This window comes from Polynucleobacter sp. Adler-ghost (assembly GCF_018688495.1).
In the GTDB taxonomy this organism is placed as follows: domain Bacteria; phylum Pseudomonadota; class Gammaproteobacteria; order Burkholderiales; family Burkholderiaceae; genus Polynucleobacter.
Genome location: NZ_CP061320.1, coordinates 376,061 through 490,570 on the forward strand (window position 1 = coordinate 376,061; position 114,510 = coordinate 490,570).

Here is a 114,510-nt window from a genome sequence, read left to right on the forward strand (position 1 = left end):
AAATGACTCATGTAGGATTTTTGAGATACCCGTTTGTTGAAGTCCTGTTTGGGTTTGTTTTGCATGCGCCGCCCTAGCTTTATTTGCCAAAACAATTGCCAGGATGATTGCTGGGGACTCCATGAGTGCCATTGCTGCTGCCATATGGCCCCCATAACTAATATTGAATTGATCTAAGTATTGGGTAGCCGTAATGAATGTGACTGCACTGACGGAGCCATAGGTTGCAGCTACAGCTGCTGCATCAAAGGTATTGAGTTTGGTTCTGAGGATTTGGTAGCCAATGATCGGAATCAAGATGGCTAAAAAGATAGCAAGACCAAGTGAGAGCGCGATTTCTGTCGTAAAGCCTGATTTATGTAAGGCAAATCCTCCTTTGAGACCCAAGGCCATCAAGAGGTAAAGCGAAAGAAATCGTGCAATCGGTGGTGGAATTTCCAGGTTGGATTTAACAGCGCCAGCAAATGCGCCAAATAAGAAAAAGAGAATTGCTGGGTCTAAGAAATTTGCCATGATTTAACGTTTAATAATTGCTTCTACAAGAGGATGCTGAATTTTCTTCTCCGAGCGAATAGCATAAAAATATTCGTAAATATGTTCACACTTACCAATCATCTCAATGTGATAGGTTTCTTGTAAATCTTTCCTGATGCTCTCTCCTGCTGGAAACACTCCAAGGCCGCTGGCCGCAAACGTTTTTAAGAGGGCGCTGTCCTCAAACTCCCCGGTAATGTTGGGGTTGATCCCGTTTTCAGAAAACCATTGATCAATCAAGTGTCTAACCTTGGAATGAGAGGTAGGCAGTAGGATGGGTAACTCATTAAGACATTCTGGAAATGGTTTTTTGGATTGCTTCAGTAGTTTCTTGGGGCCAAACCAAGCAATTGCTGACTTCATTAATTCTTCGCTGTAGACGTGTAGATTTTTGTTGGCTGGAGCAGGCCTATCCGCAAGCACGATATCTAATCGATGCAAAGCTAGATCAGCTAGGAGGTCTTCAAACTCACCCTCGTGTGCAATGAGTTGTACACCATCCTTCTCAAGAATCGGTGCTAGCAATTGCCGAGTTACGAGCTTGGGGAGTCCATCAGAGACGCCAACGGTAATTTTGATTTTGCGGGAGCTTGCAGCCTCTCTTACTGCCTCAGGTAGTTGCTCTCCTAGGAGAAAAATCTGATCGGCAATTTCTAGAGCTGCATATCCAGATTCAGTGAGAGTAATGCCGCGACCAGCCGGCTTAAATAGGAGATAACCGAGTGATTTCTCTAATTCGTGAACTTGGGCACTAATCGTCTGAATTGCGATATTGAGACGTTCGGCGGCCCTAGACATGCTGCCTTCTTTGGCTACTACCCAAAAATAGTAAAGGTGGCGGTAGTTATAGAGCATTTTAATTGTCAGTTTTTTACGAAATTACTATCAATATATATCTGCTTTTAACTTAAAGCAAATAGGCCTAAATTAACCCCATAGAAATCCATGGAATACATGGATGATTTTTAGAGGAGATGAAATTGGAACTATTTAGCCCGGAGTTTTTTTCGGCATTACTGGCAATTATTGTCATTGACTTGGTGCTTGCGGGTGATAACGCGATCGTCATTGCGATGGCCGCGAGGAATTTGCCAGCACATCTGCAGAAAAAAGCGATTATCTGGGGAGCTGTAGGTGCAATTGCAGTGAGAAGCGCTATGACACTGGTGGTGGTCTATTTACTGAAGATCCCTGGTTTGATGCTGATAGGCGGCTTATTGTTAGTTTGGATTGCCTATCGCCTGCTTAATCCCGAGCAAGAGAATGATGAGCACGGCAATGCGTCTACAACCTTTTGGGGTGCAATGAAAACCATTGTGATTGCAGATGCCATCATGGGTCTGGATAACGTACTCGCGGTTGCGGGTGCATCACACGGTAGTTATGTGCTCGTTGTATTGGGGTTGCTCATTAGTATTCCAGTTGTTATCTGGGGCTCAACACAAATTCTCAAAATCGTTGAGCGCTATCCTTCAGTAACCTACTTGGGCGCTGCTGTACTTGCTTGGACAGCTGCAAAAATGATGATTTCAGAGCCTATCTCTCAGGATTGGCTTGCTACTCAGAGTCCAGCCTTGGAATACCTCATTCAAGTGGTAGTTGTATTGGGTGTATTAATTAGTGGCTTTATTAGAAGTAGACGTGCACTTGAAGATGTTATTGCTCCTTCGGTGGTTATGCCGGAGTCTGCAAATATGGTTTCATCACAGCAGTCCACTCATTTTGGAGAAAGCAACATGAATAAAATTCTGATTCCAGTAGATGGTTCAAAAAATTCAGAGATGGCAGTAAAGCATGCTGTAAATACTTATGGTCAAGATCCTAATGCATATTTTCATCTGTGCAATGTTCAGCCTACCTTGTATCGACACATCGGAAAATTTCTGAGCAAGCAAACAATTAATGAGTGGCATGCTGAGCGGGCAGCTCTGGCATCCGCATCAGCCTCCGCTTATCTCGAAAAGCAGGGCCTAAACTTTGCCTTCACCTACGTCTGCGGAGACACAGGCACTGCCATTCGTGATGAGGCTGTGAGACTGGAATGTAATCGCATTGTGGTTGGTACTTCGAAGAAAAACTCTCTGAGCCGTTTATTTGAAAACTCCACTACCGCCAAGCTGCTAGAAATCAGCAATATACCGGTAGAAGTAGTAACGGGCAGCTCCTTACCCGTACTTGAGCGTTGGGGTATCCCAGCTCTCGGTGCTGGTGCAGCTACAGCCTTGATGGCTGTAGTGATTGACTAGTTTTACCCTGCTGTTCTCTTTTTGCCCTCATTTTGAGGGCATTTTTTTATCTAAAAATACTCAGTTAAATACTGAAATAAAGTCAATTAAATTCTTCTTTATTAGGAAATAAAATCTGTCTATTCTGTACTGGTGTTTAACAAAGGAGATAGCAATGAATCTGATCTTAGAGGCCAAGGAAGAAGTCGAGCCAGAATTAAAAGTCTTCACAGAAAATCGAGTGAAATTTTCTTTAAAACGACTTTTATGGATGGTACGGAAAATTAAGATTCGCTATTCAGCAATTTCGCCTTCAAAGACTACCTGCAATCAAAATTGCATAGTTAGCTTGGAGACATTTGATCATCATCAAATCGAAGTCAGTATGACTGCTAGGGATAAGCGCATAGCGCTTGAGATGTGTCTTAAGAAAATATATAAGCTGGTGCAAAAAGCGTTTCATAAAAGTCAGCAATATGGCCGATTTTCAAAACATGTCTATATATGAACGAATCATTCCCAATGCAATTCATTCGCCATAAGTGTGATCTAATATCTACTGAACATGTGGGGAGTAGCCTGCTCAGTTATCTGAGTCCTTTTTATCGTCAATTCGACCCTTGGGTCCGGTATAGAGGTGAGTCAATATCAAGGCAAGACCATTTAAATCTTTATAAATGGTTATCTTTTGAACATGCAGCCCCAATCTTTGCTTTATTTGCTAAAAATCATGCGCAATTCCCTGATTTTGGGAATTTTGTCCGCTTTCGATCCGGTGGAGCGAGATAATCAAAGATCTAATTTATTTTCTCAAAGTCTTGTAATGAGTGCCATGAGGTTCGCGCCGATACTCCTGACGTACTTCCTATTGATAGGCGGAGTCAGTGCGCAAGTTCAAAAGCCCTTGAAGCTCAATGAGCTCATTGAGATTGCATTGGAGTCGAGCCCTCAGGTCTTGGCGGCGCGGGATCAATCCAAGGCAATTAAAGGGCAGCTCTCTTCAGCTCGTGCGATTCCAAATCCCGATTTTGAAATGAATACCGGACAACAGAGGTCGGTATCTGGGCCGTTAACCACCGGCAATGTCTCGTCGTGGTCAGTGACTCAGCCTTTGGATATGCCTTATACCCGCTACCCTAGAGTAAATGCTGCCGAGGCGAATGTCCGCGCTGCAGAGGCTTCCCGTATCGCTTTTGAAATCGAAATGATTTCAAGGGTGCAGCAGCGTTTCTATGAATTAATGCGTCGCGATGCAGAGTTAAAAGCTGCCGAAGAAGATTTAAGTCTGACAAAGCAAATTCGCGATCGTATGCAAATTCGTTATGACGTCGGTGATACCGCTCGATTTGAATTGATCCGAGCGCAAACGGAATTTCTGAATGCGCAAATTAATGCTGAATCCAGCAAGCTCAGGGTTGAGCAGGCCAAAGGCCAGCTCAGGCAGGTGGTGGGGCATGGCTTGCCACCTGACTATGAGGTTGTTTCGCAAGCCCTCAAGATAGAGCCATTACCTCCTTTGCCGATATTACTCAGCGAGCTTCATGCGCAAAGTCCTGAGTTGCAGAAGGCAAAAGCTGAAGTCGAGGCAACTGAGTCAAAGCTGAGTTTTGAGCAGAACTCTCGCTTACCTCGACTCTCTATAAAAGCCCAGCAATATAACGACCCTAACTTTACTGATCGCCTGTATGGCTTGGTGGTAAGTATTCCTATTTGGGATTTTAAGGGTGGTCAGATTGCTGAGGCACAGGCCAATGCATCTAGAGCGAAGAATCAATTTAATGCTCAGAGCCAAAGTCTTGAGCAGCAATTAGAGACTGCTTATAAGCTTTACCAAATGACTAGCTATCAAGTAAAAATATTAGATCAAGAGGTTGTTCAGTTAGCTTCGAGTGCAAGGCGGATTGCTGAAGTTTCTTATCGCTATGGTGAGCGTGGCATGCTCGAGTATTTAGATGCACAAAGAACATTCAGAGTTGCTCGTAATGATTTGATTAAGGCGCGTTTTGACTTGGCTTCTGTCCTGACGGAGATTGAGCGTTTAAGAGCAACCCCAGAGTGGATTGCAAAAATTGAGAGTGGAAAGTAATGAAGCAAAAGTTCACAATAATGATGGATCAGTTAAAGGCTTTGTATACCCAATACTTGGCGATTGCAAAAGTCTATCTTCAAGAATGGATCGCTGTTGTTATCAAAACCCAACATGATCTATATGTACTGACCCATGAGTGGTTTAGCGCCCATTTGCCTCGGGTGGCTCAGCAATACGATAAGAGCCCTCAGTGGACACAGAAAAGCCTTTTTTATCTTCCGTGGTTTTGTTTATTCTTGATCATCTTGAATTACTTCAATGTATTTGATCGCAGCCCAAGCATTAAATCGGTCCAAGACCCCAATGTGGTGATCGTGAATCAGGACTTACGCAATATGATTACTGACGGGCGCATCTACACCGGCACTTTTGTGGAGGAGCTGCGTGCTTCCGGCCGCGTTGATTTCAATGAATTATTTCTGTCGCGTATTGGCGCAAATGTCACGGGTCGTGTGTCCGATATTTTGGCGATTCCGGGACAGCGTGTGAAGCAGGGCGATATTTTGGCGAAGATTACTTCTACAGAATTGACACAATCTCAGCTGTCTTATTTGAAGGCAAAGAGCGCTAGTCAGTTGGCTGATCAAGCTGCTAATCGTGCCAGAATTCTATACAAAGAGGATGTGATTGCTTTAGCAGAATTGCAAAGACGTGAGGCCGAAGCTAGCAGTGCAAAGGCAGAGTTTCGAGCTACCAATGACCAATTGCGCGTTCAGGGCATGGATCAGCCCAGCATTGATCGTTTGGCGAAATCAGGTGTGATTGAGTCTATTAATAATGTCATTGCAACCATCCCAGGCGAAATTGTTGAGCGCAAAATTAATAAGGGGCAGGTAGTTCAACCTGCTGATGCTTTATTTACGGTTGCTGATTTAAGTACTCTTTGGGCTGTCTCGGAGATTCCGGAGAGTAATGCCTATCTCATTCATAAGGGTCAGAAAGTAACCCTAGTTATTCCGGCCTTAAGAAATGCATCAATTGAGGGTGTTGTTGCCCACGTCGATTCGATTGTCAACCCGCAAACACGCACAGTAGTCGTCAGAATGGAAGTGCCTAATAAAGATGGCCTCATTAAGCCGGGCATGTTAGCAACCATGATGATTGAGAGTCAGCCTACAGAGCGCTTGCTAGTTCCATCTAGTGCAGTGATCCGTGAAGATAACCATGATCATGTCTTTATACGTGAGGATGAGGACACCTATCGGATGGTCACAGTCAAATTAGGTCCTGAGGGTAAGGGTTATCGCCCAGTCATCTCCGGTCTGAAAGATGGCCAGGAAATTGCCATCAATGGTGCCTTCCATTTAAATACTGAACGTAAGAGACAGTTGAGCGGTGGTTAGTCACGATGATTGAAAAAATTGTTCGCCTCTCATTACAACAGCGTTTATTAGTTGTCATCATTGCACTGGTCTTGTTTGTTGCAGGCTTACTGGCAACAAAACGACTATCGGTCGATGCATTTCCTGATGTTACTAACGTTCAGATTCAGATTGCAGCAGAAGCGCCAGGCCGATCTCCAGAAGAGGTTGAGCGTTTTGTAACGGTGCCGGTTGAGTTGAGTATGACGGGCTTACCCGGCTTAACGGAGATGCGTTCACTCAATCGCAATGGCCTATCAGTCATTACATTAGTGTTTACGGAAAAGACCGATCTCTACTTTGCAAGGCAGCTGGTTACTGAGCGTTTGATTGAGGTAGCTTCTGCAATGCCAGTCGGTATCACTCCCGTCATGGCGCCGCCGTCGACTGGTTTGGGAGAAATCTATCAATACACGCTCGATCATCCTTCGGATGGCGATAGGCAATTGACGGTTGAGGAGCTTGAGGAGCGTCGTACGATTCAGGACTGGGTGGTTCGTCCGATGTTGCGTTCAATTTCTGGTGTTGCTGAGATTAATACGCAAGGTGGATACGCTCGTGAATATCAAGTCTTGGTAAACCCCGAAAGATTGCGTCACTATCAAGTGGGTCTTCGAGACATCTATGAGGCACTTGCCAGAAATAATGCAAATTCTGGTGGTGGGCAGTTGCCTACCTATGCAGAGCGCTATCTAATCCGTGGCGTGGGTCTGATTACTAAGCCTGAGGACATCGGCAAAATCATTCTCAAGGAAGTAAAGGGTATTCCGGTCTACGTCAGGAATGTGGCTGAAGTGACTATTGGTAGCGAAATGCGTCAGGGCGCTGCTATTAAGAATGGCTATACCGAAAGTGTTGCTGGCATCATTCAAATGATCCGTGGTGGAAATGCCCGTGAAGTAGTTAATCGTATCAAGCTCAAAGTGGCTGAGATTAATGAGGGCAAGTTATTACCTGACGGACTGCAAATCGTGCCGTTTTACGATCGCACAGATCTTGTCAATGCAGCGATGTTTAATGTCGCCAAGGTATTGATTGAAGGTATCATTCTTGTAGTCATTCTGCTATTTTTATTCTTGGGCGATGTTCGCTCCTCCCTCATTGTGGTGGCCACTTTAATTTTGACGCCGCTATTAACTTTTTTGGTGATGAATCGGTATGGTATCTCTGCCAACCTGATGTCCCTTGGAGGTCTTGCGATTGCGATCGGCATCATGGTGGATGGATCTGTAGTGGTGGTAGAAAATACCTTTGCCAAGTTAGGCGAAAGGCTCAAAATGGGCGAGTCGAAGATTCGTATTATTTTGGAGGCCGCTACTGAGGTTGGTACGCCAGTGTTATTTGGTGTGGGCATCATTATTTTGGTTTTCATGCCGCTGCTTTCCTTGGAAGGCATGGAAGGAAAAATGTTTGCGCCCATGGCGATTACGATTGCCATCGCATTAACCATCTCCCTCATTCTTTCATTTACCTTATCACCAGTCTTGTGCTCTTATGTTCTTAAAGGCGGGAGTGAGGATGACACCAAAATTGTGGCGCGTTTACGTACCCCTTATGAGCGCTGGTTGCATTGGTGTCTTGCTAATCCCAAATTGGTGGTTAAAAGATCTTTGATGGGATTAGTTGCTAGCATCATTGGCTTTACCTTGCTCGGCAAAGCATTTATTCCAGTGATGCAAGAAGGTTCGATTACGCCAGTCATCATACGTGCCCCGAATATTTCTTTAGACGAATCTATTAAGCTAGAGTTTGAGGCGATCAAACGCATCATGACGATTCCGGATGTGAAGATGGCGGTATCTCGTTTAGGTAAGGGTGAGTCTCCCGCAGATCCGGGTCAGCCTAATGAATCCGATCCAATCGTCACCCTAAAGCCGATAGGTGATCGCAAGTTTAGCCAGGAAGAGATTGCCCAGCAAATCCGTGACAAGCTGAAAACTTTGCCGGGCATTGAACTCTCTATTTCTCAGCCCATCGCAGCACGTGTTGATGAGATGGTTTCCGGAGTTCGCTCACAGGTAGCAATCAAAATTTTTGGAGATGATTTAGTTACTCTGCAAAAGCTAGGTGGCCAAATTAGTCAGATCCTGACCAAAATGAAGGGTAGTAATGACCTGCGTATAGAGCAGGCTTCCGGACAAAATTACTTAAACATCACTATTAACCGTGATGCAATTGCCCGCTACGGTATCAATGTTTCTGATGTAAATGATGTCATTGAAACTGCTATTGGCGGTAAGCAGGCCAGTACTGTGTATGAGGGTCAGAGAAGATTCCCATTGCTATTACGTTACCCAGCCCCTTACCGAGATAACGTAGATGCAATCAGCAATATTATTTTGCATTCTCCAGATGGTGCTCAGGTGTTATTACGCGACCTCGCAGATATTGCTCTTGTTGATGGCCCAGCGCAGATCTCTAGAGAGTCTGGTAAGCGGCGTTTAGTCGTGGGTGTAAACGTTGATGGGCGAGATCTCGGCGGCTTTGTTAAAGAAGCGCAAGAGTTGATTGCTAAACAAGTAGAGCTTCCACAAGGCTACTCACTGCAGTGGGGCGGTCAGTTTGAAAATATGCAACGGGCGATGGCGCGTTTGATGATCATCATCCCGCTAACAATCTTAGCGATCTATTTTCTGCTCTTCATGCTCTTCAAGTCATTGCGCCTAGCTGGATTGATTATTTTGGTCTTACCATTTGCCTCGATTGGCGGGGTATTTGGTTTATTTATATCTGGTGAGTATCTATCTGTGCCAGCTGCGGTTGGTTTTATTAACCTCTGGGGTATTGCGGTACTCAATGGCGTGGTGCTGATCTCATTCATTAAACAATTACGTGAAGATGGTTACTCCATGGAAGATGCGCTATTGCATGGTTGTGGTCATCGCTTTAGGCCAGTCATGATGACTGCTTCAGTTGCGATGTTGGCTTTGGTGCCTATGCTATTTTCTGGCGGCCCAGGCTCTGAGGTAACCCGGCCGCTAGCAGCCGTGGTGATCTCAGGTCTGATTACCTCAACCGCATTAACATTACTAGTACTGCCGGTCCTATATAGATGGTTTGAAGATAAAGAGGTAGAAGCATGATGGAAGTGAAGGCGGTTATTCGCCCAAATAAGTTAGCTGCTCTCAGAACAGCCTTACTAGAAATCCCAGGCTTCCCAGGGATGACTGTAACTAAGGTCGAGGGCTGCAGTGCTCCCAGTCGAACAGGTAAATTCAATATTAAAGACGAGTTAACGGACTACTCGGCGAAAGTGAAGATTGAGATTGTTTGTAATGATGAGATTGCAGAAGTTCTGATGGACCGTATTGTGACTATTTGCCAAACAGGACAGGTAGGGGATGGTGTTGTTTGGTGTACTGAGGTTCCGAAGGCTTTCTTCATCTCTAAGACCTCTGTATAGGTATGCTCTTCAATTCTTCGGTATGATGTTTTCGAAGCTATTAAATTATTGCCAATCATCTTGGAGAGTATTTTGAAAAATATCATTGATCGTATTGATCACATTGTTCTGACCGTAACTGATATTGAGCTCACGACTCAGTGGTATGAAAAAGCGTTGGGTTTTGAGCGTGAGTTTTTTACTGGTCCAGAAGGGCAGCCACGTTATTCATTGCGTTTTGGACAGTTAAAAATCAATCTTCAGGATAAAGATACTGATACCCCTACCAAGGCCAAAGTTCCCACGATTGGTTCGGGAGACTTTTGTTTGATTGCAGCAATTCCCTTGGATGACTTTATTGCGCATCTGCACAAGCATGCTGTAGCTATTGATGTTGGGCCTGTGCCAAGGCGAGGTGCTCTTGGACCCATTCGTTCGGTCTACTTACGTGACCCAGACAATAATCTCGTAGAGGTTGCTGAGTACGTCTAGTGCTTCCCTGGATCTGAAACGCCTAACTGGCGCGCAAGATCCAGAAAGTCTTTTGCATGGTAGTTAGTAAATTGCTCTACATGCAGATCATTGCGTAAATGATTTTTACCAAACTCCAGCGGGCGCTCAATAAAGGCTGTTTGTAATCCACAGGCGTGAGCAGCCTCCAAGTCATCCTTGTGTGCGGCAACCAACATCACTTCTTCGGCGGAAAGATTGAAGATGTCCGCTACACCCAAATAGGTTTCGGGGTCGGGTTTGTAATGGCGGAACACTTCAGCCGAAAGAATTAAGTCCCAAGGTAAGCCAGCATTTTTTGCCATATCAGCTAATAAGCCCATATTGCCATTTGAGAGAGTGACGATCGTGAACTGACTTTTGAGCTGATGCAGACCTTCAACAGCCTCTGGCCAGGGATTGAGCCGATGCCAAATCAGATTGAGATGCTGTATTTGAGTGTCAGACAAAGAGTGGACTTTAAATGTCTTGAGAACATCAATCAGGATCATATGATGGAGATCATCAATTTTGGTCCAAGGTAGTTCGCCAGAGCGTACGCGAGCCATAGCTGGCCTGTAGCCTTGCCGCCAGGCTGTAGCAAAGGCATCAGGATCGACCGGAAGTCCTAGTCGAGTGACCTCGGCCGCTATGGAGCCATGCCAGTCAACCACCGTGCCAAAAACATCAAACGCTAGTACCTTGGGTGCTTTATTCATGAGGAAGATTCTTGCTTGCTATGGGGCTTTTGTCAAACAAGCAGCTCACGCATGAATTGCTGGGAGTTGATAAAATAACCGATACCCTGAAAGGGGTCATTGCATCTAACAAGGATTGAATATGGGTGGTATTTCTCAGTGGGAGCAGCTCAATGTTGAGCTCACAGCGGCTCTTGGAAGCTCCGTTCATTTTGATACGGCTCATCAGGCGGTTTATGCATCAGAGGCTTCTAATTACCGTCAAATCCCGATTGGGGTTGTGACCCCGAAAAATACCGAAGAGTTTGTCAAAGGTATCGAGATTTGTCATCGCAATCATGCTCCAGTGCTCATGCGTGGTGCTGGTACCTCCATGAATGGCCAGACGGTCAACAATGCGGTGGTTTTTGATATCTCGAAGTACTGCAATCATATTCTTGCTCTAGATCCAGTGGCTGGTAATGCTGTTGTTGAGCCTGGAGTCATTTGTGATTCACTGCGTGATGCTGCTGAGCTGCATGGTTTAACTTTTGCGCCAGATCCTTCTACGCATAGTCGTTGTACCTTAGGCGGTATGGTGGCCAATAACTCTTGTGGCGCTCATTCAGTGATGGCCGGCAAGACATTGGAAAATACCGAAGCTTTAGAAATTCTGACTTACGATGGTGAGCGTTTTTGGGTTGGCCCAACATCTGATCAAGAGTTACAAGAAATCATTGCTGCTGGTGGGCGTAAAGGTCAGATCTATCAGGACTTGCTGACCTTACGTGATCGCTATGCCGATCTCATTCGTGCACGTTTCCCGAATATTAAGCGTCGCGTCTCTGGTTATAACTTAGATCAACTCTTGCCGGAAAATGGATTTAACGTTGCCAAGGCTTTGGTGGGGACCGAGGGGACCTGTGCATTAACTCTCGCCGCTAAAGTGAGGTTGGTTAAAAGCCCTGCTAAACGCGTTGTGTTGGTATTGGGATTCGAGGATATTTACGTAACAGGTGATGCTGTACCCGAGTATCAATCTTTTAATCCCATTGCAATCGAGGGTTTAGACTACAAAATCATCCGTGGCTTACAAGAGCGTAATTTAGCAAAGGCGGAGATCGACTTATTACCGGCTGGAAATGCTTGGGTAGTTGTTGAGTTCGGTGACGATACGATTGAGGGCGCAATTGCGCAGGCTGAAAAAGCTCAGGCGTATTTCAAAACAAGAACTAAGGGTCCCCGGCCATCAACATGGTTAGAGTCTGATCCATTAGTACAAAAGCGTATTTGGTCAATTCGTGAAAATGGTGCATCTGCTACCCATTTATCCATTGACCCAAATTCTCCTGACCCAGTAGTGGGATGGGAGGATGCTGCGGTTGATCCGGCACGTTTGGGTGAGTATCTGCGAGCTTTCCAGAAATTAGTGGACTCTTACGAGTATGAAACTTCACTCTATGGACACTTTGGTGATGGATGTATTCATGCACGCATTACATTTAACTTTCGATCTGCAGAAGGCGTCGCTAAATTTAGATCGTTTATTCGTGATGCAGCAACCTTAGTAGTGGAATTTGGCGGTTCGCTTACCGGTGAGCATGGTGACGGTCAGGCCAGAGCAGAATTTCTCCCCATCATGTTTGGTGAAGAGTTGATGGGCGCGATGCATGAGTTCAAGCGTATCTGGGATCCTCAAAATAAACTCAATCCTGGCAAAGTAGTGCACCCTTACCGTGTAGATGAGAATCTGCGCATGGGCCCAGAATACAAAATCGTCAATATCAAGACGCGTCTGAATTTCTTGAGCCAAGAGGGTAATGGCTTCCAGAGGGCGGTTGAACGGTGCGTTGGTATGGGTAAGTGCCGCAGTGAAAAAGTAGGCACGATGTGCCCAAGTTATCGAGCTACAAAAGAAGAGCGTTTCTCCACTCGTGGGCGTTCACGACTCTTTTGGGAAATGATTCAGGGTGAAGTCATTCAAGATGGCTGGGAAAGCAAGGAGCTTAAAGAGGCTCTAGATACCTGCCTCTCTTGTAAAGGTTGTAAGAGTGACTGTCCAGCCCACGTTGATATGGCTTCTTATAAAGCCGAGTTTTTGTCCCACTATCACGAGACCAATAGTAGGCCTCGTCAAGCCTTGACCATGGGGCGCATCGGTGACTGGGCACCGTTGGCAAGCAAGTTCTCTTGGCTTATGAACGGCGTCATGCAAACGCCTGTGATCTCTACTTTCGCTAAATGGGTTGGTGGCGTAGCGCAAGAGCGTAGTCTGCCTAAGTTTGCGAGCCAGTCCTTTAGAAAGCAATTTAAGCCATCAAAGAATGTCAGCATTGATCAGAAGAAAGTCATTCTTTGGGTAGACACATTCTGTGAGCATTTTCATCCAGAGGTTGCTCATGCGGCAGTCGAAGTGCTTGCTCATGCAGGCTTTGAGGCGACCTTGCCTAAAACGCCTTTATGCTGCGGTCGTCCTTTATATGACTTTGGTTATCTGGATCTTGCCAAGCAGAAACTAGAGAAAATTCTAGATGCTATCGGAAGTGAGATTAATGAGAATCCTAATTCTCCGATCGCAGTCGTTGGCCTTGAACCAGGCTGCATGTCAGTATTCAAGGATGAATTGCTGAAGTTTTTCCCGAATGATCCAAGGGCAACTCTTTTAGCCTCGAGTAGCTATTTATTAGGAGATTTCTTGCATGAGCAAGGCTATACTCCGCCACCGCTAGACTGCAATGTCTTGGTCCACTCACATTGCCATCAGAAATCATTGTTTGGTACTAAGGGTGATGTAGCGCTGTTGGCTGCTTTGGGCGCTAAGGCAAATTACATTGATAGCGGTTGCTGCGGTATGGCGGGTTCATTTGGATTTAATCCAGAACATGTCGGAATATCTAAAGCGGTTGGCGAGCTCGTATTGCTGCCAGCAATTCGGGCTGCCGAGCAAGAGACCATCATTCTGACTAATGGCTTTAGCTGTCGAGAGCAAATTGAGCAAGAGACGGGTCGCAAGGTTAAACATTTGGCTGAGTTACTGCTAATGGCGCGCCAATCTAAAATCTAGTTAGTGGATACTTACTTTCCACTCGTATATTCAAAAAATCACTGAGATCAGTATTTAAATTCCCTAAAGATAGTCTAGATACAGATAGAATAGTCGTCCGGCGGGAATATCGAAGTATGCAGCTTATTGCGTAATTGCAGGATAGTTAAAGGAATGAAGAATGGTCTTCAAAAAAACACAGTCTATTAAGTTTTTACAGCCCACAATGGAGTCCTTTGAAACAATCGTTGGGCCAGCTACCGAGGTTCATGGGCGAATTGTCGCGAATGAAAGTTTGCGCATTGATGGTCGCGTAGTTGGCAATATAGAATCACGCCAAGGAAAAAACGTGAGCATTGCTCTCGGCCGTACTGGCATGGTTCAAGGCGACATTAATGCTTTTAGGGTGCTAGTTGCGGGACGAGTGGAGGGTAATATCTATGCCACTGAGCGCGTGGAGTTGCATGAAGGGGCTGAAGTACGTGGAGATATTACTTATGGACAACTCGGAATCGAGCATGGTGCTAAGTTAAACGGTTTAATGATTTCCAAAAGCAGTGAAGAACCAGAGGGGGCAACGGATTCAACCGCAATTTTCCAGGCAAATTGGAATAAAATTAAAAGTCAATGATTGCTTAATACCTGCTCTTGGCGCTCAAAAGATCCCTACAAGAGGGGATCTTTTATCTATAAGCTGTATTAATCGATATCGCTAATCTCATCTTTCGGATGGATATCAACTTCAGTTAGAGGTTGTCTGACTGAAGGTATGGGGGCATCAATCAGGCGTAGCTCACCACTAAGCTTCGCTCCTTTTTCTACGCTCATTTCTGCATATTGTGTAAGACCAGTAATTTTTGCACTGGATCGAACGTTCAAATGATTGGTGACATTGAGGCCTTGGGTAACTTCACCGCGAACCTCGACAACTTCAGCATTGATTCTGCCGTTAACAATTCCTGAGGTGTCAACCAAAACTTCTTTAGTGTTCAACTCACCCTCTACAAGGCCTGCAACCACTGCCATTTCTGGTACCTCAAAGGTGCCCCTAACAATGACCCCTTCGCCTACAAAAAGTGATCCTCTAGGATTGTTATCGGCCATCATATTTCCTGAATAAGTGAGTACGTGCTAATAATATAACAATACCAACAAATTGGGAGCCTCAGAGGAGCATGCCGCTGAGTGAATTTTTAAAATATAGCTTAATCCTTGGCGCTTGTAGGTATGGATAGTTCCGCAAACTGATCCTTTAAGTTCTTAAGAGTAAGGATCTTGCTCTCGATTATGGGGATTTGCGTCTGAAATGTCTGGATTTTCTGCTGATAAATGAGCTCTAAGTCATCCATCTCCTTGCGGGAAATGACCCCCCCCATTTGTTTTGCCATTTCGGGATTAAAGCGAATCGCCACCCTAAAGCCAAAAAAATGGATACTCATGCCAATCAGAATAAATACGCTAAAAGATAAAAGCGCAATCTTAATAACGGTTTTGCGGGTAATTTTTATCTGCTTCATAGATGAAGTAGACCCAGAAATCCAAATTAACTGCATTTTTTGCCCTCAAATAATCTTGGAGCGATTCTAGCATTAAGAAGCATTTACATTATTCGTTCTAATAGGCTTTTCTAATGATAATTTGATACTATGCTCTTTAATGTAGTTTTGCTTTCCAGGGAATATGAGATGTCTTGGATTTTCAAGATAATTTGTGCGTTGCAATAATTTAATGGTGTTACAACAATGCGGCCTCACAAGCACGATGCACAACTAGAAATTATTGGCTCAGTATTAAAAGATGCTAGAGAGAAAAAAAATCTAGCCCGGGCAGAGTTTGCTAATTTATGTTGTTTGTCCACCAAAATGATTTTGGAGTTGGAAGAGGGTGGCATGAGCTCTTTCTACACATTTGAATTAAAGATCGCCACCGCTAAGCGAGTTGGTAGAGTGTTGGAGCTAGATGAAGCATCTTATTTGATAGATCCCAGAGCCACAGAATCTGCTGACGACCCTTTAGTTACGCCAATTGAAGAACAAGAAATTTCCGCTCCTAAAAAACTTGAGGTAGTCGGAGCTGATTCAGGCCCAAAAAATCCCCCGCTAAAAAACGAGACCATCTCTCTCGCAGAGCCCGCAAATCCTCAGGTTCTGAATCTTGATGAATCACTGAGTCATGCTGATGGAAAGCATGGTTTTAAGTTCAGCTCTGCCGGGGCTAGTGTTATAACCCTCAGAGTGATGGTAATCCTGTTTGGTTTTTCAGTACTGACGGGCGCTATTTATGGGTTAAATGAACGGTTTAACATCATCAATTTAGCTATTGGGCTGGTAAGCCCCCCGCAAAAGGCCATAGTAGCTAATGATGCCCAGGATGTAAAAGTTGATGAAGATTTAGCTCTAAAGTCCGATGGTTCTGATGCTTCGGTTAAATCGCCAGAAACTCAGCCAGCTCAAGCGCTTCTGAGCACTCCTGGTGAACAATGTCCATATAAACAGGAAGCGCAATTACCTAGCTATCAATCTCCCAATCCCTCTAAGAAGGGAGATACTGTAAATATTAAATCTCTTATTAAGCAAGCCATTTGTGTTGTGGATAATTCTGGGAAACAAACCGTTGTGAATCTAGAGTCAAATGCTTCTTATGCATTTCGGGGCACCTCCCCATTTGTGGTGATTACTCAGGACTTAGATAGCGTGGAAATGTATTTCCAGGGCTGGAGAGTTCGCTCACCAAGCGCAGGCGCAAAGCAGATTAAATTATTGGAAGTTTCGCTATAAAGTTTTCATAAGCTAAAAGAAGCAAAAATTAAGGTATAGAAATGTTTGAATTTTCTAAAAAAAGTAATCCCAATACAGATACTCAACTGACATACTTAACTACAGTTGGAGCTGGTTCCATTATGAAGGGTGACTTTATTCATAATGGAAACATGCTTTTGTTAGGGCATTTAATTGGCGATATTTCCCAGACTGAGGACGAGGGCTCTGGTAATGGTCATACCGCCGTAATCGGATCTACCGGATTCTTATTGGGGAACATTTATAGCCCACATGCGATCATTATTGGAAGAATCGAGGGTTCGGTATTTGCAAAAGGACGCGTTGAAATTTATCCCGGAGCTGTAGTGATTGGAGACGTTACTTATGCGCAGATTAATGTGCATCCAGACGCCAAGGTCAACGGTAATCTCAGGTGTTTATTGCCGGATGCCGCTGAGCAAAAAAATCTCTCTTTAAGTAATGAGGAGATACCAAGTAATGTTGTTCTATTGGCTAAAGCAGAGTGATATTAAAATTCAATGTGGCCGTTGGATCAGTCATCTGCAGCCGACAAGCGCTCTCACAAGCTTGAAGTATTGATATAAGGGGATGTCTGCTCTAATGAAAACCCCTTCCCTCCTTTTAAGACTCTTTGTTTTATTGCTAGCTTCAGGAGGGCTTTTTTACAGCTACTACACTCGGGATTTGCCTGAATGTAAGGATGAATATATTCAGATATTGTTAAATCAAAAGATTCGAAATCACGAGGATTTGATTCAAGACTCACGCACATTGGCTTTTAATGACATAGCAGAATTGTCACATCGCAATGGGGTGCGCATATGCTCTACTAATCTACTCACCAGCCAAGGTATCTATTCGATAGGCTACCAGGTAGTCAACCCAGAGATGGGGCAGGAAACAATCTGGCAGCGCTTAATGGGCTCTACTGATTATTCGGTCAAGATTGAATATGTCAGGAAAACAGAACGAGACTAGTCACTTGGGATAGGCGACGTTCTTTTGAAAATCTTCAGTTTTCCAGCTTTTACTTAAATCCCCCGTTGGGCCATAGACAACAAATGTGTATAAGACTCCGACGATTAATCCGGCAATCAAGCCTATTTTCAGGATTGAGTAATCACGTTTCTCCGGCACTACTTTGCTAGTAAGGGGCGGTTTATGCGAGGTGAAAAATTCTGGAAATGCTGTTTCTAAAGTAATGCGTGCTTTTTTAATATGCTGGTAAACATGCTCCTCACTCTCGCCTTGTTCTAAACCAAGCGCAGCATTTTCATAAGATTTACTCGCAGACTCTAAAAGTTTTGCAATATGAGCATAGCTTTTTTGGCGATTCGTTGTATCAGGCGTCATGACGATGTTTGATTTCTTTCATCCGAGTAGCTTATTACAAATATTTACAGAAAAAATCTACCCACTATGTACAGAGTGATTCCTGCAGCAAATACATAGGCTATAGACTTAAGTAGTGTTTTCTCTATAGTATTTTCAATAGTTTTTTCAATGCCATCTTTTAGATTTTTATTGTGAGCTATTTCCTCAGAAATAATATTTTTAATATTCCAAAGATCTTTTCGGATAACGTTTAAGCTCTCATCTAATTTTTGATCTTTTTGCTGTAAAAGAGCACTAATGGTCGAAAGATGTTTGTTCACTTCTTTTAGCTCATTAACAGCAGATTCATCTAGATTACTCATATTTGCTCAACACTAGAGATAATTTATTTTCGGCATTTTCTAATCTTATCTGCTGACTTAAACCTTGAGGCGGAATAAGGCATTGATTTGATAAATATGGCTTCATAGTAGGTGATTATTAGAAAAAAGTCGAATTTGCTTGGGGTTTGCAGAGCTTCATTGTGTTTTTCAGCTTTCTTTTAGGGGTCTCAAAAGATTTGCTTTATAGTGTTACGCTAATAATAGCAAATTCAATTTGCAGGATGATCAACTAGATATCGCCTGGACTATGCCCAAACAACCAATATCCATCGCTGCAAAAATAAGGAAGTTGGTGATGAATATCACCAAGTGGATTCTTTATGTATTGATCATCCTTGTTTTGGCCTACGCTTCTTTCAAAGTTTGGGAATATAAGGGCGAATATGAGAAAGAAAAAACAGCAAAAATCCTCGCCAAAGAACAAGAAATAGAATTTGATGATTTGAGAAAAAACTTAGCAACTTACGCCCCTTTATTGGTTGGTAGCCCTTCCTCAGTATTGACAACGCGTGCAAATGGAAAATTCATTCTTGCCTATATGCTTGGGGCAGAGATTGAAGCATTTCAAAATGCATTTGAGGAAAGTATGCCCATCATCTATGTAGGCAGTCAAATACTGGGGGCTGGTTGTAAAAAGTCAGATTGCGAGGAATCTAGCGCTGCTTTTGTAATTGAGCCTTCCAATGGAAAGGTATATCTAGCCCTTAGAAAAAATGGGGAGTTAACTTTTTATGGGCTAGAGGATAGTAAAACTATTCCTTTAGCTTTTGAGAAGTGGCAAGGCATTAAGAAAGCTGGGGTGCAGTGATGAAATTTGTCATAAGCTTTTTACTCTTGTCATTGTGGGTGACGATCGCCCCTGCTAAATCTTCGCAAGAACCCCAATCCCTGAAGTCCAATTTACAAAAACCTGAACCAAAGGCGGCAAACGATAAAGATATTATTTTGAGTAAAAATACTCAAAGTACCCTGTATTTGTTGTCAGGCTGGGGAAAGGCCGAGGGGCCTTATGTTTGGTTTACTGTTTCCGCGCATTTCAATGAAAATCAAGTTGCCCCAAATAGTCAAAATTTCAATCTATTTAGTGCAAGTGGCGCCCTTGATTGCAAGGAAAACACTACGTTTTATTATCTAATTTCTTACATGTACTTTGATCCTAAAACAAAAAAGCTCAACGAAATTTACTCTGAGAAAAATAAATCCAACGTCATGAAAATTGAATCCACTACCACGGAGTCAGACATCAAGAAGATTGTTTGCAATTAAGTTAGATATTGATTCATTTAGGATGAGTATGTAGATCGCCCATCCTCTGCTGTAAAGTTTGGCTACCTAATATAGAGAGTTGAAATGGGCAGAGACCAAAAAAAAATTGTTGTTGACAATGCTATTACTAAAGAAACAGGTCGTAATCGCAACGCCCCCAATGTAAGCGAAGCATTGGATGCTGATGATCCAATTCAAGTAGCTGAGCATTTTTCAAACTTAGTTGCTAAGCTCCAGCAGCTTGTAAAAACTGTAGATCAAAATGATTTATTGAAATATTTTTATCGAGATAGTAATGCAACAGCTATTGAGCGTCGAGTGTTGGATCTGATGATTTATGGCGAAGAGTTTGACACCAAAACCAGGCATGACCATTTAACTGGCTTATTGGAGCGGACTAGTTTCTTGGAAAAACTCAATTATGTTTTATCGAAGCCTCTTAAGCACACTAATTTAACGGCAATAATCTTTGTCGATTTAGATGACTTTAAGGCAATCAATGATCAGTACGGTCATGGTGCTGGAGACGAGGTGATATCAATCATCGGCAGACGGATCTCTGCATCCATTCGCGCGCAGGATTTAGCCTGTCGTTGGGGTGGTGATGAGTTTGTTTTAGCGTTACAAGATATCACCAACAAAGATTTAGTCAGTCAATTAGCCAATCGTTTACTAACCGCAATCTCGCAACCTATTCAGCCTAGATCTAAAGAACCATTGCAGTTACTGCTGGGTGCAAGTATTGGTGTCGCAATCATGGATGATATGAGTCTCAGTTCGATGGATTTAGTTGAAAGGGCTGATAAAGCAATGTACCTTGCTAAAAATGCTGGGAAGAATTTCGTTGAGTTTTATTCTTAAGGGTTTATTTTTTTCGAAGGTGCACTGCTGGAATACGCATCCCTTCTCGATATTTGGCTACCGTTCGCCTAGCAATTTCATAGCCTTGATCACCTAGTAACTTAGCAATTCTGCTATCAGAGATAGGCTTTATCGCTGATTCTTCTTGGATAATGCGCTTAATTAGTTCCTGAATTGCAGTTGAGGAAATTGCGACACCTTTATCAGAATTTAATTGGCTACTGAAAAAGTATTTGAATTCAAAAATACCTAGCGGACAAGATAAATATTTTTGTGTCGTCACTCTCGAAATTGTTGATTCATGCATTTCTAAAGTTTCTGCTATTTCACGAAGAACAAGTGGCTTCATTCCAATTGCACCCATGGAAAAAAATTTTTGCTGGTGTTTGACTATTTCATTTGCTACTCTGAGGATCGTATCTTCTCTCTGAGCAATATTTTTGATAAGCCAACTTGCTTCTAGAATTTTTTGTTTTAAGACTCCATCAGCTTTTCCTTGCCCGCTCTCTTTCAGTATTTTGGCGTACTCACTATTGAGAGAAATACGTGGCCTAGCATTGGGGTTTGATTCGACAACCCATAAGTTATTCATGGATTTGACCACTACATCAGGCAGAATCCATTGGTCGTTCTCACGGTCAAAGTAAGCGCCTGGATTGTGTTGCAAGCTGCGTATAAGCTCTACTGCTTTGAGGACTTCCGCTTCAGTTTTGTTGCTCGCCTGTTTGATCTTGAGCCAATCTTTTGAGCCAACCTTGTTTAAATGGGTATTGACAATATATTTGGCTAGCTCCCATGCCGATTGATCGTGGGTGGGTTTTTCCAAAATACGATCAATTTGCAGTGAGAGACATTCCGCTAAATTGCGTCCACCAATGCCGGGCGGATCAAGTGATTGCAGTTTTTTTAGTGCAGACTCTATTAGATAAAGCGTGCTTGATTCTGGACTATCAAGCTCATTTTTGATCTCAGCATGAATTGACTCGAGATCATCAATTAGGTAACCTCTGTCGTCCAAACAGCCCGCAAGATAGGTAATGATCAACCGCTCTTGTGGGTCGACATGAAGGAGATGAATTTGTTCCTCGAGATACTCTAAAAGAGTTTGTTGATGGGCTATGCGTTCATAGCGCTCTGCCCAGTCATCGTCATCATCCTGAGAGGCTCTATTGCTTGAGGTCCATGAGTTTTGGGTCTGCTCAACCCGTTCAGAAGATTGAGAAAGATTAAATTCAATTTCTGGATTAGGCTCAAATTCCAGTAAGGGATTATCTTCAGCGGCCTTTGCTAATTCCTGCTCTAGTTCATTATTGGATAACTGTAATAACCGGATTGTTTGTTGCAGTTGAGGTGTTAGGGTGACCTGCTGACTAACTCTAGTATTAAGCGAAATAGCCATTTTTTATATTTTCTTGTGGTTCGCTAATGAAAATTCTATCGTCGCTGACCTAACTTGATACTGCAAAAGCGGGCTTTGGGGTGGGGCTTTCGGCTCATATCAGCTGTTTAAATTTGATCTATTGCTCGGTTATAAAAGTAGTGCAAGTTCAATTGAGCTATTCTAACCATTTATAATAAAAAATCCATATAAATTAAAGGGTTAAGGAAACTTTTGGGTATTTTCAGAAACCTTAGTCTAAATTAAACTATGCAAACGTAGCAAACTGGCCGTAATAAAGAGTCAATAGACACTATAAAGCATTTCATATTATGGAAAATCCTGTCATTACAGAGCACCGTATTCGCGGTGATCGCTTTTACGCCATAGAAAAAAACAACAAAATTGCTTTTTACACGACTAATATTGCGGCAGCACGCTATTGGGTCAAGAATGTGATCGACAAAGAGACTCTTGCTGTTGAGGAATCGTTAGACGTCAAGCCTGAAGGGCAGTGATAGCTTGATTTTGATGTTTATTTAGGGCTAATTCACCATATTTCAGCAAATGTCCTAAAAGTAGCAAAACCATCTTAGGCGGTTCAATTTAGACCATAAAATCGTATAATCATCCATTAATTTGGATTATTAGCATGATTTATTCTCGCCACCTTTTTTTTACCTTTGTTTTGCTTTTGGGCTCTCATGAGTCGAGCTTTGCAATGGCTCAGGCCGAAAATGATATGGTGACTGTTGTGGATAAAAAAGGCTATTCCATTGCTTACTACAAAAGCTCTATCAAAGCATTGCCCCCAGAGTCAAAAAAAGTATGGATTATTACCAATCGCCAAACAATAGACGAAGCCACGAAGCAACGCGTTGGATCTGTGCGCAGCAATATTCTCTTTAATTGCAAATATAAAACTTTTTCTACATTGGCTGCAGTTCAATACTCTGAACCAAATGCACTGGGTAAAAAGATTTTACAAACAGAGACCGGTTTCAATCTGGCGGATGATCCAGTGCCAGAGGACAGCGCTTTAGCAATAATACAAAAACAAGTTTGCAATTCTTAATTCAATTTCAATTTATATGCCCATCATTACCTACCCCCCCGAATTAGTAGACAAAATAGATCCTAAATTTCATATAGAACACGCTGCTATAGCTAAAACTATGCTTCGAGAAATTAGTAAAACCCCCTTGGCAGGGGTGTATGCGATTGATGGATCTGGTGCAGAGTTTGCAGCCACTGTTCTGGATATCTACAAAGGATTATTGGTCCTAAAGCCAGAGACCGAGCCTCCTAAGGGGTTCAGTAGCATTATTGGCACCAGTCAGATTGTTGTAGCTTGTAATGAAAACTCAAAAATGCAGTTTCTTTCGAGTGATTTTAGGATGCATGAAGATGGTAGTTTAATAACCTGCTCTCTCCCGCAAGAACTTACTGTGATCCAGCGCCGTAAAGAATTCAGGACCTTGGGGCCGAGTGATGAGCAGTTCAATTTCGTTCTTTCATTAGGGGCTGGTCAAGAATTATTGGCAAAAGTGGCCGATGTTTCTGATCATGGTATTTTGCTAGATATTCGTTTGGGCGCAGCTGAAGTTGAAGTGGGGCGCTATTGGCATTCAGGATACTTTGAGCGCCAAAAATTTCGCTCAGGTGGTATTGACTTAATCATCCGCAATGTCCGCCCTGGTAAAGCGCTTGATCGAATTCGTGCGGGTTGCGAGCTATACAACCCTAGCAAAACCGCGCTCAAAGATTTTGAGTCTACTAGAAATGCCATTGAAAATGCCCGTGTACAAGGTCGCTTAAATCGTTGGTATGCGTCGGCTAGTTGGTGTGAATAACCACAATGCTTACACCCTAAGATGATGAAGCTAAAGTCATGAGCTTGTTTACTAACTTTACAAGTGGAAAATTGATCATGATCCTCAGTGTGATCATGCTTATTCCACTGCTGTATTTTTTTATTCGTGATTTTTACAGCAAAGTGGTTGATGAGGTAAAAAATACTGGCCCATCTATCCCGGTTGAGCCCATTATGGTGACCAGCTTAAATAAAACAAATCAGCTTGAAGAAGTAATCAATCAAAAGATTGCTAACATGAAGTTAGATTTAATGGCTGAACGCTTGCGTATTACCTCTACGGCCGATGTATTAAAAAACCTAGCATTTGAACGACATCTTCCAGAAACTCTTTATCAGATTTATTTTGAGACGCGAGCTTTCCCCAGAAAAAATGTAGAAGCTCAGCAAACAGATTTGGAATGGCATGCCAAAGCTGGTATTACAGAGCTTAAGGTAGAGCCGATGCCATTAGATGATGGCACTGTTATTCAATTCACTTTGCAGAATTACCCGTATACGCTCAGCGCTATCAATCATCGCTTTGCTAGAACCTATTTTGTTGAATTAACCCTACGCGATGTTGATAACACTCGCTTATTTGTAGTGCGTATTAAGGCTAATGAATTAACCGGCAGAGAGATTTTGGAAACAGCCATAATTGAAATGAAATCTGGTGAGTGGATAGATGATCTTGCTAGTTGCCGCCTATTAATGGACAAGCGCAAGACTGAAGTTCAGTTAATGGCTGAGCATCGTGAAGTAGAGATGCTTAAAAAGCGTTTCATTTTAAATAATGCTAGCGATAGATTTGTGGCAAATAAAACTACTACTAAGTCGCGCAAGAGTGAATGATCGTTGCGACTGAAAAAATGACTTTCTACTCACAAAAAAATATCTATTTTTGGTTTTTAACCTTTTCTGGATTCCTGTTTGCGGTCTCCTTATTGGTGCTACTTGGGGCTGCAAACGATTTATCAGAATCTTCTTCGGAGTTGAAGCAGCTCAGAGTTGCAATGCCGGTATTAGAGGATTTTGTTGCAACTCAAAAAATTGATGTTCGCCTCAATAAAAATCAGCGCCGCTTAAAGCCTAGCGATATTCCAAAGTTAGTCGATGGTGCAATTATTCCAGTAAATACAGATGAGGCAGTGAATCGTGCTTTTCAATTTTTTTCTGAATTTGAAAACAAACGTTCTGCATCATTGCTTGGACTTGAATTGCCCGCTGTAGAGTCAATTGAGCTTGGCTCACCTGCTGAGGCGGCAGGCATAAAACCGGGCGATTTAATCTTATCTGTTAATGCAACAAAGATTGAATCTGCCTTAGGTTTTTATCTTGCACTGAACGAAAAAACTTCCGCAGATGTAAACGTTAAATTATTGAGAAACAAAAGAGATAGCTTGACAGTTGTAATGCGTATGGCAGACAGGTCGACAATCACAGGAAGCAATTGTGGAATTAAATTTACCCTTCCTGGTGATGTTATCTACCTGACAGAATTTGAGACCAAGCGGCTTGCAGAGCTATATCGTCGGGATGTATTGTCAACGATCCCAGTAGATTGGCGGGCCGAAGTATCTAATGATCTAATGCAAATTGCCAGGCGCCTTAATGCTATTGCCAAAAACGTGATTGACCCAGCTGGTGTAAATCCAGTCAGATTACAAAGCAAAGATGTAGTTATTTGGCATGGCAAAAAGGTTGCAGAAAACATTGATATTTACTTTTCCCAGAGACGCAAGATTGAAGCTAAGAATGTTTCATATATGACGGGGATCGGAGATGCATTTGTTGGTTTTGTATGCAGCGTGCTCATTTTCGTTGTGGCACTTGCCATGTTTTGGTATCAAGGTCGTGAATCAGGAAAAAGGTCATGACAACATTACAAATGCAAGATTACTGGTTAGGAATGCGGATTAATGGTGGCCGTTATGCAATTTCGACTAAATTCATACATGCCGTCTTTTTGCATCCGGAGCCTGAGCAGGGCATGAAAGATCTACGCATTAATGGCGTTGTAGTCTACAAGGGTGAACCCATTTGCTTGCGTAATCATTTTCAACTGCTGCGCTTTGATCAACACGGAGATAGTTTTGTGGATTGGCATCAGTCTCTAAAGCAGTCTAGCGCACCTTGGATCATTGTGTTGAGAAATGGCCCTCAAGAAGGCTTGGGTTTCAGGATTAATAATATTGTGGGACCTTTTTACGCTGAGACGATACCTGATTCTTCATTCTTTTATCACAACGGCGCTGATTATCATTTGGTAGGGGTCTCTTGAGACCGATATGCAGATCAGTCACTTAATCGCTAGTCGAGATCATTTATATGAATAAGAAAAATAATAGCCATATCTTTTCCCAGTACCCAATTCTTTTTTGGCAGTGGGTTTCATATGTCTCGTTTGCGCTTGTATTGGCTACCAGTATCGGTGCTTTTCTCTCTGCGCGCTCTTGGGTATCCGAAGGTAAGTATCTGCAATCAATTGATGGCGAACAGATTCAAGTGTTACGTTTGATTCCTTTTTTAAAAGAGTTACAGCAGCAAACAAACGGTCCTATTGCCTTAGAGCCTATTTTTTTTACAAACTTAAAAAAAGCTGAGATCTTCTTAAAGTCAGCAACTGCAGACTTGAAGGGCCAGCCCGAGCTAAGTCCTAATTCAGCATCTGCTGTGTCGACCAAGGGGATAAGTGAACCTACTGCATTGAAGTCTTCGAGTGGCGGAGTAGCAGCTCCAGCTATAAAAAATCCTAGCGCAACTAAAGAAGCAGAATCGTCTACTCCTTTGTTGCCGCTATCCGATAATCCGGTAGTTGCTCTTTTTCAAAGGTTGGACTCTAAGGTAATGGCTGTCGTTTTCGGTAAGCCTGAGAAATATGCTTTCAAGTCCGACAAAAAAAATGAGGATGAGAAATCTGAGCAGACAGAGCCAGCTGAAAATCTCAAGAAGAATCCACAGCCTTCTACACCGCTTGAGGTGCTACTAAGCGCTAAAGATACTGAGCAGTCAATTGGAGTAATACTCGCACAAGAAAAAGGCTTAAATGATTTGGCTGTCTTAGCAAGGTCAGGTGAGGTATTAATTGGCTCTAAAGGACCGCTAGAGTTAGATAAATTACCCTCTGAATCTGCTGTAAAAAAATATGCAGAAAGTATAAGTAATTATGTCAAAGCACATAATGCTTGGCAAAAAAATGCTACTGATATTACGATAATTTTAGATCTTCAAAAAGCACTTGCCGCAGTTCTTGAGCAAAAGATGCTTTTGGAAATTGATATCGGTAAAAAAACAGCTGGTAAGTCAAACCTCAAGCTAACAGATGTGGCGCCTAAGGTGCCGCAAAGTCCTTGGTATTCTAAGTTACCGCAAGAAAGTGCAGTAGTACTTAATACATATATTTTGAATATGCGGGTAATCAAGGATTTCGCGAATGACTATGGGTCTTTGCGTCTTGCTGCGCAAAAAAAATCTCAATCAATTCAATATTTTGATTTTAAAGATGCTGGTGGATTTTTAGGTTTAATTTTAGTTTCGATCATCGCTGCTTTTGGAATCATCTTGGGTGCTTATATGGCGCTTGTGAATACTCGGCGTAATTCGCAAGATTTGCAGCGGGCATCTAAACAGACTAGGGCTGCCGGCCAACTATTAAAAACAATTGACTTAGGCTTTGCTAGTGCACCAAGTAACAAAACATCCAAGGCTAATTCACAAAACAGTGATTCTGATCAATCGACAGACCAGCTCAATGTGAAGACAGTGATGAATGTAATTTCCGAGTTAAGTGATGATTTAAAAAATAAAATTAAAAAAATTGACACGCACTTTAAAGTGCTTGCCCAGCTCAATACTAAATTACGCCATTCTATTGATACCCTGCATGAGAAGAGTGGCCAGATTCGTACAAATGTATCTGATAAAAGTAGTAACTCACCTTACAGCCAAGAGATGGGTATCAGTAGAGGCGGACCTTTAGACCAGCTTCAAGATGCTTTTTCTGCTTTAAAGCAACAGGGTGTACGTCTTTACTTGGCCATATTGGATAATCATTCTAGTAAACAGCTTGCCGTAGAAACAGAACAGCTAAATTTATTAGTAGAGAGAGTCGAGGCTACTGTATCGAAGATGCGCTCGACGCTAGCTGTCGCACTAGAACAAGCAACGCCTATGGAAGTGCAGGCGCCACAGATTTCTTTAGAAGCCATTGAGCTTCTGAGTATGGATGCTAAACAGGTCATGCGCGATCTTCAGTTATGGCAAGGTGAGTTTGATGGGTTGAATAAAGCCTTTACTGAATTAAAACGAGAAGCAAGGGTCTAATGCAATCGATTTTTTATAAGGCGTAATGCAAATATGGCCGAAGAAAAACCCCTGTTTTTAATCGACATTGATCGCGCTATTGAGGGTCTGCAGTCTGCTGCCCCTAAAAAAGGTTCGGTATCAGTGGTATCGATTGAGCCATTAATCATGCATAGTATTGATCTGGCTAATGCTCTAGATGGTGCTGGATTAGATGATTTAAGTGAGATGACTAACGAGTTAGCGCAGTGTTTTAAGAAAAATGATGCGCAAGCCTTTTTGGTGTTGGATGATCTAGTCAGTCTGGTCAGGTCAGAAGTTGCATTTACGCATCCATCGGTAACGAGTGAAGTATCCTGCACTTTAGAACAATTAAATCAAGCAAAAGTGTTATTCGCTAGCAAGTTATCACAAATCAAAAATGGTTTGCCGATAAGCGAGAATCTTGATGCTATTTCAATAAGGGATCTGCCTGCTGAGTTAGTTCCTGAGGTGATTCAAGAAGCGATTGAGACTGTCAGTGGTGAAGAGGAAGAGCAGGTCCTTTCGAGGACGTCAATTTCTGAGTTGCCTACTGCCCCAACTGCGCCCGAGGTATTCCCAGAGCCTTCTCTCGCAGAGCTGAGCGCTTTATTTGCGCCGCGTCTTCATGAAGAGTCTCCGGTAGTCTTTACTCCTCCAGAGCCTAAAGCATTTTCTTTTCCCGAGGGTTTGACTCGTCCTCTAGAGCGCGAAAATTCATTAGATTATTCAGGAAGTCAGCGTTACTTAGACAAGCACTTTTCCTTGGATCGCACCCATAATCTCAATCGCATGCAAATAGCGCGAAGCTTAGTCACGAAGGCTGACAACTGGAACGCTGTAGAGCTTGATTTCTTACTTGGGCGTGAGCAAGATGAGCTCACTAAATCTGGCCAACAATCATTGCGTCATGTATTTGAGAATTTGACAGATGAGCTTTTGATTGATGAAGTGTATGCTGATCCTGAGATTGTTCAGCAACTGGTCACGATCATTAGTATCTTGCCACCTTGCCCCAGTATTTTTGCAGTTCAGCAAGATTTAATGATTTTTATTGATTTAGACCATATAGCCTTATCGGCTGAACATCTCTTGGCAGCAGGCAAAATGATGGCCGAAATTGGGGGATCACTTGATATACATCATGAGGGAGTCCGCTTATCATGCCCATCAAGTTTATTAAGAATGCCCATGGTCTTTTTTGGACGGCATGGGCAAAACTATGCTGTTTCGGCAATTCAATATTTAGGGGAAGAGGCTCTCAATAAACCAGTGGATAGTAAGGTAGATGCATTGGGCGAGATTTTGCATCCTGCCAGAATGATTAATCTGCAAGTTGGCAACCAGCCTTACTCTATTTATGCCCATGAATTTTTAGGGGTTCAGAATATGAATATCCACCGCAATATCCCTAAATTGTTAGAGCGTCCTTATTGGTTGGCTGGTATGGCCTTAGATGGCATGAATAATGTGTACCCTTGGGTAGCCTTGGATCGGTTTACTAAATAATGCCGCTTTTTAATCGTTTTTTGATTGGGCTGCTATTTTGTACGCTGTCGCAGAGCCTTTATGCTGCTTTACCCCCTGATCTTGAGCAAACCATTAAGCGATTTATACAAAAAAGTCCTACTGTCAATGGCTTGCGGGTTGAGACGGAGTGGCTCGAACCGAATTTGACTATTCCGGCCTGCTTGGGTGGTAGCATTGAGATTTTGACCCCCCCAGGCGCTCGTTTATGGGGTAGGTCCATGATTCAATTGCGTTGTGCTAAAGCCGCTTGGTTAATCAATGTCCAGGTCAATATTCATGCTTATGGAGACTATGTTGTCGCCAGCCGCTACCTGCCTTTTGGTCAAAAGCTGGAAATTGGGGATATTCGGGTAATAGAGGGCGATTTAACCGTTCTGCCCGATGACGTTCTGCGTAACCCTAGGGCTGCTTATGAGCGGATTTTAGGTAAATCGTTGCAAATGGGTATGCCAATTGGGCTAAACGATTTAAAAGAATCTGCCGTAATAAAGGTAGGGGATCCAGTTAGGATTCAATTGACAGGCAAAGATTTCCAGGTTTCTGGAGAAGGTATTGCCCAAACCCCTGGAATGATTGGTGACATGGTTAGAGTGCGATTGTCCGACGGACAGGTTTTACAAGGCAAGGTATTAAGGCCAGGAATTATTGGCGTTAATATGGAATAAATCGCTATTTTGCAGTAACATTAGGGTGTTGGAAGTCTAATGATTGTGCTTTACTAGGCAGTACCAAGGAGAATGAGATGAAAATTAACGAGAATGCACCACTAATTCCGCCAAATACTGGAACAGCTAAACCTGTGCCAGGCTCGAACTCGACTGCTAATACAACGAATACAGCATTAAATCAAACCCCAGCATCAGCAGTGAGTCGCCCTGCAGTCAATTTAGATATTGGTTTGGCAGCTAAACTTGCGGAAGCGCACAGCAGTACAAGCGCTACTAATCAGGTTAGTGATGAGCTCTTAATTAAAAAACTACGCGATAAGGTTGCTACTGGTCAGTTTGAGATTGATTACAACAAGATCTCCCAGTCAATGTTGAAGGACGTTGTTGCAGCAATTGGGCAAAAACCAAGTCGTCCTTAAAGCGAAGACCTGCATTAATTAAATCGTTTTTGCTGTAATCTTCTTGCTCACGTTCCGAGCTCAATTAGCCTCCTTTTTTACTTAGAAAAAATCTACCCTGCAGATGGTAAAACCACATCCATCCATGTCTTTTGACGATTTATTAAAGTTCTTAAAGGGTATTGCAAATGCTATTGAGAGTCTGCGCACCGCTTTAGAAGCAAATGATATGGATCGACTTCCAGAAGCGCTAGACAGTACCAATCAGGCATTGGATGCCATTCAGAATTATCCAGGTGGCGCTGACAAACTCAAGCAAGATATCCACCAATTTGAGTCGGTACAAACTAAGCAATTATTAGTGCTACTTGATGAAGCTTCAGTTAATCATCAAATCAATGGGGATCTGATTCGCTTAGCAATGCAACGCAGCTCTGCTATGCAATCTTTTATTGCTCAGCAAGCACCAAGCGCTACTTACGGAAGTGATGGGGGAGTGCCAGGATCGGTAGGCGGGGTACTATCTCGCAAAGTCTAAGGCAAATAGCTTTTAATAAGCTAAGACTTTAGTTTTGCCCGAATACGGATCATACCTTGCGTATGAATCTGGCTGATGCGCCCAGGGGTAATATTCATGACTTGGGCAATTTCTCGATAAGAGAGATCTTCTTGATAATGCAATGCCATGACTAATTTTTCATTATCAGGTAAGCCCGACAAGATAAGGGCTATCCGTTCTGCAAATTGACTCATTGCTACAGAGCGCATTGGGTCAGATTCATCGGTATCTGAAGGCATCAGATCATCCGATAAATCATCCAGTGGCATTAAGTGCACCATATTTGTGATGATTGCGTGGTAAGCCTCAATAGTCAAATCAGCGCCATGAGCAATTTCTTTTTCAGACGGGTGGCGTCCCAAGGTTTGCTCCAGCCTGCGAGTCACTTTTTCGATTCCAACTAGTTCATCACGCTGATTGCGCGGCAAAATATCATTTTTTCGGCAGGAGTCATAAATAGCACCCCGTATGCGGGTTTTAGCATAAGCTTCAAATGCTAAATTGGGTTGAGGTTCATAGCGCTTGAGGGCATCTAATAAACCAGTTAGCCCTTCTTGGATCAGATCATCCACCTCAACATTAGGCGGTAAGCGAGAGCAAATTTGATGTGCGATCCGCTTTACCAAAGGTAAATGAGTGCGAATAGCTTCATCAATATCAAGAGATGCAAAATAACTAGAAGGCTTCAATGACAGATCGCTTAATCGGTTAAAGGTAAATTACTGTTAACTGCTAATTTTCGCAGAAATTGCTTTAAAAAAGCCCATCGGCAAAACAAATTCTTCTTGCGGGCCTTCGCTTGGTGGATTCCAACTCAAATCATCCTGATCCAATGTAACCCGTTTAGCAGTTACCGCAGCAATCCAGCCAATCAATTCAATTTCCTCATGCAAGGCAGATCTGGCTGCAAGTTGTAGTCGTTCGAAAGCAGCTGTGCCTGCAGCCTCATCTTCCCCGCCAACGATGATGACCGCTAATGGTTCATCGACCTGGAAAATAGCCATTTGGCGTAACATCACCAAGGCCTTGGAAAGAGATGCTTGATCCCCTGCGGTGACTAAAATTCGCTGAATATTGCTGCCATAGAACGACACAATTTGTGCTTGCGGGTCAATCGTGGGAAAGATGACATAGTCAATGCCCATCTGTTCTTGGACAAGTCGCACATCAAGCTGGGGATATTTTGCAAAGCGATGCTCAACTTCAGATCTCAGCTTGGTACTGGTGGCATACCAAAGGTATTCATCAATCTGACGAATACTGCGCGATAAAGGAACTGCGTTATTAAAGACTTGGCCCAAATCATAACGTGTGGGATATAAAAATCCAGACATGGTTTTACGTTGCGCGAGTGGAATTTCATCGACCAGTAAAACATGGTTATTGTGTTGCTTCAGACTCTGGGCAGTACCATGGCCTAAGTGGATTGTGCTATCTGCATCTAAGGTGCTTGCAATGCAAATAATGCGACACAGCTCTGCGCCAAAGATATTGCGTAGCCCTTCAGCCTGATCATTACCGCTCACAACTGTACTCATGAATTCACTTTGCGAATCCAGTCGCCTAGGTGATCAGACAAAATGGCGGGAACTTGTTCGTCGGTGATAGAAAACGTTTCAGAAAAAGCACGCATTGCCATCGCACGATGACTTAGATAGTTGATATCGGGCAGACTTAAATCTTCTGGCACTCGCTGACCATTTGAAACAAACAAAATTGACAAATCGTGACGAATGACACTATCAATGACTGGCGCTAAGTGGGCTGCCTCATCAATTTTAGTAATGATGACAGAGTCTAATTTATTGTTGTGACTATTTTGCATTGCTTGGTTATGCAAATTAATCACCTCTTCTTGGGTGCGTAAATCCGTAGTAGAGCTCATTACCAAAATCCGTTTTGCACGATCTGATCCATTTTGGAGAAGTTGGCATTGCTCAACCATGAGAGTGTCCCGCTGACTCACGCCAGCGGTATCTAACAAAATAATTTTGCGATTTGAGAACTCTTTAATTTTGCTTGCTAAATCTTCACTATCGCGCAGTGCCGTGACAGACAGGCCTAAAATTTTTGCATAAGTCTTGAGTTGCTCTTGGGCTCCAATTCGGTAGGTATCAGTAGTAAGCAGCGCCACTTGATTGCGGCCATAGCGCAGAACACAGCGCGCTGCAATCTTGGCAACCGTAGTGGTTTTACCCACTCCAGTCGGACCAATAAAGGCAAAGACACCGCCACGATCAAAGATATCAAACGCCCGAGAGGTTTTGATTAAGCATTTGACTTGCTCACGCGCATTTTTAATGAGCTGTTGGGTATTGAAATCATCTGGTAAATTGCGCGCAATTTGAGCGCACAATTTCGGAGAAAAGCCACTATTAAGTAGGTGCTTCACAATCTCCGTTACATGGGAGCTTTCTTGTTGTATGTTGCCCCATAAGTTGCCGGCCACATGTGATTGCAGTAGATACTTCACTTCACTAATTTCCGCCAGTAATTGCTCTACTTTTGGAGCGCTTGCCGCCGCAGGTAAAGATAGGGCGCTGACTGCGGATGTGGCATCAGTGCTGATGCTTGTCAAAGTTGAGGATGTAGCAGGAGCGCTGGAAACGGGGATTTCATTGGCAATCGGAGTCGGATTGAGCGCTGCTTTAGCGTCTGCTTTTGCTTCTGCAAAGGCAGCTGCATCTTGCTTCTTTTTGGCACTGACGGCGGCGCTAGCGCTAGCACTAAAGAAGGCATCGTTATTCGATGGATTAATGACACTTGCATCCCCGCGACGGATACGTTCAGCGCCATTAAAAGAAGTGGGTGTAAAAGTTTCTGAGCCTGGAGCCCTAACGGAGCGCTCTGTGCGATCAGCACGTTCAACTCTAGCAGGATTGCGGCGCAAAGAACCTAAGGGCAAGTCAGCACCAAACGGATTACGAGCGCTTGGTGGTGCAATAGCACGATCAAAGCTGGAGCCAAAGTTGCTGCTACCGGAGTTACTGCGTCCTATCGGTCTGTTTGACGAGTAACTAGAGGGATAGCTCCCTGCTTTTTTTGCGCTCATGCTGCTAGCTACTGAGGGGTCTGAGAGTGAAGCAAGGTCTTGAGAGCTAATGGCAACAATTTCTACGCCATGGTCGATATCCGTAGTGGAGATCACCATGGCGTCGGGGCCCATACGGGTGCGTATCAGCTTTAAGGCTTCTGCTGAACTGGGGGCGGTAAATTTTTGGGGGCCCATGGCGTTGCTCCAAATAGGGTGGCTGGGGTTATTTTAAGGGGTTTTGCCCGTTTGGGAGCAAAGAACTTTATAGAATTCAAGGTTAGATGTCGGTGGTAACTCACTTAGGGCTAAAACAATCGCTTGGGGGCAGACTCTTCTGGCAATCCGAGATAGCGTCATGCGGGTGCGGGTGCCACTGACAATCACTGGTGGCAGATTTTGACTCTCTAATTCTTGAACCCCGCTAATGACTTCTTCACCAAACATCCGGGCCAAAGATGGCTCAATTAGACCATCGGGTGCAATAGCCCCTTGACCAATCGATTGCTCAATTAAGCGTTCAAACTCTGGCTGAATGCCGAGCACTTGGTAGGAGTTACCTTCACCGAGCGAATCCTGAACAATGGTACGTCTTAGCGCATAGCGAATGTGGGGCAATACCTCTAGTGGATCGCCAAGCTTAGCGGCAAACTCACTAGCGACCTCTAAGATGGTGCGCATATCCTTAATTGGAATGCTTTCATCAAGCAACAACTGTAAGAGGCGTTGCAACTGTGCAAGACTCACAATTTTAGGAATCACATCTTCCACTAACTTGGGATAACTCATCTTAAAGTGGTCTACCAAATCTTGCGTTTCTTGGCGACCCAACAACTCACCGGCATATTGATGAATTAAATGATCTAAATGGGTAGTGATCACGACTGCTGGCTCAACTACGGTGTAGCCTTTAGCAATCGCTTCGTCTCGCAGACTGCGCTCAATCCATACTGCCGGCATACCGAAAGTAGGATCTTTTACTTCTAGTCCTGGCAAGGTTTCATTACCGCTTTGCTGGATAGCAAGCAAGCGATCAGGTAGACATTGACCACGACCCACCTCAGCACCATAGAGCAAGATGCGGTAGGTTTCTGCATTGAGTTGCAAGTTATCGCGAATATGTACTGACGGAATTAAAAAACCAACCTGAGTGACAAACTTGCGCCGGATCGCCCGGATTCGCTTGATCAAATCGCTTTCATCCCCTTTATCGACCAGTGGAATGAGTCGATAGGCAAGCTCCAAAGACAGGGGCTCGACAATCGGAACATCTTTCCATTCAAGCTCTTGGTTTACCTCGGGAGGCTGTGAGGCCGCAAGTTCGGCTGCTTTGGTATTACGATCGATCTTTTGATAAGCTAAATAGGCAAGGCCACCAAAAAGGCAGGCAAAGCCCAAGAAAATAAGGTGGGGCATGCCAGGTAGTACGCCCAAAATCCCCAGTACCGCTGCCACTACACCTAGGGCGCTACTGTTCGCTTCAAATTGCTTAGAGACCTGCCCAGAAAAGTCATCTTCGGTAGCAACGCGGGTCACCAAAATACCGGCCGCAGTAGAAATAATGAGCGCTGGTATTTGGGCTACTAAGCCATCACCAATGGTAAGAGAGGCAAAAGTGGCTAAAGCTTTGCCAAAATCCATATTGTGTTGCAAGACCCCAATGAGCAAACCACCAATGAGGTTGATGACCAAGATCATGATGCCGGCCATGGCATCACCGCGAACAAACTTCGAGGCACCATCCATGGAGCCAAAAAAGTCTGCTTCCTGAGCCACATCGGCGCGCCGCGATTTTGCCTCTTCTTGTTGAATCAGACCTGCATTGAGGTCCGCGTCAATCGCCATTTGTTTACCAGGCATTGAATCTAAGGCGAAACGGGCGGAAACTTCGGCAACTCGGCCTGAACCCTTGGTGATCACCACAAAGTTAATAATGGTGATCACAATAAAGATCACGATACCGACTGCAAAATTACCGCCAATTAAGAACACGCCAAAGGCTTCGATCACTTTTCCCGCTGCATCTGTTCCTTTATAACCTTCCATCAGCACGATTCTGGTAGAAGCCACGTTTAATGACAGGCGCAGCAAGGTGGTGAGGAGCAATACCGTTGGGAAAGCAACAAAGTCTTTAAAAGTCTTAATATTGATCGCCGTAAATAGAACGATGATCGATAGCGCAATATTGAAAGTAAATAGAACATCGAGCAAGATAGCTGGCAGCGGCACCAGCATCATCACTAAGACGAGCAAGACTAAGATCGGGATAGCGCCTTGCGCTGAAGGCCTAACTTTGCTGAGGTCAACACCTAAGATCTTCATATCTTAATTAGGTAGAGGTAAACAGGAGATAAACAAGCCTTCAAAAATTGCCTTAAGGGTAATAAAACACTACAAAACTTATAAAAGCACTATATATGGTAGAAAAGGAAATAATTGCCACTAAATATACCTTATTCACGATAAAAATAGGGGTAAAAAAAGCCCCAAAAGTGTGAAAAAGGGCAAAAATTACCGCATGAGCAAAAGTCACGCGGAAGGCTGGGGAAAATCGGGCTTCTAAAGCTCTAAGCGGCCAAAATAAGCACAATTAGAGTGCGCGATAGAGTTGGCGCATATTTTGAATTTTCCAAAATTGCTGCTGTGCAGCTTCAAAGGCCTTGGTGAAGTCTTTTTTGATCGCTTTTTCAAAAATAATCAGGCAACGGTGGGCGTGCTCGTGTTTTTGCAGGGTAGCTAGGGTCAAAAAATAGAAGGCTTGGTCATAATCTTGGGGTATCGAGGTGCCGTGTTCATATAAAACCCCTAAGTTATAGGCTGCAACTCTACTACCCCCATTAGCCCCTATTGTGAGCAATTCCACGCCTTTGGGAACATCTTTAGGGACACCTTGGTCAGTACCGGTGCCTAGAACGTAGATATTGCCCAAGTTGCAGTAGGCATCCAAAATCTCATCCTTGATCGCTTTTTCATAGTATTTGACGGCAGTTTTCACATTGCGGGATATTTCTCCCATGCCGTTCTCGTACATCAAACCCACGTTGTAGTTGGCGTAACCGTTGCTATCTCGGCTATTGGAATTGAGCCATTCAAACAACTTATTGATTTGTTCGGGGCTTAATTGACCATCAAAGCACATTTTGGTCAGGGCAAAAGCAGCCTCTTCGTCCGCCTCGTTCTGCGCAACCTCAAAAAAGATCTCAAAAGCAGCATCATGCCTGCCTCGTTCAATATTAGAAATGGCTGCTTGGAGGCGGGGATTATCAAATTGCATGGGAAAGCACTTTCAAAAACAGTAGGAAATTAGCTCTAGAGCGAATGTAGTTGGGTATCATTTTAGGGTTTAAATTGACAATTCACAGAAACTTTTTCCTACCCATTTATATTGTTTTTGCTTCAACCCAAGGCAAATGGGGGTGATATTAGGGTGATAGGCCCCTTTTTAATTTATTAATTTTTACTAATAAATTCAATGACTTATATTTTTTAATCCGGCAAAAGGAATTCAAAGTAAAGTTTATCTAAACGCTTAGGTAGGCATCTCCGTAATAGGTTAGGCAAGGGGCGCTAATGTTAATAGCCCTGAAAATTTTAGGAGAAAACGATGTCTACCGTTATCAATACCAACATGGCTTCTGTGTATGCCCAAAACAATTTGAGCGCTGCTCAATCTAAATTGGCTACATCAGTACAACGACTCTCATCTGGTGTGCGTATCAATAGTGCAAAAGACGACTCTGCTGGATTAGCAATTAGTATGGGTATGTCTTCACAAATTGCTGGTATTGAACAGGCAAACCACAATTTAAGCGACATTATCGGTATGGCGCAGGTAGCTGAAACCGCCTTATCCACGATTCAAGATATGCTTTTGCGTATGAAAACTTTGGGTACTGAGTTTGGTAATAACGCCCTAAGTACAGATCAAAAAACAGCGATTACTACTGAAGCGCAATCCATTAAAGATCAAGTAGATCTGACGATTCGTGAAGCGGTTTATAACGGCGTTAACCTACTTGATACCAGCGGTTCTACTACCTATGATATTCAGTCTGGCGTTGATGTCGGCACTACGATCTCATTTACCGTAGCTAACGCTACAGTTGACACTACTGCTACAGACTTTTCAGTAGTCGATGCCGATCTACTGCGCATCTCTAACGAGCGTGCAAAGATGGGTGCTCTAGTAGGTCGTGCTACTTATTCTTCACAAAACCTCATGGCGCAAAGTGCCAATATTCAAAACGCGCGTTCAGCGATTGTGGATACTGACTTTGCTTCTGAAACAGCACAATTGACCAAGGGTCAGATCATGCAACAGGCTGCTACAGCGATGTTAGCCCAAGCAAATCAAATGCCTAACGTCATCTTGTCATTATTGAAATAAGCGGTTATCTTTAGTAGAAGTCGGCCCATCGGCCGATTTCTGACTTTAGATTAAGGGAGTAGGAAATGGGAGAAATTACTAGTAAATCTGCTGCATCAGTCATTCCATCTGGCTCTGCGCAACTTAATCAACCTCCAGGAATGGGTACGGTAGTGAGTGCTCGCACTAACACAGATGCTCAAGTCGTTTCCGCTGCCGCTAGCGTAGAATTCAAACCTTCCAATATTCAACAAATCACTCAGCAATCCCGTCAAGCAGTTGAAGCCGCTGCCCAGCAAATGCAAAGTTTTGTTAGCTCCATGGGGCGCAATTTAGACTTTTCGATTGACGGCTCGACTGGCTATCATGTAGTTCGCGTAACCAACCCGAGCACCGGCGAAGTGATCAGACAGATGCCCTCTGAAGAAGTTTTGAGATTGGCACACAGTTTTGATCAGATTTCAGCTCTGATTCATCAAAAGGCCTAAATCTAGCCAAAGATTCTAAGTTGGCATGAAAATTGCTTTCTTAATAATGCAGTTCGTCTTAAGAAACGCATTTTTTAAATAGGCATTTATGGCGATTTCCTCCACATCCTCAAGCACTAGCTCTGGTACTGCCAGTATCGATGTGGCTAGTATTGTCTCGCAGTTAATGGAGACTGAAAATAAGCCAATGACAGCGCTTAAGGAGAAGATCGCTGGCAAGACTACGCTCATTAGCGACTTAGGCATACTAAAGAGTAAGGTAGCTAGTTTTCAAACGGCATTAGAAAGCTTGCAGGACCCCGCTGCCATGTCAGCGGCGGTTGCCTCTAGTTCAGATGAAACCATTGTCAAGATTACGAATTCAACTGGCGCAATTCAAGGGCGGCACGACATACTGGTGAGTCAAGTTGCTCAGCCTGCTCAGATCACTTTTGATCAGTTTGGCTCCAGTTCGGCCAATGCGGGATTGGCTGCGGGCGATACATTTTCGATCACCATTGGTTCAAGGTCATATACCTACACGCCACCAACAGGCGTAACATTGGCGACCACCACGATTGATAATCTGAAAAATTGGGTCAACGCCCTTGGTGATAATCTAAGTGCCAGCATTGTGCCAACATCAGGAAGCAATTACGCCCTAAAAATCCAGGGTACCCAGCCGGGCTCCGATAATGCGATTTCTTATTCCCATACATCCTCGGGGGCGGCAGTCAATGGCTTAGGGTCCCCAGCGGTTGCCCCTACCATTGTGGCTGCACAAAATGCCGCCTTTACGCTAGATGGCGTTACATATACTAGAAGTACGAATACCGTCACCGATGCTCTATCAGGTGTCACCATTAATTTGGTGAAAGCTGATACAGCACATCAAAGTATTAGTGTTGATAAGGGGGAAGATCAGGCCCCTCAAGTGATGCAAGGCCTTGTGGATGCATTTAATGACTTGGTCACCACCGCCAAAAAATTAAGCGTAAGAGCAAGCTCTGCTAATGGCGTCAAGACTAATGGCTCTTTAGCTGGTTCACCAACAGCCTTAAATTTTTTAAATCAAATTAAGTCGATGTTAAATGGCGATATTCATTACACCTTGTCTGGTAATTCAGGCACGATTAGTATGGGTGAGCTTGGTTTTGAAATGCAATACGATGGCACGGCAAAATTTAATGCGAAAACCTTTAAAGAGGTTAGTAATGCGTCGGCAATTTTAGCCTCAGGAATTAATGTTGGTTATCAAACCTATGTAGTTAGAGATCCTGAGACTGGGGTGGAAATTAGCAAAAACACTACTAACGTTACTTTAAATTCTTATCTCACTTCTTTACTAAAGGTTACTACATCAACTACTGATGCGGGAACCCAGACATTAGCCGGCGCTTTTGATCAGATGATTAAGAACGAGCAAAGTAATATAGACAGTATGAATAAAAAAGAACGTGCCTTGCAGCTTCAATTAGATCAGAAGCAGAGAAGTTACATTAGCCAGTACTCCGCTTTGAACGAATTATTGTTTAAGTTAAGCAATACTAGTAACTCACTAACGAATGCATTAAGCGGTTTAACAAACGGTCAAAATAACAATTGATGACTTTTAATAACTTAGTTTGGATACCTGAATAATGTCAAGAAAAGCAGCCTATAGATACGCAGAAAACGAGACGATGACTGCAGTCTTGGGTGGCGACGCTCGTGAACTCATTGTGTTAATTCATCAACGGATTTTTGATCATTTAAAACTCGCTAAGCAAGACCTTGAAAAAGGCAAGTTAGGGATTGAGTACTTTATTAAAGCGAGTGATTTAATTCAGCAGGGCTTGCTGGGTTGCTTAGATTACGAAAAAGGTAAAGATGTGGCCCATAATCTGAGTGCTATATATGTATGGTCTATGCAAGAGCTATTAAACGCTAGAGTGGGTCGTTCACCAGAGAAGGTGCAAGACGTCATTAATACGCTGACCCCACTATATGAGGCTTGGATTGAACTATCTCCAAATAGTGTCAGCCTCAGTCAAGCGGGTTAGAATCGAGTTAGACATTCATCAATAGAAATGCAAACCTAGGAAGCTCTTAGGCGTTGATCGCTAAATAGTGTATTTAGCAAGGGAGGTAGTGTGCCAATACCAATTCCTTCAAGCCTTTCCATCAGCCCAATGGTGGATGTTCGTAAAAACGACCTAGTTACCCCACCCACTGCCCCATCAGTCATTGAAAGTCTGAGCGCGATAGACCCGCGGATTGCGCTGAATATGCCAATGCCTGTTGGGGATTCTGCAGCAGGAAATGCTGTCAGAACTGCTTTGCAAAATGGGAACCTGGCAGAATTAAAAACCTTACTTGAGTCAGGTGAGCCCAGTGTTCAGCAAGCGGTTTTATTGGAAATATCGAATCTTGCTTCAGGAAAGTCTAGTTTGCCAACTCAACTCTCACAGGCAAACTTAAGCAATCTCATTTCCGAGAATTTAAGCAAGATCGATAGTTTAGGAAGTGCTGCTGTAGGCCAATTGCTCTCTGATATTTTAGTTGCTGATGTGCCAGAAGCAGTGCCAAGTTCACGTCAACAAGCAAGCTTAAATCCGTCTAATAATGTGGTGGTCAGTTGGCCAGCGATAGATGTGAGCCATTTAAGTACCCAAGACCCTAAGGCAGTGATGGGGGCCCTCTACCAAAGCTTGCAAGCCTCTGGCATTTTTGCTGCTGATCAGTTAAAGAGGGTGCTGTTTCCTGCTGGCAACTCTGATGACATCAGCAATGCTTTTGCGCCAAGTGGTGATCATCAACAGGCTAGCGAGCTCATGGCTCAATTATCAAACAATGCGCCGATGGTTCAAGATTCAGTGCGCTTGCTCTTGCGTGGCGATTTATTATGGCAAGGTCAATTGACGCCAAATGTGCAGGGCCGTTTATACCGTGAGGATGCTTGGCGATCGGACCCTAGTCAGCCGAATCAATTAGAAAAAGGCTCTCGTATTACCTTAGAAGTGGGCCTGCCAAATCTTGGCCCTTTAAAAATTATTGGCACTCAGTTTGGAGAAAGCCTGCAGTTGCTCATTCAGGCAGATTCAGCGGCGCAAGCAAGTCTGTCAAAGGCCTTTCCGAATTTAGAGGAACAATTACATGCGCATATTGATCCCGAAACTCGGATTAGTCTGGGTCAAACTGAGGCATCAATCTGATGGAAGAAAAGAAGACGCTGAAAGCAGTTGCGCTCAAGTATGAGATGAACAGTGCTGCACCACGAATTACAGGACAAGGCGAAGGCTTCATTGCTGAAGCTATTTTGGCCAAAGCTAAGGAAATGGGAATTCCAACCAAAATAGAGCCTGAATTAGTGGAGTTCTTAATGCAGCTCAAATTAAATGAACTGGTGCCCCCCAAACTTTACGCTGCAGTAGCGGAAGTACTTGCCTGGGCTTATGAGTTAGATGGTAAAACGCTCGAGAGACCTGTAAAGGATTAAAAGCTCTGTAGCTAAATCTTAGACTTGCAGATTGGTGACTTCTTTGTAAGCGTCAACTAGTTTATTTCGAACTGCAATCATGCCTTGCAACGAAAGGTTGGCTTTTTGCAAAGAGACGATGACATCTTCCAAAGAAGTATCGGAGGCACCGGTAGAAAATGATTGGGCTTTTGCTTGGGCGCTATTTTGAGCTGTATTGACGTTCTCAATGGCATTTTTCAAAATGGCAGAAAAATCAACTCCATTGGCGCCTTGAGCATCGGTAGCGACAGGTTTACCACTAGCTGCAGCAGCAAGTGCTTGCATCCGGGTAATCATGGCATCTACGTTTGGAGTACTCATATTCATATTATCCAACAAAATCAATTATTAATAAAGCCAGCTTCTTTGTAAGATTTCAGTTTATAGCGCAGTGCTCTTGCTGAAATCCCCAGTATTTCTACTGCCTTGGTTCTATTACCATCCACTTTGGCCAAAACTTTCAGAATGTGTTCACGCTCTACTGAATCAATGTCTTGTCCAACTTCATCATTACTAGATGCAATATTTGTGCCACCTTCTGGGGCATCTACATCCGTATTTAAAGCCTCATGAACCACCGGTGGCATTTCTTTAGCGGCACTTTTTGCCATTTCTGAAGAATGAATGCTCGCATCTTCTAGCTCCAAGTCTTCTGCCAAGATTTGGTCACCATCTGCTAGTAATACGGCTCTTTGGACAATATTCTCTAGTTCCCGGACATTTCCTGGCCAAGAATAGGTTTGCAGCAGTTTTTTTGCCCCCGCGCTAAAGCTGAGTTGATCTCGACCAATATTGAGGCGGTAGCGGGATAAAAAGAAATCAGCCAGCGGCAAGATATCGAGTGGGCGCTTATAAAGCTCGGCTACATGAATGGGGAATACGGCTAATCGAAAGTAAAGATCTTCCCGAAACTTACCACTTTTAACTTGCTCTTGGAGGTTTCGATTGGTAGCCGCAATCACTCTGACATCGGCTTGAATCAATTCAGTAGAGCCAATCCTTTCTACCATTTTGTCTTGTAGTACCCGCAAAAGCTTTGCTTGTAAAGAGGCCGGCATTTCACCAATCTCGTCTAAAAACAGCGTGCCTTTATGGGCTTGCTCAAATTTACCAGTTTGTGCTTTAGTGGCACCAGTAAAGGAACCTTTTTCATGTCCGAACAGAATGGATTCAAGCAAGGTATCTGGAATTGCTGCGCAGTTAATCGCTACATATGGACCTTTTACTCTTTTTGAATGCAGGTGGATATGACGCGCGACTAACTCTTTGCCAACTCCAGACTGTCCAGTAACCAAGACGCTCGTATCTGTTGCTGCCACTCTCTCGCAACGAGCAAACGTAGCAATGGTTTCAGGATCGGCGGCAATTAATTGATGCTCGGGCGCGAGTATTTCAGAGCCAACTAATGGCGCATCCTTAGCGGGAGTTACCAAGGTATTTGCTTTAATCGATTCTGGTTGATAGCGCGCAATGATGTCAATGAGTTGTTGAGGCACAAAGGGCTTAATTAAAAAATCTCTTGCTCCAGCACGCAAAGCTTCTACAGCCAACTTGGCATCCGCAAAGGCAGTCATGATCACTACTGGAAGATCAGGACATTCTTTTTGCGCGATCTTGAGTAAATCTAATCCTGTCATTCCGGGTAATTTGTAATCCGTTACTAAAACTGTTTTCAGATCTGGGCGCAATAAGGGAATGACTGTTTCTGCTCTTTGGTGAGTCACAAAGTCGATCATATTCATCCGCAAAGTAACGGCAATCGCTTCTCTGAGGTCATCATCATCTTCGATCAAAATCACGGGAAATGGTTGTGGGTCACTGGCACGCATAAGGGTTTTCTGACTTAATGATTTAAAGAGGGTTGGGCATAAGGTAGGTTGATCTGGAAGATGGCACCTTGTTTAGAGTTCTCAGCGCTGATGCTGCCTCGAAAGCTCTCAATCGTATTTTTTGCAATCGAAAGACCAAGTCCAGTGCCATTAGCGCTGGTAGTAGAAAAGGGCTCAAATAAGGATTTGAGCATTTCTTTGGCAATGCCTGGGCCTTGATCAGAAATCGTAATGGTTAGCATGTGTTGATCACTTGTCGCTAGCATTCTGACTGTTTGATTGGCTTTAGAAACAGCTAATGCATTTTCGAGAATGGCAACAATGGCATTGGATATTGCTTTAGGCTCTACCAATAAATTTCCGTTGTTTACATTGCTAGATGTGACAGATAGTTTGACTTGCTTGGCTTCAAAAAGAAACTGAATACTTGCTTGAGCGTCTTCAATAATTTGGACCGCATTTACTAGCGTAGTCTTATTAGGTTTATTAGAAATAAAGCGCAGCATATCTTGCGAGAGCTTTTCTAAATCCAATAATTGTTTACGTAAGCGATCGGCAAATTCCTTAGAGGTGTCAGCGTTGATCTGCCCGTCACAAAGATGCGATGCATATAGCAGGGCAGTTGCCAGTGGCGTTCTAAATTGATGCGCTATACCGGCGGCCATACGACCCATTGCTGCTAAACGGTTTTCTCGCTGCGTTTCTTCGTGACGCAAAATGTTGGTGGTGATATCTTGGATCTGAATGAAGCTACGTGGGCCTTCATTGATCCGAACGACTTGCACAGTTTTTTGGATGCGTTTTTGGACATCCTTTTGGGTAATCAGATATTCCCCTGGCGTGATGGAAGCTTGCCAATCGCTCGGAACTTCAAAAGTGGCCCCGGGTTTTAATTTGGGCAGAAAGATCAGTACTGCAGGGTTATGCAATAAAACTACTTCATTTTCCAGCAAGATCACCCCTGCTGGAATAGCATTTAAGAGAATCGCTAAGCGTTGGTTGGACTTTTGGAGCTCGCTACTGAGTTGATTAATCTTTTCTTGAAGCGCAGTTTGTTGAGCTTCCAGTTTTTGGGATTCTGCATAAAAAATCGCAAAAGCCTCCTCAAGATGTTTAGTGGCATCTAATGAATCTTGCTGAGAGGGTAATTTGCTGGTGTTTTGGCTCAAGTAACGATTTTTTTAAGGGGTGTGGTTTATAGGCAATATTTGCCTCTTTTTGGTAAATATGGCTTTAGGATATCAACATTTAGGCGAATTAGGCAAAAATGTTCTATATATAGTGATATTATTATTTTTAGAATTTCCCCTGACATGACGGAATTGATCAAAATTGAGTGAAGAAACGCAACCGGGAATACAGGAAAGCGAACGAGATGCGGCAGTAGTCAATATTGGCTCTGTTGGTACCTCCGCCTCAGCAACTCCTGTTAGTAGTAGTCTTAGCGGTGGCGGTGCAGTACTCCCCCAAAGTTTAGTGGGCCTACAGAATCGCTTTAAAGCACTGAACGCTCAGCAACGCCTGATTTTGTTTGCCGCAGTGTTTTTGGTGGTTGCTGTAATGGTCTTTGTTTCGATCTCTGGAAGAAGTAAAGACGACTACCGAATCTTGTTTTCGAGCATCAATGAGCGTGATGGGGCAGCCATCGTAGCGGCTTTGCAGCAGATGAACGTGCCTTACAAATTTACTGAAGGTGGGGCAGCAATCTTGGTGCCTGAATCCGCTGTTTATGAGACCCGTCTTCGTTTAGCGGGTCAAGGGTTGCCAAAGGCCGGTAATGTCGGCTTTGAGTTGCTGGAAAACCAGAAAATGGGAACCAGCCAGTTTGTCGAGCAAGTTAATTACCAGCGTGGTCTAGAGGGTGAGTTGGCTCGCAGTATCAGCTCCTTAGCGCAAGTTAAATCCGCAAGGGTGATGCTAGCGATACCCAAGCAGACAGCTTTTATGCGCGAGCAGGAAAAGCCTACCGCTTCTGTCATTGTGACGATGCATCCTGGACGATTTTTAGATCCCCAGCAAGTAGCAGCTATTACGAATTTAGTGGGATCTTCGGTTCCTAATCTGGGCCCAGCTAATGTCACGATTGTTGACTCGGAAGGTAGCTTGCTTGCGCCTAATGCACAACGTCTGGCTGGTTTGGATAGTACGCAACTGAAGTATGTTGCCGAACTAGAGGGTGCACTTTCTAAGCGGGTACAAGCGATTTTGGAGCCTGTGACTGGTAAAGAAAATGTCCGAGCTCAGGTAACAGTCGATATGGATTTTGGTGAGTTAGAAAGAACCGAAGAAACCTTTGGTCGTAATTCTCCGCCTAACCAATCTTCGATTCGTAGCCAACAAACGAATGAGGCTGCTACGCCAAGTTCGACAACTTCAGGTGTGCCAGGAGCTCTCACCAATCAAGCCCCAGGGGCTGGGCAAGCACCGATTAATACTCAAGCAGCTGGCGGTGCAGCAGGGCCCCAAAATCTCAATGCACCCCCTACAAGTTCGGGTTCGAGTGCAAGCAATATTAAAAAAGACGCGACGATTAATTATGAGCTTGACCGCGCCATTCAGAGAATTAAGTCTGAAAAAGGTCAAGTCAGAAGAGTTTCTGCTGGCGTTGTAGTGAACTATAAACAGCCTCCTGGTGTGGATAAGGAGGGCAATCCTCGCAAGCCGATTCCCTATAACGCGAAAGAGCTAGATCAAATTAATAATTTGGTGAGGGATGCTGTAGGTTATTCAGAAAAGCGTGGCGATAGCGTCAGTGTTGCCAATATTCCGTTTAAGGTTGAGGTAAGTGATGAACCACCATTTTATAAACAAGCTGGGGTCATTGAATTAAGCAAAGAATTCTTTAAGTTTGCAATCATTCTAGGTTCGCTCGGCCTCATGTTTTTTGGAGTCGTACGTCCATTGCTCTTTCCTCCGAAAAAGGACGAAGTCTTGGAAGAGCAGCGTATTGAGGAAGAGTTTGACGAGAAGATCAAAGCGGAAATGGCGCAGATGGATCCACGGGCGCGTGAAAAACGTCGTATGGAAGTTGAATTGTTACGCGAACGTCAGCGCGCTGCTGAAGAAGAAGAGCGTGCTAGGGCTGAAGAAGAGCGTAAACGCTCTGAGGAAGAGAAGAAACGGATCGATGAGGAGAAGAAACAAGAGTACGAAGAGCTACTTCAGTACGCTAAGGATTTTGTTGAAAATAATCCTCGAGCAGTTTCTGCTATTTTTAAAGAGTGGCTGTCTGAAGATGCGGTTAAGCAAAATGCAGGCGCAGCTGAAGCTGCCGCACCTGCCGGTTAATATGAGGAGAATCTGTTTTGGCTGATGAAGCTCCCGTAGAAAAAACGCTATCCATAGCTGAGGCCCTTAAAGAGGGCGTGAAAGCTGCACCTGCTGGTGGAACAATCTCTTTTGATGATTTGGATGGTGCTTCTCGTGCTGCGGTAGTCCTATTGGCTGTTGGCGCTGAGTCTGCAGCCAATGTGATGCGAGGTATGACGCCGTTTGAAGTCCAACGCCTCTCGGGAAAGATGGCCGTTGTGCGCTCTTTAAGTAGAGATTTAGTACTGGAAGTATTGCGGCAATTTAAGGATGTCACCGCTAACAATACGCAAGTTGCATTTGATACCGATGACTTCATGCAGAACATGCTTACCAAGGCAATGGGTGCAGAGGGCGCTTCGGATCTATTAGGCCGTCTTGAAAATACGCTGGACATGTCTGGTATCGAAACACTCAAGCGCATGGAATCCGACGTGCTTTACGAGCTCATCAAAAATGAGCATCCACAAATCATTGCAACGGTGATGGTCTTCTTGGATCCTACTCAGGCTTCTGCGTTGCTCAAGTTATTTGATGATGAATTACGTAATGAACTCATCTTACGTATCGCCCTATTAGAAAAAGTTCAACCTGCAGCTCTGAAGGAGTTGAACGAGGTGATGTCTCGTTCAGCAGGTCCAGACTCAGACTTCCGTCGTAGCAGCGTGGGCGGTGTAGTGCCTACCGCGGAGATTCTGAACAATCTCTCTGGTGGCTTGGATAAACAAGCCTTGGAAAACATCCGAAAATACAATAGTGATTTGGCCGATGCTATTCAAGAAAAGATGTTTGTCTTCGAAGACTTCTTGGAGCTTGAAGATCGCTCATTACAGACTTTAATGACAGAGGTTCCGCAGGAAACATTGATCATTGCATTAAAAGGCGCAAGTCCGAAGTTGCGCGAAAAAATCTTCAAAAATATGGCGAAGCGCTCTGCCGATACTGTGCGTGAAGATCTTGAAACAAGACCACCTGTGAAGGTCATTGAAGTTGAGACAGCCCAGAAAGATGTCATTGCAATCGCTCGCGCCTTGAGTGAGGAAGGTCGAGTCAATATGGAGAGAGGTAAGTCCGCTGATGCCTTCCTCTGATGAGGACTCCTTGCTAACGCGATGGGAGCCACCTTCTTTTGATCCTCCTAAACCTCCTAAGCCACCTAAGGTGGCTCCGATTCATTACCCCACCGTTGAAGAAGTCGAAGCGATTCGACACGACGCTTATGAAGAAGCCTATGAACTTGGTTCTAATGAAGGCTTTGTAGAAGGGCGAACAGCTGGCTATGACGAGGGCAAAACAACTGGATATGACGAGGGATATAAAGCGGGCTATCAAGATGCAGAACAAGAGACGCTTCGTTTACAAAATGCTTTGGGGCAACTTTTAGAATCGCTTGTTGGAATGCCCGAGGCAATTGCTGCACCTTTAACTCAGTTTAGTTTTGAAATTGCCTCTCGTTTAAGTGCAAATAGCTCAATGGAGCGCGCTCCCTTTGTAATGGCGGTGCAAGAAGCGTTGATGCGTTTGCCGCGACCAGGTGAGAATCTCTATCTGCGTTTGCGTTCTGAAGAGGTAGATACCTGGAGAAAGATTGTTGAGGATCCAGGTTTGCCATTTAATTGCACGATTTTAGTCGATGCCGATGTACGTCCTGGGCATGCTTATGTTGAGGTGAGTGGCGCTCGTATTGATGTTGGAGTTGAGGCGCGTATGGCATTAGTGAAGACGGCTTTGGGTTTGGATGGCTCAGTTGCGCAAGATAACAAAGTGCTTGAGCAAAAGATCACACCAGAACATTTAGAAGATGAATCTATTAGTGAGGCCCAGAACGCCGATGCATCTCATGCTGAAGAAGAAGATGATCATGATTTTGTAGATGATGCCAACAGTGATTCTGAAATTGATTCTGAGATTGACTCTGCAAGAGATTCTGACGCCGACCATCCAATCAATCCTGATGATCAGGTGCAGTCATAGTGAGTGTTTTACAACCTCAGGAATTGGCAAGTCAGTTAGAGTTGCGTCGCCAACACTTGATGCAAACACCTTACTCTATTCGAGAGGGTAAATTAAAGCGCGTCTCTGGAATTGTCTTGGAGGTTGAAGGCTTGCCGATGAGTATTGGATCGGGCGCTACTATCCTGTCCGAGCTAGGTGGTAAGACTTACGATGCAGAGTGCATTGGTTTTAATGGCGCAATCACTTATTTAATGCCGATTGATGCGATGGAAAATATTTCACCGGGCGCCTTGGTGTATCCAGCCAATACACCATTTAATTCTGGGTCAGGTTACATCTCCAGTAGTGTCGGTGAACCTTTGACGATTGGTGAGAGTTTGCTCGGTAGAGTAGTAGATGGTTTGGGTCGACCTATCGATGGCAAAGGATATGGTGAAAAACAATTTTCACCCATCATTCAAAGAATGTTAAACCCCTTAGATAGAACTCCTATTCATGAACCTTTGGATGTGGGCATTCAAGCGGTGAATGGTTTGTTAACAGTGGGTCGTGGTCAACGCGTTGGAATATTTGCAGGATCTGGAGTCGGTAAAAGTGTTTTATTAGGAATGCTTGCGCGTAATTGTGTTGCTGATGTAATTGTGATTGGCCTAGTTGGTGAGCGCGGTCGCGAAGTACGCGAGTTTTGTGAAGATACCTTGGGCCCAGAATCATTTCAGCGCGCGGTTGTTGTTGCAGCGCCTGCAGATGCTTCTCCATTGGCGCGCTCAAAAGGAGCGTCGTACGCAACCGATGTGGCGATCTGGTTTCGAGATCAAGGTAAGCACGTTGTTTTGATTGTCGACTCACTCACTCGCTACGCCATGGCATTGCGTGAAATTGGCCTAAGCTTAGGGGAGGCTCCAGTAGCACGAGGCTACCCTCCGAGCGTATTTGCACGCATGCCAGAGTTAGTTGAGCGCGTTGGAAACGGCGCTAACCCTGATGGTTCAATTACTGCTTTTTATACCGTCTTGCTAGAAGGTGATGACACCAATGATCCGGTTGCTGATACCGCGCGCGGTATTTTGGACGGACACTTCTTCCTTTCTAGAGAATTGGCTGATAGCGGACACTACCCAGCTATAGATGTGGAGAAATCGATTTCTCGGGTGATGCCAAAAGTGGTATCAAAAGAGCACCTACTCTCTGCTAGAAGAATGAAGCAGCTATACAGTCGGTATATGCGGGGAAGGGACTTGGTCTCGATGGGCGCTTATATCGCGGGGAGCGATCCAGAATTGGATGCTGCTTTACAAGCTTGGCCAAAAATTCAGGCATTCCTGCAACAAGACGCTGATGTAGCCGTTCCCATAGATCAAACAGAGACTTTGTTGGCTGAAATTAGCCCACCCAATCTATAAACCTTATGAATGCTATAGAACTCCTTCATCGCTTAGCCAAAATACGAGAAGATCAGGCTATGGCACGGGCAAAGCGCGTAGCCAGTCAGGTAAATCAGCAAAAAGCCTTTAAAGATCAAGTACTTGACTATGCAAAAGATTATGAGTCTCAATTACTTGCTGGTGGCAAAGGCGGATCTTCAGTGGCATTCATTCAGGATGCCAATGCCTTTAGAGAGAAGCTGCTGCATAGCGCAATAGAGATGGATGGGCAAATTCAAGGCATGACAAAGGCCTCAGAGGAAACCTTAAAAGTAGCTACTTTAGCCAGAATGCGTACTCGGGGACTATCTAAATTAGTAGACAAAATGCACCTTGAGGCCAAAAGAAAGCAGGCTAAAGCAGAGCTCAGCCAATTTGAAGATAACTTCTCAGCAAGGCTAAGTTTCAAATCTGGCACGAAAGATGCATAGTTGGTAGTGTTCCTTTTGGAGAATGCATGCCAACAGTTAGTCAAATACAGATGCAAGCAGTAAATAGCCCCATCACTGAGGCTATTGCGCAACCGGGTAGTCTTGCCGGTGGCGCTGCTGTGCCTGCTGGTTTTGATACTTTCTTAGCATCCTTGAACCAAAAGATGGTGGCACGCTTGGATGGACGATTAAATTCTGATAAATCAGCGAGCCCTAAAGCGGATTTAGGCATCCTCAATATGCAAAATTTGCCACATTTTGCTAGCCAAGCAAAAGAATCTGCAAAATTTACCGATCCTATGCAGTTATTGGCTGCACAGCTAGCTGCACAGGGCCTCATTAATCCTGCCTTAGCCCAGCCTGCCGCGGCCAGCCCATTGCTCAATGGCGGTAACGGCGTCAATGCAATAGATTCAACTATTTCCTTATCTGGTCTAAATGTACCTAATGGACTGGGTTTAAATGGTCAAAATATCGATCCACAGCAAAGCCGATTAATTACCCAATCGCTTGCTAAAGCGATGAAAGACGCAGGCCAAGCCAATAACTTTGGCACTCAAAATTTACAAGTAACGCAATTAATGCAAATGTTGCAGCAAGCTAAACCAGTGAACGCTGCTCAGGCCAGTGCCTTAGAGCAGTTAAAGGGCCTAGTAACTCAGGTAGCGCAAGCACCGATCATCACGCTGACCCAAGACCAAGTCAATGCGATTCGTGATCTTGCCCAGCAAAGCAATCTGCCGTTAGCACCCCAATTGGCTAGCCTGGTGAACCCAGCAGCTCAAGCGGCCGCTAACCCAGCACCGATCATCACGCTGACCCCAGAGATCGCTAGTGCGATTCGGGAGTTACAGCAGCAAGCTAAACCAGTGAACGCTGCTCAGGCCAGTGCCTTAGAGCAGTTAAAGGGCTTAGTAACTCAGGTAGCGCAAGCAGCCCCTCAGCAAGCACCGATCATCACGCTGACCCAAGACCAAGTCAATGCGATTCGTGATCTTGCCCAGCAAAGCAATCTACCGTTAGCACCCCAATTGGCTAGCCTGGTGAACCCAGCAGCTCAAGCGGCCGCTAACCCAGCACCGATCATCACGCTGACCCCAGAGATCGCTAGTGCGATTCGGGAGTTACAGCAGCAAGCTAAACCAGTGAACGCTGCTCAGGAAGCGATAAAAGCATCTACAGGAGAGATGAATCTAGTTAATGTGGCTGCTACTACAACTCAACCTGTAGATGAAAAGCTCAACACGAAGACTCTTTCAGATCGCAGTATTGGATCTGATGGTAAAAATGTTTCAGTTTTCAGCCCTCAAAATTCTAATAATTCCGATAACGCTCTGACCCCCTTGTTTGCTGGCCAGACATCTAAAGAAAACATCGGCGTTGATAATTCCATTCGTCCAAGGCCAGAGTCTGATTATCAGACCAGCGAACAAGAAAAAGTGGCTGATTTAAGTGCCCAAGATGCTAATACTGTAAGCACCCCAAATAGCGGTCTTGCACGTTTAGATAATCACACACCAGAAGCTATACAAAAGTTTCAAATCAAGCAAACAGAGACCTCCCTAGTGAGTGGTCCCTTACATAGTGAGATTATGAGTGCTGCTAAGTCAGGTGGCGGTCGCATTATGTTTGAGTTAACGCCGCCAGAGCAGGGCACAATTCGGATCGACTTACGCATTAATCAAAGTGGCCAGGCTCACCTGATAGTCGAAGGTGCGAGCGACGCTACGAAATCTCGCTTAGATCAAGGCGGCCAAAATCTGAAGCAAGAGTTTGCTCAGATGGGTTTAAATCTCTCGCTAGATCTCAGGCAGGGCAATCAGTCACAACAGGCTTCAGGCCAGTCCTTTGCCAATGCTCGTCAGGAATATTATGCTAAGCAGCAGAATATTGATCCGGCTCCTAAAACCATGACAAGTACTGGTTTTATAGGTTCAGGTCATAATAGAAGTGCTAGCGGTACAGTACATCTGTTCGCTTAATATCATTAAGAATAAAGGGAATAAGCATGGCTGATGAAGAACGCGTAGAGCCTACCTTAGATGTCAATGGCGGGATACCACCCCCACCCGTTGTAGAGCAAGAAGAGGTTGAAGAAGAAAAGCCTAAAAGCAAAAAGATGCTATTTTTGATCATCGGATTGATAGTAGTGCTGGCTGGAGCAGTTGGTGGCTATCTTTATATGCAACATAACGCTGAGCTCAAAAGACAGCAAGAAGCCGAAGATAAGCGGCCTGAAAACATTCTTAAGAAGCAATTAATGGAGCGTAAAGATAATGCCGCTCCCATTTACATTGCCCTAGATGAGATGATCGTAAACCTCCCTGGCAGAGGCGGAGAGCATTACTTACAGACTAAGATGGTACTCAGGACAAACGATGGATCTACTGAAGATAAGATCAAGAAGTTCATGCCCGTCATCAGAGATAAGGTTATTACGGTTTTATCCTCACGCCAAATGCAAGAGTTAGCCACTGTAGAGGGTAAAACAATGATGGCTCGCGAGGTCGCTTTAGTAATCAACTCTATTATTGCGCCGCAACTCACTGCTATTTATATACTCCAGCAACAACCATCAACAGCTGATATTCAAAATTTAGAGAGAATTGGTGCTGTGCCAAAAGAAACCTCTTCAGGTCAGAAGATTACTGGTGAGGCTGCTAGAGCTGCAGCAGAATTTTGGAATGTTACGGAGATGGATCTTCCTGTTCAGGCCGTACTATTCAATACTTTTGTAATGCAGTAAAATAGCGGCTGTACAGTCCACTTAGGAAGATATGGCGACAGGAGCAATCAATGTCGAGATGAACATTGCCGCTGAAGATCAGCAGTCAATGTTCGACAAATCGAAGATTATTGCTCGTCGGCGCATGCCGACATTGGAGCTTATACACGAACGCTTTTGTCGGGCGGTACGTTTATCCCTATTCAATATGATCCGTGCACCGATTGAGGTGCAGATGCATATGCCTAGCGTCAAAAGCTATGAGCAATTTGTGTCTGAATTTCCTGAGCGTACCAATATTAATATCGTAGGCATTCGTCCACTGCGTGGCGTAGGCTGCTGGATTGTTGATCCTGGTGTTGTTTATATCGCGATTGATAATATGTTCGGTGGTGAAGGTCGGTTGGCACCAAGGCTGGCATTGCGCGAATACACGCCGACGGAGTTGCGTATTATTCGTCGCCTAGTCGATGCATTGCTCAACGACTATGAGAAAGCCTGGAAAGCGGTATATGAAATTAAGTTTGACTTCATGCGCCAAGAGACTAATTTTGGATTTGCCAAAATAACTTCCCCTAGCGAGATGGTGCTGCATTCCAAATTTACTATTGAGATTAATGGCAGGCCAGGTGACGTTGACCTCTGTATTCCATTCTGGGTAATGGAGCCAATCAAAGCAATCTTGTATAACAATATGCAAGGCTTTGCAAGTGAGCCAGATGAACATTGGACGAACTTATTAAACGACCAGGTTCATGAAGCCCCAGTGACTGCAGTAGCTGTATTGGCCCGTAAGCAGATGCTCTTGCGTGAAATTACCTCGTTATCAGTCGGGGATATTATCCCCATAGAAATTAATGATCCGGTTACGGTTTATGTGGATGGCTTACCTGTGATCAAGGGTCAATATGGTGTCAAAGAAGGGCGCTATTCAGTTAAGGTTAGTACGATTCAGCATCCTGCTGAATTCCTAAAGAGTCCTCTAGAGAAGGCGCGCCTTGGACCAAGCATGATGCGAAGTGCTGAAAAAGGCGAGTTATATGAGCAACTTGCAGAAAATCCTCTAGCGCCTGCTGCAATGCAGGCTCCTGAACCCAATCAAAGAGATGTCTCAAGCGATACAATGGACCAATTCGCGAATACACTTGAGCCCAATGAATCCATGGACCAAGCAGGCTCAGCACAAGAATAAAAGAGGATCAAGATGGCTGAAAACGATAATGATTTAGCAAAAACACTGACGAGCGCTGATGTTTCTGGATCCCTTCGCAAGGCGACATTTAACAACCTAGAAGATGGCTCTAAAGCTGGCGCAGACTTTAACGATATTGATTTAGTGATGGATGTACCAGTTCAAGTCACAGTAGAACTTGGACGTGCCAAGATGCAAATTCGTAATCTATTAAATCTGACTTATGGATCGGTGATCGAGTTAGATATCTTGGCTGGAGAGCCACTAGAGGTAGTGGTAAATGGTTGCCTAGTAGCTCAAGGGGAGGTGGTGATTGTGAATGATCGCTACGGTATTCGCTTGACTGATATTGTGACTCCCGCAGAGCGTCTGCGTAAAATTAATCGCTGATCCTAAATGGGCACCTCAGTTGGAGGCATGTTGCTTTTTTCATTCATTTGGCTTGCACTAGCGGCCGCACTTATTTGGGTTGTTGCGTATTTAGTTAAGCGGGACTCCGCAGTCCGTGCAAGCAATCCCCACGTCATGATTTTGGCTCAACAGGCTTTAGGCCCAAGAGAGCGAGTGATCATTGTGAATGTACTCAATCGCATTTTAGTGATTGGCCATACACCCACTCAAATTAATTTGTTGACCGAACTAGATCCAGAAGATGTGGCCCATCTAAAGCCACAGCCTAGTAATATTGATTTTGCAAAACAGCTAAGACAGTTGGTCAAGAGGAATATCGGTTGAAAAATAAGATTACCTTTTCCATTGCTGGGGTAATAGGTCTGCTGGGATTATTCCCATTGATAGCCTGGAGTCAAACTTTGCCGCTAGTGACTGCGAAGCAGGTTGGTGGCGGTACATCTTATGCAGTGCCAGTTGAAACGGTGTTGGCTATTACCGCCCTCAGTTTTTTGCCAGCCGCCTTAGTGTTGATGACCAGCTTTACAAGAATCATCATTGTATTTTCTTTATTACGCCAGGCTCTAGGTTTAACGACCATGCCACCCAATATTGTTTTAATTGGACTCTCACTGTTCCTGACTTTATTTATTATGAATCCCGTCTTTGACTCGATTTATAAAACTGCATATCAGCCTTACTCAACAGGAAAGATGGGATTTCCTCAAGCGGTTGAGGTTGGCGCAAAGCCCCTAAAAGAGTTTATGTTGAAGCAAACTCGTAAGGATGATTTGAACTTATTCATGAAGATGTATGGCAAAGAAATCCAAGCACGCGAAGATGTTCCGTTCACTGTCTTAATTCCAGCGTTTGCGATTTCAGAAATTAAGACCGGTTTTTTAATTGGCTTTGTAATCTTTCTACCCTTTTTGGTGATTGATTTTGCAGTGGCCAGTATCCTTACCTCCCTCGGTATGGTGATGGTTTCGCCGATGATGTTTTCTTTGCCGATCAAATTAATTGTGTTTACCTTGGCAGATGGCTGGGCCCTGCTCTCTACCTCATTAGTACAAAGCTACATTAATTAATTACCATGGAGAGCGGAGTTATTCTCGATTTGGTATACCAGGCATTGAGGATGGCAGCAGTGTTAGCGGGGCCTGTACTAATGGCATTGCTGGTTGTTGGATTAATTATTGGTATTTTGCAAGCAGCCACCTCTGTTAATGAATCTACCGTTGCATTCGTTCCAAAACTCATTGTATTTGCTGCCGTCATTGTCATCATCGGGCCGGTTAGTCTATCTTTATTTACAGACTATATTAGAGAACTTTTTGCCCGCATACCAGGTTTAGTAAATTAATTTATGTTGACCATTACCGGTCTTCAGATTGAGCAATACATGGCAATCTTTATGTTTGCATCACTACGGGTTTTTGGGCTGTTTTTAACGTCTCCAATGTTTGCTATGCGGTCAGTACCGATGCAATTTCGTTTATTTATTGCTTTGGCATTTGGTATTTATCTCATGCCAGTATTGGGGACCGATAAAATTCCTTACCCAGGTGAAATTACTTTTTTTGCTTCTGCAATTGAGTTGGCGATTGGCGCCTTCATTGGCTTTGCGGTACGTGTAGCATTTATGGTGATAGATATAGCAGCAGAGGTGCTCTCTTTTTTATCGGGCTTTAGCTTTGCCTCCTCTAGCTTTCGGGATCCCACATTAGATTCAGGCTTAGTTGCCCAGTTTATGGGTTTAGTTGTATTAGCGCTGGCTTTTTCGCTCAATGTTCATTTAGTGTTAATTGATATTGTGTTGACCAGCTTTAAGACAGTACCATTAGGTGTATGGCCTCAATCCTGGACATCTAAAGGATTGGTGGATTTATTTTCTGCCTCATTTCGATTGGGCTTAATTTTATCAATGCCAGTACTATTGGTTTATGCAATGTTTAATTTAACGCAAGCATTTTTGGGAAGAACTAGCCCACAGATGAATTTATTTTCAATCGGTTTTGCAGTAAGCATACCGCTAGCCTTTTTGGTCTTCTTCATGATTTTGCCTGACCTACAAATTATTTTGGAGCGCTCGCTTGAGAACCCTTTACAACTTATTCGACAAGGTGTGGAGCTGCCTAATGCACAATAAGTTCAATATAAAATCCTTGATGCATTTTTCAGGCACTACTTTATTGCTTATTACTAGCTTTTCTGCAGGTAGTCAGAGCATTAATGTATCCGATCAATCAACATCACAAGCAGGCTCAATTGAAATAGTTATTAGTCCAAAAGAGCAGATTGCTATACAGCAGAATTCGCTGAATCAATCCCTCGATTCTTTGGATGATTGCGATAGGAAATTTCCTTTTCCAGCTAGTGCAGAGAAGAGTGACCCATACAGTGACAAGGGTGCGGATATCTGCAAGAAACTAAAAATTCGTGGGCAGCGCATGCAATGCGAAGTGGATGCGCTGCTAGAAGAAAAGCCTGCATCCAACACTACGGGTGCCAAAATTGAGCTAGCTGCTTGGTCTCGTTGCAATAGTAAGGTAGCTAATTTGCTCATTGAGGGCTACTATCTGCCTGCTAGCGAAATTGAAAGAAGATTGCAAATTTGTAGCTCAAACTACTACGCTGATCCTGGCAAGCTCCCCAAGCTCGGATGGTATCAGCGCTTTTTAAAGTGGTACACCAGTAATGATTTGACTCCACCACCAACTGATGCGGCCCTTGAGGTGGCATTAAAACAATCAACACCACTAGATAGTCGCCAAGATAGCGCTGGATTAATGCAGTGTGAGTGGATGTTTAATATTAGTCGTATCCCTCAGGTAGATCCCTTGCCAAGCTATAGCAACAGTAATATTGAGACTAAACCCACCCCAAAAGCTCCGGCTAAAAAGCCTGCCAAGAAGTAAGCTCCCTTTTTTAATTGTGGGCTAAATAGCCTTTTAGTGGCTTAAATAGCCAAGGTAGGGCCATATTCAGCCTATTAAGGTCGACCATTAAGGTCGCCAATGGGACAGCTGAAAATATATTTATCTGTTTTTCTTAAACGAAATGGCAAATGTTTCCGTAAGCGGACTCATGATGAATAGAATCTTCAACCCTATTGTTATGGCAACATCTGCCATTCTCCTGTTATTGCTTGGTCAGCCAGTAATGGCGTCAGACCCTGCTCCGGTGGCTTCGCCTACGGAAAAGCCAGCTGATAAAGCCAAGGTGACGGTGTCTCCGGGCCCATCTAGTGATGAAGAGATGAGCAAGGCTCTAACTAATAAAATTAGCAAGGGATCTGGTGACATTGTGATTCGTAGCAGTGATCTGTCTGTTGCAGGCAATGCGCCGCTCTATGCGGAAGTCAAATCTAAGCCTGCAGTTAAAGCACCTGCTAAGTCCTCTGAAAAAGAAGCACATAACCATCATTGGTCGTATTTTGATGGACCTGGGGGCCCAGATGACTGGGGTAATTTAGGTAAGGAAAACTTGGCCTGTCTTAAGGGTAAGACCCAATCACCGATTAATATTAATATTGATCGAACAGTCAAGGCAGAATTAAATCCCCTCGAATTTCTTTATAGATCATCACCTTTATCGATTGTCGATAATGGACATACGATTATGGTGAACTACGGCGAGGGTAGTAATCTGATGGTCGATGGCAGGCAATATCGATTGATTCAGTTCCACTTTCATAAGCCAAGTGAAGAGGCGATTAATGGTGAGCGTACCGACATGGTCGCGCACTTGGTACATCAACATCACGACGGTAGCTTGGCGGTTGTTGCCGTTTTAATGAGTACTGTGAAACCAGCGGCACTCAAAAAATATTGGTGGGGTGACGATTCAGGGCAAGAGAACGCTTTAATTAATACTCTCTGGAATAAGGTTCCATTAGTAAAAGGCAAGACTGAGACTCCTGGAGTCATGATTGACATCAATCAAATGTTGCCAGCGGACAAAAGTTATTTCACCTATATGGGATCTTTGACAACGCCACCGTGTAGTGAAAACGTGCTTTGGCTTGTTCTAAAAAATCCTATTTATGTAAGTGAGGCACAAGTAAAGAATTTTGACCGTATGTATCCTATGAATGCGCGACCGTTGCAGCCTAAAGGTGATCGTTTGGTTAAAGAAACTAAAGATCGTTAATTTAGCTACGCACTTATAGCCAACCATATCAAGAGTCTGTTAATGCGCGCTGATAATCAAAAATCTACAAAAGCGGGGGGCAATTTGAGTTTGGTTTCTAGCCAAGCTCGTGCTCCTGAGCTAGTAGCGCAGACCCAAGACTTATTTGAGCAAGGCATTGTTTGTCATCGGACAGGTAGACTCAAAGAGGCTCAAGATTTATATGAGCAAACATTATTAGCCCAACCTGATCACGTTGATGCGATGCATTTACTGGGTTTGATTGCTTATGAAACGGCTAATTTTGATCTTGCCGAACATTTGATGCAAGGGGCGATTACACTCAATCCTAATAACTCTTCATATCATTCGAATTTAGGGAATGTCTTAAAAGCAAAACACAAATACGATGCTGCTATTGTTAGTTACGATAGTGCAATTCAATTAACCCCAAACTCTACCTACACTTATTACAACCGTGGTAATACCCTGCATATTCAGAAGAAACTTGAAGATGCGGTAGCTAGTTTTGACCAAGCCATTGCCATTTCTACTGATTTTGCAGAGGCCTATAACAATCGTGGCAATGCTTTAAAAGATCTTAAGAAATTTGATCAGGCGATTGCAAGCTATATTGCAGCCATTCAAATTAAACCAGAATATGCCGAAGCCTATAACAATCTTGGCAATGCTTTAAAAGATATCAAAAAATTTGATGAAGCGATTGGAAGTTACTCCACGGCTATACAAATTAAACCAGACTATGCCGAAGCCTATAACAATCTGGGTAACGCCTTAAAAGAGCAAAGACAAATCGATAAGGCAATCCAGAGCTATAGTCGAGCCATTGATTTAAACCCTGATTGTTTTGAAGCATTTAATAATCGGGGTAATGGCTTAAAAGAATTAAAGCAATTAAGTGGTGCTATCGCAAGTTACGATAAAGCTATCGAAATCAATCCTAATTTTGCTGAAGCCTATTGGAATAAGAGTTTAGCGTTATTGCTTGGCGGTGATTATATTAATGGCTGGAAATTTTACGAGTGGCGTTGGCAAAGGGATGTATTTATTCCGCTTAAAAGAGATTTCCCTCAACCCCTATGGCTTGGAACTCCCTCCTTATTAAATAAGTCCATCTTATTGTATGGAGAGCAAGGCTTTGGAGATACGATTCAATTTATTCGTTATGCCAAGTTGGTCTCTGATTTAGGCGCAAAGGTGATTGTAGAAGTGCAAAAGCCACTGATTACCTTGCTTACCGATTTGGATGGTATTGCATTAGCCACTTACAAAGGTGAAAAACTTCCTGAGTTTGATTTCCAGTGCCCCCTCATGAGTTTGCCATTTGCATTTAAAACCACCGTCGATACAATCCCCACACGCAATCCATATCTCTTTGGCGACATTGCTAAAGTTGCGCTTTGGGAAGCCAAGTTGGGGCCTAAAATCAAGCCGCGTGTTGGGCTAGCCTGGAGTGGCAACCGCAGTCATAAAAATGACCACAATCGGAGTATCTCTTTAAAACAGTTGTTGTTATATCTGCCAGATAATTGCCAATACATTAGCTTGCAAAAAGGCGCTACTTTCGATGATGGTAGAACGTTGCAGGCCAATCCCCAAGTTTTGAACTTTGCCGATGAGCTCCACGACTTTAGTGATACAGCTGCCTTGACTCAACTGTTAGATTGCGTGGTTACTGTAGATACTAGTGTGGCGCACCTAGCAGCTGCTTTGGGTAGAAAAACTTGGATACTTCTCCCTAACGATCCCGATTGGCGTTGGCTACTGAATCGAGAAGATAGCCCTTGGTATCCAACGGTCAAGCTGTATAGGCAGCCGGTTCCTGGCGATTGGTTTACCGTGTTTACTAGAGTCCGAGAAGATTTATTGACTTTAAAGTGAGTGGCTACTCACTAAGTCTTGGCTCAGCAGGATTGAGCGCGCTCTACAATCTTAAAATCATCTAGTGGCGTATCACAGGGCAGGGATTACCTACTGCACTGCATCAATACCGGCAAAAATTGCCTCTATCTATCCTAACTAAGCGTTTTTGATCAAAAAATAGTCTTTTGGGATCAATAGAGCGGTAAGTCAACGCTGCGTATCTCAAATTCCTAGCAATAATCTAAAACTGGCACGCTCTTTGCATATCAATACATGAGGATTTTCCCCTTAGGTATGTCATTCCCAATTAGGGAGGAGCAGAAATGAATGCAGTGCCGCAATACGACCCATTAAGTTTTGGCGAAACCGCGCTGAAGTTGCGCACCTTTCGCCAACAAATTTTGGGTAACAATTTGGCAAACTCAGATACCCCCGGCTTTAAGGCTAGGGATATTCGTTTTGCGGACGTATTGAAGGCTCAGATGGAAGGTGCATCACCGTCAATGGACGTATCCATGGTGAGAACACATGCTGGACATATTGAAGGAATAATTACAAAAGAAGACCCCCGTTTACTGTATCGAGTGCCAAATCAGCCATCTAAAGATGGCAACACTGTCGATGGTGACGTTGAGCTTAGCGAATTTACCAAAAACTCAGTATTTACTGAGTCAGCATTAAGTCTATTAAGTAGTACATTGCGCTCGCGGATGTCTGCTATTACTGGTCAGGCATCATGAGTTTATTAGCCACCTTTAATATTGGTTCCTCTGCATTGACAGCGCAAGCAATGCGACTGAATACTACCGCCTCCAATATTGCAAACGCGGAGAGTATGTCTGGTCCAGATGGGCGCCCTTACCGCGCACGGCAGGTGGAATTTAATGCGATTACCAGCCCCAATTCACCGGGTGCTGGTGTTGCCGTCAGCAAAATTATTGAAAGTGATGCCCCACTACGGATGGAATATCGTCCAGGCCATCCCAAGGCTAACGGTGCAGGATATGTAGAGATGCCTAACGTGAATCCAGTTGAAGAGATGGTCAATATGATTTCAGCATCTCGTTCTTACCAAATGAATATTGAAGCTATGAATGTTACGCGTCAGTTGATGTTAAAGACCTTAGATTTAGGTCGCTAGAATTTTTTGAAATAAATAAAGAGTCGAGGAAGATATGACAACAACAGGTCCAATGAGCAATATTCCTGTCTACGATCCAAACGTAGCAGCAAGTGCTGCTACCAGTTCGTCTAATGGAACTTCTGCAGCAGATCAAACTCAGAACTTTTTAAAGTTATTAATAGCGCAAATCAAAAATCAAGATCCAATGGCGCCAATGGATGCCTCAACCATGACAGCGCAAATGTCTCAGCTCAATATGGTGACGAGCATGAGCAATATGAATACCTCTATGACAGCCATGCTCAATCAAATGCAAAGCGTGAATTTTATGAACCAAGCTGCGCTAATTGGCCATAGTCCAGTTGTGGCAGGAAATGGTATTGCCTTTGATGGGGTCAGCGAAGTCATTTTGGGGGCTAATTCAGCAAATCCTTTGACTTCTGTAATGGCAACAATTACAGATGCTAGTGGCAACGTAATCAATAGCACTAGCCTTGGCAACATAGTTGCAGGAATGAAAAATTTTGCATGGGATGGTGTGGACGCAGATGGTAACCGAGTTGCCGCAGGAAACTACAGCATCAGTATTAGCGGTACCAATGCTGCGGGAGCAACAGAGTCTCCAACAGTATATGTAGCATCACCTGTAGCAGCTGTCAGTAAGGGTACTAATGGCGACTCACTACTCACTTTAGTAGATGGAAGACAGATTAACGCATCAACAGTCCAGCAGTGGATCAATTAACTCAATTAAAAAATTAAGCTAGGGAGCAAAAAATGGGATATGGAATCGGATTAGCAGGTTTAGATTCAACAGCACAAGCTATTGACGTAGTTAGTAATGACATCGCAAACGCACAAACCGTCGGATTTAAATCCGCGCAGTTTGTATTTGCTGATATGTATTTCAAGGCAAATGATGCTCAGGCGAAAGATCGCGTAGGTATGGGATCACAGCAACAAGCCATTAGAAGAGATCAGTCCTATGGAACATTGCAAACTACACAAAATCCACTGGACTTAGCAATTACTGGCCCAGGTATGTTTATGCTAGCTAAAAATGTAATCGGAACAGTCCCGACCGAAAGTCCGAGCAAGTTTGAATACACGCGTAATGGTCAATTTGGAACCGATAGCCAAAACCGAATCGTCAATCAAAGTGGTTTATTGCTAGTGGGTTACCCAGCTGATACGGCTGGCAATATCATCTCTGGCGCAAAATCAACGATGGTATTGGATCCAGAGCCTCTCCCATCACAGCCGACAATCAATTCAAAACTAGAACTAAACTTGGATACAAGAAATCCTCCAATGGATATTCGCTTTGATCCAACCAATAGCATTACTTATAGCCAAGCAACATCGCAAACGATTTATGACCAAAATGGTAATGGCCACATTCTAAGCTTGTACTATAAGCGAGTCTCTTCTCAGCCTTTAACATTAACGTTGCAGACTAGTGGCGCTTACAACTTCCTTCCAACGCAGCCACTTCCGACTCAAACTGATGCGACAAAATATGACATAAGTAGTGGCAGGCCATTAAATGAACAGATGGGCGTTATTGCTAGTACTTATAAAGGTGAAGATAGTAAGTATAAGGTGGCCTCTGTTACTGCTAACGGTGCAACTTATGTTAAGAAAACACTTGTTGACCCGACTAACTTGCCTATTAATTCCGAGCAAGTGAGCATTGTTGGAGCTCAAAAAACATTGACTGGCGGCACCTTAGGTGAGGTAGGCTCAACCTATGATTTGAGATTAGCAGATGGTACTCATATCCCAATTAAACAAACTGTAAAGTATGTAGCACCTGTAACAGCTAATCCAAGCGCAAACCCTCCAGTTGTTGCTGTAACAGAAGTCCTCGAAAAATTTGAGGCAACCACAGATCGATTTGAAGTTTATGCAACAATCGATGGAAATAAAGTTGGTCATAATCCAGATACAGGTATGGATGGTGATGTGGCATTTAAAAAGTCCAGTGATGGTTCATTGAATACTCAGCAAATGTCTATCGGTACTATGGCCTTTTTGGGTGGTCAAAATATTGATACTCTAGCAAAAGGGGCTGATGGAAAGCCCGCAAATTTTGCAACAAGTAGTTTCAAACTTAATGCATTAAGTGCTTCCCCAGTAGCTGCATATGGCCGTACTAACCAGAACGGAATTATGCAATTTACGATTTCGAGTGACGCCACTTCAGCGTTAACTGCCCCGACTCAAACTTATGCAAATTCCCAAGATGGTCATACCGTATCAAATCTATCTGGTTATTCAATAGATGGTTCCGGTAAGTTATTAGCAACTTATGACAATGGTGTACAGGCAGTTAAGGGTCAGCTCATTTTGGCGCAATTTAATAACTTAGATGGATTGATGCCAAATGGTAGCAATACCTTTGCTGCTACTGCTGCATCAGGCGATCCGATATTGAGTGCTCCTGGCACTGGATTATTAGGTCAGGTTCGCTCGAAATCATTGGAAGCTTCAAACGTAGACTTAACTGCAGAGTTGGTCCAATTGATGGTATTACAAAGACAATACTCCGCTACTTCTCAGGCATTAAAACTCCAAGCAGCGACTATTGTTGATGATGCTATCAATATGAGCCGATAAGCAGTAAGCACTAATCTATGATTAACCGATACGCTTACACTTCAATGACAGGGGCAACAGCCGCAACGCAACAGTTGGCTGTTACCTCTAATAATCTGGCCAATGGTTTGACGCCAGGTTTCAGAGAAGTCATCAGCGCTTTTCGGGCTGTACCGTTAAAGGGTGATGGTGAGCCTTTTACCGGTAATGGTGCAGATACGAGAGTATTTACAGTTGAAACTACGCCAGGAAGTAACTTTACCGGCGGGCAAATACAAACAACCTCCAATCCTTTAGATGTCGCGATTAAAGGCGATGGTTTTTTTGCAGTACGTCGTCCCGATGGTAAAGAGGCTTATACCCGTGCGGGTAAGTTCATGGTTAATGATCAAGGAATTTTGAGTGTTGGTAAGGAAATACCGGTAGTAGGTGAGGGCGGGAGTATCACCATACCAACCGGATCCACACTGCAAATCGCAGAAGATGGCTCTGTTTACACTCAAATGCCAGGAACCCAGTATCTCAATCAAGTTGGTAAATTAAAGCTAGTGAATCCTAATACTAATAATTTGGTACGTGGAGAAGATGGTTTGTTTGATCTACCAGGAGAACAGGCAGCTGCTGATCAACGCGTTAAGGTAGTGCAAGGTGCATTTGAACTGAGTAACGTGAATCCGACGATGGCAATGGTCCAGATGATCACTCAAAATCGACTATTTGATTTAAATACTCGATCAATTACGTTGGCTGATCAAAACTCAAGATCAGCTACGACACTATTATCACTATCACGTAGCTAATAGAAAGAAAGATAAAAATGTTACGTTCACTATGGATTGCTAAAACGGGCATGGATGCCCAGCAGATGAATTTAGATACGATATCTAACAATCTAGCAAACGCGTCTACCACAGCATTTAAGCGAATCCAGCCATTATTTCAGGATTTACTCTACACCACTATTCGTGCATCTGGTTCTGCAGCAAATGCACAAAATCTATTACCAACTGGTCTTCAAGTGGGATCAGGATCAGCGATTACGTCAACCGAAAGAAATAATCTACAAGGTACCTTGTATCAAACAGGTAATCAATTAGATATTGCGATTAACGGAAATGGTTTCTTCCAAATTGCGCTTGCCGATGGAACAACTGCATATACCCGTAATGGTCAATTTAGCAAAAGTGCTACTGGACAAATTGTTACCTCGTCTGGCAACGTAGTGTCACCTGGCCTGACTATTCCGATTAATGCTGTCAACATTACGATTAGCCTATCAGGTCAAGTACAAGCTCTTGATCAGACAGGAAATGTAACGCAAGTAGGTCAATTATCAATGGCCAACTTTATTAACCCAGCAGGATTAGTGGCTCTTGGTGGTGGCAACTATATCGCTTCACCAGCTTCCGGTAATGCAACGAACGGTCTACCTGGATTAAATGGTATGGGTACGATGAATCAGTACTACATCGAGCAATCCAACGTGAACGTTGCTGAAGAGCTGGTTAATTTAATTGCCGCACAGCGCGCCTATGAAATTAATACCAGAGCAGTTACTGCTTCTGATCAAATTTTGCAACGCGTCAGCAATTTGGGGCAATGATGATTCATCTAGGTAGACTTTTTCGTTATGGCTTTGTCAGCGCAGTAAGCGTCATTTTGTTGGCCGCTTGCGCTAGTGCCGACCGGCCTTCTTTATTGTCTACCCCAACGACTGCAAGACCACGTCCTATTCAGGAAACATCTGCAAATATGGGCAGTTTGTACCCAGCTAATTCAGGTGGACCTTATATTAATGCAGTAAGTCATCGACCACTGTTTGAGGATCGGCGCGCTAGAAACGTTGGCGACACTCTCACAGTGCTGCTCAATGAAACAACGAGTGCAGCGAAAAACTCAGGCATGGCAGCTGCTCGCAAAGCAAACGGCACATCCACTTTTGGTAACAATAGCCCAACATTTAATGGGGCAATGTTTAGCCTTGCTAATGCAGCCAATTTTTCAGGTACTGGAGACATTAAGAGTGAGGGTTCAGGCTCGAGTGCTGCAAGCAATACCTTTGCTGGAACAATTACAGTCACCGTTGTGGAGATTCTGTCCAACGGTAATTTAGTGGTTGCCGGTGAGAAGCAAGTTGCGGTCAGTAACGAAGAAGAAATTATTCGCTTTGGCGGTATTGTTAATCCAAATACATTGGTCTTTAATCAGGTCTCATCACAGCAAGTTGCGGACGCTCGTATTGAGTATCGTGGTCGCGGAGCGACAGACGATACTCAAGGAACTGGATGGTTTACACGTTTGATGCTTAAGCTGGCACCATTCTGATGAAGATTAATCATTACCTCTCTTCATGCGCCAAAGGCTTGCTAGTTTTAGTAAGCCTAAGCTGTTTTAGTAGCATCTGCTTTGCTGATCGTATTAAGGATATTTCAGATACAGCAGGGCAAAGATCAAACCAACTTGTGGGTTACGGCTTAGTAGTTGGTTTGGACGGTACGGGCGACCAAACAACCCAGACGCCATTTACCTTGCAAAGTGTGCTACAAATGATTGGGGTATTAGGTGTTACTTTGCCATCTACCGGTAATCAAACTCAGCTGCGTAATACAGCAGCAGTGATGGTCACTGCAGAATTTCCAGCGCTTTCTAGGCCTGGTCAGCAGATAGATGTGACTGTTTCCTCTCTGGGAAATTCAACCAGCCTAAAGGGTGGTACTTTGGTGATGACGCCGCTTAAAGCTGCTGATGGTCAAGTGTATGCACAAGCTCAAGGAAACGTCGTTATTGGAGGTTCACGAGCTGCAACTGGCGGTGCTGCAACTTCTGTCAATCATTTATCTGCGGGCAGAATACCTTCAGGCGGTATTGTCGAAAGAGCAGTCCCAGCACTGTTGGTAGACGAGTTCGTGCAATTGGATTTACGTCAGGCTGATTTTTCTTTAATGCAAAGAACGGCAGAAGCCATTGGCCGTCGTTTTGGTATTGGCACAGCATTGCCTATTGATGCTAGATCACTGAATGTACGCGTACCAACAGAACCACTAAAAAGAACTGCATTTATGGCAGCGTTGCAAGATTTGGATGTGCCAATGGGTAGTCAATCAGCAAGGGTAATATTGAATTCTCGTACAGGCTCAGTGGTAATGAACCAAGCGGTGAGACTTTCCCCTTCTGCTGTAGCGCACGGTAATTTAACAATCAAAATTCAGCAATCCCCCACGGTAAGTCAGCCATTACCATTTAGTCGTGGACAGACCACTACCTCCACAGAAGACACTGCAACTATTACTGATAGTGGTAAGGAAAATAGCTTAATTGCTGTGCCCGGAGGAGCCTCTTTGGATCAGGTGGTTAAGGCTCTCAATATGATGGGCGCTACTCCACAGGACCTCATTTCTATTTTGCAATCCCTTAGAGCTGCCGGTGCCTTACGTGCAGAATTAGAGGTCATTTAATGGATGTTAATCAACTAACACCTTCCATTGATCCTAATAGCGCCAGAATGCTTCAGGGTACTGCCGTTAAAACATCATCTTCTGCATCAACTAATGAAGCTAAATTAAAACAGGCTGCACAGGGATTTGAACGCACTTTATTGAGGCAGATGCTCAGTTCAGCAAGAAATACGAACTTGAATGGCATGGATGGGCAAAGTAGTGCTTCCAAGTCTTATCTAGAAATAATGGATGATCATGTAGCTGACTTGCTCTCACAAGGGCGAGGCGTTGGCTTTGGCAAGCAAATTGCTGAACAGCTGATTGCACAGTCCAATGCGGCAAAACTAAGCGGAATTCAAGAAGTAGCCGTTAAACCTTTAAATACTCCTCGTTCCGCACCCACTTCTGTAGAAACTTTGCAGTCACTGCAAAGACCAAATGGTTTTGAGAGTACTCCTACACTAAGGTAAATATATGGGCGTCTACTCCATCACTGATTCTGCAATGTCCGCCTTAAATATCGCACAGGCGGGCATTCTGACAACTTCACAAAACGTGGCTGGTGCATCCGTGGATGGCTTCACACGTCGCACTGCAGATGCCACAATTAATGCGCTCGCACCCAATTCTTTGATGCTCAATGGCACGAGTTTTGCTGTTGAAGGTTTCACTCGTCAATACTCCTCATTACTCAATGCTCAGGTTTTGAACCAACAAGCAAAATCGAGTTACTCGGAGACCTTGGTGCAGTACACCCAAGGAATTGATACCTTGGTAGCGGATCAGTCCACAGGACTAAATACCGCGATTAGTAATTTCTTTAATGCGCTCGGTACCTATGCAGCAGATCCCACCAGTAAGCCGCAGGCCGCCGCCATTACGGCTTCAGCAAATGAGGTAGCAAGACGTATTGTTGGTATGAGCGGCTTAACCGCACAAATTTCAAGTGACGCAAAAAAAGGTTTGGCAGACACTGCTGCGCAGGTCAATACATTACTACCTGAGTTAGCACAAATCAATGCTCAAATTATTAAAGGTACTAGTTCTGGCAACTCTTACCCATCAGCAGATTTGTTAGATGAGCGAGATCGCCTGCTATCTCAACTACAAAAGCTGGTAGGCGGACAATCGTTGATTAATGGCGATGGTACGGCCACCCATTTAATTGCAGGTATGCCCTTAGTTGATCGAACAGTAGCAAATAAGCTGGTAATGAATGGCGGGCAAGATATGCATACTGCAGTCTATTCATTAAAGAGTGGGGCAGACAATACGACTCTTACAAGTATTCAGCGTCTTGACGGTGGCCAAGCAGGTGCATTACTTGAATTGGTGAATACTTTTGTACCTAAAATTGATCAACGTTTAGATACGATTGCCCTGGGCCTGGTCTCTGCTGCTAATACAGCCAGCCAAACAGAAAACAATGTATTTGCTCAGACTAACCCCTTGCTCGCCATTTTTGGTTTTCAAGTAGGCTCACAAAAATTGCCTAGTCTAGAAGGGGATATCACTGCAGATATCAATAGCGTCTCAGATTCCTTTGGGCAGTTGGTATCAGGTATTAATTCAGAAGAGAATATGAATCGTCTCTATGATTATTTAGCCAACTCAAGTAACAGCCTAACGGCATCAGGCTTTAAGGCCGCTAATTTTATTTCTCTGGCTCCAACTGATACCGCTGCATATTTTGATGTGATGGGCGATCCAATTATTACTTCAGATGCCGCTAATTTTTTGCAAAAACAAAGCTCGATATTTATTGTTAGTTCCGCCAGTTTAGTTAGTGATGTCGGCGTTCAGGTAGCTACTTGGAAAAGCACCCAAAAAGCTGATATCGCCGTGATGACTAATTTAAAAAGTCAAAAGGACTCTATTTCAGGAGTGAATCTTGATGAGGAAGCTGCAAACTTATTGAAGTATCAACAGTTATATACCGCTTCAACTAAGGTATTGCAGACTGGTAATCAAATGTTTAATGCGCTCCTATCGATCATGAATTGAGGGTAGATTATGAGTATCCGAATTAGTACCAATCAAGTATTAGACGCAGGTGTCGATTCTATGAATAATAGTTTGATCGATGCTACCGCTTGGCAACAAAAAATAAACACAGGCAAAAACTACAGTAAGGCCTCAGATAGTATTTATGCTGTATCTAGAGGTGTAGAGCTTGATTTTGATATATCACGCCTCAAGATGTTCAAGAATAACCAAGACATGGTGGCGAGTTTGCATGATAGCGCGCAAACCCAGATGGATAGCATGTTGAATCAAATGATTACCTTAAAGCAATTATTTGTTCAGTCTCAAAATACAGCTTTAAGCCCAGCGAATTATGGCGCATTAAAAATCCAAGCTGAGTCAATCCGTGACACGATTATGAGTCAGATGACCGCTAAAGATGCTAGCGGCCATGCAATCTTTTCTAGCGTAGTAAATCAGGTCCAAATTGAACCTAATGTGATGGTCGACTCTGGGATTCAGTTTAATTTGGCTTTTGGCGTTGGCGGTACTGCTAGCGAACCACAATCTTCAGAGCTCTATACCAGTATCGATAGTTTTGTTAGCTACCTTGATGGGCGCGCTAATGGTGCTCAAGCTATTTCAGGTGATGCGGTGGTTATTTCAACCAGCCTGAACGCCTCCTATGAGCAATTAATGACCGCCCAGCAAACTAGTGGCGCAATTTCTAGCCAGTTAGACGTCTCAAAAAGCGTCATAACCGCCTTGGGAACTGAGTTTGCGGCTGCCTCCTCAGCTATTTTGGATACTGATATGGCTGCGGCTACGGCGGCTTATACTAAAGCCCAAACCTTATTAAACGCTGCGCAGGCGATGTTTGCTAAACTTCAGCAAAGTAATTTATTTTCCAAACTTTAAATTGAGTAAATAGAAGTATGAATATTCCATTAGGCTGGATTATTGCGATGGGTTGTGCCCTAGGGGGCTATGCTTTGCATGGCGGCCACATTGCGGTATTGTGGCAGCCTACTGAGGTCTTGACCATTGTTGGTGCCGCTCTCGGCACGATGATTGCCTCAAATACCATCATTAATTTGAAGAAAACCCTAGGAGCCCTAGGTGGTGCTTTTAAAGGCGCTGGCGACCAAAAGAAAAAACACTTAGATTTACTTTGCCTGATGTTCGAGATTTTGCAAAAAGTGAAACGTGATGGCTTGATGTCTTTAGAGGGTGATATTGAGGAGCCGGAATCAAGCCCACTCTTTGAAGCCTATCCAGATATTTTGAAAGATCACCATTTAGTCGATTTCATTACCGACTATTTACGGATGATGCTTGGTGGCTCATTAGATCTAGTTCAAATTGAAAGCTTGATGGAGCAAGAGTTAGATGTTCACCATCAAGAGAGTCACATACCTGTGGCATCAGTGACGATGGTGGGCGATGGTCTACCAGCTTTTGGTATTGTGGCGGCGGTGATGGGTGTGGTTCATACCATGGGCTCCATTGGTTTACCCCCAGCAGAGTTGGGTAAGCTTATTGGTGCTGCGCTTGTAGGTACCTTCTTAGGTATTTTGTTGGCCTACGCTTTTGTTCAACCAGTCGCTAAGGTTCTAGAGCAGCAAGCTGAATCTGAAACTAGAGCCTTCATGGCAATCAAAGCCATTTTGCTTGCAAGCCTAAATAATTTTCCCCCTGCAGCAGCTGTAGAATTTGGACGTAAAGTGCTCTTTACTTATCAACGTCCAACATTTACTGAGCTGGATGAAGGTACTAAAGCTGCTAAAGGGAAGTAAGCACCATGGCTAAGTCCGACGCGCCAATCATTGTCGTTAAGCGCGTTAAAAAAGGTGGTCATGGTCATCACGGTGGCGCCTGGAAAATTGCCTACGCCGACTTCGTGACGGCGATGATGGCCTTCTTCTTGTTGATGTGGGTTTTAGGATCCACTACAGCAGGTGACTTGGCTGGTATCTCCTCCTACTTTCAAAATCCGATGCGCGTTTCTATGAGTGGCGGCCAAGGGTCGGGTGAGACTACTCGGATTATCAAGGGTGGCGGTGACAATATTTCTAAGGTAGCTGGAGTAGAGGCTAAGGCTGATGCTGATACTGAGCAACGCCGTATCAGTGACTCATCAGTCACTGATGTTGAAAATGCCCGTAAAGACAGAACAAAAAATGAAGCAGTCAAATCCGATATTGAAAAAAGTGTTGAGGCTGATGCCGAGTTAAAAAATATCAAAGGCCAACTCTTTATGGATATCACCTCGGAGGGTCTGCGTATTCAGGTGGTTGATGAAAAAGGGAAGCCGCTATTTAATAGTGGTGGCGTTGTACCTACCGTGTCAGCAAGACGTTTACTACGGGTCATTGGAAAGTCTTTAAATGACAATCCTGGCAAGATTCGTATTGAGGGCCATACAGATGCTGCAAAATTTTCTAATGGCGAAGCGGGTTATACCAACTGGGAGCTATCAAGTGAGCGTGCTAACGTGGCGCGCCGGGAAATGATTGCTGGTGGCTTAGCGCCTTCTAATGTTGCCCAAGTGATCGGTTTCGCAGATACGATCCCCTTAAATCCTGCTGATTTGAGTGATCCCTTAAATCGACGTATCTCGATTACGCTCTTAAATAAGAAGCCTAAGAAAGAAGAAAAGCCGGTACAAAGACCGATTGAGAGACAGAAAGAGGAAATGCCAAAAGGAGCGCAAGAGATTCCGGCCAATTTAAGAGCGCCGGCTCAATTTTTATCTAAGGATGCTCCTATAGCGCCAGCAATGGATACCTCTAAAGTAGATAAACCGGCTACAGGCAAGCCTGCGAGGTAAAGCCTTGGCACTGCTCTTTAGAATCCTACTTGCCTTCATGATACTGGCGCCCTTAGTGAGCACGGCTTCAGACCCTAAAGTTCAAGACAAGAATGTACAAAAAAAGAGCAGCTCTGAGGCTAAAAGTTCTTCTGAGCCGTTTGTTGGGCCTGCGAGTGAGGCAAAAAAACTCTATAAGCGCTATAAACGCAGCTACGATAAAACCATTGTTGCGATTGCTTGCGTTAAAAACCCCAAATGTATTGAGCCGGAGGATGAGGTGCTGCGTTATAGCAAGGAAGCGTCTAGGATCCTAGAAAAACTCGATACCCTAGCAGCAGAGGGAGATGTGCAAGCAAACTATTATCGGGGTTTAATTGCCTTTGAGCGTATGCAGTACTATGACCAGCAGGCCGAGATCGTTACGCACCCTGATTTCATCCTAACCAATACCGTTTTTCGTCGTTACGCTAAAAAACAATATTTATTAGCAGAAAAGTACTTTTCTGTACCTGCTAAAATTCAGAATCCCAGCGCATGTGAATATTTGGGCAATCTATATCTAACGACTATTGTTGGCAACCCGCAACAAGAGAAGGCGGCCATGTATTTCTATAATGCTGCGAATGCTTATATTGAGCAGGGCAACCAAATTGCTGGTGCGAGGATGTATAACGCAATGAAGGATAATCTGAATCCTGCAGATCCTAGAATTATCCAAGTGTATGCAAAGTTGCATAATAAGGAGCCTATTGCGAATTGGCGAAAGTTACCAAGTGATTTTGTGCCAAGTGCCCCAAAGAAAGCTGAGCAACATTGATATGCCATTAATCGGAAAGTAACAGTGATGAATGAAAAGCTTGAATCTTTAATACAGTTGGGTAAGAAACTCCTGCTTTGGCTCATTCTGCCCTTGGTCATTCTGATATCTGGCTTTTTCTTGGGCGAGCAATTTGAAGTGGGTCGATTATCAGCCATCGCTAGTTGTGAGGGTAGCGTGAACAATAGCGCATGCATTCGCTCGAAGGGTTACTTAGCCAGTTCCCCTTACTATCCTGACCTAGGACGCCGTTATTTTGGCGCCTTTGCCAGAATGATTGGTGGGGATTTAGGTGCAAGTTATTATGTTGAGCCTGCCTTACCGGTGAATTTGCCTAAGGCTGGCGATACCCCGCCAGATGAGGATGCGGAAGAGCCTGAAGAGAAGAAGCCAGCGCCGCCAAGCAAAAAGTAAGTATCAAGCGTAACTAAGACAATTATCTGAGCTAGCTATGCCCCAGCTAAATTGGTACGCTCTCTTACGTATGCCAATGCTAGCTGCTTTTGCTAGCATCTTGTTGGGCTGCTCAGATTATCAGCAGGCAAGGTCTGCTTATGCTGCCGGCGATTACACCAAGGCCTATCAATTATTTCAGGGACTCGCAGAATCTGGAGATACTAAGGCTCAGTACGATTTATCTTTGATGTATATCCAAGGAATTGGTACTAAACAAAATATTGAGCAGGGCTTAGTTTGGTTAAATCGTGCTGCCGAGAAGGGCAATATTGAGGCCATGCTCGAATTGGGGGTCCTGTATCAAAAGATCGACGCCTTGGAGAATGCTCCCCAATTAGCCCTCTATTGGTTTGAAAAAGCAGCCATGGCTGGGAGCGCAGTGGGGCAATTTAACTTAGCCCATATCTATATGGATGGCGGCCAAACAGCGATAGATTTACCAAAAGCATACATCTGGATGTCTTTATCTGATGCCACTGGCAATCCAGTGGCCGGTGCAGAGCTAGCAAAGCTCAAGGGATCCTTAAGTCCCCAAGAGCTAATTGCAGCCAAAGAAAAACTCGCCGCCCTCAAAAAAACCTTGCCTTAGTTAAACTCCGAGTCAAATTCCAGGCCCATAGTGACTATCGGGAATTCAGGAATAATAGACTCGCAGGGTGTAAGCTTGAGCCATAGCTAAAATTGTGTACGAGGTAATAGGGTGGCTGAAGGTGGAGATAACTCCCAAGAACGGGAACTGGAACCGAGTGAGCGGCGCATTCTGCGTGCTCGTGAACAAGGGCAACTACCCCAATCACGCGATCTAGCGACTTTTGCTACCCTAGTAGTAGTAGTCATTTTTTTATCAGCCGTTGGCCCTCTGCTACTAAAACAAATGGTCTTAATGACTCAGGCAATTTTTCAGTTTTCAGAGCCTGCCAAACTGATGGATCATATGCAAGAGTGGGTAGGAGGGGCATTCTTAGTCGTGCTGATTCTTTTAGCTTTGATCTTCATCCCACTGTGGATTATTGGCATCTTAGCGCCCTTATCTTTAGTGAACTTCCGCGCTTATTTTGCCCCCCAGTTTAATTTAGGTAGGCTCGATATCATTGCCGGGCTAGGGCGGATGTTTTCTATTAATGCCTTAAGCGAGCTATTAAAGAACTTAGTGAAAACAACCCTCATGTTAGGTGTGGGTATGGCCTATTTATTCGGCTTGTTTGCCTACGTTCGGATGATTGTTAATCAGAATTTTGATGCAGCGCTCGTACAGACCTCATCTTTTATTCTTGATGGTTTTATGCTCCTGATGTTGCCCTTGCTATTGATTGCGGTTGGGGACTCCTGGCTGCAATGGTTCAACTTTCGCAAACAAATTCGGATGAGCCCCGAAGAAATGAAGCAGGAGATGAAAGAGTCGGATGGCTCACCAGAGATCAAGCAGCGCCTGCGGCAAATGCAACGACAGATCTCCGCATCGCGGATGATGGCAGCGATTGAGCGGGCAGACGTCGTTTTAGCCAACCCGGAGCACTATTCTGTAGCGCTACGCTATGACATGGAAAAGATGGCAGCGCCGATTGTGGTGGCTAAAGGGGCAGACCAGATCGCTTTGCGGATTCAGGAGGTAGCCAAAGACTTTAATGTGCCCATTGCCCAAATTCCTCCATTGGCACGCTATTTATATAGTCAGCTAGAGATCGGGGAAGCCATACCCTTACCCCTATTTGAGGCCATTGCCCAAATCTTGGCCTGGGCTTATGACACTAGGGAATCAGGCTTAGCGGGGGATGCCCCCCAGGTGGATTTCATCCCCACCCAGCTCAAACCTAACAAGCCCTTACTTTAGTTAGCCCCAACCAAACTAGGTAGGGCTATAAGAAATAGACCCACTTAGTTCATGACGCTTTTGGCAAAGGTTGCCCCGACATCCTCAGGGAAAAAGTACACCAACATCAGTTCATTGCGGTTATTCAGGCTTCTGCCAATCTGAAAGGCAACTTGCCCGCCCCCAAAAACATAGCTTTTGGTCTTACGAACCCCAGAGGCAAAAGCGCTTTCTTGACCCTCAGAAGGACTGTAATCTAGACCATATTTAATGGAAAGGCGCTCAATAATGGCATCCGCTACCTCTTTTTTATAGTAGCCCAACTCTTTTTTCATCAGCACCATGCGGCCGGCCTCGTTATAGATTAGCCATAGGTCCTCATCTTTTTCTCCATTTTTGACCTTGCAACTATAGGTGAGGTCGTATTGGGTGCACTTAAATTTATCAACCGCCTCTTGCCCGCTAGTATTAAACGGAATACCAGCGTATTCCTCCATGGGTAGTTTGACTACCGCCGTATCTGGTAGCCAAACCTCTGCCTGAGGGGGGGTCTCATTATTGCCGCAGGCAAAAAGGGTGGCGCATAGCGCTAGAGCGGAAAGAGTCTGAATCCTAATCACAGTTATTTCACAGTCTTAATAGGTTATTTGAGGCAGGGGGTAGCTTAAGGTTGGCTAATTAGAGGTTTAGGCATGAAAGCTTGGCATAAAACACGGCATTTATCTGTCATTAAAAGGTACTTTACCCTAGAATCCGTGCTCGATTTAAGGGTTTGAAGATATCCAGCGGCACATAGTGCATCTACAAACTTCTTCACTGTGAGGTGGCTACAGGAAAAATAGCTATATAGCCCCTTCAAAGAGAGCTTTTTGCCTTGTTGTTGTAAATCCAAAACAATCAAAACGACTCCCAGGGGAATACTCGAATATTGACCCTGGAGTTCTTTTTCTGGAAAAACACCCCAAAGAAACTCTACAGGAACTAAATAGGGGTTTGAGAAGATATATTTCATTGATTTATAGATGGAAAGATCATAAGAAAATATTATATATCTAATTTATAGATATAAAAGATAAATATAAATAGACCGGCAACCAAAAAGAAGTAAAAAAAGACTAAACAAATCAACAGAAAAAGCCGAAACAATAAGTAGAAGTCTGAAATAAAGGCTAAAAATCTTATTTTCTGAATGGATATTAATAAGTGAAGGGATTGATTGCCCTCAAAAATAAGCTGAACTAGAAACTATATAAATTATATATATATATATTTTATATATCTTTACTAATCAGCCCCGATTAATTATCCGTAAAAGAAGATAAGTAACTAATTTAATAGGAGTGCGACATGGGTAACTTAGCAATTAAAATCGGTGCCGGTTCAAGAACGTTTGATGATATAGCGTTGGCTTATTCAATGAGAGGCAATCAAAAGCTCTCTATTACAGGCGCTGGAACTGATCTCTATGCCGCACTTGGTCAACTAACCGCAAAAGCTGATGGAATTGGGTCTATTAAGGCAACAAGCGATATTGTTGTTACGGCCGCTGAGGTTACCCAAAATAAAGCAGCACTTCTAAAGCTTGGCACAAGAAGTCTAGTTTTGCAAAATGCTGGTGTTGAGACGAATACAGAAGTTTCTGCCAATTTCAATTCATTAGATTCAGTATATACAAAATTCAAATCATTAAATATCTCAGCTGCTCCAACTATTGACGTGGCTAAACTTAGTACAGCCGTTAATTTAGGGGCAATGGAAGTATTGTCTGGAAAAACATTCAATGTTTCCGGTTCTGCTACAGATATCCAAAATAATATTTCATCTCTGCTTAAAAATATATCTAAGGTTGGTTCGATTACAGTTTCTGCTGGTCAGGAACTTCAATTAAATGTTGATCAGCTCGCTATATTGGGTGATAAGCTTTTGAAATCAGCTGGAAGCTCAGTCACTGCCATCGCCGGTAGTAGTTCGACTGTTGTAAATGCAACTGCTCACGGCTTGAATACTGGTGATGCAGTACAGGCTAACACAACTCGCGGCGCTGTTGCTGCAGGCACCACTTACTATGCCAGATCTTTAAGCTCTGGTACTTTTGCGCTTTATGACACACAAGCACATGCAAATGATACTAACTATACAACTGGAATCGTAAATACAGGGACCGTGGCAGCTAGTGATGTATTCACTAAGTCTAAATCTACAGTAGCATTGAAAGATACAGCTGATAATTTACTTACTACAAGCGGCCTAGCTCTCATTAATAAGTTCAACAATACAAATATAAATGCTCCATCAACACAGGTGACTGCTACTGGGCTTTCTCAGAGTGCCGGTGTTCTTACCTCAACATCACTTGTTGGATTTAATACCGGTGACGCTGTAGCATATAACGGTGGCGATGTAGCCTCTGGTAGCGGTCGTTTAGCCTTAGCAGATGGTCAACTTGCCTACGCTAGAAAGCTATCTGACAACTCATTTGCGCTCTATGACAGTTATTTAAACGCTGTTACTACAAGTTCTACAGCGGGGCTTCTTAATACAGGCGCTACTTCTACAGCCGTTGGTGCTACTTATTCAAGTCAGGTAGGTAATTCACCTTTAAGAGTCACGACCTTAGATAATGTTCAAGTAAAGGCCGCATCATTAGCACAGTTAGATCAATTTACCACTTTGACATCCTTAACTTCTACTAATCAAGGTTCAAATACTAGAGCTTTGTCTAACATAGTTAGCTCTGTAGAAGTTGCTGATACATTGTCTAAATTGCAAGCTAATGGTGAGACAAAAACAGGAACTGTAACTTCAGGAGCCGCTTCTGATTCTACGGGTATCATAGCTTTGAATACTCATGGCTATGCGAGTGGTGACGCAGTTACTTTTGCTACTACTGGAACAAAAGCTGCTACAGGATTAACTAGTGGAAACGTATACTATGTTGGTAAGTTAGATGCTGGTAGATTCGTACTATATGACAATAAGGCTGACGCTGTTGCATTGGACGTTTCTACTAGTGAGGCTGCTGGATACCTTGCCAAACCTTGGAAAGCAATAACTGCCCAATCTGGAGCTGGTACCCTCACATTTTCAAGAAGCGCCTTGGAAAATTCTATGAAAGCAGTCACTTCTTATAAAGATGGTACTGGGTCGATTAGTAGGGTGACTATAAAAGGATCTGGTGCTATTACGTCTACAGATTTACAAAGCATTACTTCTAAAGTTTTAAGGACTAACGCCAACGCAAATGTTACATATTCAGCTAAGGCAGTTGATATTCAAAATAACCTTCAGGCTATATATGACAACAAAACAGTCTCTGGAAACAATCCACTAACTGAAATTGTAGTTACAGATGGAACTGCGATGGGGAAAAAGGGATTCTCCATGTCTCAGACCTTCTATACAGCTTTGAAATCAATATTCGCTAATGGTGTAGATAATCCAGCTGGAAAAACCACAAATAAGAACTATTCATTTACTATCTCGTCCGCAAGCTTTGATAGCGGTAATCCAACTACACTACAAGATGATGTTAATGTTTCAACCTATGCAATAACAAATGCTTCTTACAGTGATCTTGATCCTATTGCCCATCCTGATTATTTACGCATTGCGTTAGGTCAGTCAAAGCTCAAGTCATTAACAACACAAAGTATTTCTGACTCAACTCAGAGAAATGTAATTAAAAATCTGTTGAATGCAATCGGAAATCCTGTGGATAGAGCTAAGTTAAAGTTGATTGGATAACTAAGATTGCTTAAGTAAAGAACTCGTGATCTTTTTATAAAGATCACGAGTTTTTTTTGCTTTCTGAAATATTGTTCAACTGACACTCGAAAACGATTAAGCTTACGCCCTAAAATTCACATGCCGTCCAAGGTCGCCAAGCGGCTCCGTTTTCTGAACTTGGAATTTAAAGTTAGTGGGTTTAAGTTCTACCCCTTTCATTTCTTCCATTTGTGACTGGGCACCACCTTTAGTGCGCATATCGCTTAAAGATGCTCCAGCGGAAGCGAATTGAGACTGGTAAGAGATCGAAGTGTTGATAGCAGCCATATTGATTCCTTGAAAATCGAGATACTGATATACATATCTTTATCTACTTTACAACGAACTGAATTAGTAATCACTAACTTATTTAGATCTAAATGTCACCCAAACAGTAAAAACTCTTGGGGCAGGGTATCGAGGTCTAAAAAGAAGGGATGGATCTTTAAATGCATTACTAAATAAGTCGATATCTCCTAATGAATAAGCCATTTTTAGCCGTAAATTGACTGTAGGCACTATGTAGGTGCCAATAGGATAATTCAATGACGGCGTTGTATACAGTAGGGGGTACCGGGTACAGCACCCTAGTAACTGCCCTTGCCAATCAAGGTAACGTAGCTGTGACAGGCGCTGCAGGCGACCTGTCTGACACCGTATTGTCTGAACTTGAAGCAAATAGCGCAAGAATTTCTACCATCACGCTCTCGGGTAACGATAATTTATCGTTGACAGGCTCCAAGGTGACATCTTATAAAGATGTCATTCTGAAGTTAGCTTCTGCAAAATTGAATGTTGCAGACACTGCTGCAGGAATCGGCGGTAATAATTTCAAGAGTCTTGATGCTGTGTATACAAAGATTAATGCAATCACTGTAAGTGATGCTGGTCCAGTATCAGTGGCATATAGCGTTTATAGCTCAAATACAAATGAACAAGCTATAGAGACGCTAATAAGAGCTAATGATAATAAGGGGGTTGCAGTAACCAATTTCTCTGGAAATGCTAATGCTCTAAGTACTTTGATAAGCGATGGTGACGTAAAGTCAATTTCCTTAAAAGAAAGCATTGCAAACCTGACTACAAACGCAACTGCAATTAATGGCAGTAGCAAGATTGCCTCAAGCTCCATTACCGTCTTTGATACCTTAACAAACATTAATGCTGATGCTGCAAAAACCCTAGTTGGAACAACGCTAGCAGCTAAGGTATCTTCAGTAGCAATATCCATGGGTGCCGCAGATTTAACTACTGAAAATCTGGCAACTATCAATGCATTGCCAGATGCAATTAAATCAAAAGCCAGTATTAGTATTAACGATAACATCGCCAATCTGAATACAAACTCAACTGCAATTAATGCTAATAGTAGGGTTGCCTCAAACTCGATTACTGTTTCAGATACATTAGCAAATATTTCTGCAAGCGCTGCAAAGACTCTGATTGGAAGCACTATCGCAAGCAAGGTATCTTCAGTCGTAATATCTTTGGCTGCTGCAGATGTGACCACTGCCAATCTCCAAACAATCTACGCTTTGCCAGATGCAATCAAATCAAAAGTCAGCTTTAGTATTAGCGGTAGCGTAAATTCAGTTCCATTGGCCATGTCTGCTACTGAAATGACCTCGGCAAATTTGGCAATTATTAACGCTTTGCCCGATTCCATTAAATCAAATATTAGTCTTAGCATTACCGGAAGTGCTACCGACATTATCAGAAATTCTGACACCATCACCGCATTGGGTAGCAAGGTTACATCTATCGTAGGAACGAATGCATCAATTGCAAATTTAACAACATTAAATTCTTTAAAGAATAAGTTCACAGCAATTGGTATTACAGATATAGGCGCCAACTTAGCGCAAACCACTTCGACAAATCACACAGCCTTGGGTGATGCAATCACATCATGGACATCTGGAAAAATTTCAGGCCTCAAATTATCTGCAATACCGACAACTACAGCGCTTGCGTCAATTTTATCGGCAGTTTCTGGTAACAGCATTGCTGTCTCAGTTTCGGATACAGCGTCTAATCTGAACAAAGATTTGGCGTCAGCAAGCTCAGTAATTGGATCTAACATCAGCAATCTATCATCCGTTGCTGTTAGTGATGGCACATTACTGAAAAAAGCAGTATTGAATATGTCTAGCGCACAATACACTGCTTTAAAAATCAAATTAACTGGTCAGAACACTTTTATTTTGAGTACAGTCCCATATGCTGACTACAACACAGTAAAAAATGATACCGCTGTTCTTAAATACAGCGTTCAGGATACTTATACAAATTTAGCATCGGCTGATCTATCCACAATGCTTAGTAGTACCAGTTTATTAGGTCTGAAGATCACAAATGCAGCAGTTACTGACGTAAGTACTATTAGTGCGCAGTATGCAGCATTAGCTCCCTCTTATAGAAACAAGTTAAGTTCTGTAACAGTGACAGACACCTCAGCAAATTTGCTGGGAAGCGCTTCGACATTAACCAATCTGAGAAGCAATAATCTGATTAAGAACATCTATGCAACAGGAGCAAGCCTTGCTAATGTTCTAACACTCAAATCCAATCCTAAGGTCACAGGTATTACTGTGTCTGATACAGAAGCGAATTTCAAACTGGGCGCTAATGCTTCATTAGTTTCTTACTCAAGAGTAACGAGTTTTTCTTTAACTGCTGTTGGTACAGCCTCCTTATCTGGTACTAATAATTATCTCAGTAACAGTAAGATCACATCAATTGACGTAGCTGACACTCTCACGAATATTAATGGAATTAGCGATACGATTATGAATAATACAAAGCTCAATCAAATTACTGCAAATGCAATATCGATCAGTGATATTGCTACCGTAAGCAGTAAATCAAAAGTTGCATCAATTAATGTATCCGATTCCTGGGCAAATATTAAGACCTATTTTGCTGGTACCGGTGCGACGCAAAATTCAAAAGTAAAAACGTTCACCGTTGTTTGATAATTGCTAATTAATGCAAATATGACTTGAGATAGCCCTCATTTAATTGCCCCACCTGGTTTTGGTATTCAAAATGGATTTTGACGCTAGAGTGATTGTTGATTGACTATGCTGAGCAATATCAAGACCGTTTTATCTTCAGTAATTTCTGCTGGTTTAAAGTCAACGACGGCAAAAGAAGGTTTGTTGTATGAAGGCCAAACACTCTGTGGGCTCGCAAGAGTAACGCAAGATCGTGATGGTATCCGCACACTACGCTTTGGAAAAAATGGGCCACGTCAAAGCGTAGTCAAACCAGGCGACCTTAATTACTTAGGATTGCCATATATAAAATCGGCGACGATCGGTCTGGCGTTTACTGAGCATATAGATCGCATTTTGGTAATTGGGGTAGGGGGTGGCTCAATACCCATGTTTTTGCACAAACACTATCCAAGCGTGCACATCGATGTTGTTGATATTGATCCGCAAATTATTGCTTTAGCAAAGCAATATTTTAATTTTGCGGAGAATCGTTCTTTGATCTCTCATGCACAAGATGGTCGAACCTTTGTTGAAAATGTTCAAAAGCCTTATGACCTGATTTTTTTAGATGCTTTTACAGCAGCAGGAATACCAAAACACCTGGCAACCAAAGAGTTTTTGTTGGCCATGAAAAATGCTCTCAATGCATCTGGCGCCATCATTACCAATATGTGGAGCACTGTCACTGCCAATCCCCTCTATAAACCCATGCTTCGCACTTATCAGGAAGTCTTTCATGAGGTCTACACCTTGAGGGTCCCAAAAGCAGGTAATAAGGTTGTGATTGCACTACCAATAATAAAAAAGGTGACCTTAAATGGTCTTGCTGAGCATGCGCAGCAGATCAGCGTGCAAAAGACTTTGCCATTTGATTTGAGCGAATTATTACAGCCCGGATTGGTCAAGTTAATTGATCTTCAGGGTAGCAAAATACTGCTCGATAGCGAACAATAGTTAGTGGGTGCTATGCATTAGGACCCAGCATATGGCTATTTATAAATCCCTACTATTTATAAGGATTATTAATGCCATTATGAGCTCGCCAATCACTAACAGCAATTGGAGTTAAAGCCGTATACCCTTATTGGTGCATTGAGATAAGGCGTGTTTAGGGTTGCTCTATTTTTGTGCAGCGCAACTTTTGTTTATAACTTTTTTCTGTTATTTTTTCCCTTCTAGAAATTACAAAGCTTCCAAAAATCATGAGTATGCATTTACCTCATTTTCCTGAAACTACTTTCATCCGTTTTAAAGCCCTTGTGGCTTTAACGGTGGCAGATATTTGTCTGGTTCATGATAAATGGCTTACCTTTACCGTGTTGCTGGTCATTGCCGTTGCTCTAGAGTTTCTCTATCGCAGTTTGCATGAGGTTTTGTTGCACAATCATGAAATTGAAAAAGCGACCGAAAAAATTGCTCAGCGCAAAGCCCATCAGAAGGCAATGGAAGAAGCCGGCGTGCATCATTAAGCCGCTTTAAGTCAGATCGATTCATTAGAGATACTTTTCGTCTAAAGCCGTTTTGCGTAGGGTAATCTTTTGAGTTTGGTGCAGCTCGTAGGCCACTTTCAATACCTCTAACTGCACTGCATCAATTTCTGGGCTTTTCAGCTTCTCGCTATTTTGTAAGTCTTCCCCAATGCTCCTGGCTCTGGCCTTGGTCATGGCACTCAAGATCTTGATACCCAAAGGTTTGCTCACCTTTTTTAAACAAATCACGAGGCTTTTATCCGAAATCTTGTGGAGCAGGCTTTGCATATCTAGATCTGTAAGAAAGACCAAGTCTTCAAAGCTGTAGAGGCGATCTAGGATTTCCTTAGCAATTTGGGCATCATGACTCTCTACATGCTTTACCCCCAAATCCACCTGGGCTTGATGCAGGTGCGCCAAAATCGCGGCGGCATTTTTCACTGTCATGGTTAACGGACGCTTCCCAAAGGCAGGCTGAAGCTGATTAACGCCTCCAAAAGCAAGAAAGTTTGCGATCCATACCCGCCGCGTAATCGTGATAAACCCACTGATTGCAGATCCCCTGATCAATGAATAGCGCTAAGCCTAAGACTGCCAGAGCGCTGAGGAGGTATTTGTATACATGCTTCATGATTAGCCTATTGTAGGATTAGCAGCAAATTTACACAAAGTGGCAATTTACCCCAGATTAAAGGCGTTCTTATCCTGCTTTGGGAGGGGTGACCACCTATCTCACTGCCCAAAAGCTCCTGTTAGCGGTCATCTGCGTCAAATCACGTTTTTTATATCAAATTTTGCGGTTTTTAGTCATTTAAGGGGTAAATGAAAGCGTCACTTTAGCCGTAATAAGTTCAATAAAACTATAATTTTTGGGCAAAAAGTGACTTTATCGATAACTTCTAACGGAGTTAATTTGTGGGATAGCAGTCACGTCTCTAAGCGCAGCACGCTGGAGATTAGGCAGCTAACAACCGACCAGGCTGCGTTAATCAGCCCGGCTCAGATCGCCCCTTTTAAGGCGATTCAAATCCACGCCTTTGAGAGTGCCGATTTGAACGCCTTAACGCCAGAGACCTTTGCGGCAATCGATCCTTTTTCAATTACCGGTATGACTACCAGTCAACTGACGGGTTTATCAACTGCCAATGCAGGGGCTTTTACCGCCACCCAAATTTCGAAATTAAACTCCGCCCAAATTGGTAAGTTGTCAGCAGACGACATTAATGCTTTAACTCCAGCCGCAATGGCGGCCATTACCAAAACTGCCGCCAGAGGATTTACCACAACGCAATTGGCTGGTTTATTGGCTACTAATGCTACTGCAATGACAAGTTCGCAAGTGGCTCAGCTAAATGCAGCTCAAATTGGATCCTTATCCACCGCCGCTTTAAATGGGTTAACGACAACCGCAATCGCTGCCATTTCGACAACTGCCATTCGCGGTTTAACGACCACGCAAATGGCCGCCTTATCGACGACCAATGCTGGCGCTTTAACCAGTGCTCAAGTGGCCCAGTTGAACGCTGATCAAATTGGCGCCTTAGCTCCTGCCGCTTTAAATGCATTTAGTCCTACTGATTTTGCAGCAATTCAAACTAAAGCGATGGCAGGCATTACTGGCACACAAGCCGCTGGAATCTCTGCCGCTAATACGGCAGCCCTGTCTTATCGACAAATTAATGCCATGACTAGTGGCGGTATTAATGGCTTCACAGCCCTAGCCTTTGCTGGTATCGATGCAAATGCAGTTCAAGGTTTCAATTCCACTCATCTCACTAGTTTAGTGACGACGAATGCTACCGCCCTAACAACTACCCAAGCTGCTAAATTAAACTCCACGCAAGTGAGTAAATTGTCTGTCGATGCTATTAATGCAATGAGTACAAACGCGATTGCGAGTATTCCGACAGGGGCAATCAAAGGCTTTACTGCTGCGCAATTGACGGGCTTATTAGCAACCAATGCTGGAGCGTTAACGAGTGACCAGTTGGCTCAGCTTAATGCTGTACAAATTGGAGCTTTATCGACAGCAGCCTTAAATGGACTAACTCCAGCGGCAATGTCGGCGATTTCCACAACTGCTATCCGCGGCTTAAGTACAACTCAACTAACCGCCTTATCGACTACCAATGCTGCTGCCTTAACAGGGCCTCAAGTGGCTCAGCTCAGTTCAGATCAAGTTGCCGCCTTAGTCAATCTAAATTCTATGGGAGATGATGCCATTGCGGCCATCTCTTTATCTGCGATAGCTGGTATGAGTTCTACTCAAGCAACGAGTATGTCTGCCGCGAATGCGTCCTCACTGTCTGCTCGACAAATCAATGCCTTCACTACAACCAATCTGAATGCCTTAAGTACCACCGCCTTTGCGGCCATTGAGCCGAGCGCAATTCAAGGATTAAATACTGCGCAAATGACTGCTTTATCAACCGCCAATGCTAGGGTTCTAACTGCGAATCAAGTAGCCCAGCTTAATTCAACTCAAATTGGCGCGCTCAACAATGATGCTTTGAACGTGTTGAGTACAGCAGCGATGGCAGCGATCACACCAACGGCAATTCGTGGGCTTACTACTACACAGCTGGCTGCTTTATCTGATACCAATGCTGGTGCCTTGGTCAGCGCTCAAGTAGCTCAAATTAATTCCACTCAAATCGCTGCTTTTACTCCTACAGGATTAAATTCATTCAGTACAACAGCAATAGCAGCCATTACCCCAAGTTCCATAGCCCGCCTGACTACTGCACAGGCGGCTGGATTATCTGATGCCAAAGTTGCCGCGCTTTCTTATCAGCAAATCAATGCCATGAGCAGCGCAGATTTAAATTCTTTAACCACTACCGCCTTTGCTTCAATAGATCCCAACGCAATCCAAGGTTTAAATACTAGCCAACTCACGAATTTAACGACTGCTAAAGCCACGGTCTTCACTGCTGATCAAGTAGCAAAATTGAGCTATGTGCAAATTAGTAAACTGCCTTTTGCCGATCTCAATGTGATGAGCACCAGCGCGATTGCGAGTATTCCAGCTGGAGCAATTAGGGGGTTGAGTAGTGCGCAATTAGCTGGTTTATCCACTACGAATGCAGCGGCTTTAACCGCCGACCAAGTGAGCCAATTCAATTACAGTCAAATTGGTGCTTTGCCTTATGCCACATTAAATAGTCTAACTACTGGAGCAACGGGCGCAATGGCAGCCATTACTCCCAGCGCAATCACAGGTCTAACTACGGATCAAGCCAGTCACTTATCTGCTGGCAATGCAGGGGCCTTGGTTGGCACTCAAGTGTCTCAACTTAACTCAACTCAAATTGGCGCCTTCTCCACTACCGCATTAAATGGACTCACTCCCAATGCAATGGCTGCGATTTCAACCTCAGCCATTTCAGGGTTAACGACTGGACAATTAGGAGTTCTCTCTTCTGCCAATGCTGCAGCATTGACCCCCGAACAAGTTGCTACCCTGAACTCTACTCAAGTTGGTGGTCTATCGACTACTGCTTTAAATGCCTTGAGCCCAACAGCGCTACCGGCGATTTCAACCTCAGCGATTACAGGTTTAACGACTGCGCAACTCAATGCACTTACTACAACCAACACTGCGGAATTGACTAATCAGCAAGTAGGCTATCTGACTTCAAGTCAAATTGGCGATTTAACGAATTTAAACTCCCTAAGCCCTGATGCTATGGCAGGAATTTCAACATTAGCTATTTCTGGCTTAACAAGTACACAACTAGGTGGACTCACGACTAACTCCGCTGAGAACCTCACAGACGGTCAAGTTGCCCAGCTAAGCTCTACTCAAATTGGACAGCTCAACTACGCCGCCTTAAATACATTAATCCAAGAGTCAGGAACGGCGATTACGGCAGCAGCAATGCATGGCGTAACGGATACGCAGGCTCCGTATTTAGATACTCTTAGTATCGGTGCAATGTCCTCTAGTCAAGTTGCTCAGCTAACTACCACCGCCTTAAATCTGCTAACTACAGCAGCAATGGCAGCAATTACACCTACGGCTATTTCGGGTTTGACGACTACGCAATTAGGAGCCCTTTCTGCTACCAATGCAGGTGCACTGACTGGTGAGCAGGTTGCTAAGCTTAGTTCGACTCAAGTTGGCGGCTTGTCCACTACTGCATTAAATGGCCTTACTCCAGAGGCAATGGCCGCGATTGCGACAACAGCTATTTCGGGTTTAACGACTACGCAATTAGGAGCCCTCTCTACTGCAAATGCAGGAGCGCTTAATAGAGAGCAGATCGCCATGCTCAGCGCAACGCAACTTACCAGTCTTTCAAGTGCAGACGTAAATACATTCACCAATGAAGAGTTTGCCGCGATTACAACTAATGCAATGGCGGGAATGACTCTCAGCCAAGTTAATGGACTAGGTTCGACTAGAGCAAAAATGTTGTCCGCTTACCAAATAGCAGCGTTAACTGATGTATCAACAGATTTCGTAAAAACTCGATTTACTACCTTGTACGCCTAAAAATATTTAGAGCTTAATTGGCTGTCTGTCTAGCCAATCTATCTATGCAGTTTTAATGCAAAAAATTTGCTGTGAATTACCAGTATTTCGATGGCGGGGCGTAGACCAAAATCTTGGCTGGATTGAGGTAAGTATTATTTTGGTGAATCTCATAGTGAAGATGCGGGCCAGTCGATCTTCCGGTAGAGCCCGATTGTGCAATCACTTGACCACGCTTTACTAGTTGTCCAACTTTGACCAATAGTTTGCTGTTGTGAGCATACTTAGAAATAAAGCCCTCGTTGTGGGCAATTTCAATAAAGTTGCCGTACGCTGGATCAAAGGCTGACTTAACCACCGTGCCATCACCTGACGCTACGATAGGGGTGCCAGTTGGAGTAATAAAGTCAATGCCAGAGTGCTGCGCCAATTGCTGAGTAATGGGATCTATGCGGACACCAAAGTTGCTGGTCATGCCCAGCCTGGCATCAATTGGCGGGCCAATGGGTAAGGCTCTGAGCCAGCTATATTGCTTTTGCCATTCAGGCTCTAGCTTGGTGGCGATATCCAGAATTTGATTGGACTTATTAGTAAGATCCTCTAGGTTATCTACTAAAGCTTTGGTGGGATCAAACTGAAAGTTCACCGGCTTGAGAGGGCCACCAAGGTGTGCGGGATCTAAGAGCTTCTCTTTGATAGTGCTCGGGGTAGAGATGGCAAGGTAGCGGTCTTTACTGGCTTTGAGTTCATTAAAGGTAGCGCTAGCCTCCTTTAGACGCTCTTGGAAAGAAGCCAGCTCTCGAAGATACATACCGTCTAGTCTTGAGCGCTCTTCAGGCGTCACTATCCCGGTAACTTCTTTAGCTAGCTCAGGGTTGACTTCAAATGCGATGGTAATGCCGGTATAAAAAATCAAAATCCCAAAAGCACAAAACGTACAGCCAACAATAGCCAACAAGCGTAAAACACTCTTTTGGGTGATATTGATTTGTTTGATCGAGCCAGTCGACCCTGAAACCCAAAATAATTGCATGGATATTCTATAAGTGTTTGATTTTTTTCAAGAAAATTACGTAGCTTGTCTGCAAGGTGATCTATAATACCAATGAATTTACTTTAAAGCGACCCTCTTTCTCGCTCCTTATGAATCTGTTACGTACCATTTTTAAAATACTGTTAGCTAGCATTTGTCTATTGGGTAACCAAATTGCTCAAGGGGCAATCATTGGCCAAATGCCAGCCCATGGCGACATTTTGTACATTACCGCCGAGCCTTGTACCTCCGAAACGGGTAGGATTGAGCCTAATTGGTTTTTTTCCTACAGTGTCAGCGCTACAGGTAGCGTGAGCCGTAGTTGCTACGTGAGATATAACGATCAAATCTGGATTCGGGGGCCATTTGGAGCAGAAACTACCTACCCAATGAGCTACTTCTCCAAACCTGCTAACGCTGCTGAAAATAAGCCAGACGCCACTCCAGAAGTGAAGCCGTAATTAGTTCCAGCGGCTACTTGCTGCTTTGGTCCTTGTTGGGTTGACTTGGTTTACAAAAAAACTGAAATAAGACATCACTCATCGTTTCAGGAATGACGCGTTCCCAGGGAGAGTCCGGGGTATTTTCAGCGCCCAAACTGGTGCCAGAACCCCCCGAACCTGCGTAATAACCAATATAAAACTGCTTATAGCTCTCGTAGCCAGTCCGGCAAAAGTAGGATAAATCCTGAATGACAGAAAGGGTGGGCTCTCCATTGGGGCCGGAAAGAGCTTGAGAATAGCTTGTTAATAGCCAGGTGCTCACTTGCTCTGACTGGGTTTCCCTGACAGTTTTACTGTCATCGTAATAGTAGTGATTTCCCAGTGCATCAGAGGAGATAAAGCTCCACCCAGCATAGCTGGCATTAAGCGGGTTTAGTAAAAAAGCCGTTAATGCCATCAAGAGCCATTTTTTGGTCATAAAAAGAGGGTAGATTTTGGTGCGTGAAATATTTAAATTGTTCATATATAGTGCGTTTAAGCCCTTACAGGGAGTTTCAACTGATAAAATCGTTGCAATTTATACCAATAATAGAAGTACTGCCCCCAAGGAGTGTTAAGCATGGCTGAAGCAAATCAACAAGGTTGCCTATTTGTAGGTGAAGGCGTAGTTCTCAAAGGGAATTTTGAGGTTCCGGATATCGCCTCCATCTCAGGAGTTGTCGAAGGTGAGATTACTGCAAAACAAGTCATCATAGAGGCAACAGGCGTCGTACGTGGCAAATTGTCTGGTGAGTCGGTCGATATTCGTGGTGAAGTGAATGAGTATATTTCTTCAACCCGTAGTCTGATTATTCGTTCCACTGGTAAGGTTAGTGGTTCCATTAATTATTCTGAAATTGAGATTGAAAAAGGTGGCCATTTGCATGGTGAATTACATAATCTCAATCCCCATTCCTAATCATCTTAAGCAGAACATACGACGATGTCTATCTTTTCAAAAAACACCACTTCACAAAATAACCCAGAGCAAGATATGCAAGAGCAGCCTGATAACTTTTCTCAGTCAAATGTGCCTGAAGAGATTGACTCTGAACCAGTCGAGCAAAATCTTCGCAGTGAAGTACCAGTTCGCTCTTCCATCAACAGTAAGCCATCGATTCTGAGTGAGGGCTTTACCTTTGAAGGTACGATAGTTTCTGATGGTGTATTGAATATTTCTGGGACTGTACGCGGCAAGGTTACCGCTAAATCTATCTTGATTGACTCGACTGGCCAAGTTGATGGTGAACTCAATACTGAAAACCTAGTAATTAAGGGTGACTTGAAGGGAGACGTCAACTGCGATGACTTGAATGTTGGTCCACTTGCTCATGTGAGTGGGAATATCAATTACAAATATATTCATATTCAACGTGGTGGCAAGATTAGCGGCAAATTTAATAAAAACTAACCTGCAACTAATATTGCTTTGAAACAAAATACCGTAATACGCCTGCTTGATCCGTCTAAAGAAACCTTCGGCTCAATTATTGGATCTGATTTAGAAATTACTGGTAGTTTATTAGCAACAAAGTCCCTAAGAATCGATGGCACGATAGTTGGCGATATTAAAACGAAAGCGGGCGCAGATGTTTGTATTGCGCTTGGTAAAACGGGTTTAGTGCAAGGCAATATTTCTGGGGTGCGAGTGTTGGTTGCCGGTCGAGTAGAGGGCAATGTGCTTGCAACCGAAAGAGTGGAATTGCACAGTGGCGCAGATGTCCATGGAGATATTATTTATGCTCAAATTGGCATCGAACAAGGTGCACGTTTGAGTGGATTACTTTCTAAAATTATCAACGATGATGATAATTAGGGAGCTGGCATTGTTGGCAAAAAAAGAGTAATTAACATGTATACCAATGGCACAATCAAAATTCTAGTGACCAACCAAAAGGGTGGTGTTGGTAAGAGCACGATTGCCGTTAATCTAGCAGCCTACCTCGCGATACAAGAAAACATCAAAGTGTCCTTGATTGATATGGATCCTCAGGCATCATCCTCTCGCTGGGCTAAGAAAGCGCCGGATATCGGCGTCCAAGTCCATTGCCTTGACGTCAATTATGAAAGTAGTGGGGCAGCTCTTCTTAGCGCTCGCTCGGGTGTTCGCAAGTATTCATCTGGAGTTGAGGTCTGTATTTGTGATCTCACTTGGACGCCGGCTATGTCTGAACAATTTATCTTAGATTTTGATATGGTTTTAGTGCCCAGCTCGAACTCTAAATTTGAAATGGCGAGTACTGAAATTTTTATTCTGAAATATGCGCAACAGTGCATGTCTCGTCTGGCAGTAAACAAACAATTTATCTTGGTCGTTCCTAGTAAAGTGGAAGAGGGCTACTCTTCTCATGCAACTTTTACTAACTTAGACTTTCTCATGAATTGTCACATCACACCGCCTGTCTATCGAACACCAGAAATTGACAGTTACGTGTATGAGGATTTTTTATGTGTTTGCCCTGATCAAAAAATTGCAGCGAATTTTTCTTCTTTTGGAAAGTATATTTCTAAAAAAATCATTGAACGCAACATTGTTAGAAAGTCAATTTCGATCAGTGGCAACTCTTTAAATCGTGCGATCGTGAAAAAAGTGAGTGTCCTAGATGATTATCGTGAAAGAGCACGTGGCCTCAATTTTTACGGCGGCATTGCAAACACTCTACCTGTGCCGGAGCTAAAAAATGAAGGCTCAACAGAATATCGCTCGAAAAAGGGAAGCTTGGTGCCCTCTTTCTTGAGAAGGGGTGGTAATTGAACTCATGACAGACGTGAAAGATCCCTACAGAAACGATGTATTTGAAGATGAGCATGGGCGTCGAGTTGCTGTAAAGCGACTCTATACTCCCAATGAGTTAGGCGTGAGCTATGTTGAGTATAAAAATTATGATGACTCTGCTTTGCGTTTTATGCCCAAAGAACAGTTTTTGGAAGTCTTCCACTGGGTCGATAACTTTGGCACAACAGATACTTTTGTCAGAATGGAAGAGGTCGTAGAGGCTCCAAAACAGGCTGCTAAGGAGCCAGATTCCTCGGCTAGCCCAAAGGAGGAGTCTGGACAACAGCAGGATGCGGATACCACTCCTCCTAAGCGTATATCTTAGCTTTGCTTTAGAGCTTTCGGCTTGGGCATAATAGTATTCGTTTGATCATACAGCGAGTAACCAAATAGATTAGCTGGTAGAAATTTTTTGGAGTCCTTGAGTCCAATATTTATTCTCTTTGCATTTATTAAGGAATTTTAGTGTCCGACAATCCAATATATTCTCGCTACTTGCAAATTGCTATGAAGGTGATTGCAGCTTTGTGCGGTCTTACCTTGTTATTCTCTGCAGCCCAAAGTCAAGTTATTGGATTGGATGGCGAAGGATTGCTGCAATTTTTCCTGAGTCAAATACAAAATCCAGTGCAATTTAAATTACTGGTGGGCCTCGCCTTTTTAGTTGCGGGGATTTTTTTTCCCATGCCCCAGAAAAGTAGCGCAAGATTATCTGGACCTAAAGATTTACAATCCAGCGCATACCGCTTGTATTTGGTTAATAAGTACAAGATAGAAAGAAATGCGGTCTTAAATCAATTGGTTTGCCGCGATACAGTCTTTGCAAGTCTGGAAGAGGCTTTATCCTATGCACATGGACTAGAGTGCCCACCACAACATCCTAGCTATAAAGCCCCTACTTTGGATTCCTTAAAGGATAGTTTCCCTGAAACTAGTTCTGAATTAGCAAAGGTTGCTAACACCGAATCGCCTGAGAATGCTTCACTCACGGTCGGGCAAGAATCTAGAAATCCATTGCCTATCACCATGATGATAGGTTCCTTGCTGTATTTAATTATTCTAGGTGGTATGTTTTACGCCCTTTCTCAAAATATAGTTAGTACTGAGATTGTTGAGGTTTCTAAAGCCCCAGAAGTTCAGAGTCCTGTAGAGGCCAATTCTAGTAACCCTAACGCTAGTGCAGAAGCCCCTAGTAGTGATGCAGTTCCTGCCGAACTGACTGCTCAAACTGTAGCTATCAATGAGCGCTGGCTTGGGGTATGGGCATCAGAGGGCAGCACTCAAAAGCTGTCGATTACTTCTACTGCGGTGAAGTATGGCAACGATGAGTTTTTATGGGTTGGAGTTCGTCCAAAGGGCGTTGTAAAGTGCTGCCCAGCTTTTTATGAGGGGTCAACCAATAAGGCTGAGTTATTGACAAGAATGCAGGCTCAGCAAGCTTCGCCTGAAACCCCTACAATTGACTCTCAGAAGACTGCAGCCCTGGTGAATAACCTTGGCCAAGGTAATTTTAAAAAGATTGTATTGGCCGATCCATTTCTACGAAAATATTTCTTTATTTACGATCAGAATTATGTCTATCGTGTTGGTAGAGACGTAGGTGATAAATCGCCATTCATCTTTGAGCAATTTAAGAGGCAAGAGTGAGTGATATTGATAATTCAGCATCTAAAAAAGAAGATAAGCTTCATCCTATAGAGCACTTACGATTACTACGCGAGACTACTCCTCTACAAAAAGTCATTAATGAAATAGCTGGTCGTCAATGCATCTTTTTTTATAATACTTCTTGGGTTTTTGATTTTTCATTGAGTAACTCAGATCAGCCGTGGTCAGTTACCAAACAGGTTTATTTTCGCAACTCGCGAAGACACAAATGTTTAGCCTTTGCTTTGCCCTATCTAGTTATACAAATGAAGTTTTTAGACGAGCCTAAATATTTGCGCGCAGTCGTGACCTATGGCGAAGATGTTGCCACGATGATTGGCTTTATGAGTCAGTTTGTTAAGCAAGAAAAGGGTACTAAGGTATGGGCCGAAAAACCTGGCTTTGATTGGGAGCCGTGGAATATCTCTGCTTTGTTTAACCATCTCTTGAATGCCGATGGACGCTTTAATGAAATTGAGTTTTATCGCTATACCGATGCCTTTCATGTGAAATTAAAAGGTAGTTGGGAAATGATTAACGTCTAAGAGGTAGACCCTTGATTTTGATATACGTTTTCACGCAGACTATTTGGGTATAAGTAAGCCCGCTTGCACTACTTTTATTTATATTGAAGAGCCCAGAACGATAAAATTCTATATTTATCAACAAGTTCTAATGCTTTCCTTACCTATTTTTGAGAATCTTTTGATAGGCCAATGAAGTTACTCATTTATCTACTTGCAGAGTATTGTGGGGATGACAATCAGCTTTATTCCCATCAATAAAATAGATATAAATCAATTACTTGCAAAAGGATTTCATTAGGCGAGAAAATCACTTTGACTTGTGCAAATCACTTTATTTTGCTTGCGAGAGCGTCTAGGATGGAGCTATCAAGTTGACGCTTTTATAAGGAGATAAGGTCATGAACCAGTTCCAAGCGAAGAGTGATTTATCAGCAGTCTCAGCAACATTTATTAAATTAGAAATCGATGACTTGGTTAGGGATCGCTTGCTTTGGCAGGAGCAGATTGCAAGATCATTCAATCCCACGGAAATATTGCCCAATGTGATTCATCCACTTCAGGCCAATATTCTCAAGATACTCTGAGCTGGAAAAGCCCTTGAGGACATATATCGCCCCAGTTAGCTTTGCCCTATTAGTCATAGTAGCTGGTTTATACCTTTTTACCTATGAGGCTAAGCCAACATCAGGCCCCCATAAATTTGAGGATGTTGCGATGGACTCTGACGCCAAAAAACATTTTTCCCTTATCGCTGAAAAATATGCTTCTGAAGCTTCTGAAGCATCCAGAGCCTCAAAGAACTAAGTCCATAGTAAGAAAGACCCTTACGTAGAGTCTTTACGAGTCCTCAGGACTCTATTTTGCAAATAAAGAGCCTACTTAGTTACAAGTGAGTTAGCTTATTGGGAACTTATCTGACCTAGTCCTCACCGCTTGTCAATATTTAATATCTCAGGCGTAGTAAGCTATGCTCTTATTGTTATTAAATGAAGTGAAATTTATGACTGAATTGGATTGGGATCATTGGATTGCTAAGCAATATGTTTATACATGGCAAGCAGCTGCTTTAGTGCTTGGATTAAACCCTCGCCAAATTAAATTTCCAAGAAGAGATTCCGCTGGAGAGCTCCATTTCGATCGGGAAAATTTTGAAGGTCTCTTTTCTGATTTCAAGCTTAAGCTAGATTTATTGATCGAGCATGCCTGGATGCAAAACTTTTCCGCTCAGAACATGCGGGTCGACTTAAAACGATTTTTGTATTGGGCTCACAATGTTGTCAAGTGGGAGATGCCGCAAAAGCTATTGTCCTTTGCTAAAGAAATTAATCTACAAGATTTGGATGAGAGCGCAGAAGATAAGGCAAGTATTTTATTGGATGAGCGCGCCTCCTTGCAATTGATTTGGGCATTAAGAACGATGCTGAAGGATCATCAGTTTGGCAAAACTGATCGGGAGCTCATTTATTATTTGGCAAAACAATATCCAGATCAAGCGGCTTTTAAGCGCCTCGCTTTAGAAATGAGGTTTGCTGAGGCACAGGTAGCTGCCGAAAACTAGATACTGGCACTCAGAACTCACTCAGACCTGATTGAGATCTGAGTGAGTTGGATGTTTATGAGCGAATTAAATAATCAAATGCTGAGAGTGAAGCCTTTGCCCCTTCACCCATGGCGATAATAATTTGCTTATAGGGAACAGTGGTGCAGTCACCGGCTGCAAATACACCAGGCATCGAAGTTTCTCCCTTTTGATCAATGATCACTTCTCCGCGAGGAGATAAATCAATCACCCCTTTGAGCCAATCCGTATTGGGTAATAATCCAATCTGAACGAAGATTCCTTCCAGTGCCACATCATGCATCTGATGATTAGCGCGATCTTCATAGCGCAAGGTAGTTACCTTACCGTCAGCACCGAACACTTCCTTACTTAAGGCATTGGTAATTACCGTCACGTTGGGCATGCTGAACATTTTTTTCTGCAGTACGGCATCGGCACGCAACTTAGTATCAAACTCAACTAGGGTGACATGACTCACAATGCCCGCCAAATCAATAGCGGCTTCTACTCCAGAATTACCACCGCCAATCACTGCGACACGTTTACCTTTGTATAAAGGGCCGTCACAGTGAGGACAGTAAGCAACGCCTTTACCGCGGTACTCTTGCTCGCCTGGTACATTCATTTCGCGCCAGCGTGCGCCCGTACTCAGGATGACTGTTTTACTTTTCAGTACGCCACCATTTTCTAAGGTAATCGTAATTTCATCACCAGTCTTGCTTAAGCTCTTAGCGGTTTGTAGATTCATCACATCCACCTCATACTCTTTGACGTGCTGCTCAAGAGCTGTGACTAATTTAGGGCCTTCAGTTTCTTTAACGGAGATGAAGTTTTCAATACCTACGGTATCAGCAACTTGCCCGCCAAAGCGTTGAGCCACAATACCAGTCCTGATTCCCTTACGGGCAGAATAAATTGCAGCCGAAGCACCTGCTGGACCGCCACCAATGATCAGAGAGTCGTAGGCGGCTTTGGCACTTAATTTTTCAGCATCACGTGCTGAGGTATTGGTATCCAATTTAGCGGCAATTTCTTCCACGCTCATGCGGCCTTGACCAAAGACTTCGCCGTTCAGAATGACTGTAGGTACTGCCATGATTTGGTATTGATCCACCAAACCCTGAAAGAGTGCGCCATCAATCATTTCATGTTCGATGTTTGGATTCAGTGCTGCCATGAGGTTCAGGGCTTGCACTACGTCTGGGCAGTTGTGGCATGACAAAGAGATGAAAGTCTGAAAGCGCTTCTTACCTTCTAGGCCTTTGATGCTCTCAATCACGTCTTGCTGAACCTTTGGTGGATAACCACTAGCTTGCAAAATAGCCAAAATGAAAGAAGTCATCTCATGACCCATTGGTAGACCAGAGAATGCAATACGAGCAACTTCATCTACTTTGCCTACGGTAAAGCTAGGAATATTTTTACTGCCACCTGAGGTCTTTACAGTAATCTTGGTAGATTGCTCGGCAACCTCATTCAGTAGTTCCAACATCTGAGCTGATTGAGTGCTGTCATCTAAAGTGGCCTCAAGAACAATGGGGCTCTCTATTTTTTCAAAATAGGCTTTGAGTTGGGTTTTGATGTTGGTGTCTAACATGCTGTATTCCTTAGTGTTGAATCTTGATGAGTCTATTGGGCAGGAATTTTTTTTCTCATCCTGCCCAATAGACTCTCCGAAGAGAGTCTATTGATTGCTAATTACTTCTAACCTTGATCCTCAGATCTTGCCTACGAGGTCCAAAGATGGAGTCAATGTTGCTGCGCCTTCTTTCCACTTAGCTGGGCATACTTCGCCTGGGTGAGCGGCTGTGTACTGAGCAGCTTTGAGCTTGCGTAATGTCTCAGAGATATCGCGGGCGATTTCATTTGAGTGAATTTCAGCGGTCTTGATAACGCCCTCAGGATTGATAATGAATGTGCCGCGCAATGCGAGACCTTCTTCATCAATATGCACACCAAAACCACGTGTCAATGTATGTGTTGGATCACCAACCAATGGGAACTTTGCCTTACCTACTGCAGGTGAAGTCTCATGCCATACTTTGTGTGAGAAATGAGTATCGGTAGTAACGATATAAACCTCTGCACCCATCTTCTGAAATTCAGCATAGTTATCAGCCGCATCTTCAATTTCTGTTGGGCAGTTGAATGTAAATGCTGCTGGCATAAAAATCATTACTGACCATTTGCCTTTGAGGGTCTCATCGGTAACAGTGACAAACTTACCGTTATGAAAAGCTTGGGTTTTGAATGGAATTACTGGTGTGTTGACTAATGACATAAGGTTTTCCTGTTAAAAATAAATGGGTTAATGCACAACAGGAGTCATTCTGAAGGGGATTGATATATTTGTATAACAAATAATAATGATATAAATGATCGTTTTTTTAGATCAATTAATTTAGCGTTGGCTTGATAATATTGCGATGAAACCGATTTTGTATTCTTACCGTAGATGCCCTTATGCCATGAGAGCTCGTATGGCCTTGAAATACGCCGGTATTGAATATGAGCACCGAGAGATAGTTTTGCGAGATAAACCGCAATCTATGTTGCTGGTCTCGCCCAAAGGAACTGTTCCAGTTTTGTGTGTTGGTGGACGGATTCTGGATCAGAGCGTGGATATCATGCGCTGGTCATTAGATCAGTCTGACCCTGATGGTTGGCTGGAGATTGATCAGTTGCCCTCGATAGAGTGGCTTGAGAAAAATGATGGCCCATTTAAAACTCTTTTAGATCAATACAAATATCCTGAGAGATATCCCCATCTCAATCGAGAAGCGATTTTGGATGCCGCAATAGAGTTGATGCTCAGGCCAATGGAGGCCGCGCTGAAATTGAATACTTATCTAATGGGTAATAAGTTATCTTGGGTAGACGTAGCTATCTTTCCGTTTATTCGGCAATTTTCAATGTCTGATCAAAAAAGCTTTGAGGGGTTGCCGCTCCCCAATATTCAGAATTGGCTTGGTGAACTGATTGAATCCGAATTGTTTAATTCGGTAATGCACAAGCATCCAGCCTGGATTGATTAAGCCTGAAAAAAAGCCCCCGAATTTTTATTCGAGGGCTCTCAAATTAAATGACTTAGCTAATTAAGCGTTTGCCAAATGGGCTTCTAAAGTCTTAGTGAACTTGTTAGCGTGGCTACGCTCAGCCTTAGCTAATGTTTCAAACCAGTCAGCAATTTCGTCAAAGCCTTCATCGCGTGCTGTCTTAGCCATACCTGGGTACATATCTGTGTACTCATGTGTTTCTCCCGCGATAGCTGCTTGCAATGCTTCAGCAACTGTCTTAGCTGGCATACCAGTACCTGGCTCGCCTGCGCCGCCTTCGATCAAGTATTCCATGTGACCATGGGCATGACCTGTTTCACCTTCAGCTGTTGAGCGGAAAACTGCTGCAACATCGTTTGCACCAGCGATATCAGCTTGGTTCGCGAAATACAAATAACGACGGTTTGCTTGTGATTCTCCAGCAAATGCTTCTTTCAAAGACTGCTCAGTCTTTGTACCTTTTACAGTTTTAGCCATGATTGACTCCTAAAAACGGTTAGTTGAAATTGGGTGATTTGCTAAGTTACTAGCTCTATAAGGTTCACCTGCCGATGATTATGAACAAATCTGCGTATTTGAATGATCATATTTTTGTATGGACTTGATAGTTAAAAACAACTGATAAGTAAATATCAATTAATAAAATATAAGGGTAAATGGTGCCGCTTTTAGGGCCTTTTGTCGTCAAATAACTCCAATAGAGAGCTGATTTGAGTAAATGTTAGTGTCTACTACCTCTTATTTATGAATTCAAAGAGCAACTAAGAGGATTGAATCAAGCTAATTAGGTATTTTCTATGAAGATTGTTAATTAATACAATTTCACTATCGACTGGTGGAGCTCTAAACTTAGCCCTACAAAATTAATGCATTGCATACGTTCAAATAGTAGAGGACATACATGACAACTCGCGAAGGTAGTTTAGAAGCCCCAACCAGACATCCTTTGGATTGGCAAAACCCCAAGTTTTACGATAAAGCCGATCTAGAAGCTGAGATGGAGCGTGTCTTCGATCTTTGTCACGGTTGCCGTCGCTGTGTCAGTCTTTGTGGGTCATTTCCAGCCCTTTTTGATTTGGTAGATGCCACTGAAGATTTGGAGATGGAGCAGGTTGATAAGGCCGATTACCAAAAGGTAGTTGACCAATGCTACCTGTGCGATGTTTGCTACATGACCAAATGTCCTTATGTTCCTCCACACCCTTGGAATATTGATTTTCCTCACTTAATGCTTCGTGCAAAGGCAGTGAATTTCAAGGACGACAAAGCCACCTTCCGCGACAAACTACTCTCCTCTACAGATAAGCTTGGCCACTTTGCTGGCATTCCAATCGTTACGCAAGCAGTCAATGCTGTAAATAGCACTGGGCTTGCACGTTTGGTGATGGAAGGCGCCTTGGGAGTAGATAAGAATGCTTGGATCCCTGAATATGCTCATAAGACATTCCCGCAGCTAGCTGAGAAATCTGAAAATCTGCCAGTAGTGGATGGTGTCAAGACACCCGGAAAAGTCGCTATCTATGCCACCTGCTATATCAATTACAACGAGCCAGGCATAGGGCAAGATCTCATCAAGATTCTGAAACACAATGCTATTCCGTATGAGCTTGTGGATAAAGAAGCTTGTTGTGGCATGCCTAAGCTCGAGCTGGGTGATTTAGAGTCTGTTGCGCAGAATAAGGAAAAAAATATTCCAAAGTTGGCTAAGTTGGCACGTGAAGGTTATGCCATCTTGACGCCAATCCCATCATGTACTTTGATGTTTAAGCAAGAGTTGCCACTCATGTTCCCTGATTGTGCTGATACGCAATTGGTGAAAGAAGCGATGTGGGATCCCTTTGAATACTTTATGGCGCGAAATTCGGATAGCCTCTTGAAGAAAGATTTCAGTAAAGAGCTCGGGAATGTGAGTTATCACATGGCCTGCCATTCACGGGTTCAAAACGTAGGTCAAAAGACTGCGGAAACTCTAAAGCTAGTACCTGGTACTGAAGTGAATGTTGTGGAGCGTTGCTCAGGACATTCCGGTACCTGGGGTGTGAAGAAAGAGTTTCATGAAATGGCAATGAAAATTGGTAAGCCTGTATTCAGAAGAATGGCTGAAGAAGAGCCAAACTATATTAGCTCTGACTGTCAGCTAGCGGGTCATCATATTGAGCAGGGCATGGAAGAGTTGGGTTTACCTAAGTCCGAGATGGCTCACCCATTGACCTTACTTGCAAAAGCATATGGTCTTTAATTTATATAAATAAAGGAAGATAGCAGTATGGGAATCATTACACGCGATAGTCTTTTAAGTCTTGAGACTTACCACAAAGAACGTCCCGTTTTTCGTGAAAAAGCGATTAAAGAACGTCGCCTTCGTACTGTTCATCTTGGAGATCACGTAACACTGATTTTTGAGAATGAGTTTTTAATGCGCTATCAAATTCAAGAGATGCTGCGTGTAGAAAAAACATTTGAAGAGAGCGGTATCGAGGATGAGTTGAACGCGTACAACCCCTTGGTGCCTAGTGGTTCGGATTTCAAGGCCACTATGATGATTGAGTATCCCAATGAAGCAGATCGTAAAGTTGCGCTTGCGAAGTTAGTGGGCATAGAGCACAAGATCTTTATTGAGGTCGAAGGTCAGCCACGTGTCTATGCAATTGCTGACGAAGACTTGGAACGCTCTACTGCCGAGAAAACATCTGCAGTGCATTTCATGCGCTTTGATCTCACAGCGGATATGAAGATGGCTCTAAAGGCTGGCGCTCAGATGATGGTTGGTTGTGATCACAAGGGCTATCCAATGCATGTACAAACTCTCCCTTCAGAAACATTGGCTTCGCTCGTTTCTGATTTGAGTTAAAGCAAGCTAGATCTTAAAGATATTGAACGCCAGGTAGGGCGCATTGACGAATTACTTCGGCTAATTCATTCATTGCAGCAGCGCGTGGAAAGTTTTTCCGCCAGACGAGACAAACTCGTCTGGTAGGAATGGGGTCCTCAAATGGAATATAGCGAATGAGCTGATCAGAAGATACATTATCAAAAGCGGACGTTCTAGGTAGTACTGAAATACCAATGCCACTGGCTACCATCTGTCGAATAGTTTCTAGAGATGAGCCCTCAAAACTACGTTGTTCCCCAATCGTTGTTCCAGAGCCTAAATGATTCAACTCTGGGCAGACACCAAGTACATGGTCTCGAAAACAGTGCCCAGTACCTAGTAACAAAGTATTTTGCTCTTTCAGCTCTCGATGCGGAATTGATGTTCTATTTTCCCAAGGATGACCTTTAGGCACTGCTACTAAAAAAGGTTCATCATACAATTCAATTTGATTGAGTCCAGTGCTTGCGAAGGGATCTGCAATCACTATGCAATCTAAGGCCCCTTGACGTAAGACTTCAAGAAGCCGAACGGTAAAGTTTTCCTCTAAAAATAAAGGAGCATGTGGCAGGCGCTCTCGTGCAACCCGCACTAAGCTGGGCAATAAGTAAGGTGCAATGGTGTAGATCGCACCAAGCCTGAGTGGGCCAGATAGAGGGTCTTGCCCATGCTTTGCTAAGTGCTTTAAGGAATTGGCTTCTTCAAGCACTCTTTGAGCCTGATCCACAATCAGTGAGCCTAGGCTAGTCATTGCAACCTCAGTATTGGTACGCTCAAAGATTTGGGTATTGAGTTCTTCCTCCAGCTTTCTAATGGCTACTGATAGGGTAGGCTGAGATACAAAGCAGGCATCTGCCGCTCTTCCAAAGTGGCGTTCACGTGCAACTGCGACGATATAGCGAAGTTCAGTAAGAGTCATTTACGTCCTAGGGCTAGTAATAGGCATAGCGGAATATGTTTAACTATAGTGTATTTGTAGGCAATTAAATCAGCAGGGATTACCAGCGGGGTATCTTAACTGACATAGTAAATCTCCATTACCATTAGAAATATAAAAAACTGTACTTTTTGATAGGTTCAACATCAAACTCTATATTGAAATCGTAACGCCGGCACCACAAGGGAGTCTGCACGGAAACCGGATCACGGCGCTACGCTGGCAGAATTTCTTGGAGAAACTTGGCTATGCGGTTGTAGTGAGTGAATCCCTGTCAGGTGAAGATCCCGCCATGCTGATAGCGCTGCATGCCTATCGAAGCTATGCATCCATCATGGCGTTTCATACGCAGCACCCTGATCGACCTATTGTCTTGGTTTTGACGGGTACTGATTTGTATCGAGACATGGCAGTCCATGGTGAGGTTCTTCACTCAATGGAGGTGGCAGACCAACTGATTGTCTTGCAGTCCTCAGCCTTAGATTCTATTCCAGCGCATCTACGTCATAAAGCTCGAGTGATTTATCAGTCAGTTCAGCTTGATACCCCCGATGCAGTGAAGAGCACGAGTTTCCTAGTAATAGTGATTGGCCACCTGAGGGAGGAGAAGGATCCTTTTTGTATCGCCCGTAGTCTTCCCTTGATGCCCCTAAATTCTCAGATCAAGGTTTTGCATTTAGGTATGGCTATGAATAAGCAAATGGAGCGTACTGCTAAGGTGTATAGCGAAACTCTAAAGCGTTACCAATGGGTTGGCGAGGTAAGCCATGCCGATACATTAAAGGCACTCTCCCAGAGCCGCCTGATGGTGATTTCCAGTCGGATGGAGGGCGGCGCTCATGTAGTTTCAGAGGCAATAGCATTGGGCGTTCCAGTGATCGCTTCGGACATTCCTGGGAATCGAGGCTTGCTTGGAGATGACTATCTTGGCTACTATCCCGTGGGTGATGAGCTTGAACTTGCAGCCCTACTATATCGCGCTGAAACTATGCCCGATTTTTATTCTGCGCTGAAAAAACAGATTGATACTCGTAAAGATCTGGTGAGCCCTGATCGAGAGATGCAATCTATTCAGGGGTTGATGATGCAGTTGCTTAAGGATTGAATAAAGACTCTATTAGACTTTTGCAAAACAAACTAAAAAGTACTTATTTGGATCGGTCCAGCATTGGATGTCAGCAAACCCAGCGCGACGAAGTTTTTCTACAAAATGTTCCTGGGTGTATTTATAGCTATTTTCGGTATGAATTAAATCACCTACACCAAAAGAAATAATATGATCCTGACTTCCATTGCCCGGCAGAATTACCTGCACATCAGAGCGTGCTCGCAGGTGCATTTCAATACGGGACAGTGAGGCGTTAAAAAATGCATGATGCTCCCAATCCTGAAGCTGAAAATTGCTACCAATGAGTCGATTGACGTTTAGCAAGGCATTTAAATTAAATGCGGCAGTGACTCCCAAGGGGTCGTTGTAGGCAAGGTGCAGGGTTTGTGTATCTTTAACTAGATCGACTCCAATTAAAAGTCCGCCACTCTCGTAGCACTCCTGAGCAAGATTCATAAAAAACTGATCCGCTTTTTCAGGATCAAAGTTACCAATTGAAGAGCCCGGATAGAAAAATACTTTACGAAGTGCTTGAAGATCAGGAAAGGCTAGCGGCAAGCTAAGATCGATGGCATGAGCTGACATCTCAATCTGAGGAAACTGCTTCTGTAGATCGGCAACGGCGGCCTCTACATATTCTTTTGAAATATCAAGCGCTCTATATTGTTTTGGCGCAATACTATCAAAAAGTTGACTTCCTTTGGCACAATTACCGGCGCCCAGATCAATTAAAACATCACAATGAGCTACGGCATCAGCAATCCCACGCTGATAGGTATCCATAATCCATTTCTCTGTTCGAGTTGGATAGTATTCATCAAGAAGCGTAATGACATCAAACAGGTGCGAGCCGATATCATCATAAAAAAACTTTGGCGATATCGATGGTGTATCGGCAGTTAGGCTTTGAAGTAATTCTTCAGTCAATATATGTTTCATTCGCTTGATTATCTATGAGGATGAATGAGCGGGCGCCTTAACCCTGGTTGTGCATCTGAATTCGACGTAGTTTGTTGCTTACAAAGTCTACGAAGATAACCAAGACTAGCATTGCCATGATGACGGTTGATGCCTGTGCCTCTCGCAGTAAGGAGAGTTCGTAGTACAACATCTGTCCCAGTCCACCTGCACCTACAAAGCCCAATATCGTTGCCATGCGGATGTTCATTTCCCAGCGATACAGACTGTATGAAAGTAATTGAGGTGCGATTCCGGGGAGCGTGCCATACAAGAAGCTAGTCACTCTTCCCGAGCCGTTCAGCATCAGAGCATTACTAGAGACTGTAGGATGATTTTCTAAGCTTTCACCAAACAGTCTTCCCAAAACTCCGGTAGTGTGCAGCATTAAAGCTAGGGTTCCTGCAAATGGCCCAAGGCCAACAGCCAGAACCATGAGAGCCGCCCAAACTAATTCCGGGACGGATCGTAAGAAGTTACAAATAAAGCGAGTGATCCCTTTTGCAGGCGGACCAAATCTGCCTGATACTGGCAGTGAAAGTCCGAGACTGAAAATAGCTGCAATGAGGGTTGCTAGAGCGGAAATCGCGAGCGTTTGTAAAACACCATGCCAAATTTTATCTAAAAAATCTGGACTCAAATCTGGTGGAAAAAATCGCCCAATAAACTCTGCAATATTTTTCAATGCTTCAAGTGTGAAGAGATTGGCTGGATTTAGTGCAAGGTAGATAAAGCTAGCAATCGTTAATCCAAATACGATCAAGAGCGTTAACAGGCACTTGAGACAAAATTGACGAGCAGGTTGAATATTTATTGGAGTGCTCATGCCAATTGTTTCCGAATGATCAAGCTGATGTAGTCAGCGAGTAACACAAGCCCCAAGAAAACTACCAGGATAGTTGACACCTCTCCGCCATTGAGCATTTTCATGGACTGATCCATCAATTGACCTAATCCGCCTGCACCCACAAAGCCCATCACCACAGAGGCTCTTACGGCACACTCCCATCGATAAACTGTATAGGATGCAAGCTCTTGCGCTGAACCTGGTAATAAGCCATATAGAAATGCCGCTATTCGATTGCTACCAGACAAAATGAGTGCGCGAGCTGGAAGAGTATTGCCAGACTCCAAAATTTCTGAATAGACTTTAGCGAGCATGCCACCATAAGTAATGGCGATGGCTAAAACACCTGCAATAGCACCTAGGCCGAATACTCTCACCAATAAGAGCGCCCACACAATCTCTGGGATGCCGCGCAACACCAGCATGAGCGAGCGCGCAAGAAGCCGAATAGATTGAGCAAACTGATGGTCAGATGTAGGGCCAATTCTTGAAATCGAGAGGCTATAAGAAATGATGAGGCCAAGCGGTACCGCAATTACCATTGCCAAGGCAATTCCGGCGGTAGCCATGGCTAAAGTTTCTACAGTAGCTTTGATTACGAGCGATAAAAATGTTGCTTCAATATTGGGTGGAAAAAACTGCACTAAAAAATCACCCATGACTTGGATATTATTTGGGTCGATTAAAAGCTTGGGCTCAAATTGGGTAAGCTGTAGCATCGGCCAAAGAATGGCGATGGCAAGCAGTAGACCCATGAAACGATAGGGTGTTGCGGGGTCCCTTGAAATAATGGATGTTTGCATTAGGAGGCAGTACTGCTGGCTTGAATTGGAAGTCCTCCAAGCTCAGATGCATATAACTCTCTTAAGATGTGTTCGCTGACTTCGCTTGAGGGCAGATCAAAAATCATTTGACCATCTCGAATGCCAATAATGCGTGGAAACCATCGTAAGGCAATATCGACTGCATGAAGGCTGGCGACAAGAGTAGCATTGCGCTTTTTTGCCTCTTCAATCAGTACGCCAATCGTCAGATCTGAGAGAACTGGATCCATGGCGGATACTGGCTCATCGGCTAGGATAAGCTGGGGTGCTTGATACATTACTCTGGCAACCCCAACCCGCTGCAGCTGACCGCCCGAAAGACAGTCGCAACGATCAAATAACTTATCAGTTAGATCTAGGCGTTCCAAACACGATTGCGGGCCAGCAATGTCTACTGGGTACACCAATGACAGAATCGATTTCCAGAGCGGCCACTGTCCTAATCGCCCAGCCAGAATGGCAGTGATCACTCTTTGTCTTAGTGGTATCGGGGGCGCCTGATGCACTAAGCCAATCTTAGAGCGTAAGCGCTTGAGAGATGACTTAGAGAGTTTCCAAGGATTCTCTCCAAGTACCACAGCGGTCCCAAGTGAGGGCTTCAGGGCAGTGGCTAAGATATTTAAGAGCGTTGTCTTGCCAGACCCCGATGGGCCAATCACAGCGATGCACTCGCCAGCCTGTGCCACTAATGAAATTTGACTGAGCGCCGGCGTTCCGTTGCTGTGCTCAAAGCTCAGCTGCTGTAAGAAAAGCCCCACGAGACTACTTAATTAATCCAGCAGAGCGAGCTGCTTTTTCGATGTCATCGTAATTCGACGATTTAGTGGTGACATATTTACTGGCACGCTGAAGATCCATGATTTCTTTGTAGTTCGGATTATTAGCATCTAACTTTAAAAATGCGTCGATAATTTTCTTTACTGTTGCTGGGTCAAGATCTCCGCGAACAGTCCAGTTGTAATCAAAGTAGGGTGGCGTTGTGGAGAGTACTTTTGACTTTAGTGCATTGGGATTTTTTGCCTCATTGAGCTTAACCCAAACTGATGCATTGAGCGCGCCAACATCTGCCTTCCCGCTTGCTACGAAGGCGACAGTCGCATCATGCGCACCTGAAAAAGCAATGTTTTTAAAGTCTTTGTCTGGATTTATGCCGGCTTGCATCAGGAAATAGCGTGGCATGAGGTGTCCGGATGTTGAGGACGGTGAGCCAAATGCCATGGTCTTACCCTTGAGTTCGCTTAATGACTTTAATGAGCTATCAGCTGGAACAATGAAAACACTGGTGAATTTCTCATCTTCCACTCGTTGAATAATTGGGTTAGCTGTGCCATTTGTTCTAATTTTGGTTTGAACGTAAGTAAAGCCACCCAACCAAGCCATATCAATCTTTTTGGTCGCCAAGGCCTCCACAACTGCCGCGTAGTCAGTCACCGGCGTGAACTCCACTTTCATGCCAGTTTCTTTTGAAAGATACTCGCCTAGAGGTTTGAATTTGCGTTGCAACTCTGTTGGCGATTCATCTGGAATTGCGGATATCCGCAACACCTCTTGTGCTAGGGCGGGAGTGCTTACGCTAGCAGCAATGCCAAAAGCAAGTAATGCTCCAAGGAGGTGCTTCAGTGTATCCATTTTGATTGATTTCATAAAATATCTTTCTATATAGGTAATCACAAATTGCGGGGTACAGATTTAGTTAACAGACAAGCCTGTGCCAGCTACAAACTGTCCGATTTTCTGAGCGCTAGCAAAGCCGCCCAAATTAAGTATTGAGAGCACTTCAGCCTCTTGCTCTGGTGCGCAAGAAATCAGCAGGCCACCACTAGTTTGGGGGTCCGTAAGAACATTTTGTTGCCAGAGCCCCAGATTGCTTGCGAGTTGAATTTCATTGCCATAGCCAGCCCAATTGCGAGTAGAGGCACCGGTAAAAATATCTACCTTAACGTGCTCAATTGCTTCCTGCACAACCGGAATAGCATCCCAGTGGACCTGTGCCATTAAATGAGATCCTCTCGCCATCTCTAGCAAATGCCCTGCCAAGCCAAAGCCCGTAACATCGGTTAAGGCATGTACGCCATCTAGCTGGGAGAGTGCAACACCAGGCTTGTTCAGCTTTGTGGTGAGAGCAATCATCTCTTTATAGCCTGCATCAGAGAGAACTTCTTTCTTGAGTGCTGCAGAAAGAATGCCTACACCCAACGGCTTGCTGAGGATGATGCTATCTCCCGCTTGAGCACCACTGTTACGTTTCAATTTTTTTGGGTCAACGATTCCAATGGCAACGAGGCCATAAATTGGCTCAACAGTATCAATCGAGTGACCACCGGCAATCATAATGCCGGCATCATTACAAACCGATTCGCCACCAGCAGTCACTTGCTGGATAACTTCTAAAGGCAATACTTGAATTGGCATACCCAATAGTGCCAGTGCGAAAAGAGGTTGAGCACCCATGGCGTAAATATCTGAAATAGCATTAGTGGCAGCAATGCGACCAAACTCAAATGGATCGTCCACGATTGGCATAAAGAAATCCGTCGTCGCAACGATCGCCTGATTTTCATTAATTTGATAAACGGCAGCGTCTTCGTTGTTATCAGAACCTGCTAATAAGGCAGCAGGTAAATTGCGCATCGGTGAAGCCTTGAGGATGTCACTTAAGACACCAGGTGCAATCTTGCAGCCACAGCCTCCACCATGAGATAAAGAGGTAAGGCGACCGTTATAGGGGGTAGTCATAAAGTATTGCCAATTCAAATTAAAAGTAGTGGTTACCGCAACATCAAGAGCTTACTCAATTTAGAGTAAACACGTACGAAAGCCGCAAAAATGATCACTTCTATGAGCTTGATAAAAGTTACGAAATGCCACTCTTTTTAGGCGATCGGGGGTAAATAGACTACCACCCTTGAGCACCTGATAGCTGCCATCGAACCAGGGCTGTGAATAGTCGATATAGGGATCGGCGGTAAATCCAGGGAAGGGGGTAAAAGTGCTGCTAGTCCACTCCCATAAATTAGAGGATTGCCAGACTCCCTGCTTTTGTGACATTAGTAGACTAAGTTCATGTTCGTTAGGCAAACGCACTTGATGATATTCACAAAAACGCTGAGCATCTAGGTAGCTGATGTGGCGTAGAGCGGATGCGCTACTTAAGGGCAGCCATTCATTAAAAATTCGCTCTAGCCAAATATCTCCCTCCTTTTTCCAGTGAGAGGGTGGCGCTACAGGCATGGACTGGCCAAGATTGCTTGGTGATTGCAGAAACTCTAGGTATTCGCCATTGGTGACGGGCGTGCTTGCAATATCAAATGCAGGGAGATCATTAGAGTGTGCCCACTTTTCATTATCAAAGATAAAGCCGGAGCCCTGCTCAGAACCAGCTTGCATCGTTGATTTTGGAAAATGAATCCAGTCTCGCGCTTTAGCCTCAAACTTACTCGTACTAGTGAAGGGAGTAAAGGGTATAGAGCGCCCCATGGTCTGCCACATATAGGCAAATGCCTCATTGTGCATATCCTGATGCAAGATCGCTAGCTGGATAAAGTAAGCAGCTTTATTGTCGATTGGTGTGCGTAGCAAATCTTGAGTACTGCTAACGACGCTGTAGTTGTATTCCAGTAGATTATCTAGAGATGGCATTGGAGTGGACCAACGATCTTGATGTGCCATCTCTGAAGAATTAAATAAGTAGTCAGCGTTCTTCATGAATGATGGCTTACTCTCTTGGCCATCGCGATGAACCCAGAATTCATGAAACCAAGTTAGGTGACCCAATTCCCACAGCGGGGGATTCAGAATATTGAGCTGAGGAACTATCTGATCCGCTGCCGAAATATGGCTCAGAATTTGACGGGTGATACGGTTGCTTTCCTCTAGCCACTGTGCCAAGGTTGACGCAGGTGGATGCGGAGCATAAAGAAGATAGTCCTGGCTTAAAGATTCAGACATACAGTATTTTGGGAAAAATCTTCTGTTGAGTTGAGTGATTGCAGTATAGAAGACCACCAATAAGACTTCAGTTTGTCAGCTAAGGGAACTATTTGCAGACTCCTTTTCTGCAATTTGTTCCCTTGCCTAGGTAAATATTAGATATTTTTTGATCTACGTTTCGGCGTCAGAATGATTTGAGCAAGCAGAGCCAGCATGGCGGCTGGTATAGCTCCAGCAAGCATGAGTGCGTGGTCGTTTACGGCCAGCCCAGCTACTATGCGATCACCAAATCCACCAGCACCTACCAGCGCCGCTAGGGTGCAAGTACCAACTCCAATTACCGTTGCCGATGCTAAACCCGTCATGATGACGGGCCGAGCAAATGGAAGCTCGATCGAAATGAGCAATTGCCATTCATTGCAACCAAGGGCCAGCGCTGCTTCTTTTAGATTCGATGGAACTTCTATTAAGCTGATGTGGGTCGCATTCACAATGGGCAGTAGGCCATATAAAAATAAGGCTAAAACCGCTGGCACAGCCCCTATTTGATCTAGTAGAGCAATCAATATCGTCAGCAGTGCAAGTGAAGGGATGGTCTGCAAAATACCGGTAGCACCTAAAATCCAAGCCGCATATCGGGGTCGTCGGTATGCCAGAATGCCTAAAGGGATTCCGACGAGCAGGGCCATGGTTGAGGAGATCGCTACCAGCAGAACATGATCACGTAGGGCGGTAAAAAAATCTGGACCAAGGAGTAACTTAAAAAACCTAGAGAGCTGTGTAGGGCTTTGTTGATCATTTGTGCTTGTCTTTAAAAATACATTCACCACTTTTTCAAAACTCATGCCTGACTCAGCTAGTCCATTGAGCTTGGCCATAGTGGCTTCATCTAATTTTCCCTCTAAGCTTTGTAAGGATTTTTCATCAAAATCAGAGCGCATTAACAGAGCGGCATCGTAGCGTGGAAATGCCTTCCTATCATCTTCCAATAGAACCAGATCTTTTTGGGCAATCGCTGCATCAGTGGAGTAGGCGTCCACAATATCGGTATCGCCTCGTGCCAAAGCATCGTAGGCTAAGCCATGCTCTAACACTTTCGTTGGCTGTATTGTTAAAGCATAATTTTTAACAAGTGCTGACCACCCGTCAGCCCGCGTCTTAAATTCTGGCGATAACGCAATCCGCAGAGTGGTTTGCTGTTTAGTGCTGAGGTTTTCGATATCACTAATACGTTTGAGGCCTAAAGCTTTTGCTTGCTCTGCCCTCATGGCAAGTGCATAGGTGTTATTAAACCCAAGGGGTATTGCTACTTTTAAGCCCTTAGGTTTAAGCCAAACATTGAGCTCACTTAGTGATGCTTGTGTTTCTGGGCGTTTTAGGATTTCTCTCAGAATGGTGCCGGTATATTCTGGGTAAACATCAATCTGCCCCGTTGTAAGTGCTTGAGTGACAATTGCAGTATTACCAAGACCCTGTCGATGAATGGCCTGTACGCCAGCAGCACGTAATGTTTGATTGACCAACTCCCCAAGCACATAGCTTTCTGTAAAACGCTTTGAGCCAACTACAGTACTTTTTTCCATAGGCTGCGCCATGATGGAAAAGCTGATAGCCACCCCAATACATAAGCTGAGCTTCGTCCACAAAGGAAAAATAGATTTACTGAAATACAAGTGAGATTGACCTTGTTAAGAACGCAAGATCCCATCATAAAAGCCTTTGGCTAATTTTGCCTGGCTAGCTAGCTAGTTTTTAGTTATGCCGCTTAAGGGTAGCATTTACTGTTACATTGGTATTGGTACAACTTAATGGTAAAGACTATTTATATGTCGGTCACTTTGGATTTCAAAACGCTCGTCACACAACTGGGTGAGGCAGTCATTATTTCTGACCGAGATGAAAATATCTTGTTTTGGAATGCCTCAGCAGAGCGTATTTTCGGATTTACTCCAGAGGAGGCTTTGGGTAAAACGCTCAGCATCATCACGCCTGAGCGCTTTAGAGAACGTCACTCGAAAGGCTACTTTCACACCATTCAAACTGGACAAACGAAGTATGGACATACTTTACTGAGGGTTCCTGCAGTCCATAAAGATGGACACTCTATTTCAATTGCATTCTCGGTAAGTATGTTGTTTGATGAGCAAAAGCAAGCTATTGCAATAGCAGCAATCATTCGCGATGAGACTGAGCGGTTTCAGGAGGAGCGCCAATTAAAAGCAAAGTTAGCAGCTTATGAGAGCAGTGACTGAGTTGCCAGCCTAAAGAAAAAGCCCCTGAACTTTCATTCAAGGGCTTCGTATTACTGGTGGGTCGGGCGAGATTGACTTCGTCGAAACTGCGTTTTCGAACTCGCGACCAACGGTGTTTAGGCCGTAAGTTGACGCTGTTTGATGAGTTCTGCAGCAGAGATCCGAACTATCTTACCGTCAACAGTGGTTACGATAGCCGTATT

General features: G+C 43.8%; 120 protein-coding genes and 1 pseudogene (2 of these 121 only partly in view). 86 read left to right on the top strand and 35 right to left on the bottom strand.

Annotated elements, in window-relative coordinates; translation table 11 throughout:
* Positions 1-513, bottom strand: the 5' portion of a protein-coding gene (locus tag ICV89_RS02045; protein ID WP_215309230.1) for a sodium-dependent bicarbonate transport family permease. The gene continues 456 nt to the left of window position 1, outside the view; the window shows 513 of its 969 coding nt (coding positions 1-513); its start codon is at positions 511-513; its stop codon lies off the left edge, out of view.
* 3 nt (positions 514-516) lie between these two features.
* The gene (locus ICV89_RS02050; RefSeq protein ID WP_371817859.1) at positions 517-1,389 is read right to left on the bottom strand and encodes a LysR family transcriptional regulator; all 873 of its coding nucleotides are present in this window, start codon (positions 1,387-1,389) and stop codon (positions 517-519) included.
* A 119-nt stretch (positions 1,390-1,508) separates the two neighbouring features.
* On the opposite strand from ICV89_RS02050, the pseudogene ICV89_RS10910 reads away from it, so the two are divergent.
* The 8 genes and pseudogenes from ICV89_RS10910 to ICV89_RS02085 form a co-directional block, all read left to right on the top strand.
* Positions 1,509-2,177: pseudogene (locus ICV89_RS10910) on the top strand (TerC family protein); the annotation flags it as partial.
* Positions 2,178-2,270: 93 nt separating this feature from the next.
* Entirely contained in the window at positions 2,271-2,780 is a 510-nt protein-coding gene (locus ICV89_RS10915) for a universal stress protein (protein ID WP_256441783.1), read from the top strand.
* A 154-nt stretch (positions 2,781-2,934) separates the two neighbouring features.
* Positions 2,935-3,267 carry a hypothetical protein gene (locus ICV89_RS02060; protein WP_215309233.1) on the top strand — a complete coding sequence of 111 codons (333 nt, stop codon included), beginning with the start codon at positions 2,935-2,937 and terminating at the stop codon, positions 3,265-3,267.
* A gap of 222 nt (positions 3,268-3,489) precedes the next feature.
* On the top strand, positions 3,490-4,845 hold the full coding sequence (locus tag ICV89_RS02065) for a TolC family protein (RefSeq protein WP_215309235.1): 1,356 nt from the start codon (positions 3,490-3,492) through the stop codon (positions 4,843-4,845).
* The gene (locus ICV89_RS02070) at positions 4,845-6,191 is read left to right on the top strand and encodes an efflux RND transporter periplasmic adaptor subunit (RefSeq protein WP_215309236.1); all 1,347 of its coding nucleotides are present in this window, start codon (positions 4,845-4,847) and stop codon (positions 6,189-6,191) included. Before ICV89_RS02065 ends, ICV89_RS02070 begins: the two co-directional genes overlap by 1 nt.
* A 5-nt stretch (positions 6,192-6,196) precedes the next feature.
* Positions 6,197-9,292: an efflux RND transporter permease subunit gene (locus tag ICV89_RS02075; RefSeq protein ID WP_215309238.1), complete on the top strand. Its 3,096-nt coding sequence runs from the start codon at positions 6,197-6,199 to the stop codon at positions 9,290-9,292.
* On the top strand, positions 9,289-9,612 hold the full coding sequence (locus ICV89_RS02080; protein WP_215309239.1) for a P-II family nitrogen regulator: 324 nt from the start codon (positions 9,289-9,291) through the stop codon (positions 9,610-9,612). The genes ICV89_RS02075 and ICV89_RS02080 overlap by 4 nt, the downstream gene beginning before the upstream one ends.
* Positions 9,613-9,684: 72 nt before the next feature.
* Positions 9,685-10,083 carry a VOC family protein gene (locus tag ICV89_RS02085; protein ID WP_215309241.1) on the top strand — a complete coding sequence of 133 codons (399 nt, stop codon included), beginning with the start codon at positions 9,685-9,687 and terminating at the stop codon, positions 10,081-10,083.
* Here the strand turns inward: ICV89_RS02085 and ICV89_RS02090 are convergent.
* Positions 10,080-10,799 carry a haloacid dehalogenase type II gene (locus ICV89_RS02090; protein ID WP_215309243.1) on the bottom strand — a complete coding sequence of 240 codons (720 nt, stop codon included), beginning with the start codon at positions 10,797-10,799 and terminating at the stop codon, positions 10,080-10,082. The genes ICV89_RS02085 and ICV89_RS02090 overlap by 4 nt on opposite strands.
* Before the next feature lie 121 nt (positions 10,800-10,920).
* Here ICV89_RS02090 and ICV89_RS02095 point away from each other — a divergent pair, with 121 nt between their 5' ends.
* Both ICV89_RS02095 and ICV89_RS02100 read left to right on the top strand, forming a co-directional pair.
* Positions 10,921-13,821, top strand: coding sequence for an FAD-binding and (Fe-S)-binding domain-containing protein (locus ICV89_RS02095; protein ID WP_215309244.1), 2,901 nt, complete (start codon positions 10,921-10,923; stop codon positions 13,819-13,821).
* A gap of 160 nt (positions 13,822-13,981) precedes the next feature.
* Positions 13,982-14,431, top strand: a complete 450-nt coding sequence (locus ICV89_RS02100; protein WP_215309246.1) for a polymer-forming cytoskeletal protein — start codon at positions 13,982-13,984, stop codon at positions 14,429-14,431.
* Positions 14,432-14,499: 68 nt separating this feature from the next.
* On the opposite strand, the gene ICV89_RS02105 is transcribed toward ICV89_RS02100, so the two are convergent.
* Together ICV89_RS02105 and ICV89_RS02110 are read right to left on the bottom strand one after the other, a co-directional pair.
* Positions 14,500-14,907, bottom strand: coding sequence for a polymer-forming cytoskeletal protein (locus tag ICV89_RS02105; RefSeq protein ID WP_215309248.1), 408 nt, complete (start codon positions 14,905-14,907; stop codon positions 14,500-14,502).
* Between the two features lie 98 nt (positions 14,908-15,005).
* On the bottom strand, positions 15,006-15,317 hold the full coding sequence (locus ICV89_RS02110; RefSeq protein ID WP_215309250.1) for a hypothetical protein: 312 nt from the start codon (positions 15,315-15,317) through the stop codon (positions 15,006-15,008).
* A 225-nt stretch (positions 15,318-15,542) separates the two neighbouring features.
* On the opposite strand from ICV89_RS02110, the gene ICV89_RS02115 reads away from it, so the two are divergent.
* The 3 genes from ICV89_RS02115 (at position 15,543) to ICV89_RS02125 (ending at position 17,558) form a co-directional block, all read left to right on the top strand.
* Entirely contained in the window at positions 15,543-16,577 is a 1,035-nt protein-coding gene (locus ICV89_RS02115; RefSeq protein WP_215309252.1) for a RodZ family helix-turn-helix domain-containing protein, read from the top strand.
* Between the two features lie 41 nt (positions 16,578-16,618).
* Complete coding sequence (locus ICV89_RS02120) at positions 16,619-17,086, top strand: polymer-forming cytoskeletal protein (protein WP_215309254.1); 468 nt, start codon at positions 16,619-16,621, stop codon at positions 17,084-17,086.
* 94 nt (positions 17,087-17,180) lie between these two features.
* Entirely contained in the window at positions 17,181-17,558 is a 378-nt protein-coding gene (locus tag ICV89_RS02125; RefSeq protein WP_215309256.1) for a hypothetical protein, read from the top strand.
* Here the strand turns inward: ICV89_RS02125 and ICV89_RS02130 are convergent, their stop codons facing one another.
* Both ICV89_RS02130 and ICV89_RS02135 read right to left on the bottom strand, forming a co-directional pair.
* Complete coding sequence (locus ICV89_RS02130) at positions 17,559-17,933, bottom strand: hypothetical protein (RefSeq protein WP_215309257.1); 375 nt, start codon at positions 17,931-17,933, stop codon at positions 17,559-17,561.
* Positions 17,934-17,977: 44 nt separating this feature from the next.
* Positions 17,978-18,277 (bottom strand): hypothetical protein, encoded by a 300-nt coding sequence (locus tag ICV89_RS02135; protein WP_215309259.1) that lies wholly within the window; start codon positions 18,275-18,277, stop codon positions 17,978-17,980.
* 268 nt (positions 18,278-18,545) lie between these two features.
* Between ICV89_RS02135 and ICV89_RS02140 the strand changes: the two genes are divergently transcribed.
* From ICV89_RS02140 to ICV89_RS02150, 3 genes are all read left to right on the top strand, one after another.
* The gene (locus tag ICV89_RS02140; protein WP_215309261.1) at positions 18,546-19,106 is read left to right on the top strand and encodes a hypothetical protein; all 561 of its coding nucleotides are present in this window, start codon (positions 18,546-18,548) and stop codon (positions 19,104-19,106) included.
* A complete protein-coding gene (locus ICV89_RS02145) occupies positions 19,106-19,564 on the top strand; it encodes a hypothetical protein (protein ID WP_215309263.1) in 459 nt (152 codons plus the stop codon). The genes ICV89_RS02140 and ICV89_RS02145 overlap by 1 nt, the downstream gene beginning before the upstream one ends.
* Before the next feature lie 84 nt (positions 19,565-19,648).
* Positions 19,649-20,425 (top strand): GGDEF domain-containing protein, encoded by a 777-nt coding sequence (locus tag ICV89_RS02150; protein WP_215309264.1) that lies wholly within the window; start codon positions 19,649-19,651, stop codon positions 20,423-20,425.
* A 4-nt stretch (positions 20,426-20,429) separates the two neighbouring features.
* On the opposite strand, the gene rpoN is transcribed toward ICV89_RS02150, so the two are convergent.
* On the bottom strand, positions 20,430-21,824 hold the full coding sequence (rpoN, locus tag ICV89_RS02155; protein ID WP_215309266.1) for an RNA polymerase factor sigma-54: 1,395 nt from the start codon (positions 21,822-21,824) through the stop codon (positions 20,430-20,432).
* A 311-nt stretch (positions 21,825-22,135) separates the two neighbouring features.
* Between rpoN and ICV89_RS02160 the strand changes: the two genes are divergently transcribed.
* The 11 genes from ICV89_RS02160 (at position 22,136) to ICV89_RS02210 (ending at position 31,115) form a co-directional block, all read left to right on the top strand.
* The gene (locus ICV89_RS02160) at positions 22,136-22,321 is read left to right on the top strand and encodes a hypothetical protein (RefSeq protein WP_215309269.1); all 186 of its coding nucleotides are present in this window, start codon (positions 22,136-22,138) and stop codon (positions 22,319-22,321) included.
* A gap of 203 nt (positions 22,322-22,524) precedes the next feature.
* On the top strand, positions 22,525-22,878 hold the full coding sequence (locus ICV89_RS02165; RefSeq protein WP_215309271.1) for a surface-adhesin E family protein: 354 nt from the start codon (positions 22,525-22,527) through the stop codon (positions 22,876-22,878).
* 100 nt (positions 22,879-22,978) lie between these two features.
* Positions 22,979-23,656 (top strand): hypothetical protein, encoded by a 678-nt coding sequence (locus tag ICV89_RS02170; RefSeq protein WP_215309273.1) that lies wholly within the window; start codon positions 22,979-22,981, stop codon positions 23,654-23,656.
* 38 nt (positions 23,657-23,694) lie between these two features.
* The gene (locus ICV89_RS02175) at positions 23,695-24,510 is read left to right on the top strand and encodes a hypothetical protein (RefSeq protein WP_215309275.1); all 816 of its coding nucleotides are present in this window, start codon (positions 23,695-23,697) and stop codon (positions 24,508-24,510) included.
* Positions 24,507-25,535, top strand: coding sequence for a PDZ domain-containing protein (locus ICV89_RS02180; protein WP_215309277.1), 1,029 nt, complete (start codon positions 24,507-24,509; stop codon positions 25,533-25,535). The genes ICV89_RS02175 and ICV89_RS02180 overlap by 4 nt, the downstream gene beginning before the upstream one ends.
* Positions 25,532-25,939 (top strand): hypothetical protein, encoded by a 408-nt coding sequence (locus tag ICV89_RS02185; protein WP_215309278.1) that lies wholly within the window; start codon positions 25,532-25,534, stop codon positions 25,937-25,939. Before ICV89_RS02180 ends, ICV89_RS02185 begins: the two co-directional genes overlap by 4 nt.
* 47 nt (positions 25,940-25,986) lie before the next feature.
* Positions 25,987-27,981 (top strand): hypothetical protein, encoded by a 1,995-nt coding sequence (locus tag ICV89_RS02190; protein WP_215309280.1) that lies wholly within the window; start codon positions 25,987-25,989, stop codon positions 27,979-27,981.
* A gap of 33 nt (positions 27,982-28,014) precedes the next feature.
* Positions 28,015-29,490, top strand: coding sequence for a hypothetical protein (locus ICV89_RS02195; protein ID WP_215309281.1), 1,476 nt, complete (start codon positions 28,015-28,017; stop codon positions 29,488-29,490).
* Positions 29,490-30,176, top strand: a complete 687-nt coding sequence (flgA, locus tag ICV89_RS02200; protein WP_215309289.1) for a flagellar basal body P-ring formation chaperone FlgA — start codon at positions 29,490-29,492, stop codon at positions 30,174-30,176. The genes ICV89_RS02195 and flgA overlap by 1 nt, the downstream gene beginning before the upstream one ends.
* 77 nt (positions 30,177-30,253) lie before the next feature.
* Positions 30,254-30,598: a flagellar biosynthesis anti-sigma factor FlgM gene (locus tag ICV89_RS02205; RefSeq protein ID WP_215309291.1), complete on the top strand. Its 345-nt coding sequence runs from the start codon at positions 30,254-30,256 to the stop codon at positions 30,596-30,598.
* Between the two features lie 124 nt (positions 30,599-30,722).
* Positions 30,723-31,115 (top strand): hypothetical protein, encoded by a 393-nt coding sequence (locus tag ICV89_RS02210; RefSeq protein ID WP_215309292.1) that lies wholly within the window; start codon positions 30,723-30,725, stop codon positions 31,113-31,115.
* A 20-nt stretch (positions 31,116-31,135) separates the two neighbouring features.
* Here the strand turns inward: ICV89_RS02210 and ICV89_RS02215 are convergent, their stop codons facing one another.
* From ICV89_RS02215 to ICV89_RS02235, 5 genes are all read right to left on the bottom strand, one after another.
* A complete protein-coding gene (locus ICV89_RS02215; protein ID WP_215309295.1) occupies positions 31,136-31,825 on the bottom strand; it encodes a FliA/WhiG family RNA polymerase sigma factor in 690 nt (229 codons plus the stop codon).
* Positions 31,826-31,861: 36 nt separating this feature from the next.
* Entirely contained in the window at positions 31,862-32,674 is an 813-nt protein-coding gene (locus ICV89_RS02220) for a hypothetical protein (protein ID WP_215309297.1), read from the bottom strand.
* Positions 32,671-34,365: a flagellar biosynthesis protein FlhF gene (flhF, locus tag ICV89_RS02225; RefSeq protein ID WP_215309299.1), complete on the bottom strand. Its 1,695-nt coding sequence runs from the start codon at positions 34,363-34,365 to the stop codon at positions 32,671-32,673. The genes ICV89_RS02220 and flhF overlap by 4 nt, the downstream gene beginning before the upstream one ends.
* 33 nt (positions 34,366-34,398) lie before the next feature.
* Positions 34,399-36,489 (bottom strand): flagellar biosynthesis protein FlhA, encoded by a 2,091-nt coding sequence (gene flhA, locus ICV89_RS02230; protein WP_215309300.1) that lies wholly within the window; start codon positions 36,487-36,489, stop codon positions 34,399-34,401.
* Positions 36,490-36,757: 268 nt separating this feature from the next.
* Positions 36,758-37,441: a tetratricopeptide repeat protein gene (locus ICV89_RS02235; protein WP_215309303.1), complete on the bottom strand. Its 684-nt coding sequence runs from the start codon at positions 37,439-37,441 to the stop codon at positions 36,758-36,760.
* A gap of 330 nt (positions 37,442-37,771) precedes the next feature.
* On the opposite strand from ICV89_RS02235, the gene ICV89_RS02240 reads away from it, so the two are divergent.
* From ICV89_RS02240 to ICV89_RS02265, 6 genes are all read left to right on the top strand, one after another.
* Positions 37,772-38,554, top strand: coding sequence for a flagellin (locus ICV89_RS02240; RefSeq protein WP_215309305.1), 783 nt, complete (start codon positions 37,772-37,774; stop codon positions 38,552-38,554).
* Positions 38,555-38,619: 65 nt separating this feature from the next.
* A complete protein-coding gene (locus tag ICV89_RS02245; RefSeq protein ID WP_215309307.1) occupies positions 38,620-39,021 on the top strand; it encodes a flagellar protein FlaG in 402 nt (133 codons plus the stop codon).
* Positions 39,022-39,109: 88 nt separating this feature from the next.
* Positions 39,110-40,606, top strand: a complete 1,497-nt coding sequence (fliD, locus tag ICV89_RS02250; RefSeq protein ID WP_215309308.1) for a flagellar filament capping protein FliD — start codon at positions 39,110-39,112, stop codon at positions 40,604-40,606.
* Positions 40,607-40,640: 34 nt separating this feature from the next.
* The gene (locus ICV89_RS02255; RefSeq protein ID WP_215309310.1) at positions 40,641-41,042 is read left to right on the top strand and encodes a flagellar protein FliS; all 402 of its coding nucleotides are present in this window, start codon (positions 40,641-40,643) and stop codon (positions 41,040-41,042) included.
* Between the two features lie 90 nt (positions 41,043-41,132).
* Positions 41,133-42,194 (top strand): hypothetical protein, encoded by a 1,062-nt coding sequence (locus tag ICV89_RS02260; protein WP_215309312.1) that lies wholly within the window; start codon positions 41,133-41,135, stop codon positions 42,192-42,194.
* A complete protein-coding gene (locus tag ICV89_RS02265; protein ID WP_215305957.1) occupies positions 42,194-42,478 on the top strand; it encodes an EscU/YscU/HrcU family type III secretion system export apparatus switch protein in 285 nt (94 codons plus the stop codon). Before ICV89_RS02260 ends, ICV89_RS02265 begins: the two co-directional genes overlap by 1 nt.
* Before the next feature lie 18 nt (positions 42,479-42,496).
* Here the strand turns inward: ICV89_RS02265 and fliE are convergent, their stop codons facing one another.
* Genes fliE through ICV89_RS02280 form a run of 3 tightly spaced genes read right to left on the bottom strand, consistent with a single transcriptional unit; the run spans position 42,497 to position 45,497 of the window.
* The gene (gene fliE, locus ICV89_RS02270) at positions 42,497-42,820 is read right to left on the bottom strand and encodes a flagellar hook-basal body complex protein FliE (RefSeq protein ID WP_215309314.1); all 324 of its coding nucleotides are present in this window, start codon (positions 42,818-42,820) and stop codon (positions 42,497-42,499) included.
* A gap of 20 nt (positions 42,821-42,840) precedes the next feature.
* Positions 42,841-44,328: a sigma-54 dependent transcriptional regulator gene (locus ICV89_RS02275; protein ID WP_215309316.1), complete on the bottom strand. Its 1,488-nt coding sequence runs from the start codon at positions 44,326-44,328 to the stop codon at positions 42,841-42,843.
* 14 nt (positions 44,329-44,342) lie between these two features.
* Complete coding sequence (locus ICV89_RS02280; RefSeq protein ID WP_215309318.1) at positions 44,343-45,497, bottom strand: PAS domain-containing sensor histidine kinase; 1,155 nt, start codon at positions 45,495-45,497, stop codon at positions 44,343-44,345.
* A gap of 163 nt (positions 45,498-45,660) precedes the next feature.
* Here ICV89_RS02280 and fliF point away from each other — a divergent pair, with 163 nt between their 5' ends.
* The 33 genes from fliF to ICV89_RS02445 all read left to right on the top strand — a co-directional run bounded on the left by fliF (position 45,661) and on the right by ICV89_RS02445 (position 76,809).
* The gene (fliF, locus tag ICV89_RS02285; RefSeq protein ID WP_215309319.1) at positions 45,661-47,616 is read left to right on the top strand and encodes a flagellar basal-body MS-ring/collar protein FliF; all 1,956 of its coding nucleotides are present in this window, start codon (positions 45,661-45,663) and stop codon (positions 47,614-47,616) included.
* Between the two features lie 17 nt (positions 47,617-47,633).
* A complete protein-coding gene (gene fliG, locus ICV89_RS02290; protein ID WP_215309321.1) occupies positions 47,634-48,728 on the top strand; it encodes a flagellar motor switch protein FliG in 1,095 nt (364 codons plus the stop codon).
* The gene (locus ICV89_RS02295) at positions 48,715-49,611 is read left to right on the top strand and encodes a FliH/SctL family protein (protein WP_215309323.1); all 897 of its coding nucleotides are present in this window, start codon (positions 48,715-48,717) and stop codon (positions 49,609-49,611) included. Before fliG ends, ICV89_RS02295 begins: the two co-directional genes overlap by 14 nt.
* Complete coding sequence (locus tag ICV89_RS02300; protein WP_215309324.1) at positions 49,611-50,996, top strand: FliI/YscN family ATPase; 1,386 nt, start codon at positions 49,611-49,613, stop codon at positions 50,994-50,996. The genes ICV89_RS02295 and ICV89_RS02300 overlap by 1 nt, the downstream gene beginning before the upstream one ends.
* Positions 50,997-51,001: 5 nt before the next feature.
* Complete coding sequence (locus ICV89_RS02305; protein ID WP_215309326.1) at positions 51,002-51,448, top strand: flagellar export protein FliJ; 447 nt, start codon at positions 51,002-51,004, stop codon at positions 51,446-51,448.
* A 26-nt stretch (positions 51,449-51,474) separates the two neighbouring features.
* Positions 51,475-53,430 carry a flagellar hook-length control protein FliK gene (locus ICV89_RS02310; RefSeq protein ID WP_215309328.1) on the top strand — a complete coding sequence of 652 codons (1,956 nt, stop codon included), beginning with the start codon at positions 51,475-51,477 and terminating at the stop codon, positions 53,428-53,430.
* 26 nt (positions 53,431-53,456) lie between these two features.
* Entirely contained in the window at positions 53,457-54,194 is a 738-nt protein-coding gene (gene fliL, locus ICV89_RS02315; protein WP_215309330.1) for a flagellar basal body-associated protein FliL, read from the top strand.
* A 31-nt stretch (positions 54,195-54,225) separates the two neighbouring features.
* Entirely contained in the window at positions 54,226-55,365 is a 1,140-nt protein-coding gene (fliM, locus tag ICV89_RS02320) for a flagellar motor switch protein FliM (RefSeq protein WP_215309332.1), read from the top strand.
* A 12-nt stretch (positions 55,366-55,377) separates the two neighbouring features.
* Positions 55,378-55,755, top strand: coding sequence for a flagellar motor switch protein FliN (gene fliN / locus ICV89_RS02325; protein WP_215309334.1), 378 nt, complete (start codon positions 55,378-55,380; stop codon positions 55,753-55,755).
* Positions 55,756-55,782: 27 nt separating this feature from the next.
* Complete coding sequence (gene fliO / locus ICV89_RS02330) at positions 55,783-56,100, top strand: flagellar biosynthetic protein FliO (RefSeq protein ID WP_215309336.1); 318 nt, start codon at positions 55,783-55,785, stop codon at positions 56,098-56,100.
* Complete coding sequence (fliP, locus tag ICV89_RS02335; protein ID WP_251370889.1) at positions 56,097-56,843, top strand: flagellar type III secretion system pore protein FliP; 747 nt, start codon at positions 56,097-56,099, stop codon at positions 56,841-56,843. The genes fliO and fliP overlap by 4 nt, the downstream gene beginning before the upstream one ends.
* Before the next feature lie 5 nt (positions 56,844-56,848).
* Positions 56,849-57,118 carry a flagellar biosynthetic protein FliQ gene (locus ICV89_RS02340; RefSeq protein ID WP_215309338.1) on the top strand — a complete coding sequence of 90 codons (270 nt, stop codon included), beginning with the start codon at positions 56,849-56,851 and terminating at the stop codon, positions 57,116-57,118.
* A 3-nt stretch (positions 57,119-57,121) separates the two neighbouring features.
* Positions 57,122-57,904 carry a flagellar biosynthetic protein FliR gene (locus tag ICV89_RS02345; protein WP_215309340.1) on the top strand — a complete coding sequence of 261 codons (783 nt, stop codon included), beginning with the start codon at positions 57,122-57,124 and terminating at the stop codon, positions 57,902-57,904.
* Between the two features lie 19 nt (positions 57,905-57,923).
* A complete protein-coding gene (locus tag ICV89_RS02350) occupies positions 57,924-58,673 on the top strand; it encodes a hypothetical protein (RefSeq protein ID WP_215309342.1) in 750 nt (249 codons plus the stop codon).
* A 169-nt stretch (positions 58,674-58,842) separates the two neighbouring features.
* Complete coding sequence (locus ICV89_RS02355; RefSeq protein ID WP_215309344.1) at positions 58,843-59,907, top strand: carbonic anhydrase; 1,065 nt, start codon at positions 58,843-58,845, stop codon at positions 59,905-59,907.
* Between the two features lie 42 nt (positions 59,908-59,949).
* Positions 59,950-61,788 carry a tetratricopeptide repeat protein gene (locus tag ICV89_RS02360; protein ID WP_215309346.1) on the top strand — a complete coding sequence of 613 codons (1,839 nt, stop codon included), beginning with the start codon at positions 59,950-59,952 and terminating at the stop codon, positions 61,786-61,788.
* A gap of 305 nt (positions 61,789-62,093) precedes the next feature.
* Positions 62,094-62,510 (top strand): flagellar basal body rod protein FlgB, encoded by a 417-nt coding sequence (gene flgB, locus ICV89_RS02365; RefSeq protein WP_215309348.1) that lies wholly within the window; start codon positions 62,094-62,096, stop codon positions 62,508-62,510.
* The gene (gene flgC / locus ICV89_RS02370; protein ID WP_215310291.1) at positions 62,504-62,911 is read left to right on the top strand and encodes a flagellar basal body rod protein FlgC; all 408 of its coding nucleotides are present in this window, start codon (positions 62,504-62,506) and stop codon (positions 62,909-62,911) included. Before flgB ends, flgC begins: the two co-directional genes overlap by 7 nt.
* Before the next feature lie 34 nt (positions 62,912-62,945).
* The gene (locus ICV89_RS02375) at positions 62,946-63,638 is read left to right on the top strand and encodes a flagellar hook capping FlgD N-terminal domain-containing protein (RefSeq protein WP_215309350.1); all 693 of its coding nucleotides are present in this window, start codon (positions 62,946-62,948) and stop codon (positions 63,636-63,638) included.
* A gap of 32 nt (positions 63,639-63,670) precedes the next feature.
* A complete protein-coding gene (locus tag ICV89_RS02380) occupies positions 63,671-65,512 on the top strand; it encodes a flagellar hook-basal body complex protein (RefSeq protein WP_215309352.1) in 1,842 nt (613 codons plus the stop codon).
* A 17-nt stretch (positions 65,513-65,529) separates the two neighbouring features.
* Positions 65,530-66,291: a flagellar basal body rod protein FlgF gene (locus ICV89_RS02385; RefSeq protein WP_256441779.1), complete on the top strand. Its 762-nt coding sequence runs from the start codon at positions 65,530-65,532 to the stop codon at positions 66,289-66,291.
* Between the two features lie 17 nt (positions 66,292-66,308).
* Positions 66,309-67,094, top strand: coding sequence for a flagellar basal-body rod protein FlgG (flgG, locus tag ICV89_RS02390; RefSeq protein ID WP_215309354.1), 786 nt, complete (start codon positions 66,309-66,311; stop codon positions 67,092-67,094).
* Entirely contained in the window at positions 67,091-67,816 is a 726-nt protein-coding gene (locus tag ICV89_RS02395; protein ID WP_251370891.1) for a flagellar basal body L-ring protein FlgH, read from the top strand. Before flgG ends, ICV89_RS02395 begins: the two co-directional genes overlap by 4 nt.
* Positions 67,816-68,946 (top strand): flagellar basal body P-ring protein FlgI, encoded by a 1,131-nt coding sequence (locus ICV89_RS02400; RefSeq protein ID WP_215309356.1) that lies wholly within the window; start codon positions 67,816-67,818, stop codon positions 68,944-68,946. Before ICV89_RS02395 ends, ICV89_RS02400 begins: the two co-directional genes overlap by 1 nt.
* Positions 68,946-69,398: a hypothetical protein gene (locus ICV89_RS02405; RefSeq protein ID WP_215309357.1), complete on the top strand. Its 453-nt coding sequence runs from the start codon at positions 68,946-68,948 to the stop codon at positions 69,396-69,398. The genes ICV89_RS02400 and ICV89_RS02405 overlap by 1 nt, the downstream gene beginning before the upstream one ends.
* Before the next feature lie 4 nt (positions 69,399-69,402).
* The gene (flgK, locus tag ICV89_RS02410; protein ID WP_215309359.1) at positions 69,403-70,932 is read left to right on the top strand and encodes a flagellar hook-associated protein FlgK; all 1,530 of its coding nucleotides are present in this window, start codon (positions 69,403-69,405) and stop codon (positions 70,930-70,932) included.
* A gap of 9 nt (positions 70,933-70,941) precedes the next feature.
* On the top strand, positions 70,942-71,811 hold the full coding sequence (locus tag ICV89_RS02415; protein WP_215309361.1) for a flagellin: 870 nt from the start codon (positions 70,942-70,944) through the stop codon (positions 71,809-71,811).
* A 17-nt stretch (positions 71,812-71,828) separates the two neighbouring features.
* Positions 71,829-72,689, top strand: a complete 861-nt coding sequence (gene motA, locus ICV89_RS02420; RefSeq protein WP_215309363.1) for a flagellar motor stator protein MotA — start codon at positions 71,829-71,831, stop codon at positions 72,687-72,689.
* 5 nt (positions 72,690-72,694) lie between these two features.
* Positions 72,695-73,723 (top strand): flagellar motor protein MotB, encoded by a 1,029-nt coding sequence (motB, locus tag ICV89_RS02425; protein ID WP_215309365.1) that lies wholly within the window; start codon positions 72,695-72,697, stop codon positions 73,721-73,723.
* A 55-nt stretch (positions 73,724-73,778) separates the two neighbouring features.
* Positions 73,779-74,522: a hypothetical protein gene (locus ICV89_RS02430; protein WP_215309367.1), complete on the top strand. Its 744-nt coding sequence runs from the start codon at positions 73,779-73,781 to the stop codon at positions 74,520-74,522.
* 27 nt (positions 74,523-74,549) lie between these two features.
* Positions 74,550-74,936: a hypothetical protein gene (locus ICV89_RS02435; protein WP_215309369.1), complete on the top strand. Its 387-nt coding sequence runs from the start codon at positions 74,550-74,552 to the stop codon at positions 74,934-74,936.
* 37 nt (positions 74,937-74,973) lie between these two features.
* Positions 74,974-75,567: a tetratricopeptide repeat protein gene (locus ICV89_RS02440; RefSeq protein WP_215309370.1), complete on the top strand. Its 594-nt coding sequence runs from the start codon at positions 74,974-74,976 to the stop codon at positions 75,565-75,567.
* A 111-nt stretch (positions 75,568-75,678) separates the two neighbouring features.
* On the top strand, positions 75,679-76,809 hold the full coding sequence (locus ICV89_RS02445; RefSeq protein WP_215309372.1) for a flagellar biosynthesis protein FlhB: 1,131 nt from the start codon (positions 75,679-75,681) through the stop codon (positions 76,807-76,809).
* Positions 76,810-76,853: 44 nt separating this feature from the next.
* Here the strand turns inward: ICV89_RS02445 and ICV89_RS02450 are convergent, their stop codons facing one another.
* A complete protein-coding gene (locus ICV89_RS02450) occupies positions 76,854-77,408 on the bottom strand; it encodes a hypothetical protein (protein WP_215309373.1) in 555 nt (184 codons plus the stop codon).
* A gap of 727 nt (positions 77,409-78,135) precedes the next feature.
* On the opposite strand from ICV89_RS02450, the gene ICV89_RS02455 reads away from it, so the two are divergent.
* A complete protein-coding gene (locus ICV89_RS02455; protein WP_215309375.1) occupies positions 78,136-80,532 on the top strand; it encodes a hypothetical protein in 2,397 nt (798 codons plus the stop codon).
* A gap of 102 nt (positions 80,533-80,634) precedes the next feature.
* Here the strand turns inward: ICV89_RS02455 and ICV89_RS02460 are convergent, their stop codons facing one another.
* The gene (locus ICV89_RS02460; protein ID WP_215309377.1) at positions 80,635-80,841 is read right to left on the bottom strand and encodes a hypothetical protein; all 207 of its coding nucleotides are present in this window, start codon (positions 80,839-80,841) and stop codon (positions 80,635-80,637) included.
* A 257-nt stretch (positions 80,842-81,098) separates the two neighbouring features.
* On the opposite strand from ICV89_RS02460, the gene ICV89_RS02465 reads away from it, so the two are divergent.
* The 3 genes from ICV89_RS02465 to ICV89_RS02475 all read left to right on the top strand — a co-directional run bounded on the left by ICV89_RS02465 (position 81,099) and on the right by ICV89_RS02475 (position 85,021).
* Complete coding sequence (locus ICV89_RS02465) at positions 81,099-83,528, top strand: hypothetical protein (RefSeq protein WP_215309378.1); 2,430 nt, start codon at positions 81,099-81,101, stop codon at positions 83,526-83,528.
* A 108-nt stretch (positions 83,529-83,636) separates the two neighbouring features.
* Positions 83,637-84,506, top strand: coding sequence for a spermidine synthase (locus ICV89_RS02470; RefSeq protein ID WP_215309380.1), 870 nt, complete (start codon positions 83,637-83,639; stop codon positions 84,504-84,506).
* A 248-nt stretch (positions 84,507-84,754) separates the two neighbouring features.
* A complete protein-coding gene (locus tag ICV89_RS02475) occupies positions 84,755-85,021 on the top strand; it encodes a hypothetical protein (RefSeq protein WP_215309382.1) in 267 nt (88 codons plus the stop codon).
* A gap of 24 nt (positions 85,022-85,045) precedes the next feature.
* On the opposite strand, the gene ICV89_RS02480 is transcribed toward ICV89_RS02475, so the two are convergent.
* On the bottom strand, positions 85,046-85,468 hold the full coding sequence (locus ICV89_RS02480) for a FliG C-terminal domain-containing protein (RefSeq protein WP_215309383.1): 423 nt from the start codon (positions 85,466-85,468) through the stop codon (positions 85,046-85,048).
* Between the two features lie 37 nt (positions 85,469-85,505).
* Positions 85,506-85,652: a hypothetical protein gene (locus ICV89_RS02485; RefSeq protein WP_215309385.1), complete on the bottom strand. Its 147-nt coding sequence runs from the start codon at positions 85,650-85,652 to the stop codon at positions 85,506-85,508.
* Positions 85,653-85,901: 249 nt separating this feature from the next.
* Between ICV89_RS02485 and ICV89_RS02490 the strand changes: the two genes are divergently transcribed.
* Positions 85,902-89,519, top strand: a complete 3,618-nt coding sequence (locus ICV89_RS02490; protein ID WP_215309387.1) for a hypothetical protein — start codon at positions 85,902-85,904, stop codon at positions 89,517-89,519.
* Between the two features lie 76 nt (positions 89,520-89,595).
* Here ICV89_RS02490 and ICV89_RS02495 read toward each other — a convergent pair whose 3' ends face one another.
* Entirely contained in the window at positions 89,596-90,531 is a 936-nt protein-coding gene (locus ICV89_RS02495) for a M23 family metallopeptidase (RefSeq protein WP_215309389.1), read from the bottom strand.
* Between the two features lie 110 nt (positions 90,532-90,641).
* Here ICV89_RS02495 and ICV89_RS02500 point away from each other — a divergent pair, with 110 nt between their 5' ends.
* A complete protein-coding gene (locus ICV89_RS02500; RefSeq protein ID WP_215309391.1) occupies positions 90,642-90,992 on the top strand; it encodes a hypothetical protein in 351 nt (116 codons plus the stop codon).
* Positions 90,993-91,005: 13 nt separating this feature from the next.
* On the opposite strand, the gene ICV89_RS02505 is transcribed toward ICV89_RS02500, so the two are convergent.
* Positions 91,006-91,452, bottom strand: coding sequence for a surface-adhesin E family protein (locus tag ICV89_RS02505; RefSeq protein WP_215309393.1), 447 nt, complete (start codon positions 91,450-91,452; stop codon positions 91,006-91,008).
* A 141-nt stretch (positions 91,453-91,593) separates the two neighbouring features.
* On the opposite strand from ICV89_RS02505, the gene ICV89_RS02510 reads away from it, so the two are divergent.
* From ICV89_RS02510 to ICV89_RS02550, 9 genes are all read left to right on the top strand, one after another.
* Positions 91,594-91,932, top strand: coding sequence for a polymer-forming cytoskeletal protein (locus ICV89_RS02510; RefSeq protein ID WP_215306033.1), 339 nt, complete (start codon positions 91,594-91,596; stop codon positions 91,930-91,932).
* A 24-nt stretch (positions 91,933-91,956) separates the two neighbouring features.
* Positions 91,957-92,424 (top strand): polymer-forming cytoskeletal protein, encoded by a 468-nt coding sequence (locus tag ICV89_RS02515; protein WP_215309395.1) that lies wholly within the window; start codon positions 91,957-91,959, stop codon positions 92,422-92,424.
* Positions 92,425-92,442: 18 nt separating this feature from the next.
* Positions 92,443-92,829, top strand: a complete 387-nt coding sequence (locus ICV89_RS02520; protein ID WP_215309397.1) for a polymer-forming cytoskeletal protein — start codon at positions 92,443-92,445, stop codon at positions 92,827-92,829.
* A gap of 66 nt (positions 92,830-92,895) precedes the next feature.
* The gene (locus ICV89_RS02525) at positions 92,896-93,768 is read left to right on the top strand and encodes a ParA family protein (RefSeq protein WP_305848865.1); all 873 of its coding nucleotides are present in this window, start codon (positions 92,896-92,898) and stop codon (positions 93,766-93,768) included.
* A 4-nt stretch (positions 93,769-93,772) separates the two neighbouring features.
* Positions 93,773-94,114 (top strand): hypothetical protein, encoded by a 342-nt coding sequence (locus tag ICV89_RS02530; protein ID WP_215309400.1) that lies wholly within the window; start codon positions 93,773-93,775, stop codon positions 94,112-94,114.
* A 140-nt stretch (positions 94,115-94,254) separates the two neighbouring features.
* Positions 94,255-95,436, top strand: coding sequence for a hypothetical protein (locus ICV89_RS02535; RefSeq protein WP_215309401.1), 1,182 nt, complete (start codon positions 94,255-94,257; stop codon positions 95,434-95,436).
* Positions 95,437-95,702: 266 nt separating this feature from the next.
* A complete protein-coding gene (locus ICV89_RS02540) occupies positions 95,703-95,981 on the top strand; it encodes a hypothetical protein (protein ID WP_215309403.1) in 279 nt (92 codons plus the stop codon).
* A gap of 380 nt (positions 95,982-96,361) precedes the next feature.
* A complete protein-coding gene (locus ICV89_RS02545; RefSeq protein WP_215309404.1) occupies positions 96,362-96,547 on the top strand; it encodes a hypothetical protein in 186 nt (61 codons plus the stop codon).
* 383 nt (positions 96,548-96,930) lie between these two features.
* A complete protein-coding gene (locus ICV89_RS02550) occupies positions 96,931-97,521 on the top strand; it encodes a hypothetical protein (protein ID WP_215309406.1) in 591 nt (196 codons plus the stop codon).
* Between the two features lie 55 nt (positions 97,522-97,576).
* Here ICV89_RS02550 and ahpF read toward each other — a convergent pair whose 3' ends face one another.
* Complete coding sequence (ahpF, locus tag ICV89_RS02555) at positions 97,577-99,121, bottom strand: alkyl hydroperoxide reductase subunit F (RefSeq protein WP_215309408.1); 1,545 nt, start codon at positions 99,119-99,121, stop codon at positions 97,577-97,579.
* A gap of 120 nt (positions 99,122-99,241) precedes the next feature.
* Complete coding sequence (gene ahpC / locus ICV89_RS02560; RefSeq protein WP_215309410.1) at positions 99,242-99,805, bottom strand: alkyl hydroperoxide reductase subunit C; 564 nt, start codon at positions 99,803-99,805, stop codon at positions 99,242-99,244.
* Positions 99,806-99,950: 145 nt separating this feature from the next.
* Between ahpC and ICV89_RS02565 the strand changes: the two genes are divergently transcribed.
* Positions 99,951-100,559 (top strand): glutathione S-transferase, encoded by a 609-nt coding sequence (locus ICV89_RS02565; protein WP_215309411.1) that lies wholly within the window; start codon positions 99,951-99,953, stop codon positions 100,557-100,559.
* A gap of 60 nt (positions 100,560-100,619) precedes the next feature.
* Here the strand turns inward: ICV89_RS02565 and ICV89_RS02570 are convergent, their stop codons facing one another.
* Positions 100,620-101,057 (bottom strand): rubrerythrin family protein, encoded by a 438-nt coding sequence (locus ICV89_RS02570; RefSeq protein WP_046329724.1) that lies wholly within the window; start codon positions 101,055-101,057, stop codon positions 100,620-100,622.
* Positions 101,058-101,481: 424 nt separating this feature from the next.
* On the opposite strand from ICV89_RS02570, the gene ICV89_RS02575 reads away from it, so the two are divergent.
* Positions 101,482-102,819, top strand: coding sequence for a heterodisulfide reductase-related iron-sulfur binding cluster (locus ICV89_RS02575; RefSeq protein ID WP_215309413.1), 1,338 nt, complete (start codon positions 101,482-101,484; stop codon positions 102,817-102,819).
* 27 nt (positions 102,820-102,846) lie between these two features.
* Complete coding sequence (locus tag ICV89_RS02580) at positions 102,847-103,431, top strand: DUF3501 family protein (protein WP_215309415.1); 585 nt, start codon at positions 102,847-102,849, stop codon at positions 103,429-103,431.
* Positions 103,432-103,444: 13 nt separating this feature from the next.
* Here ICV89_RS02580 and ICV89_RS02585 read toward each other — a convergent pair whose 3' ends face one another.
* A complete protein-coding gene (locus ICV89_RS02585; RefSeq protein ID WP_215309417.1) occupies positions 103,445-104,371 on the bottom strand; it encodes a LysR substrate-binding domain-containing protein in 927 nt (308 codons plus the stop codon).
* 181 nt (positions 104,372-104,552) lie between these two features.
* Here ICV89_RS02585 and senB point away from each other — a divergent pair, with 181 nt between their 5' ends.
* Entirely contained in the window at positions 104,553-105,494 is a 942-nt protein-coding gene (gene senB / locus ICV89_RS02590; RefSeq protein ID WP_256441784.1) for a selenoneine biosynthesis selenosugar synthase SenB, read from the top strand.
* Positions 105,495-105,506: 12 nt separating this feature from the next.
* Here the strand turns inward: senB and egtD are convergent, their stop codons facing one another.
* The 8 genes from egtD to ICV89_RS02630 form a co-directional block, all read right to left on the bottom strand.
* Positions 105,507-106,436: an L-histidine N(alpha)-methyltransferase gene (gene egtD, locus ICV89_RS02595; protein WP_215309419.1), complete on the bottom strand. Its 930-nt coding sequence runs from the start codon at positions 106,434-106,436 to the stop codon at positions 105,507-105,509.
* A gap of 37 nt (positions 106,437-106,473) precedes the next feature.
* Positions 106,474-107,280, bottom strand: coding sequence for a phosphonate ABC transporter, permease protein PhnE (gene phnE / locus ICV89_RS02600; protein WP_215309421.1), 807 nt, complete (start codon positions 107,278-107,280; stop codon positions 106,474-106,476).
* Positions 107,277-108,104 (bottom strand): ABC transporter permease, encoded by an 828-nt coding sequence (locus tag ICV89_RS02605; protein WP_215309423.1) that lies wholly within the window; start codon positions 108,102-108,104, stop codon positions 107,277-107,279. Before ICV89_RS02605 ends, phnE begins: the two co-directional genes overlap by 4 nt.
* Positions 108,104-108,883 carry a phosphonate ABC transporter ATP-binding protein gene (locus ICV89_RS02610; protein ID WP_215309424.1) on the bottom strand — a complete coding sequence of 260 codons (780 nt, stop codon included), beginning with the start codon at positions 108,881-108,883 and terminating at the stop codon, positions 108,104-108,106. The genes ICV89_RS02605 and ICV89_RS02610 overlap by 1 nt, the downstream gene beginning before the upstream one ends.
* A gap of 4 nt (positions 108,884-108,887) precedes the next feature.
* Positions 108,888-109,754 (bottom strand): putative selenate ABC transporter substrate-binding protein, encoded by an 867-nt coding sequence (locus tag ICV89_RS02615; RefSeq protein WP_251370932.1) that lies wholly within the window; start codon positions 109,752-109,754, stop codon positions 108,888-108,890.
* Positions 109,755-109,814: 60 nt separating this feature from the next.
* Complete coding sequence (gene selD, locus ICV89_RS02620; protein WP_215309428.1) at positions 109,815-110,861, bottom strand: selenide, water dikinase SelD; 1,047 nt, start codon at positions 110,859-110,861, stop codon at positions 109,815-109,817.
* Positions 110,862-110,921: 60 nt separating this feature from the next.
* Positions 110,922-112,073 (bottom strand): SUMF1/EgtB/PvdO family nonheme iron enzyme, encoded by a 1,152-nt coding sequence (locus ICV89_RS02625; RefSeq protein ID WP_215309436.1) that lies wholly within the window; start codon positions 112,071-112,073, stop codon positions 110,922-110,924.
* A gap of 137 nt (positions 112,074-112,210) precedes the next feature.
* Positions 112,211-113,638 carry a glycine betaine ABC transporter substrate-binding protein gene (locus ICV89_RS02630; protein ID WP_251370893.1) on the bottom strand — a complete coding sequence of 476 codons (1,428 nt, stop codon included), beginning with the start codon at positions 113,636-113,638 and terminating at the stop codon, positions 112,211-112,213.
* A 243-nt stretch (positions 113,639-113,881) separates the two neighbouring features.
* Here ICV89_RS02630 and ICV89_RS02635 point away from each other — a divergent pair, with 243 nt between their 5' ends.
* On the top strand, positions 113,882-114,307 hold the full coding sequence (locus ICV89_RS02635) for a PAS domain-containing protein (RefSeq protein ID WP_215309440.1): 426 nt from the start codon (positions 113,882-113,884) through the stop codon (positions 114,305-114,307).
* Positions 114,308-114,423: 116 nt separating this feature from the next.
* On the opposite strand, the gene ICV89_RS02640 is transcribed toward ICV89_RS02635, so the two are convergent.
* On the bottom strand, positions 114,424-114,510 hold the final stretch of the coding sequence (locus ICV89_RS02640; protein ID WP_251370894.1) for a hypothetical protein. The gene runs 141 nt beyond the window's last position; only the last 87 of its 228 coding nucleotides appear in the window; its start codon lies off the right edge, out of view — the gene reads right to left on this strand; the stop codon is at positions 114,424-114,426.

Excerpts from the sequence above, each read along its gene's own strand:
- ICV89_RS02165 (WP_215309271.1), top strand. The coding sequence starts at position 22,525 with ATGGCTCAGGCCGAAAATGATATGGTGACTGTTGTGGATAAAAAAGGC.
- ICV89_RS02105 (WP_215309248.1), bottom strand. The coding sequence starts at position 14,907 with ATGATGGCCGATAACAATCCTAGAGGATCACTTTTTGTAGGCGAAGGG.
- ICV89_RS02080 (WP_215309239.1), top strand. The coding sequence starts at position 9,289 with ATGATGGAAGTGAAGGCGGTTATTCGCCCAAATAAGTTAGCTGCTCTC.
- egtD (WP_215309419.1), bottom strand. The coding sequence starts at position 106,436 with ATGAAACATATATTGACTGAAGAATTACTTCAAAGCCTAACTGCCGAT.
- ICV89_RS02245 (WP_215309307.1), top strand. The coding sequence starts at position 38,620 with ATGGGAGAAATTACTAGTAAATCTGCTGCATCAGTCATTCCATCTGGC.
- ICV89_RS02345 (WP_215309340.1), top strand. The coding sequence starts at position 57,122 with ATGTTGACCATTACCGGTCTTCAGATTGAGCAATACATGGCAATCTTT.
- ICV89_RS02050 (WP_371817859.1), bottom strand. The coding sequence starts at position 1,389 with ATGCTCTATAACTACCGCCACCTTTACTATTTTTGGGTAGTAGCCAAA.
- fliO (WP_215309336.1), top strand. The coding sequence starts at position 55,783 with ATGTTGCTTTTTTCATTCATTTGGCTTGCACTAGCGGCCGCACTTATT.
- ICV89_RS02100 (WP_215309246.1), top strand. The coding sequence starts at position 13,982 with ATGGTCTTCAAAAAAACACAGTCTATTAAGTTTTTACAGCCCACAATG.
- ICV89_RS02160 (WP_215309269.1), top strand. The coding sequence starts at position 22,136 with ATGGAAAATCCTGTCATTACAGAGCACCGTATTCGCGGTGATCGCTTT.
- ICV89_RS02125 (WP_215309256.1), top strand. The coding sequence starts at position 17,181 with ATGAAAACCCCTTCCCTCCTTTTAAGACTCTTTGTTTTATTGCTAGCT.
- ICV89_RS02350 (WP_215309342.1), top strand. The coding sequence starts at position 57,924 with ATGCATTTTTCAGGCACTACTTTATTGCTTATTACTAGCTTTTCTGCA.
- ICV89_RS02235 (WP_215309303.1), bottom strand. The coding sequence starts at position 37,441 with ATGCAATTTGATAATCCCCGCCTCCAAGCAGCCATTTCTAATATTGAA.
- flhF (WP_215309299.1), bottom strand. The coding sequence starts at position 34,365 with ATGGGCCCCCAAAAATTTACCGCCCCCAGTTCAGCAGAAGCCTTAAAG.
- ICV89_RS02360 (WP_215309346.1), top strand. The coding sequence starts at position 59,950 with ATGCGCGCTGATAATCAAAAATCTACAAAAGCGGGGGGCAATTTGAGT.
- ICV89_RS02500 (WP_215309391.1), top strand. The coding sequence starts at position 90,642 with ATGAATCTGTTACGTACCATTTTTAAAATACTGTTAGCTAGCATTTGT.
- ICV89_RS02150 (WP_215309264.1), top strand. The coding sequence starts at position 19,649 with ATGGGCAGAGACCAAAAAAAAATTGTTGTTGACAATGCTATTACTAAA.
- ICV89_RS02550 (WP_215309406.1), top strand. The coding sequence starts at position 96,931 with ATGCTCTTATTGTTATTAAATGAAGTGAAATTTATGACTGAATTGGAT.
- ICV89_RS02415 (WP_215309361.1), top strand. The coding sequence starts at position 70,942 with ATGAGTATCCGAATTAGTACCAATCAAGTATTAGACGCAGGTGTCGAT.
- fliM (WP_215309332.1), top strand. The coding sequence starts at position 54,226 with ATGGCGACAGGAGCAATCAATGTCGAGATGAACATTGCCGCTGAAGAT.
- ICV89_RS02180 (WP_215309277.1), top strand. The coding sequence starts at position 24,507 with ATGATCGTTGCGACTGAAAAAATGACTTTCTACTCACAAAAAAATATC.
- ICV89_RS02095 (WP_215309244.1), top strand. The coding sequence starts at position 10,921 with ATGGGTGGTATTTCTCAGTGGGAGCAGCTCAATGTTGAGCTCACAGCG.
- ICV89_RS02140 (WP_215309261.1), top strand. The coding sequence starts at position 18,546 with ATGCCCAAACAACCAATATCCATCGCTGCAAAAATAAGGAAGTTGGTG.
- ICV89_RS02120 (WP_215309254.1), top strand. The coding sequence starts at position 16,619 with ATGTTTGAATTTTCTAAAAAAAGTAATCCCAATACAGATACTCAACTG.
- flgK (WP_215309359.1), top strand. The coding sequence starts at position 69,403 with ATGGGCGTCTACTCCATCACTGATTCTGCAATGTCCGCCTTAAATATC.
- ICV89_RS02295 (WP_215309323.1), top strand. The coding sequence starts at position 48,715 with ATGCCTTCCTCTGATGAGGACTCCTTGCTAACGCGATGGGAGCCACCT.
- ICV89_RS02115 (WP_215309252.1), top strand. The coding sequence starts at position 15,543 with ATGCGGCCTCACAAGCACGATGCACAACTAGAAATTATTGGCTCAGTA.
- ICV89_RS02475 (WP_215309382.1), top strand. The coding sequence starts at position 84,755 with ATGAGTATGCATTTACCTCATTTTCCTGAAACTACTTTCATCCGTTTT.
- ICV89_RS02470 (WP_215309380.1), top strand. The coding sequence starts at position 83,637 with ATGCTGAGCAATATCAAGACCGTTTTATCTTCAGTAATTTCTGCTGGT.
- ICV89_RS02210 (WP_215309292.1), top strand. The coding sequence starts at position 30,723 with ATGTCTTTTGACGATTTATTAAAGTTCTTAAAGGGTATTGCAAATGCT.
- ICV89_RS02515 (WP_215309395.1), top strand. The coding sequence starts at position 91,957 with ATGTCTATCTTTTCAAAAAACACCACTTCACAAAATAACCCAGAGCAA.
- motB (WP_215309365.1), top strand. The coding sequence starts at position 72,695 with ATGGCTAAGTCCGACGCGCCAATCATTGTCGTTAAGCGCGTTAAAAAA.
- ICV89_RS02465 (WP_215309378.1), top strand. The coding sequence starts at position 81,099 with ATGACGGCGTTGTATACAGTAGGGGGTACCGGGTACAGCACCCTAGTA.
- ICV89_RS02190 (WP_215309280.1), top strand. The coding sequence starts at position 25,987 with ATGAATAAGAAAAATAATAGCCATATCTTTTCCCAGTACCCAATTCTT.
- ICV89_RS02630 (WP_251370893.1), bottom strand. The coding sequence starts at position 113,638 with ATGGAAAAAAGTACTGTAGTTGGCTCAAAGCGTTTTACAGAAAGCTAT.
- ICV89_RS02310 (WP_215309328.1), top strand. The coding sequence starts at position 51,475 with ATGCCAACAGTTAGTCAAATACAGATGCAAGCAGTAAATAGCCCCATC.
- ICV89_RS02145 (WP_215309263.1), top strand. The coding sequence starts at position 19,106 with ATGAAATTTGTCATAAGCTTTTTACTCTTGTCATTGTGGGTGACGATC.
- ICV89_RS02130 (WP_215309257.1), bottom strand. The coding sequence starts at position 17,933 with ATGACGCCTGATACAACGAATCGCCAAAAAAGCTATGCTCATATTGCA.
- ICV89_RS02545 (WP_215309404.1), top strand. The coding sequence starts at position 96,362 with ATGAACCAGTTCCAAGCGAAGAGTGATTTATCAGCAGTCTCAGCAACA.
- ICV89_RS02480 (WP_215309383.1), bottom strand. The coding sequence starts at position 85,468 with ATGACAGTGAAAAATGCCGCCGCGATTTTGGCGCACCTGCATCAAGCC.
- ICV89_RS02625 (WP_215309436.1), bottom strand. The coding sequence starts at position 112,073 with ATGTCTGAATCTTTAAGCCAGGACTATCTTCTTTATGCTCCGCATCCA.
- ICV89_RS10915 (WP_256441783.1), top strand. The coding sequence starts at position 2,271 with ATGAATAAAATTCTGATTCCAGTAGATGGTTCAAAAAATTCAGAGATG.
- ICV89_RS02385 (WP_256441779.1), top strand. The coding sequence starts at position 65,530 with ATGATTAACCGATACGCTTACACTTCAATGACAGGGGCAACAGCCGCA.
- ICV89_RS02540 (WP_215309403.1), top strand. The coding sequence starts at position 95,703 with ATGAAGTTTTTAGACGAGCCTAAATATTTGCGCGCAGTCGTGACCTAT.
- ICV89_RS02375 (WP_215309350.1), top strand. The coding sequence starts at position 62,946 with ATGACAACAACAGGTCCAATGAGCAATATTCCTGTCTACGATCCAAAC.
- ICV89_RS02435 (WP_215309369.1), top strand. The coding sequence starts at position 74,550 with ATGAATGAAAAGCTTGAATCTTTAATACAGTTGGGTAAGAAACTCCTG.
- ICV89_RS02275 (WP_215309316.1), bottom strand. The coding sequence starts at position 44,328 with ATGCGTGCCAGTGACCCACAACCATTTCCCGTGATTTTGATCGAAGAT.
- fliN (WP_215309334.1), top strand. The coding sequence starts at position 55,378 with ATGGCTGAAAACGATAATGATTTAGCAAAAACACTGACGAGCGCTGAT.
- fliL (WP_215309330.1), top strand. The coding sequence starts at position 53,457 with ATGGCTGATGAAGAACGCGTAGAGCCTACCTTAGATGTCAATGGCGGG.
- flgG (WP_215309354.1), top strand. The coding sequence starts at position 66,309 with ATGTTACGTTCACTATGGATTGCTAAAACGGGCATGGATGCCCAGCAG.
- ICV89_RS02575 (WP_215309413.1), top strand. The coding sequence starts at position 101,482 with ATGACAACTCGCGAAGGTAGTTTAGAAGCCCCAACCAGACATCCTTTG.
- ICV89_RS02110 (WP_215309250.1), bottom strand. The coding sequence starts at position 15,317 with ATGAAGCAGATAAAAATTACCCGCAAAACCGTTATTAAGATTGCGCTT.
- flgA (WP_215309289.1), top strand. The coding sequence starts at position 29,490 with ATGCCGCTTTTTAATCGTTTTTTGATTGGGCTGCTATTTTGTACGCTG.
- ICV89_RS02075 (WP_215309238.1), top strand. The coding sequence starts at position 6,197 with ATGATTGAAAAAATTGTTCGCCTCTCATTACAACAGCGTTTATTAGTT.
- ICV89_RS02185 (WP_215309278.1), top strand. The coding sequence starts at position 25,532 with ATGACAACATTACAAATGCAAGATTACTGGTTAGGAATGCGGATTAAT.
- flhA (WP_215309300.1), bottom strand. The coding sequence starts at position 36,489 with ATGAAGATCTTAGGTGTTGACCTCAGCAAAGTTAGGCCTTCAGCGCAA.
- ICV89_RS02240 (WP_215309305.1), top strand. The coding sequence starts at position 37,772 with ATGTCTACCGTTATCAATACCAACATGGCTTCTGTGTATGCCCAAAAC.
- rpoN (WP_215309266.1), bottom strand. The coding sequence starts at position 21,824 with ATGGCTATTTCGCTTAATACTAGAGTTAGTCAGCAGGTCACCCTAACA.
- ahpC (WP_215309410.1), bottom strand. The coding sequence starts at position 99,805 with ATGTCATTAGTCAACACACCAGTAATTCCATTCAAAACCCAAGCTTTT.
- ICV89_RS02135 (WP_215309259.1), bottom strand. The coding sequence starts at position 18,277 with ATGAGTAATCTAGATGAATCTGCTGTTAATGAGCTAAAAGAAGTGAAC.
- ICV89_RS02355 (WP_215309344.1), top strand. The coding sequence starts at position 58,843 with ATGATGAATAGAATCTTCAACCCTATTGTTATGGCAACATCTGCCATT.
- ICV89_RS02220 (WP_215309297.1), bottom strand. The coding sequence starts at position 32,674 with ATGAGTACAGTTGTGAGCGGTAATGATCAGGCTGAAGGGCTACGCAAT.
- selD (WP_215309428.1), bottom strand. The coding sequence starts at position 110,861 with ATGACTACCCCCTATAACGGTCGCCTTACCTCTTTATCTCATGGTGGA.
- ICV89_RS02615 (WP_251370932.1), bottom strand. The coding sequence starts at position 109,754 with ATGGATACACTGAAGCACCTCCTTGGAGCATTACTTGCTTTTGGCATT.
- ICV89_RS02485 (WP_215309385.1), bottom strand. The coding sequence starts at position 85,652 with ATGAAGCATGTATACAAATACCTCCTCAGCGCTCTGGCAGTCTTAGGC.
- ICV89_RS02530 (WP_215309400.1), top strand. The coding sequence starts at position 93,773 with ATGACAGACGTGAAAGATCCCTACAGAAACGATGTATTTGAAGATGAG.
- ICV89_RS02440 (WP_215309370.1), top strand. The coding sequence starts at position 74,974 with ATGCCCCAGCTAAATTGGTACGCTCTCTTACGTATGCCAATGCTAGCT.
- flgB (WP_215309348.1), top strand. The coding sequence starts at position 62,094 with ATGAATGCAGTGCCGCAATACGACCCATTAAGTTTTGGCGAAACCGCG.
- ICV89_RS02060 (WP_215309233.1), top strand. The coding sequence starts at position 2,935 with ATGAATCTGATCTTAGAGGCCAAGGAAGAAGTCGAGCCAGAATTAAAA.
- ICV89_RS02570 (WP_046329724.1), bottom strand. The coding sequence starts at position 101,057 with ATGGCTAAAACTGTAAAAGGTACAAAGACTGAGCAGTCTTTGAAAGAA.
- ICV89_RS02405 (WP_215309357.1), top strand. The coding sequence starts at position 68,946 with ATGGATGTTAATCAACTAACACCTTCCATTGATCCTAATAGCGCCAGA.
- ICV89_RS02380 (WP_215309352.1), top strand. The coding sequence starts at position 63,671 with ATGGGATATGGAATCGGATTAGCAGGTTTAGATTCAACAGCACAAGCT.
- ICV89_RS02495 (WP_215309389.1), bottom strand. The coding sequence starts at position 90,531 with ATGCAATTATTTTGGGTTTCAGGGTCGACTGGCTCGATCAAACAAATC.
- ICV89_RS02205 (WP_215309291.1), top strand. The coding sequence starts at position 30,254 with ATGAAAATTAACGAGAATGCACCACTAATTCCGCCAAATACTGGAACA.
- ICV89_RS02395 (WP_251370891.1), top strand. The coding sequence starts at position 67,091 with ATGATGATTCATCTAGGTAGACTTTTTCGTTATGGCTTTGTCAGCGCA.
- ahpF (WP_215309408.1), bottom strand. The coding sequence starts at position 99,121 with ATGTTAGACACCAACATCAAAACCCAACTCAAAGCCTATTTTGAAAAA.
- ICV89_RS02340 (WP_215309338.1), top strand. The coding sequence starts at position 56,849 with ATGGAGAGCGGAGTTATTCTCGATTTGGTATACCAGGCATTGAGGATG.
- ICV89_RS02065 (WP_215309235.1), top strand. The coding sequence starts at position 3,490 with ATGCGCAATTCCCTGATTTTGGGAATTTTGTCCGCTTTCGATCCGGTG.
- ICV89_RS02585 (WP_215309417.1), bottom strand. The coding sequence starts at position 104,371 with ATGACTCTTACTGAACTTCGCTATATCGTCGCAGTTGCACGTGAACGC.
- ICV89_RS02170 (WP_215309273.1), top strand. The coding sequence starts at position 22,979 with ATGCTTCGAGAAATTAGTAAAACCCCCTTGGCAGGGGTGTATGCGATT.
- ICV89_RS02460 (WP_215309377.1), bottom strand. The coding sequence starts at position 80,841 with ATGGCTGCTATCAACACTTCGATCTCTTACCAGTCTCAATTCGCTTCC.
- ICV89_RS02255 (WP_215309310.1), top strand. The coding sequence starts at position 40,641 with ATGTCAAGAAAAGCAGCCTATAGATACGCAGAAAACGAGACGATGACT.
- fliD (WP_215309308.1), top strand. The coding sequence starts at position 39,110 with ATGGCGATTTCCTCCACATCCTCAAGCACTAGCTCTGGTACTGCCAGT.
- phnE (WP_215309421.1), bottom strand. The coding sequence starts at position 107,280 with ATGAGCACTCCAATAAATATTCAACCTGCTCGTCAATTTTGTCTCAAG.
- ICV89_RS02580 (WP_215309415.1), top strand. The coding sequence starts at position 102,847 with ATGGGAATCATTACACGCGATAGTCTTTTAAGTCTTGAGACTTACCAC.
- ICV89_RS02400 (WP_215309356.1), top strand. The coding sequence starts at position 67,816 with ATGAAGATTAATCATTACCTCTCTTCATGCGCCAAAGGCTTGCTAGTT.
- ICV89_RS02305 (WP_215309326.1), top strand. The coding sequence starts at position 51,002 with ATGAATGCTATAGAACTCCTTCATCGCTTAGCCAAAATACGAGAAGAT.
- ICV89_RS02455 (WP_215309375.1), top strand. The coding sequence starts at position 78,136 with ATGGGTAACTTAGCAATTAAAATCGGTGCCGGTTCAAGAACGTTTGAT.
- ICV89_RS02090 (WP_215309243.1), bottom strand. The coding sequence starts at position 10,799 with ATGAATAAAGCACCCAAGGTACTAGCGTTTGATGTTTTTGGCACGGTG.
- ICV89_RS02635 (WP_215309440.1), top strand. The coding sequence starts at position 113,882 with ATGTCGGTCACTTTGGATTTCAAAACGCTCGTCACACAACTGGGTGAG.
- ICV89_RS02265 (WP_215305957.1), top strand. The coding sequence starts at position 42,194 with ATGGAAGAAAAGAAGACGCTGAAAGCAGTTGCGCTCAAGTATGAGATG.
- ICV89_RS02505 (WP_215309393.1), bottom strand. The coding sequence starts at position 91,452 with ATGACCAAAAAATGGCTCTTGATGGCATTAACGGCTTTTTTACTAAAC.
- ICV89_RS02195 (WP_215309281.1), top strand. The coding sequence starts at position 28,015 with ATGGCCGAAGAAAAACCCCTGTTTTTAATCGACATTGATCGCGCTATT.
- ICV89_RS02070 (WP_215309236.1), top strand. The coding sequence starts at position 4,845 with ATGAAGCAAAAGTTCACAATAATGATGGATCAGTTAAAGGCTTTGTAT.
- ICV89_RS02605 (WP_215309423.1), bottom strand. The coding sequence starts at position 108,104 with ATGCAAACATCCATTATTTCAAGGGACCCCGCAACACCCTATCGTTTC.
- ICV89_RS02510 (WP_215306033.1), top strand. The coding sequence starts at position 91,594 with ATGGCTGAAGCAAATCAACAAGGTTGCCTATTTGTAGGTGAAGGCGTA.
- fliE (WP_215309314.1), bottom strand. The coding sequence starts at position 42,820 with ATGAGTACTCCAAACGTAGATGCCATGATTACCCGGATGCAAGCACTT.
- ICV89_RS02175 (WP_215309275.1), top strand. The coding sequence starts at position 23,695 with ATGAGCTTGTTTACTAACTTTACAAGTGGAAAATTGATCATGATCCTC.
- ICV89_RS02565 (WP_215309411.1), top strand. The coding sequence starts at position 99,951 with ATGAAACCGATTTTGTATTCTTACCGTAGATGCCCTTATGCCATGAGA.
- motA (WP_215309363.1), top strand. The coding sequence starts at position 71,829 with ATGAATATTCCATTAGGCTGGATTATTGCGATGGGTTGTGCCCTAGGG.